Below are 115,343 nucleotides of genomic sequence, written 5' to 3' on the forward strand. Positions count from 1 at the left end.
TATCATTGTCGATATATTCCCCTAGATCTACCAGCATCTCATCTTGTGCGGCATTCCATAACCATCCTGGATAGGCTTGTGTTATGGTTGGCAAATCTTTAGGAGATGGTAAAGTTGAATTGATTTTGGCTTGCAGATCTGAATATTGCGATTGATTTTGCAGTTCAACTTTGATATTTGGATTGTCCGCCATGAATGCATCAGTCAACTTAGTTAATGATTCTTCTTGCGCACCATTCATCGCATGCCAAAAAGTGACGGTGGTTTCTTCTGTGATTTCCGTTGCGATTTCTTCATCGTTTCCAGCTGAAGAATCATTGTTGCCACACGCCCCTAATACCAATGTTGCGGCAGCAGCTGCTGCAAATACCCATTTCTTTGTTGTCATTTTCTTCTCTCCCCTATTCCTTCTTATAAAATGATTTTCTCACCGCGTTGCGGCAGTATTCTTTCACCAAACGGATTGACCAATTTTTCTGGTCGCAACGTATGGATAGGAACCAAACATTTAGGCTCGATCCATGCAATGATTTGATCCAAATCTGCTGGTGTTGCATGGCCCGAGTTAGGCAAACGAACAAATGCAATATCCAGTGCCGCCAATTGATCCAAAAATGTTTGATAAGCAGGATCAAAGTCGCCTAGAGGCTGGGCGTCACTATGGATATATAATCCACCCGTTTGTAGATCTTCAAAATGTGCCACCGCTTGCCACACATATTGTGTGGTATCCGCACATAATGCCTGATAAGAAACCGCGTGTTCCGGTGCCAAAAGGTCTGGCACCTGACCATCGATACTATAATACAGAACATCTTTGTCAAATATTTCTTTCAGCAGTGCCGCTTGCTGTGCTTCCAATACTACCTTCCGTGGTGACGCTTCTACCAATGCCAAAAACCGTTCGACATTGGCTGGATAACCATTGAAGGTGATCTGTCTATGGGGATTTTCCTGTACCAATTCCACAAAGGCTTGGACAAGTGCCGCTTCGCTTTCAACGGCGATCGTTGCTGGATCAGGTATCCGCTCAGGAAAACTGATACTGACGCCTTCCATCATCAACAAGTCCGTGCCTTTCGCCAATTGACAAAAATCCTGACTGCGTTCCGGATGATTCCCGTGCAAACGCAGATCTCCGGTATACGCAATAAAATGATCTGGTGTACGAATCAATAGCGCAGCGGCCCCAAAGGCATCATGATCGACAGGGACGATCTCCACTTCGATATCGCCTACCCGAATCACATCGTGAGGGGCTAAGCCAATCATCTCCCGAACAAAATGAGGGGCTTCATGAGGAACCGGCAACAAAAAGTCCCCTTTGCGGTTCAGTACTTCCAAAATCGCTTTGGTTTCCTTCAATGTATACAAAGGAATCGCCGGATCAAGATAATTGATCATTTTTGAATGATCGAGATGTGCATGAGATAAGAAGACAGCTGTTTCACGGTATGTCTTGCTTTCTTCTCCTTGGTACTGATAGGTCAATCGCGGATCGTAGACATTCTTCAGCTGTGGTACCCAACGATGATCGACCAGGGTCTTCAGTTCTTCATTGGGCAATGGCGTTTCAGGATGATATTCCGTCCCAAAATCGAAAAAGATATGGGCATCTTTATATGCCACTTCGATCACTGTACCGCCTATCGTCATGATGCCGCTGTGAAATGTAATACTGGTTTTATCCTTTGATACCATCTTTTGCCACTCCTTTGATAATTTCTTTTCTAAAGATCAAATAAATGATCAAAATCGGAATGACCGTCAGTGTGGCAGCAGCCATTTGTAAATGGACATCACTGCCGCTTTCTGTCGTGAATGCAGCCAATCCATTGTTCAATAATCGGTATTTTTTCTCGTTTGTCACAAGCAGCGGCCATAAAAATGAATTCCAACTGGAAATGAAGGTCAAGATCCCCACTGTGACCAATGCTGGTTTTGACATTGGGATCAAGATCCGGCGGATATATGCCAGATCACTGGCACCATCGATTTTGGCAGCTTTATAGAACGTATTGGAAATACTCTTAAGATAGCCGTTCAGATAATAGATATAGAATATACTGGTCAAAAATGGAATGATCAAGGCGCTATAAGTATTGAGCAAGCCCATTCTGGCAATCGTATTGTAATTGGTGAAAATAATCGATTCATAAGGGACCATCAGCAATGAGATCATCAAAGCGATGACTAGGCCTTTGCATTTGAATTCTAGACTCGTCAACGCAAAAGCGGCGAGGACCGCCGTGATCAGTGTTGCAATCGTTGTGACCGCAGAAACGAACACTGTGTTGATGAAGTAACGCAAAAATGGTGCTTTCGTAAAGACCTCAGCATAATTTCCCCATTGAAAGGATGCTGGAACAATCGTCGGCGGAATGCTTGTCGCTTCGCTGTATGTCATCAATCCTGCCAAAATCATATAAATAAATGGGAAGACAGTAATGATCGCCAACAGACCCAAAAATAACAGTGAGAGGCAGGTCACGATTTTTTTCATCTGTTACTCACCGACTTTCTTCAAGATTTTGTTTTGGACAAAAGTGACCAGCAAAATGATCACAAATAAGATGACCGTTGCCGCCATGGCTATTCCTGGCCGACCTGCGATATGAAACTTATCGTAGATGTAATAGACAGCTGTTGTCGCACTCTTCGCAATTCCTGGTTGTCCACCGAACAATGCATATACTTGGGTATACACTTTGAATGCAGCAATAATGTTGACTGTCAATAAGAAAGCAAAAGTTGGGATCAATTGCGGAAACGTGATCCTGCGAAAGATTTCCCAGTTATTGGCACCAAACATCTTTGCGATCTTGTAATGCTCTTGATCAATATTGCGCATCCCTGCCAATAAAATGATGATATTGAAGGCCAAACTCGTCCAAACCCCGAAAATGATCAGTGTCGTCATACTCATATTGACGTTATCCAGCCAATTGACTGGCGCGATGCCCACCAGGCTCAACAAGTAATTGATAATCCCGTAGGAACCATTGAAAAAATAGCGAAAGACGATCCCGATCGCGATCGTACTGGTGACATAAGGCATAAAGAAAATCGTCTCAAAGAAACTTTTATGTTTGACTTTTTCAAAGATGATCCAGGCAATCGCCAAAGACAAAATCAAGGCAATCGGTACCACCGTGAAAGCAAAAAGTGCAGTATTCCGCAATCCTTTAAAGAAAACTGGATCGGTCAAGACTTTTTGATAGTTTTCGATCCCAGCATAACGTTGGTTGATCAGCGTTCCTTTTTGAAAACTCATGATCAACGAACGAAACAACGGATAGACACTGAACAAAAAGATGATGACCAATGAAGGCAGCAAGAACAGCCAGGCTTTGGGTTGATTTTCGGGGTTATAATTTTTTTTAAACATTAGTAGACCCGCTCCCCCTTGTCATCAAAAATGAAGGCTTTCTTATACTGAAAATCAAACGCCACCTCTGCACCTTCTTCGATGATTTCTTCAATACTGACGATCGACTTCACATGTTTATCTGCTAGGTCAAAGTTCAAGATCCGTTCGCGGCCAATCAATTCTACACTCTTGATCTGCGTCGTAAACAAGGCATCTTGTGTCGTGGTCAATACATCTTCTGGTCGGATGCCCAACGTATATTGTCCGTCTGGCACAGGTTTCTTAAAACGAATATCTGTAAAGCGATCAAGAGGGATCGTAAATACTGGATGCGTCATTTGCCCCTCTTTGATTGTCACTGGCAGCATATTGATGATCGGATTACCGATAAATTTGGCCACAAATTGATTATTCGGCTCTAAGTATAAGTTTTGCGGATCATCATTTTGCTGGATCACGCCTTCATTCATCAAAATGATCTTGTCACTGATGGACAATGCCTCTTCTTGATCATGGGTCACAAAAATCGTTGTGATCCCAACTTCTTTGACCAACCGCCGAATCTCTTCTCTAATTTTCAACCGTAGTCGAGCATCCAAATTACTTAAAGGCTCATCCAATAAGAGAACCTCAGGATTTTGGACCAATGCCCGCGTGATCGCTACCCGTTGCTGTTGACCACCAGATAATGTTCCCGGCTTTTTCTGACTTAACTCTTCAATGTTGGTCAAACGCATGTATGTTTCAGCAATCTGCTTGGCTTCCGCCTTTTTGATTTTCTTTTCTCCCACGGTAAGAGGAAACATCACATTTTCTAAGACCGTCATATGCGGATATAGCGCATAGTTTTGAAATACAAACCCGATATTGCGGTCTTTGGGCTCTGTTTTGACTACAGAACTGCCATTAAAGCGGATGTCGCCTCCCGTTGGATGCAGCAAACCAGCAATCAAATTCAAGATGGTTGATTTACCGCAACCGCTAGGGCCCAACAAACAAACTAGATCTCCTTTTTCAATGGTAAAATCGACTGCTTTCAACGCTTCAAATTTATTATCAAAGACCTTCTTCAACCCCACTACTTCTATCAAAAACTGCCCCTCCGTTTTCTTTTTCTCATTCCCAATCCAGTCGGCTAACATATCAGGCCATAAAAAAAGCACGAACGCCTGATGTCTTGTCAAACATGCAAAGAAATTCGATTTTAATGATAACAAACGATTATTTTCATTCGATACTATTATTGTAAATGTTTTGTAAAAACCATAGGGAATTATGAAAGAATTTTTAATTTTAAATGAGTCTATCTTTTTCGGCACCCATAATATCGCTTCCTATCTTATCATTTCTTCATTTATTTTTGCATTCACATAAAAATAAAGCGAAAAATAGCCCTTTTTTTATCCATACAGATAAAACGCTCTCAACGTCACTTGCAGCTCTCATTATTCTTATTTGTTTATCACGCTCAATCAGGAGCGTAAAAATAACAAAAAAATAGAACGACGTCAAATAACGTTCGTTCTAAAAAACCACTCAGTCGTTTGCCTTGGGTTTTATCAGCTTGATTTGTTTTGTTGCAATTTGATCAAGAAAATAACGGTCGTGTTCAATGAGCAGCATCGTAGGTTGTGCCGTTGTGATCACTTCGATCAATTGCTGTTGGTTAAAGACATCTAAATAGTTCAGCGGTTCATCCCAAATAAAGAGATCGGCTGGCGTCGCCAACGACTTCGCTAACTCCACACGTTTGCGTTGTCCCATACTCATTTTTTCAATCGGGGTTTGAAATACCGTCCGTTCTAAGCCTAATTTTTTTAGATTACTCAGCAGATCTTGATAGGCAATGCCTTGCATTTCAGCAAATGCGGCCAATGTGCCTCGATTGTCTTCATAATTTTGCCTAACAGTACTGACTTTGATTTGATGTGCCAATTGGATATCACCAGACATTGCGCCTGTGAAGGTACTAAATAGCGCTTGGATCAAACTAGATTTGCCTGAGCCATTCGCCCCTTGGATCCCAAAAATGTCTTGCTGTTGTATCGAAAAAGTCAAGGGTTGAAACAACGGATGGTCATAGCTTAATACGAAGTTTTCTGCTTGCAGCAATACATCGTGATGGCTGTTCAAAGGATACATATTTAGCGGATCGATGTACTCAATATCTTTTAGCAAAGCCGACTTGTCTTGGATCTGCTCATCCATTCGTTTAGCAATAGCTTTTGATCGTTTCATGGTGCGCGCGGCCCGGGCGCCGATTGCCCCTGTATCAAAGATACCCCCACTGCCTTTTTTAGTAGGAGAACCCAATTTGTCACGTTCTCGTCCCCGTGACCATTCTGCTTTTTCTGCGGCAGTTTGCTGCAAGCGGGTGATTTCTTTTTTTAACTTTGCATTTTGTTCTTGCTCATAACTGTCTTTCTGCTGTTTTTGGGTATCATAGGTTGTGTAATTGCCTTTATACAGCACCAGCTGACTTTTTTCGATGGCTAGCACGTGATCAACGACATCATCAATGAATTGACGATCATGGCTCACTACGATAAAGCCGGTTTTTTGCTGCAAATAACTGGCTACATGACCACGACTAGTGATATCAAGATGATTCGTTGGTTCATCGATCAGCGGGAAGTTTTCCTCATCGACAAACAGCCGTGCTAAACGTACTTTCGTCTGCTCCCCTCCGGATAATGTATAGAAGGGGCGCCACAATACGTCGGGTGCTATCTGCAACAAGTTTAATTCTTTTTCTAAGCGCCACAACGCCACATCACCTAATTCTTGCAAAACATGGTACGTCAACTGTTGCGGATCATTGATCGCCATCGGAAAATAGACGAACGTTTGGCCATGCGTGATCGTCCCACTGTAAGGCAGCTGATTTTGCAGCAACCGCAACAAAGTAGTTTTCCCCCGACCATTTCGACCCAAAAGGCCTAGCTTCCAATGCGTATCGATTGTTAAATTGGTATGATCGAACAACAGCTGTTCTTGACTGTCAAAGCCAAAGGTTAATTGTTTGATACTGATTGTGCCCATTATTTATCACCTCGTGTCTATTCACTGAATAGACGGGAGCCTATAGGTATTTTCAGAAAATCAGCAAAAGAAAAGGACACAAAAAGACCTTCCAGAAAAAAGTTGCCAATTCTGAAAATCTGCAGACTGTCCCCTTGGTGGTTCCAGTCTTATGCAGCTTTCAACAAATTGGTTACTTTTTCAATGGAAGATCCCTCACTTCGTTTATAATTGCCAACAGTATAGCATGCCTGATTCAACAAAAGCAAACATTTTTCATTTCTTCCGCCGAAACGTCTGCCAATAGGACGTTGGGAAAAAAACGAAAGCACTTTTTTCACAAAGATTCGTTAAATACGCATTTAAAAGTATATAAAAAAACACTTAAGAATACAAAAAAACCATCAGGTTGGTTAGTCCCGGTGGCAAAAGGAGTAAAATGAAAAATAAAAAGGTTGTTGGTTGTGGCTTTATTATAGCGCCGATTTAACATTTAATCATGTGAATAACATAACAGTTAAATTAAATAACTCTTGTTTAAGCGTTTTTATTTATCATTTTTTTAACAATAGTGCTGTCATACGTTGAATCGCAAAGGAAATATCATCTGTCGCTTGGTCTTGCTTTTGTTCTGCAGCATCGAATGCTTCTTGGTCTACGCCATCAGCAATACTGAGAATCATTTCATCACAGCCTGCCACGTAACTCATGTAGGACCGTTCAAATTTTTTGTGGATGCCCATCACATTTGCTGGTGGTCGTAATTGACTGATTTTTTTCAGCATTACTCGGTACTTGTCTGTGCCTTCTTTGAATGTTTCAGCAATCTCTGCTAAACGTTCTTGAGAAAGGTCAGCTGTCTTTTTTTCGTCGATTGCTTGACGGATTTCTTCATAGTTGGGATGCATACTTTCCCCGATTGTTTCGGTTTCTTTCACTAAATCATTGATCGTTTGGACATAATAGCCTAAATTTGGTCGCACAATAGATTCCTACTTTCTTTTGTTGATACTATCTATTTTACCGTTTCTAGCGGGAAATAGAAAGGGTGAAGAAAAACCACCACTTCATAAACCGCGTTGCTTGGTTTATGAAGTGGTGGTTCAATGCTTTTACAGCACTTTATCGAATGATCGTTGGCGCTAAGGGACTGCTTATTTGCGCCCCATTGCGCGCTGCACTGCCTTCACGATCTCTACGATCGGAATGATCGCAAAAGATGCACCCAACACGATGCCCCATTGATACAGGTCTAAATGAGCGACACGGAAAATGTCATTCAATCCTGGTACCACAATGATGACCATCATCAAGGCAAAGGACAATACAATCGCCCAGTTAAAGGCTTTGTTCTTGAAAGGTCCCACCGTAAACAATGATTGATAGACGGATTTTACGTTAAATGCGTGGAACAATTGCATCAAACCTAATGTCGCAAAGGCCATCGTTAATGCATCTGCATGAATGTCAGTATAGTTTATGTGGACCGGCCATTGGATGGCAGACCAATAGACAAAGAGCACCGTTGCTGCTTCTAAGATCCCTTGATAGATAATACTACTCATGACACCACCGGAGAAGAAGTTTGAACTACGACCGCGGGGCGCATGTTTCATCAAGTCTTTTTCGGCAGGTTCCATCCCTAAAGCGATGGCTGGGAAGGTATCCGTCACTAAGTTGATCCAAAGCAAATGGATCGGCAGCAACGTATCCCATCCCCATAGCGTGGCAAGAAATAAAGTCAAGACTTCCCCTAAGTTAGCAGCCAATAAATATTGGATCGATTTTTGGATATTCGAGAAAACTTTGCGGCCTTCTTCAACAGCCACAACGATGGTGGCAAAGTTGTCATCTGCTAGGACCATATCAGAGGCGCCCTTAGATACTTCTGTCCCTGTGATCCCCATCCCAACACCGATATCGGCTTGTTTCAATGCTGGGGCATCATTGACACCATCCCCAGTCATGGCAACTACTTTGCCTTCTTGCTGCCATGCTTTAACGATTCGTACTTTATGTTCCGGAGATACCCGCGCGTAAACAGAATACTGCGTCACTTTTTGTGCGAATTCAGCTTCGCTCATTTTGTTCAGTTCAGCCCCAGTCAATACAGCATCGTCGTCACCTGGTGTAATGATCCCTAGACGACCGGCGATCGCTTCTGCAGTATCTCGGTGGTCCCCGGTGATCATGATTGGCCGGATACCGGCTTCTTTGGCGACTTTGACAGCGTCCGCCGCTTCTGCCCGTTCTGGATCGATCATGCCGACTAAACCGGCAAAGACCAAATCATTTTCAACGATTTCTGATTCGAGGTTTTCTGGTATGGCAGCAACATATTTATAGGCCATACCTAGCACCCGCAACGCTTGTTTAGCCATATCGGTATTATTGGTCAAAATGGCTTGTTTTTGCTGATCATCCATTGGTACTTCTTGTCCATCCAATAACACTTTTGCCGTGCGGCCTAGCAGCACATCTGGTGCACCTTTCACAGCTACAAGATAGCGGCCATCTTCTTGTTGATGGATCGTACTCATCAATTTTCGATCAGAATCAAAAGGCAGATCGGCCACACGTGGTTCTTGGTCAACCAAATCACGGACGTGGAACCCTTGATCCATCCCAAATTGCACAAGGGCAGTTTCAGTTGGGTCACCAATCAAATTGCCTTCTTCACCGAATTTGGTGTCATTGGCAAAGTTCATGACTTTCAACGCCATGTTGTCCAACGGAATGTCTTCGGTCGCAGCATGTTGATGATTGTTGACATACAATTTTTCAACGGTCATTTGATTCAATGTTAGCGTACCCGTTTTATCTGATGCAATAATATCTGTCGCGCCTAATGTTTCAACAGCTGGCAACTTGCGGATAACCGCATTGCGTTTGGCCATCACTTGCGTGCCTAATGCCAAAATGATCGTTACAATGGCAGGCAGTCCTTCTGGAATCGCCGCCACAGCTAATGAGATGGATGTCAGCAACATGTCAACCCATGAAGTGTTATTAAAGATCGTGCCGACAAAGAACATGATCACTGCAATCACGATGATCGCAATCGTTAAAAATTTGCCTAATTCATTCAAATTACGTTTGAGCGGTGTTTCCGTTTCTTGGGCGCTAGCCAGCATGCCGGCAATCTTACCTACTTCAGTGCCCATCCCTGTATTGACAACGACGCCTTTTCCTCGGCCATAGGTCACATTGCTGTTTGAATAAGCCATATTGACCCGATCACCGATCCCGATGTCGTTGCCCTCGATCACTGTCAGTTCTTTTTCAACAGGGACCGATTCACCTGTCAGTGCAGCTTCTTCGATCTTTAGGGAACTTGCTTCTAATAAACGTAAATCTGCGGGAACGACATCGCCAGCTTCTAATAAAACGATATCGCCGGGAACCAACTCATCACTTTTGACCGTCACAGTGTGGCCATTACGTAAAATATTGGCATTTGGTGTCGACATTTCCCGCAATGCTTCGATCGCTTGTTCAGCCTTGGCTTCTTGAACGACACCCATGATCGCATTGATAATGACAACAGCTAAAATAATGATCGAATCAACAAATTCATGCGAAACGGCAGCTGAGATGATCGCTGCGGCCAACAAGACAATGATCATCAAGTCTTTGAATTGTTCAAAGAATTTTTGGAGCATTGATTTTTTCTTGCCTTCTTCAAGTTCGTTGGGACCGTATTCAGCCAAGCGTTTCTTGGCCTCATCGTTTGTGAGTCCATTGGTATCTGATTGCAATTCTTGCAACACACTTGCGGTATCTTGCGCATAGAAAGCCTGCGCCAATTGTTCTTTTTTGTTTTCTTCCGACATCCTATTTCCTCCCTTGTATTACCTTCCTTTATTGTACATGAAATGAAAAAAAATAGACTTATGTATGCACTGGAACACATACATAAGTCTCACTATTTAAGGCAACACCAGAAATTGCTTTCAGGATGGTGATGTTGCCGCGGATTGAAAAACCGCCAGTTACTCCCTCATGATCATATCAATAACACTCATTATACAAAAAGTTTTCTTTCGTTGCAATCCAAAGCGCTAGGATAAGCCATCAAAAGTTTTAAGCGATGATGGCACCATTTGGCATGCCTTTAGGCGCATCCACGATTTCTAAGCGGCCTTCTGTATCTTCTGCTGACAAAATCATCCCTTGACTGACTTGTCCGCGCATTTTTCGCGGTTTCAGGTTCGCAACGATCACGACTTTCTTGCCAATCAAGACTTGCGGGTCTGGGTAAAACTCAGCCACGCCTGATAAAATTTGACGGTCTTGATCATCGCCAGCAGCGAGACGGAATTGCAATAATTTGTCTGCACCTTTGACTTTTTGACAATCAATGACTTCTGCTACCTTCAATTCGATTTTGTCAAAATCTTCATATTTGATTTCTTCTTTATCCGATTGCACATTGGTTTCTTCCGGATTCCATTTCACCGTTTCTTCTGGTCCTTGCGTACCTTCAGCCATCTTCTTTTGAATATAGGCGATCTCTGTTTCCAACTCCAAACGAGGGAAAATCGGTGTGCCTTTGGCAACGACTTTGGTGCCGCTTGGGAATTCACCAAAACGCAAATCTTTCAAGTCCATAGCTTCAACAGCTAATCCTAATTGACTGAAAATATTGCCCGGTGTTTCCGTCATCACTGGTTGCAGCAAAATGGCAACGATTCTCAAGCTTTCAGCTAAATGCACCATCACACTGTTCAATTCTGCTTTGCGTTCTTCTTCCTTGGCTAAGACCCAAGGCTGTGTTTCATCAATGTATTTATTGGCTCTTGAAATCAGTGTCCATACTTCAGACAATGCCGTACTGAATTCCATTTTTTCCATCGCTTCATGGTAACGCCCCACGACATTGGCAGCTGTTGTGGACAACTCACTGTCAAAAGGTGTTACTTTAGAGGCATAGTCTGGTACCAAACCGTCACAGTATTTATTGATCATCGCAACTGTTCGATTCAGCAAATTGCCTAGATCGTTGGCTAGGTCATAGTTCAAGCGAGAAACAAAGTCTTCTGGCGTGAAGACACCGTCGCTGCCGAACGGTACTGCCCGCAATAAATAATAGCGTAATGCATCCAAGCTGTAGCGCTCAACCAGCATTTCTGGATACACGACATTGCCTTTAGATTTCGACATTTTGCCATCTTTCATCATCAACCAGCCATGGCCAAAGATTTTCTTTGGTAATGGCAAATCCAATGCCATTAGCATGATTGGCCAATAAATCGTGTGGAAACGGACGATTTCTTTCCCAACCATGTGGACATCTGCAGGCCAAAATTTTTGGAACAACGAATCATCTTCTGTGCCATAGCCTAAAGCAGTGATGTAGTTGGACAACGCATCGATCCATACATAAACCACATGTTCCGGACTAGCAGTGACAGGAATGCCCCATTTGAACGTCGTCCGAGAAACGGCTAAATCTTCTAACCCTGGTTTGATAAAGTTATTCAACATTTCATTCTTGCGAGATTCAGGTTGAATAAACTCTGGGTGTTCATCATAGTATTGCACCAAACGATCAGCATACTTGCTCATGCGGAAGAAATAAGATGATTCTTTGACCAACTCGACTTCATGCCCGCTTGGTGCTTTCCCGCCGATGACATGACCTGCTTCATCACGGAAAACTTCAGCTAATTGGGTTTCAGTAAAATATTCTTCGTCTGATACAGAATACCAGCCCTCATACTCGCCTAAATAGATATCCCCTTGATCAAGGAGTTGTTGGAAAATCTTTTGCACGGATTTTTTATGATAATCATCCGTGGTACGGATAAACTTGTCATAACTGATATCCAGTGTTTTCCATAACTTTTTGACATCTGCTGCCATTTTATCTACGTATTCTTGAGGGTCTACGCCTAACTCTTCTGCTTTTTTCTCGATTTTTTGACCGTGTTCATCGACACCGGTCAAATAAAACACATCAAATCCCATCAAGCGTTTGTAACGCGCCACTGCATCACAGGCAATGGTTGTATATGAGTTTCCGATATGTAATTTACCGCTTGGATAATAGATTGGCGTCGTGATATAAAATGTTTCTTTTTCAGCCATGGACAGGTGTCCTCCTTCTGTCGAATAAAGTGTATACTAAGGTAGTATACCATAATTCTTCGCTAGTTTTTTCTTTTTTTGTTCGGAATGAAGCTGTCTAAGCAGCCGATTTCCTCACTTTGAAAAACAGGGTCGATATTTGTTATAATAGAGATAAATCACCTGTTGAAAGGAACGCTTATGTCAAAATCTAACAAACGATTTTTTTGGCTGTCTATCTTACTGACAGTCATTCATCTGATTGGTTCAAGTTATTATCTGTATGCTTATGCCTACTTCAATGGCCAAGGCCACGCATCGGCATTTGCTGCGATTGTGACTGTACTGCGCATCATGCTTCTGGCTTGGTTCGCTTATTGCGGCTACCGTGCATTGCATGATCAGCAAAAATTAACTTGGCTGTATATCGCCCTCTTTTTTGTCAATTTGGTCTGTCCGTATTTGTTTCAATAAAGACAGGTCATTAAAAAAACATGCCCACAAATGAATCTATGCAGGAGAAACCCATGGAAAAATTCATCTCTAAATCAGCAGAAAAACATTATTACGAACAAGAAGCTTCAGAAGCTGACTTTCTTGCTTGGTACCAAGAACAAGATCAACCAAAATATGAAAAACCTTCCGTAACCGTCGATATGGTCTTGATGTGCTACAACAAAGAAGAGGAACAATTGAAAATTGCCTTGATCCAACGAAAAGGTCATCCTTTTCGCAATTCTTGGGCACTGCCTGGCGGATTCGTCAATCCCCAAGAATCCACCGGTGATAGTGTCATTCGTGAAACCAATGAAGAAATTGGTGTGACGATCTCTAAGCAGAATATCGAACAATTGCATACCTTCAGTACCCCAAATCGCGATCCGCGAGGTTGGGTCATCACTGTCAGCTATCTAGCATTCATTGGGGAAGAACCTTTGAGTGCGGGGGATGATGCCAATCAAGTCCGCTGGTTTTCTTTAGAGCGCCAGGGTCATCGACTATTGTTGAGCAGTGGTGAGATCGAGATCATCCTAGACATGCAGTCAGGGGATTCTATCGGGAAAGACACCCTGGCTTTCGACCATAGTGCCATTATTTTGAAAGCTTTCCAACGCGTTGCCAACAAAATGGAACATGAGCCGCAAGTCCTTTTGGTCTTAGGTCCGGATTTTACGATCACAGAAGCCCGCAAAGTCTTTGCCAAGTTCTTAGGGATCGACTTTAAACTGATCGACCATTCCAACTTCAAAAAATCCATGCTGCAATACTTGATCGAAGTTGGCGAAAAGCCAGTTGGTATCGGCCGCCCATCAAAGATCTACCGCTTGAATGATGCTGTATTAGACAATAAAATGTAATGTGTAAAACCCTCCAAACGCGTGTTTGGAGGGTTTTACTGGCTAATCATAATTAGTGAACGTGGTTCCTAGAAACAAAAGCCGCTATTGGCTTTTTCTATACCCTAGGCGAACCCTGGCGTTCCTTCCAGTTTTGACCATCAAGAGCCCATCTGTGACAATAATTCTGTCATTTTTTGGTTTTCCGTTGCCGACAAAGGGACAAAATGCAGCTCTTTCCCATACCATTTGGCTTTATACTGCATTTTACGGATAAATTGGTGCCAATCGCTGACACTATAATTACCAGCGACATCCATATCTTCATTGATTTTTTCAATAAAAATCGTGTCGTACTGTTTAACTAAGTGGTAACTCATTTGATCAATATATTCCCGCTTTTGACAGCCATGAAGCCGATAAAGTTTGGCCACTTTGCCTTTTTGCTTTTGATAATTGCGGGCATTGTTCAAGAGGATCTTCTTGCGTTTGACCGCTTTGGCTTTGATCGTTAACTTATTTTCCGCCTTCACTAATTTTTGCAGCGTTGATAAGGCATGCGTACAGGCTACTGGCAAAGAATGGTTGGCCTGTACCAGGATTTGCGGATCAAAGATCAGTGCAATATTCTGTTGTTGTTTTGGCAGAGGTTCAACTTCTTCCAAACATAAAATCGATACATAAAATTCAGTCCCGTTTTTTGCTGAGATAGTCGCTGATTTGATCGTTCCTTTGATTTCCCGATGCAATTTCACCGGTACCAATGATTTCAATTTCGGCAGCTTGAGTTGATCGTCGACAAAATAGATCGTATGTTGCTGATTGTTTGTCGTGTATGATTGCCACACACTTTTTTTGGTTTTCATTTTTGGAAAGCCAGCCCGTTTTTGGAAATAATTCCGAAAAGCCCGTTCTAGATTCCGTTGTGCATTCGCTAATGCTAAACTATCCGTTTCTTTTAAAAACGGATAGTCTTTCTTCAATTTAGCTGGTGTTAACCCTAACTTTACTTCCTTGTTTGCCAATTCATCCATTTTTGCTTTCAATAATTGATTGTATGTAAATCTAACACAACCAAACGTTTCAATGAAGAATTGTTTTTGCTGTCCATTAGGATAGATCCGAAATTTGTATGCTTTTAAAACACTCAGTTTCATCTCCTCCTAACCCTATCCCCCTATACCTTTAAACCAATACTTGCCCCTTTTTTTGTGCCAATTTTTCTTGATACTGTGCGACTTCATTTTTTGCTGCATAAACGAAATGACCTGGTGCGATCTCTTCCATTTGTCTTGGTTGATCATCTGTAGGTTCGCTGACATATTTGATCCGTTTCCGCTGACGTTCATGGTCAGGATCTGGTAATGGAATTGCTGATAAAAGACTCTCTGTATATGGATGTACACCATAATGATAGATTTCATCACTCGTGCCGACTTCCAACAATTTCCCGTTGTGCATAACGCCGATACGGTCACTGATATGTTTGACCATTGACAAATCATGGGCAATGAACAGATACGTCAGTTTATGTTGTTCTTGCAAATCTTGCAGCAGGTTGACTACCTGTGCTTGGATCGACACATCCAACGCTGAGATGGGTTCATCACAAATGATAAATTTAGGGTCAACAGCCAATGCGCGGGCAATACCGATCCGTTGCCGTTGTCCACCTGAAAATTCATGAGGATAGCGCGTGCCATGACTTGGATTCAAGCCAACAGTTTTCAACAAGTCGTCTACACGCTGGTTCCGTTCTGTTTCGTTTTTGGCTAAACCATTGATATCGATACCTTCTGCAATGATGTCCCGCACTTTCATCCGCGGATTCAAGGAAGCATATGGATCTTGGAAAACCATTTGCACTTCACGACGAAAATCGGCCAAGTCTTTTTTGCCTTTGATCTTCATTACATCGTGTCCATCAAAGAGTACTTCCCCTCCGGTCGGGTTGTTCAACCGAATCACTGTCCGACCAGTAGTGGATTTTCCACTGCCTGACTCGCCAACTAGTCCAAAGGTTTCTCCTTCATAGATTTTAAAGGAGATGTCATCAACGGCTTTGACTTCGTCTTTGCGGCCAACATTAAAATATTGCTTTAAATTATTTACTTCAAGTAAAACTTTTTCCAACCGTTTCTCCTCCTTAGACTGTTGTTTGGCTATTCTTTTCTTGGAATTTTTTCCACCGAATCAAAATTTCGTCAGGCGGCGTTACTTTCGGTGCTTGGGGTGCCAATAACCAAGTAGCGGCCTTATGGGTCGGTGATACGTCAAAGAATGGCGGTTGTTCTTCTGCATCGATTTGCAATGCAAATTCGTTCCGCGGATAAAATGCATCACCGGTCGGCGGATCCAATAAATCTGGTGGTGATCCAGGAATCGCATAAAGGCGATCGCCGGTCCCTTCCAACGTTGGCATTGATCCTAACAAGCCCCATGTATAGGGATGCTGCGGATTGTAAAAGATTTCCTCTGCTGTACCTACTTCAACGATCTTCCCACCATACATCACGGCTACACGGTCTGCAACGTTGGCAACGACCCCTAGATCATGGGTGATAAAGACAATCGATGAATTGATTTTCTTTTGGATATCTTTGAGCAACTCTAAGATTTGTGCTTGGATCGTTACATCCAATGCAGTTGTAGGTTCATCGGCAATCAAGATTTGCGGATAGCAGATCAACGCGATCGCAATGACGATCCGTTGGCGTTGTCCACCTGAGAACTGATGGGGATAATTCTTTAAGCGTTTTTCGGCATTTGGGATGCCAACCAGATTTAATAAGTCTAAGGCTTGTTTCAGCCCTTCTTTTTTGCTGATTTTGTTGTGTTTCATCAATGACTCTGCCACCTGTTTGCCAATTGGCATTGTTGGGTCAAGAGAAGTCATTGGGTCTTGGAAAATCATCGCGATCTCTTTGCCGCGGATTTTTTGCAATTCTTTTTCAGTTTTGGTCAGAATATCGGTACCATTGAACAAGATTTGTCCATTGTCGACATTGGCATTGCTGGCTAATAGTCCCATAATGCTGCGTGTCGTCACAGATTTGCCACTCCCTGATTCTCCCACGATCGCTAATGTTTCGCCTTTATACAAATCGAAACTGACATCGCGGATTGCTTTGACTTTACCGGCAAAGGTATCAAAGGAGATCTCTAAATTTTTCACTTCTAAGACTTTTTTCATCGCAATCACTCTTTCATTTTCGGATCAAAGGCATCTCGTAAACCATCTGCGAGCAAGTTAAAACCAATCATGATCACAGATAAAGTCACAGCCGGTACCCACATTTGGTAAGGCAAGAACAAGAACGTTTTGTACCCATCACTCAACAACATCCCCAATGAAGCTGCAGGTGGTTTCAAGCCCAGTCCAATGAAGCTCAGGAAGGCCTCGAAGAAAATCGCAGAGGGGATACTAAACATCATTTGAACGATAATGACGCTTGAGATATTCGGCAAGATATGTTTCATGGCAATTTTGGAGCGACTCTCACCTAAAGTCGTTGCTGCTAAGACAAATTCTTGGTCTTTCAATTTCATCGTTTGTGCTCGGACGATCCGTGCCATTGGAATCCAGTTGGTGATGGCCATGGCAGCCACGATCGATGGAATCCCTGGTTCAAAGACGACTAGCATCAAAATCATGACCACTAGGTTGGGAATCCCTGAAAGGATTTCCAAGAAGCGTTGCATCACATTATCTGCACGTCCACCCAATAAGCCTGAAATCAAGCCATAGGTCACACCGAAAACGATATCCAACAGCGCAGCGATAAACGCAATCAATAAGGAGATACGCGTACCCACGAACAATCGGCTCAACAAGTCACGACCTAAGCCATCTGTTCCCAATAAGTAATAGGTGCCGTCAGGGACATTGGCAGCGGCATATTTATCAACTAGTTCTCCACCTACCGTTGCGTAACCATTCAACCCATTGATATTAATACCTGGGATTTTGGGCGGTAAATTGGTAAATTTTACATTTTGAGCTGTTGGATCATGAGGCGATACGAAAATCGTAATGATCGAGATCGCAATGATGATCAACAGTAAAACAATAGAAAAGACGGCTGCTTTATTTTTCTTCAAACGACGCCAAGAATCTTGGAAGAAGGTCAAAGATGGTGTGGCAATCGCTTCTCGTTCTTCTTTGGTATTTTTTTGTAATGGTTGAAATTTTGCTGCATCAATCGCAGCTACTTCATTTGCTGTATAAGGCTTCTCTGCCATTAGCCACGACTCCCTTCTGATACACGGATCCGCGGATCAACGATACCGTATAAAATATCTACGATCAAAATCACAAAGACCAACATAGCAGAATACAAAATCGTGACTGCCATGATCGTTGGATAGTCATTGGTCATGATTGATTTAACGAACTGCTCCCCGATTCCAGGAATGGCAAAAATGTTTTCAACAACCAATGACCCTGTCATTAAACCAACTGCTAATGGTCCTAATAAGGTCAATAAGGGAATCAAACTGTTCCGCAACCCATGTTTAAAGGCAATTTCCCAGCGGCTAAGCCCTTTGGCTCTGGCCAATTCTACATAGTCGCTGTGCAAGACTTCTACCATCTCAGTTCGAATGAACCTGGCCGAATCTGCCAATGGCGACATAGCCAGGGCGACAGTTGGTAAAATGGTACTTGCGAAAGTTTCCCACTTCGCAATTGGCAACACACCCAGTTTGATTGCAAAAATGTATTGCAGTAATACTGCGAACACAAAGTTCGGGATCGAACGACCCAAGATGGCTACCAACGTCGATGTTGTATCCACCCACGTATTTTGTTTCATTGCTGAGATCGTTCCTAGAATAATCCCAAAGAACGTACCGAAAATGATTGCTTGGACACCCAATTGCAAGGATGGGCCAATTCGGCCTGACAATAAATTCGCTACAGGTTGATTCTTAAATTGGAAGGAGATCCCGAAGTCACCCTTCACTAGATTCATCAGATAAAGTCCGTATTGGACAATGATTGGCTTGTCTAATCCAGCTTGCTTATTCAGCAAAGCAATTTGTTCTGGACTCAATTTTTCTGCATTGGTATATGGTGTTCCTGGCAAGAATTGCATCAAGAAAAATGTGATGGTGGCAATCAACCACAAGGTAAGTACCATATAGAATACTCGTTTTAATAAATATTTCAAAAAGCCGTTCACGCGTTTTCCCCCTTAAGTATTTTGACTTCTATTCAATAATTATGTAAATTAACATAGTACGAATCATTAAAAAGGAGCCAGATCATGAAAATAAAAATAAATAAAAGCAGCGGGTGGATCACCCTCTTGTGTTTTGCCGCTTCCCTTAGCTGGTTGGCGTTCAAAAACGAATTGACTTTCGCAACTCTTTCAGATGCCCTCTTTCTATGGGCAATGTTCTTCTTGATCATCGGCGGTTTTCTCTGGGTATTTGCTTCTGGTTTCTTTGACCACTTTCAATACTCTATGAAAAAAGCCTTTGCGAGAAACAAAACCGATTATCTGAAAATGTCGCAAGTTGGCAAGCAAAGCTACGCCTTTTGGGTATGGCCCGGATTTTTTCTATTCATCCTCTCCATGCTCTTTTTACTGATTGCTACTAGTTAATAGCTTATTTCTGCTCGCATACATCTACCAATAGAAGAAGGCTGAGACAAGAAATTGTCCCAGCCTTTTCTTCGGCCTTTCAAGTCAACTACTCGTGATTATTCGATTGATGTCCACTTGTAGTCATATTGTGCGCCAGCTGCATGGGCAACGACACCTTTGACGTTGGTCGCACGTAAATGTGCTTCAGCTTTTTGGTATACTGGAATGACACCTTGTTCGTTCATGATGATTTTCTCAGCATTGACCAAATCTTCCCAGCGTTGTTCTGGATCATTGGCATCAGTTGTGTTCGATGCTTCAACAGCTGCATCGTACTCTTCGTTGCTCCATTGACCACGGTTGTAAGAGTTGCCTGTTGTGAACAAGTCAGTAAAGCTGCTTGCATCCGCATAGTCAGCACCCCAACCGCCCATAACAGCATCAAAGTCACCCGCATTTGAGCGATCTAGACGAACAGAGAATGGCACTGGGCTTAAGGTAACTGTCACGCCGTCCAATGTGTTTTGGATCGTATCTTGCAAGTATTCAATGATTTTCTTCGTTGAATCTGTATCAGAAGCTAAGATATCAAATTCTAATGAATCAATCCCCAATTCTTCTTTGGCTTTTTCCCAATATTCTTTGGCCTTGTCTTCGTTGTACTCAAGTACACTGCCGGCAGCCTCAGTGAAGTCTGTATTGTCTGTTGGGCTGAATGTCATCCCTTCTGGAACCAATCCTGATGAAGCAATAGATCCGTCACCTAGAATCGATGTCACTAAGGCATCACGGTCGATTGCGTATGAGATAGCTTTACGCAAGTTTTCATTGCGGAAAGGAGAATCTTCATCACGTTGGTTCAATTCTAAATAAGAAGTTGTTGCTTCTGGTTGAGAAACAAACGCTTCATCATTGGCCATTTGTTGCGCCAATTCACCAGTCAAGATCACATCATCTGCTTGGCCATCTTGGAATAGATTCAAAGCAGTTGCTGATTCTTTCACGACACTAACGTTGATCGTTTGTAATTTAACTGTGTCTTTATCCCAATATTGGTCGTTCTTTTCGTACGCCCATTCTGTGTCAGTACCAGCACCATCAAAACCGCTTAAAACAAATGGTCCGTTGTAGACTGCATTATCACTTGTCGCTGCGTATTGATCGCCATTTTCTTCCACCACTTTTTGATTTTGCGGGAAGAATGATGGGAATGCTAATAAGTAGTCAAAATATGGTGTTGCTTTTTCTAATGTGATTTCTAATTCATAATCACTCACCGCTTTGATGCCTAATTCTGATGGATCAGTATCGCCAGCTGTAATGGCTTCAGCATTTTTAACTGGTGCATACAAATACGCATATTCAGACGCTGTTTCTGGTTTCACAGTCCGTTGCCAACCATAGACATAATCTGCAGCTGTTACAGGATCACCATTTGACCATTTCGCATCTTCACGCAATTTGATTGTGTAAGTCAAGCCATCCTCACTGACTTCAGCCGCTTCCGCAGCGCCAGCAGGTTGTGGTGTGCTGTCCGCATCTAAACGATACAAGCCTTCATATACATTGTTCAATGCACTGAAACTGATCGTATCTGTTGCCAAAGATAAATCTGCACTTGGCATTTCTTGAGAAACCACTACATTAAATACTTGTTCTGCATCACTTGTGCCGCTTGAAGCAGCGTTGTCGCCTGAACTATCGGTTCCGCCTGTCGTACAGCCTGCTAATACTAGGCCGCACACAGCAACCAAACCATATGCCCATTTATTTTTCATCCTGTTTACCCCTTAATTGAAATAATTTTCAGAATAATCCTTCGATTTCTGAAGTTAGATAAGATTTTAATTAATAATTATTAAAAAAGCAATCTTTTTTTTGATAAAAAACAATCATTAAAGATAGTATTCTTTTTATTTTCTTACGCTATTCTCATCGAACGCTTAGTGAAAGCTTTTTTTGCCTTTTTGCCTATAAGGGATTATTAAAAAAAAATAATTAAAAAACAGGCAGGAATGAAATTTTTCAATGAATTTTCGCTAGATTTCCTTTCTGTTTACAGATAATTATCGCCCCCGTTTTAGGTAAAACAAAAACACGCTATAAGTCTTCGCTTATACCGTGCCTTTGCAAAATCATCTTGCTTAATGGATCGCGCCGCCGATTGCTTTCAAGTCGTCTTTGTCTGAGAATTCTACGATAGCTGAGACAGCTGCTTCAAGCCCTGTAGCAATATCTGCCAAACTCATGGCTGGTTGTCCTGCTTTGTCTACCACTTGTTGTGGGATAAACGGCACATGGATAAATCCGCCTTTGATTGCTGGGTACTGTGTATCAATCATATATTGGACTTGGTACATAATATGATTGCAAACAAACGTGCCTGCCGTGTTGGAAACGGCCGCTGGGATTCCAGCTGCTTTCATGGCTTCTACCATTGCTTTGATTGGCAACTGGGTAAAATAAGCTGGCTGTCCTTGCCCTTGGATCACTTCATCCACTGGTTGATTGCCTTCGTTATCCGGGATACGGGCATCGTCTACATTGATTGCGACCCGTTCAGGCGAGATGGCAAATCGACCGCCGGCTTGCCCGATGTTCAGTATCACATCAGGCTGGTGCGCGTCGATTTTTTCCGCTACGATCGCAGCGGATTTGCCAAAGACTGTTGGAATTTCAGCTTTGATGATCTGTGCACCACCGATCGTATCTGGCAATAACTTGACTGCCTCTAATGCGGGATTGATGGCTTCGCCACCAAATGGATCAAATCCGGTAATCAAAATTTTCATTCATGTTCATCCTCTCTATTTCCGTTGTATCACTAAAACGCCCAAAAGTACATCAAAGCGATATGGATCACCAATAACAGCAAAGCAATCGGCGCTTGGGCTTTGATCACTCCATTGGCATCTTTCATTTCTAGCAACGCCACTGGCAATGCATTGAAATTGGCAGCCATAGGTGTCAGCAACGTGCCACAGAAGCCAGCGGTCATCGCTAACGCACCAGCAACAACAGGGTCACCCCCTTGCGCAATCACAAAAGGCACACCAATACCGGCAGTAATGACTGTGAACGCGGCAAAGCCATTGCCCATGATCATGGTGAAGATCATCATCCCCAAACAGTACGCGACAACGCCTGCCAAACGATTGCCTTCAGGTACAACACCTGAGATTCCTTGAGAAATGACATCCCCAACACCGGCAGCATTGAAAATCACCCCTAAAGCAGCCAATAACTGAGGCAAAATACCGGCCGTACCCACTTGACGCAACATCCGGTCTGAATCGTCCAACACCGTTTTAGGTTTGGCTCCAGTGATGGCAATAGCAATCAACAGTGCTAGTACAGAAGCGATCCCGATCCCTACTTGGCCACCTAAAGGCGTATAAGAGATCGCGACAGCAATCACAGCCAACGAAATACAAGGCACAAAAATCAGACTGCCGATTTTTCTTGCTGAAGTTTCAGCTTTCGCTTCGTCTACATCGACGATTTTACCAATTTGAACTTGTTTGAACATCGTCAAACAGCCCATCAAGACAATCAAGATCCCATCAATGATATAAGGGATAAAATTGCCGAAAGCAAAAACCACCCCTAGCAGCAGCCAAAATGCCGCCGTACCTAAACGTGTTGGATGGCTTGTTTCACGAAAGACACGAACTGCCGTCATCATCGCCAACAAGCCAATCAAAATATAGAAGAATTCTAAAATCGTATTGATAGAATCTGCCATCTATTCTTCCTCCTTCTTGCCATATTTTTTGGCTAAACTGCGATCGAACAAAAGGTTCGAAGCCGTTGCAATGACTAGGACAATCAATGCGATGGGTAATGAGGCTTGAGAAACGGCACTTGCAGCAACATCATAGCCAAGTGATTTCAAGGTACCTACGATCAACAAGACACCTGAAGCGGCCACAAAGGTATTTTGAGCAAAAAAGTTCCCAAAGTTTTCATTGGCAGCAGCGCGCGCTTTGATTTTCTCTTGGTCCTTTTCGTCGATCTCGCCAAATTTATTTTCTGCGGCAGCTTGTGCCATTGGATTAACGATCGGCCGAATAAATTGGGTATGCCCCTGGATTCTGATTGAGAAGAACCCTGCAACCTCACGAATAAATAAATACAAACTTAAAAACTTGCCTGGCGTCAATCCTTTGATCTTTTCAATCAAAATCACCGCCTGTTGTTTTAAACCGAAACGTTCAGACAAACCAACCATTGGCAATGTCAATAAGAACAGCGTTACCAAACGGTTGTTAACGAAGGCTTCTCCTAACATCGTCAAAAAATCTGTGACCGAGATCCCTGACACTAACGCTGTCACAAAACCAGCAATGATCACGACAGCGATCGTATCCAATTTCAGTAAAAAACCGATCAGGATAACCAAGATACCAATTAGTTTGATCCATTCCATAAAATCTTCCCCCTAAGTTAATTATAGTAAAAACCATTCTTAAGTATAATGTATTTTTCAAGTACAAAACATTGTTTTTAGGATATTCTCATATTGAATCGGTTTCTTTTTTCGTTATTAAATATGTTGTATGTAGACAAAAAAACATACACGCATCAGTTATGCATGTATGTTTCTTATCCGTCATGACGAAATGAAGCTATCGTGTAATCGTTTCTCAAGCGCATATGCGCCAATGGATATATTTAAGCTGTCGCTTTCTTCATTTGCTTACTCCGCAATTGTCCGCATGCGGCATCGATATCGGTACCATGCTCTTTACGGATCACGCAGTTGATGCCATTCTTTTTCAAAATGTCATAAAAAGCAGCCACATCTTCTTTTTTGCTGCGGGCGTATTGATCATGTTCGCTGACAGGATTGTAAGGGATCAAGTTGACATAGGTCAGCTTCTTCTTATCCTTCAGCAAGGCCACAAGCTCTCTGGCATGTTCTGGCCGGTCATTGACATGATCTAGCATAATGTATTCGAAAGTGATACGGCGATTGGTTTTTTCCAAATAATAATCGACTGCCGCCATCAATTTTTCGATAGGGAAGCTGCGGTTGATCCGCATCATTGACGTCCGGACTTCATTGTTCGGTGCATGCAATGAGATGGCTAAATTGACTTGCAAGCCATTTTCGGCAAATTCTCGGATTTTATGTGCCAGTCCACTGGTGGAGACTGTGATATGGCGGGCGCCGATCGCAAGTCCTTTGGGATCATTGATGATATGCAAGAAGCTCATCACATGATCATAGTTATCGAATGGTTCACCGATTCCCATGACGACCACATGCGACACCCGTTCATTTTCTTGACGTTCATCAAAATAATGTTGGACGAGCATGATCTGCGCCACGATTTCACCGGCAGTCAGATCCCGTTGTTTTTTCAACAAACCGCTGGCACAAAATGTGCAGCCAATATTGCAGCCGACTTGTGTCGTTACACAAACAGACATCCCATAGTCCTGACGCATCAAGACGGTCTCGATCATATGATTGTCTGGCAACTGAAACAGATATTTGACCGTGCCGTCACTGGCTTCTTGAACGACGATTTGTTTCAATGGATTGATCACGAAAGCGTTGGTCAGTTTTTCAATTAGGGTTTTGGGCAAATTCGTCATCTCAGAAAAATCTTGCACGCGTTTTTCATACAGCCATTCCCAAATTTGATTGGCGCGGAATTTCTTTTCGTTTTGTTCATTTAACCACAAAGACAATGATTCTTTGGTTGATCCGTAAATAGATGGTTTCACAATTTTTCCTCTTTTCAAACTAGTCGCTACATACTATAACTGAAAGATCTTACAAAATCAACCGATCCTGCAAGCATTTATCAAAGTCTTATCTCCTTTGACTCAATGATGAAAATATACACAAGCCCTGCATTTCAAGTGACCTATTTTCTCACAAAAAAAACTACTTGTACCGACCATGCACAAGTAGTTGATTCTCTTTAGCTATTTAACTGAATGTCTGAACTTTGCCATCTTGCGCAATCAGTTCTCCCCGCATTGGCGGATGTAATTGCAAAAACAGCGATAAGGATATTTCCAACGTATAGCTTTGATCGCCTTGTTGGAAAACACCATAGTAGTGACTTTGCTGATTTGTACTTTTTTCTTCATATGTATGACTGACTAAGTAATAGCCTTTTAGAACCTTTTCTTGCTGCTTTTTTGATTCACTCAAAAAACGACGCAAGTGTTGATAAGTAAATAAAAACAATAATAATATAACTAATCCTATAAAAATATATCCAATCATTGCTGCGTGCCTCACACCTGGATCGTTGATGGCGTATACGCCGTTTCAACCCCAATGCTGACCATTAATGCCGCATTGACTTCATCCATGATCTTTTCGTCTAAATGACAGACTTTTTCTTTTAACCGACATTTGTCGATGGTTCGGATCTGTTCCATTAAAATCACCGAATCTTTGCCAATTCCGGTACAATCGGAGGAAATGCCAATATGCGTTGGCAATTTCGGCTTGGCCATCTTGGCAGTGATCGCAGCGATGATCACGGTCGGGCTGAAATGATTGCCCAAATCGTTTTGAATGACCAACACTGGACGAATGCCACCTTGCTCTGAACCGACGACTGGTGATAGATCCGCAAAATAAATATCTCCTCTTTTTACCATAGGACCACCCTAACTTTTGTATTCTCGCGGCACCCGCGCTGACAATGTACATGCAACTTCGTAATGGATCGTCCCTAATTGATCCGCTACATCTTGCATCGTGATACGTTCCCCATTATTTTCACCAATCAAGGTAACTGTGGTACCAACTGGAAATGCTTGAGGCAATCGGATCATCAATTGATCCATACAGACCCGCCCAACGATTTCACAATATACCCCTTCAACCAGTACGGAAAATCCTTGCATTTTGCGCAACCAGCCATCTGCATAGCCGATTGGAACGGTACCGATCCATTCTTGTTGTGGCGTGATATATGTTTCACCATAGCCAATTCCAGCACCTTTTTCAAGCAATTTCACTTGAATCAAGGTAGAAACTAGCGACAACGCTGGTTTTAACGGGATCGGCGCTTCCAATGCATGTCCTGACGGATTCAACCCATACATTGCGATGCCATAGCGGATCATATTCCCCACAGCTTGCTCATGCCATAATGCAGTGGCACTGTTCCCTGTATGGATATATGTCGGCAAATGCGGCAGTGCTGTTAAGACTTCTTGAAAAAAAAGATGCTGCTGCTGCCAATAAACAGTGTCTGCTTGGTCGGCAGTTGAAAAATGGGTAAAAATGCCTTCCCATTCAAATGCAGGGTGCTGGTCTAACCAGCTAGCTGCTTGTGCAACAGCTTGGGCATCTAAAAAACCGATCCGCCCCATGCCTGTATCGACCTTGATATGGGCCCGCAAAGGCCGTGGCAAAGACATGTCTGATAGATAGTGTTCAGCATCTGACAGCCATTCTTGACTCGCAACTGGAAACGAAAAGTCATAGGTTGCGAGCAAGGCAATATCTGTGACCGCTACGACACCTAGCAGCAATATTGGGGCCGTAATGCCTGCTTCGCGCAATTCAATTCCCTCATCAATGGTTGCAACACAGAAGCCTGCTGCGCCGCCTGCTGCCGCTGCTTGTGCTGTTTCCACAGCACCGTGACCATAGCCATTGGCTTTGACCACAGCAAAAAGCGCCGTATCATTGGCCAACCGTTTCCGTTCATTTTGGATATTTTCTGTAATAGCAGCGATATCGATAATCGCTTTGGTGGGTCTATGACGTGCAACGACCATGTTTGATTCCTTCTTTCCTACAACGTGCATGAAGTTGAACAGCTGGTGCTTGTTCAGGCTGTTTCAACTGATTGCGGGCACTTCTAAAATAATTTGTGCAAAAGCTGTATCATTGGTATGGGTGATACTGACAAAAATCATACTTAGAGGATGTGGCGCTTTGGTGACTACCGGGGCACCGACCTCATTCGTTAGTATTTCGATATCATGAAAGGATAATTTACCTATTCCTGTGCCCCACGCCTTAGAGAATGCTTCTTTACAAGCGTATCTTCCTGCCAGAAATTCGACTTGCCGTTTCAACGGCAGCTTGTCGAACAATTCCACTTCAGCTTCTGTTAAAATTCGTGCAATAAAGCGGGGTTTTTCCTCAATCAGCGTCTTGATACGGGGCAGTTCCACTGCATCGATGCCTATTCCTTTGATCATCTTTATCTCTCTCCAACTATTCTCGACAGTTGCTGTCTATCCAACAACAACGCCTTCAACTAGTTACCATTCTACCAAAAATTCGGCGAAATACCATGCCTAACTATTTTCTTTACGATTTGATTATAAAAAAATCAAAAAAAAAAGCCCTAAGACGAACGGACATCGACAGATCTTAAAGAATATTTCTTAAGATCTGCCGAGGCGTTTACTTAGGGCACTGCTTTTTTAGCTTAGTCTTGGTTGTTGCGAATCACGAAACCGCGTTTTTTGTCATTGCTGCGGCGATTGTTGCGTTTGGCACCATCTTTTGCATAGTTGCCGCGGGCTTTGTTGCTGCCGCCGCCGTCTTTGCTATAGCTGCCATTGCCGCGACTACCACCTTCTTTACGGTTGCGGTTGCCGCCATTGTTATTGCTGCGACGACCATTCTTGTTGCCAAATGATTTTTTCCCTTGAGGAAGTGGACGTTCTGGCGTAATTTTAACTGGTACTTGATCAGTCGGATCTTTCGCCAATGTTTTTAACAACAAGGCTGCTAAATCTTGCGCTGAGTAGCGTTCAACCAAATCATCTGCCGCTGCCAAATAGTTGTCTAATCCATTTTCATCCATTTTGGTTTCTACCGCTTCTAATGCCGCACCTAATTGGCCTTTGAAGGCTTCTTTTTCGGTTGGCGGACGAAGAGGTGTCATCCGTTTTTTGGTTAAGTTTTCAATGACGTGCAAGTAGCTCATTTCGTTTGGTGTAACGAAAGTCACGGACATGCCGCCTTTACCAGCACGACCGGTACGACCGATCCGATGCACATAGCTTTCAGGGTCTTGTGGGATATCGTAGTTGTAGACATGGGTCACACCTGAGATATCCAAGCCGCGGGCAGCGACATCTGTTGCTACTAAAATGTCTAAGTTGCCGCTCTTGAATGAACGCAAGACGCTCATCCGTTTTTGTTGAGAAAGATCACCATGGATGCCTTCTGCTTTGTAACCACGGGCTTCTAACCCACGAGCCAACTCGTCAACACGACGTTTGGTACGGCCAAAGACGATGGTTAATTCAGGTGTTTGAACATCCAACAAGCGCGTCATCACATCAAATTTTTCAAAGTCTTTCGAGCGCACATAATATTGATCGATCAAATCAGCCGTCATTTCTTTGGCTTTTATTTGGACGTGCTCAGGATTTTTCATAAATTTGACACCAATATTTTTGATTGCTGGCGGCATCGTTGCAGAAAATAGTAATGTTTGACGAACGTCTGGCACTTGGCTGATGATTTTTTCAATATCTTCCAAAAAGCCCATGTTCAACATTTCGTCTGCTTCATCTAATACAAGGGTTTCAACCGTGCCTAATTTCAGGGTGTGGCGGTTGATGTGGTCCAACATGCGTCCTGGTGTACCAACAACGATATGTGGACGATCTTTTAATTGACGGATTTGGCGACCAATATCTGCCCCACCGTATACTGCTTGGACACGGATTTTTTTGTCTTTCCCTAAACGATACAATTCTTCTTGGGTTTGGATAGCCAATTCACGGGTTGGCGCAATCACTAAACCTTGTAATTGTTGGTTTGTCGGGTCAATTTTTTCTAGCATTGGCAAACCGAAAGCAGCGGTTTTACCGGTACCAGTTTGTGCTTGACCAATCACATCTCTGCCTGCTAAGGCTAACGGAATCGTTGCTTCTTGGATGGGTGTTGCTTCTTCAAAGCCGGCACGCTCAACAGAAGTCAATAATTCGCTGGATAATTCTAGATCTTTAAATTTCAAATGGATCCTCCTATTTGGTCATCATCTCGATGCCTGTTTTTATCATTGAAGCGTAGGTAGTTCTTCAGAAACACAAGAGCAGTCCAATTACTCTTATCTTTCTCTCGGTACCGAAAAACCGCTTCTCGAAGGCATTATAAAAGGCTAAAACAAAAAGATATGCTTCAGCCATCATTTATCTCAAAACGTCAATGTTTTTTTTACAGTAATCATTCTGTGCTTCATCTTTCGGCGTTAGATAAGTATAGCATAAATTGAAAGTTTCAGCAAGATTTCAATTCTGTTTTACATTCCGATCAAGGCATCGACTACTTCACTTAGACCCATTCCATTGCTGCCTTTGAGCACAACGCTATCTTCGGGACTTAAAGTTTTTATTAAGGCATTGATCAATCCCGTCTTTTCTTCTTTGTCAAAGTGATAGATTTGCCCCGCAAAGCCCTGATCAGTCAAACGGTTTTGTAATGCTTTCATCTCTGGACCGTACAAAAAGACCATTTGTACAGTATCATCGATATGTGCCGCCATTCCTGCATGCATCTCAGCGCTGTCTGGCCCTAATTCCAGCATATCTGCCAATACGGCGATCCGTCTGCCTTGAAGTGGGATTTTTTTGAAACTGTCTAATACCAAGCCCATCGCTGTAGGGTTTGCATTGTACACATCACTCAAAAGTGCAGCGCCATTTCCTGCTGTCAGCCATTGGGTGCGGTTCTTTGTTAACTGAAAGCCTGCCAGACCTGCTTGGATCGCTGCGTCAGGCACAGCAAAATACCGGCCCATGCCAATAGCGATCAAGGCATTTTTGACATTATAACCGCCAATGACGGGGATCGTATATTTGACGCCTTCAACAGAAAAGGTTGTTTCTTGCTGTGCTTCTGCTAAAATCGTTCCTTGCACATCACCTGCTGCTAGGCCAAAGGTTTTGATCGTTTGCGTTAGCTCAGGCAGATAAGGGGCTAATAATAGTTCGTCAGCTGGAACCATCATAAAGCCATCTTTTTTCAATCCGGCAGCAATTTCCATTTTTGCTTTGGCGATTCCTTCTCGTGAACCTAGATTTTCGATATGGGCCTCACCGATCAAGGTGATCGCGGCGGCATCTGGTTCTGCCAATAATGACAATACTTCGATTTCCCCTGCGTGGTCCATACCCATTTCTAAAATCAGGACTTCCGTATCTGCCGGCGCATGCAGGATCGTCAAAGGTACCCCTAGTTCATTGTTATGGTTGCCTTGGGTCTTATAAGTTTTATAGCTTTGTGCCATTACGGCATCTACCATGTCTTTTGTTGTAGTTTTGCCATTGCTGCCTGTGATACCAATGATTTTGGGATTGATTTTTTCTTTATAGCCTCGTGCCAATCGCTGAAAAGCAGCCACCGTATCCTCCACATGGATCACCTGGATATGTTCAGGGGGCTGGATCGTTGGATGGCTCCAAAGCGTGGCGATCGCGCCATTGTCCTTCGCTTGTTGCGCAAATTCATGGCCATCTCTGGTTCCTGCTAACGGAACAAACAAACTATTTTCTTTGATTAGCCGACTGTCAAATTCGACGGAAGAGATTGTTCTCTGGTCATTGCTTTCTTGGTCAAATAAAGCGGCTACTTCTTCTATTGTCAGATTCATGGATCTATCTCCTTTATTAAAAAAAGAAAGCCAAAGTTCGCTTCAAGTATTCCCTTGAGTTGAGCCTGGCTTTCTTCTTCATTATTCAGCTTCGACGTCAGTCAAAAATGTCCGGCGTTGATTGAAACGGTTCATGCCTAATTGGATCAATTCTTCAATCAAGTCGCCATACGGCAAGCCGGTTTTTTCCCATAATAGTGGATACATACTAAACGCTGTAAAACCTGGCATCGTGTTCAATTCGTTTAAGAACAGTTCGTTTTTGTTTGTTAAAAAGAAGTCACAACGACTTAGTCCGCTACCGCCTAGCATCGTGTACGCTTTTTTGGCAAATTCCTGCGCTTTTGCCTGCGTGTCTTCAGGGATGTGTGCTGGGATCTGCATATCGATTCGGTTATCGATGTATTTTGAATTGTAATCATAAAATGCAACATCTTTGACGATTTCACCAGGCATCGTGGTACGTACATCTTCGTTGCCTAAAACAGCCACTTCGATTTCTCTGGCTTCGATTCCTTGTTCAACGATGGCTCTTGTGTCATAGCGATAGGCTTCTTGCAACGCATTTTGCAATTCTTCGCGATTTTCTGCTTTGGAAATTCCTACACTTGAGCCCATATTGGCAGGCTTCACAAACATTGGGTACAGCAAACTGCCTTCACATTGATCGAAGATTTTTTTAGGGTTTTCTTTCCAGGCATTCTTAAGAACAGGCACATAGGGTACTTGGGGGATCCCTGCAGCTTGCAAGATATATTTGGTCATGATTTTATCCATGCCGCAAGCACTTGTCAGTACGCCTGCGCCAATGTAAGGCATGCCAATCGTTTCCAAGAAACCTTGGATCGTGCCGTCTTCTCCATTCGGCCCATGCAGCAATGGAAAGACGATCGCTTCTTCTTCATAAATGGCTCCTGGTTGAATGACTTCACCTTTATGGGCGTCATCTGTCAAGGCCAATACATCCTTAGAGGTTGGTGCTTCAGTCAATAATGGCCCCTTGAGCCATTGTCCCTCTTTCGTGATCATTACTAATTGCACTTGGTAGTAAGTATAATATACAGCATTGACTACTGAAAAAGCGGATAGCAGCGATACATCGTGTTCTGCACTGCGTCCCCCATATAATAAAATGATTTTCAAAAGAAATTCCTCCTGCATCCATGGTTTCTACCACACTAAGTCTTTCACATTTTAGCATAAATTCAGTCAATCGGCACTAAATCTTGGACAAAAAATCTTTTCTCTCAAAGGAATAGATAGGTCCAGAGTTGAATGTTTTTCAATTTGTCAGTACTATGACTATATCAAGATGTGAATGATGAGGTGTGAAAAATGGCAAAAGAAACGATTCCTTCCAGACGGATCAGATTAAAACAAATTGTTCAGGTCTTTATCAAATACAGAGTGCTGCAAAATATCAGCAAACAGCAACAACCAGAAATGGTCCGGCAAGCGTTTGAGGAATTAGGCCCAACCTTTATCAAAATTGGCCAAATGCTTTCGGTACGAACAGATTTGCTGGATCCTTCTTTTGCTGCAGCGTTCAAACAGCTGCAAGACAATGTCAAAAGTGATCCTTTCCAAGAGGTCAAAGCTTTAGTTGAAGCTGAGCTCCAACAATCTCTATCTGATGTTTTTACTTCCTTTGATCAGCTGCCCGTCGCCTCCGCATCGATTGGACAAGCCCATCACGCTGTTTTGCGTAACGGAAAAGAAGTGATCGTCAAGGTACAGCACCCAGGGATCATCGCCGACATCGAGGTGGACTTGAACCTTTTTGAAAAAGCGATCCCTCTGATCCGTTACGTGCCGGAAGCCAATGTAGTAGATCTGAAAAGTGTCTTGGCAGAAATCCGCCGCTCTTTGGCCAACGAAACCAATTTTCTGCAAGAGATGGCCAATGCGCAAGTATTCTATCGTGACAACCATCAAGATCCCCAACTGGCATTGCCAAAAGTTTACCCCGAATGGTGTACGCAAAAAGTCTTGGTCATGGATTTTATGGCAGGCGAGAGTTTGAATTGCTTGTTGAACCGCGCTGATCAGGAACTGCTTTATGGCAACCAAACTGTTAAAGAAGTCAAAAAAGCCATAGGAACATTGCTGGTGAAGAACTTTATGAAACAAGTTTTTGAAGATGGTTTTTTTCATGCAGATCCTCACCCTGGAAATCTATTCCTCCATGTTTTTGCTGATCAAGAACATCGTCCCCATCCTTTTCAATTAAAGCAACGCGTGGGCGTTTTAGGTGGCGTAGACTATACCTTAAAATGGCAAGATGAATCTATCTTGCCGCCCTATCAAGTGATTTTTTTGGATTTCGGGATGATGGGTCATTTGGACCAAGCATTGCGCAGCCGTCTGGCAGATGCCTTGATCGCGCTTTATACCCAAGATACACAAGAAGTCGGCAAGGCTGTGCTCAGATTGTGCGGCAGCCAAGGCACTGCCTTTGATGAAGTCTTGTTTTATCAAGATTTGCAGCGCTTTGTTGAAAACTACTATAATATGCCGCTAAAGGATATCGATCTCCAAAGAGTCATGGGCGAAGTGATCAAGATATGTTATGACAATCATTTACAAATGAATCGCGATATCACTTTGCTGATCAAGGCATTTGGGACATTAGAAGGTGTCATCAAAGCATTGGATCCAGATTTATCTATGATGGAAGTGACACAGCCTTTCGCACAAAAGTATTTTTTAGCTCAATTCGATGCCACTGAAGAATTAAAGAAAAGTACCCTTGCTGCTGCCAAAAGCTTGCGTGCGCTTGGCCGTATGCCTGACCGCGCATTGGCTGTACTTGATACCTTTGCTACTGGCAAACACCGTTTGAATTTAGAAATTCGTGAACAAAAACAATTACTCGATCGATTTGACAAAATGGTCAACCGCTTAGTGATCGGTATTATTTTGGCGGCAGTCATCTTAAGTTCCTCCTTATTGGTGGTCGCCAGTCCTGAAAAAGGGGATTTCGTCCATCGCATGGGCATATTCGGCTTTTGTTTGGCTTTTATCGCCTGTATCTTATTGGCTGGCAAATATTTTTATGATCATTTTCGAAAACAAGAATGAAGACCGGCAAACACTGCTTTTCGTGGGCAGTGTTCCGGTCTTTATTTGTTCTGCGTTTCTTTGATCGCTGTTTCAAATATTTCTTCGAAACGAAGCCGATCTTCTTTGGTAAAAGGCTTCGGCCCCTTGGTACGTTTGCCGGCTTTGCGCATCTGGGCACCTAGATAGCGCTGTCCCAGTAAAAAATCAATGGTTTCTTTTAAGTATTCGGTGCCGTTATGGTGAAACACACGTGCATGCTTGGGCAAAACCAACGATGCCAAGCCATAGTCCTGGGTCACCAGAAAATCTCCAGCTTTAATCTCTTTGACGATCTCATAATCTGCGCGATCAGAGCCTTTGTCTACATAGATGAATTGTACATGGGCTGGAAATTCTTTTTTGGTATAATGATCGACACTGGTCACGATCATTACAGGCAAGTGATATGTTGCACCAAGGGCGATCACTTCATTTTTGACAGGTGAACCATCTCCGTCGATCAACAATCGCATATTGCTCCCCCTCGCTTTTGCTTTTATTGTACGGGTCACAGCACCAATATGCAAGCAGAGGCATTGTTGGACAGGATGCCCAGAACAATACCTCTGCTTGATTGTTTCTTTATTTCACCGAATCATTTCACGGATTCGATGATCGAAAATTTGCGGTCTTTCAGTTCATAGACGACATCGCATGCTTTGGCGACATCTTGTTCATGGGTCACTAGAATAATACATTTATTTTGTTCGTGGGCGATTTCTTGAAATAATGACACGATGTCTTTTGATGTGGTTTCATCCAAATTCCCGGTTGGTTCATCCGCAACGATCAGTTCATGCTCGCAACAAAGGGCCCGTACGATCGCTACCCGCTGCTGCTGTCCACCAGAAAGTTGGGTTACTTTTTTCATCGCCAACTCTTCAGTGATGCCAACTTTGACCAAATTTGCTAAGGCATACGCTTTTTTGTCTGTTTGTTGTGACTGAGCGATCGCCATAGCCGTTGTGACATTATCTAAAGCAGACATATACGGCAATAAATTGTAGGCTTGAAAAACGATCGATACATCTTTGCGTCGATACTCCCGCAAACCGATTTTCGCCAAGGTTTCGTCATTATATAAGATTTTGCCTTCTTTAGGGGTATCTAGCCCCGTGATCAATGATAAAAAGGTGGTCTTGCCAGAACCGCTAGACCCAAGGATCGCATACATCTTTCCTGGTTCAAACGTCAAATCGACTGCACGAAATAACGCTTCTGCTTCTGTCTGGTACCAATAACCAAGTTGTTCTGTTCGTAGTGTCATTATACCCCTCCTAGGAAACCAAGATTTTTTTCGGATTCAGACGTAAAATGCCTGCCGATGATAAAATGATCGAGCCAAAGCTGATACCTAAGCCCATCAATGCCAATAGACCGATTTCTTCTGCAGAAACCGTGATTTCTAATGATTGGATTTCTTCAGATTGGGTGAATGATGGGAAAGAGCCACCGCCATTGCCGCCCATTTGTTGCATCCCGCCTCCGCCGCCAGGTCCGGCATTGGTCGTATCTTGATCAGTCGTCGTTTCTGTCTGTTGTGCCAGCAACTGCTCACCTACAACATTCCCTACAAGATTGCCGCTCGCCGCAGCAATGCCCAAAGCAAAGATCATGCAGATAAAGATTTCCGTAAAGAATTGGAAAATCACTTTTGCTCGTGATTCACCCAATGATAGCAAAACGCCAATTTCATAGCGGCGTTCACGAATCGACATCATCACGATCAAGGTCAAAATGATGACGCCTGCTGCAGCCACTAAAATAATGATATTTTTGGCAAAACTAGCCACATTATTCAGTGGAGTCAACATAGATTGATACTGTTGATCGTTCGATTGAATACTATACGTATCCGTATCGATCAACCCTTCTGCCTCTTCTACGAAAGCATCCATTTCAGAAGGATCACTTAGTGTGTAGGTCGCTGAATCAATCGTTCCATCATTGCCGCTTAATGTATTGGCGAAGGTATAAGACGCGAATATCGTATTGGCAGGATTCAGGAAACTAAACATTTGGCTCATGCTGTTGCCGACTTCTGACGTTTCATAAATGCCTTTGATCGTGACCTCGACTTCATTGTCGTCACTGTCTGTGATCGTGAAGGTATCGCCTACTGCCAAATCATTGGCCTCAGCCAATGCAGATTCGATCACTACATTGTTGGTGCCTTCATCCTCTGCTGTGATGCCTTCCCCATCTGTCAGCGATGCGGTACCTTCAGAAAAACTCGTATAAGCGGCACTTGTGGAAACGCCTGTGATTTGGAAATCACCAGAACTCATTTCGCCGCCAGGCATCCCACCCATTTGGTTGGCATCTGCGCTGGAATCATCCGTGGATGTGTCCGTATCTGAGCTTGAGATTGCTTCGATGCCACTGACAGCATCTGCCGATGTGCTGACTTCAAAACTGTATGACGCCACACCATCTAAGTCTGCGATGGCTTGTGCATCCTCGATCTCCACTGGTGTGGATTGAAAGCTGCCAGGATCTGGGCGTGACGCTTCGCTATCACTACCTGAACTTGTCGTTCCTTGTTGAAACGCTTGTTCACGGTTGGCTTGTAAAGTCACAGTAGCGCCAACACTCTTTTGAGCATTTTCGGTCGCAACCAACGCCGCACTTCTAATGGTCAAGCCTGCTAAAACAAAAATCAAAATAGCTGAAAAAACGGCGATCAGCAGAATCGTTCTGCCTTTTTTGGCCCATACACTTTGAAGCCCTCGCTTAAAAAAATTCATAGCATTTCCTCCTATATTTAACATAAGCTGACTATACTTGTTTTAACTTAATAGAAACTTAAACGACCAAATGAAGAAAAACGAAACAAAAGCAGCTATTTTGCCTGCTTTCGTTCCGTTTTCTCCTTTTTGATCGTCTGTTTTCACTTGGCTAAATGTCTAGCGGCCGAAACCGCCGCCACCCATTTGATTCGTGGAGGCTGTTTCTCCAGATTGTGTCAAATTGGCAATTGTATCTGACACTGGCAATGTACCTAATTCAGTACCATCGGACACCGTACCGCCGGCATAATAGCCAAAGGTAGGTTCGCCATCATTGCTGCCGCCGCTAACCAGTGTATATGAACTATCTGTTAAGTCTGGCGTAGAAATCACCACATGTTGATAGGATTTACTTGGCGCGTAAGAAACAATGGCATTGCCGTCACCATCTAGCAAGGTGACTAGCGTATCCGCCGATTGCGATTGATCAAACGTGACCGCCACAGATTGTTGCGTACCATCACTCACATTCATGGCCATGTCAGTGGTGCCAGCTGCCAATAAGACGCCGCCGGTCAAGGTGAATGTGCCATTATAATCTAGCGCACCGTTTCCGCCAGTTGTTGGTCCATTGACGATTGCTATTCCGCCGCTCATGGTCACATTTCCGTTGCTGTCGATCCCATCACCTTCTGCATCAACCACCAATGTGCCACCGGTAATGTTCACTAGTTTGCTATCGTCGGCTTCATCACCGCCGCCAGGTTGTCCACCACCAAAGCTGTCTTGCCCAAATTGGCCTGTGCCTTCATCGGTATCACTGCCGCCGCCTGCATTGACGCCGTCATCACTGGAGACGACTTGGGTCGTACCGCCGGCGATATTGATCACGCTGGCTTCTAATCCTTCATAGGATTGTTCGATTGAGATATCCCCATTATTGATCGTTAATTCATTGTCCGCATGAATGCCATCATCGCCACTATTGGCAGTGATCGTACCTCCGGAAATCGTGATCGTATCATTGGCGTGCAGACTATCATCGGCACTATCGACGGTGAAAGTCCCACTGCTGATGATCATAGCCCCGCCAGCTTTCAATCCTTTATAGCTTTCATCGGTGCTGATGGATTGACTTTGTGCGCCATCGGCCGTTTGGATCGAAATATCTGCGTTTTGGATGCTGAGGTTGGTTTCAGCTTGGATCCCATCCCGTCCGCTTTGAATCGTAAAGGTGCCACCGTCGATTGCTACATAACCTTTCGCAGTGTCTTCAGTGTTATTGGCTTGGATGCCATCCCCTTCTTCAGTATTCAGCGTATATTGACCTGCTAAAATCGATACAGAGTCTTTCCCTTTGATCGCATTGTTTTTGGCGGTGATCTCATATGTCCCGCCAGCTAAAACCAAATCATCTTTGCTGCGGATCCCATTGCTGTAATTGCCAGTGATCACCAGTTTGCCATCACCATTGATAGATAGATCTTCTTTACTGTAAAAAGCGGCATCTGGTTCTGTTTCTCCATCCGCCAGTGTATAGTCACTGCCATCTGTCAATGTGTTCGTTGTATCACTTGCCAATGTTGTGATGACTTTTTCGGCTTGCTCCACCACCACAGCCGCACCTGAATCATTGGTGATAGTAACACCATTGAAGATCAAATGTACCTTGGCTTCTTTGTCGACATTCACGATCAATTGCCCGTCACTCAAGGAACCATTGACTACATAGGTGCCTTCTTGGGTGATCGTTACTGTTTGGCCATCGACCGTCACGCCATCTGCGGCTTCTGTGGCATCATCATTCAGCGTGATCGTAGTGGCAGCTGATTCGTCATAACTCGCATCAACATCTTCGTCTTCATATGTGCCATAGTAATCCGTTGTATCATCCAATGTTGTCGACACATTGGTCACTGCTGCAGCTGAACCTGAAGTTGCTGCTGCAGCACTTGAGCTGCTGCTAGACGTTGTATCGGACTGGGCACAGGCACCCAAAAGCAGTGTCGATAACAATAGTGGATAAATGATTTTTTTCATAGAAAGTCCTCCTTCTATAACTCATCGCGATTCGCAGCGGCTTTGCCTAATACAACAGGCAGGTTGCCATTGCGCACGCGGACTTCATCAATAATTTGCTTCTCTTGTGCTTGATCTTTCAGCATCAAGCGGTATCTCAGTTCGTATAAGCTGCCCATAGTTGTTGTTCTAACAGATTCTAATTTGGCTGAATGGGTGTAGGTATCAAAAATATCATCAAACAGTTGCGGGTAATCCAAATCTTCGGGAATCGTGATTTTTAATTCTCGTTCGGCTGTCTTTTGGCGATCGCCAAAAGGGACGGTGTATAAGAGCGTTAAAAAGAGCGCCACAATGATCGAAAAGACAACCACATAGCCGACATACCCCATTCCGGTCGCCAAACCAATCCCCATTGACCAAAAGACACTGGTGATCTCTCTGGATCCGCCAGGTACTGAACGGAAGCGAATCAGACTAAAAGCGCCTAAGATCGCAACCCCTGTGCCCAAATTGCCATTGACCAGCATGATGACTGATTGCACCAAAATCGGCAAAACAGCCAGCGTGATCACAAAATTTTTGGTATAGACATTTTTGATCATATGAACAACTGCCACCAATAAACCTAAAATCAATGAAGCAGATATACAAATCAACAGGCTTCCCCACTCCAATGAGCTGGTATCGCCTGAAAATAAACTAGATAACATGTAAAACTTCCTCCTTTTTGAATAAATGCCGTTGGTAAGTCTGCGCATATTTTGAAAAACTGCCCTTGCGTACACCATAGGTATTCAGCAAGTCAACGAACCACAACGGATATGAACCAAGGGCCTTGACCTCCATCAAGACACCGATTTCTGGTGCCACCAATGCACCATCACTACCGGCAGCCAAATCTAAATTGCATGTACGGAAACGAATCGCTTGATCAAAGGTCACCCGAAAATCACTGTCATCATCCACAAACAACGACAAACGATCATAGGCGATCAATACCCGTGGTGTCAAATCTTGGTTTTGTTTGAACAACCATTTGATTTCAGCCGCAATCTGCGCTGGCTCAACTGTTTCTGGCAATTGTCCACTCCTGACCCAATGCTGATACTGCTGATAGGACATGGGTACGCGCCGTTTGTAGACAATCCCATTGACTTTCTTTTTGATTTCCAAAAAAATCAAACTATCTTGGCTTGGCACCCCATAACTGCGGATCCGAAATTTCTCTTTGTACTTCGGTTTATCCATTGAATGACGGATAAAACGGAAGTCATCCGTGTCGTAATACAGCGACATAATCGTATGTTTGCCATACACATCAATCTGCATTCGTTGCTGCAACGCTTCAAAGAAAGCGGGAAAGCGATCGTTTGGGATCAAATATTTGGTTTCTTTTCGTTGGAAAACTTTCTTAAGTTTCATTTGCTTGTCCTCCCTCGTTGTTCTTGTTTATAATTTAAAGGAAGTAACTTAAAACCAGCTTAAGTAATTCTCTGCTTTTTAAGTATTTTTTATGCTATTCATGCTATTCTTATCATTAAAGAGGTGGAAAAATGATTAAAATATTACTTGTCGAAGATGACAAAACGTTATCTGAAAATATCAAAGAAATCGTTAGTGAAATCGGCGAAGTCAGCCAATCATTCGATGGCAGTGAAGGGTTATACGAAGCTGAAACAGGCATCTACGACTTGATCATCTTAGATTTGATGATGCCTGAAATGGATGGGTATGAAGTGTTGGCGGCATTAAGAAGCAAGGGGATCCAGACCCCAGTGTTGATCCTAACCGCAAAAGATGGCTTAGAGGATAAAGTCACTGGGTTTCAAAAGGGTGCGGATGACTACTTGACAAAGCCCTTTTACCGAGAAGAATTATTGATGCGGGTCAAAGCCCTATTGAAACGATCACTAGGATTGTTCAATGAGAATCATTTAGAATACAATGGATTGGTGTGCAAATTGGCGGCGAACGAAGTGACGTACAAAGGGGAATTATTGCCGATTCAAGGCAAAGAATTTGAATTGCTGCTCTACTTTTTACAAAACCAAGGGATTATCTTGACGAAAGAACAAATTTTCGACCGTATTTGGGGCTTTGATTCAGAAACCACCTTGACCGTTGTTGAAGTCTATATGAGCAACTTACGCAAACATTTGCGAGATACCGGTATTGATAAAGAGATCCGCACATTGCGCAATGTTGGCTATATCATGCAAGGAGCGTAGCCGATGAACAATGAGCGTTCGAACAAACAACGATTGCAATCTTTCTTGATCAACGTCAGTGCATTTGCCTTGGTCTTTTTCTTATTAGGTGTGATCGTCTTGGAGCTGTTCAATCAATCCGCCTATCGTGAAACGGATCTATCTTTGGAACAAGCCATCGAAGATACACGCTTGATCCAAGCAGAGATCAATTCTTATCAATCTGACAGTCTGACGATGCCGCCGGGTTCCACCATGCCCAACATTCCCGGAACCAATCGCTTCAATACCCAATTGATTTTATGGTCAGAAGATGGTGAAATCTTGAATAAGCAAGCGCTAGGCGGGCGTTTTTCGCAATTGACGAATCTGACATTATCGACCGAAAATCTGGACAGTATTCAATCTTTTTCGATTGATGATCAATCGACCTCTACAACCGAAGACAAGCTGCTCTTTCGTTCGATCACTACAGCGGCACCGTCAAACAATTTAGGTGTCAGTTATATTCAGGTTTTAGCCAATACCAACCAAATCAAAAATGCCATGTCAAATTTTCAAACGATTTTGATTTTATCGATGGTCTTTTTCTGGATTTTGTCGATTGGTATCAGTTATTTCTTGACCACATTGAGTATGCGGCCAATCTTGGCATCGTGGAAAAAGCAGCAAGAGTTTGTTGAAAATGCCTCTCATGAACTGCGCACACCCTTGACGATCATCCAAAATAGTTTGGAACGGTTGTTTACCAAACCAAACCGTACCATTATCGATGAATCAGAAAGCATCGCCCAAGCATTGGCGGAAACCCGGCGCTTGACAGGCTTGACTGCCGATTTGCTGACGATTGCTCGCAGTGATGCCAATCAATTGACCTTAGTGAAAGAAAAAGTTGAACTGGCACCGTTTATCGCTGAGCTCGTCAAGCCATTCAAAGAAATTGCTGAATTAGATGAGAAGCGTTTTGTTATCGAGAATTTCGCTGATGCAACCGCGGTATTTGATCAAAAAAAGATCCATCAAGTCTTAGTGATCTTGTTAGACAATGCGTTGAAATATACCAGCTCTGGGGACAAAATCACGCTGCTTTCGGAAATCTCTAATAAACATTGGCTGATCGAGGTCAAAAACACAGGCCCTTCGATCACGGATGAAGAAAAGGCCCGCATTTTTGATCGCTTTTATCGAGAAGACCGTTCTCGCTCGAAAGAAACCGGCGGCTACGGTCTAGGGTTAGCCATCGCCAAACAAATTGTCGATGAGCACAAAGGGCAAATCAGTGTCAAAGATCTGTTGCCTAAGGGGGTTATTTTCCAAATTCGCTTGCCCAAGGAATGATGTACGCAAAAAAAAACAGCTATGAACGAAAACGTTCATAGCTGTTTTTTTACTCACAGTACTATTGCTAGTAGAAAAGCCCTATCTCCACAAAAGGACGATTCCGACACCCTGCAAATCCGGCAGGTTGCTTACGCGGTGTGCCTCTGCTATCAATCTGGTCAGCAAATGCTAGACCTTCTCGACTCGTCGCATGAGGATTACTTTAACACACAATCCTCATGAAAGCTACCTTTTTTTGACAGAATCGCCTGTAATGTATAAAAATGGCCGCCAAAACCTAGATAGACCATCCGGCTTTTGGCGACCACTGCACGCTAGGTTGCAGCTATATGATACATTTTGTTTTACGATAAGAAAGTCGCAACTTTCGTGGTGATCAAATCAATGGCCACATGATTTTCGCCGCCTTCTGGCACAATGACATCGGCGTAGCGTTTCGTTGGTTCGATGAATTGGTGATACATCGGCTTCACAACTGTTAGATACTGTTCGATAACTGAATCCAATGTTCTGCCCCGTTCTTCCATATCACGTTTGATACGACGAATGATCCGAATATCATCATCTGTATCAACATATAATTTGATGTCCATCAAATCACGCAAACGCTCATCTTCTAAAATCAAGATACCTTCTAGAATAATGACTTCTTTCGGTTCTTGAACGATCGTGGCTTCACTGCGGGTATGTGCTACATAATCATAGACCGGTTTTTCAATCGTTTGATACGCAAGCAGCTGTTTCAAGTGGTCGATCAATAAATCTGTATCAAATGCAAAAGGATGGTCGTAGTTGGTGTTCAATCGTTCTTCGAAACTCAATTCACTTTGATCCTTGTAATATGAGTCTTGCTCCAACATCATAATAGAATGATTCGGAAAGTGATTAAAAATCGCTCGGCTCACACTTGTTTTACCGCTTCCTGATCCACCTGTCACACCAATTATAATGGGCTTGCCATTCGTCATTCGATTTACCTCTTTCATTTCTAAAATTCGCACTGTTTCTATTATAGCGAAATTTCTGCAAATTACTACTATTTCTGAAAAATCAGCCCAGTAATAAATCAGGCAATTGTTCGATCGATTCGATCATATGGGTAGGCTTGATGCCGTCAGTGTTTTTTTTATGCGGATTCAGCCAAATCGTATCGATTCCTGCCAATTGTCCCCCTAATATATCCGAACTCAATGAGTCGCCGATGATCACTGTTTCATGTTTTTTTACATTCGGGATTCGGGCAAAAACGTAATCGAAAAATTCTTTCATCGGTTTTTGATAACCTGTATCCTCAGACACAAAAATATCCTTGAAAAAAGACATCAATTTGGCATCCTTTAAGCGCTGATATTGGGTTTTCGACACGCCATTCGTCACCACGTAGGCATCAAAATCAGGCACCAGCTGAGCCAGTACTTGATCGCTGTTGCCCAAAAGTTTATGTCCTTGATTCAAAAACCCTCGATATTGCTGCTCCAAAGCAGCGCTATCCACCGTTTTTCCGAGTGTGGCAAAAAATAAGCCAAAGCGCTCATTTGTCACTTGTTCACGGGTCAATTTTCCTTTTTCAAAATCTTGCCATAATCCATGATTCAACGTCTGATAGGTTTGCTTTAAGGTATCTGTCATCTGGATCCCTTGTGCGGCGAATAATTTTTGCAACGCTTGATTTTCTGTATCTTGGAAATCAAGCAGTGTATCATCAACGTCGAATAATAATGTTTTGTAAGTCATTGCTTCCTTCTTTCTTAGTGAAAATATTCCACTAAACTTTCTAGTTCTTTTTGGGTCAATTTGCGGTAATGCCCCGTTGCGAGATCCTTCGGCAAAGTCAGAGGTCCGATGGCCGTTCTTTTCAGGCCGATCACTTTGACACCACGGCTAAGAAACATTTTCTTTACTTGATGAAACTTGCCTTCCGTTATCTGCACGATCGCCTGTGATCGCTTTTCCTGGGCGGAAAGGATCGTAAGTTTAGCTGGCAGACAAGTTGTCCCATCATGAAAGACCACGCCAGCAGCAAAGGCTGCTTGGTCGGTTTTAGTCAAACACCCATTCACGATTACGTCATAGCACTTTGTGACGGCTTTTTCTGGATGCATCAGTGCATAGCCAAGTTGCCCATTCGATGTCAGCAATACCAATCCTTCCGTATCTCGGTCCAAACGTCCAACAGCATAAAGATCGGACCGCTGGTCAGCGGATGCCAAACAATCAATCACGGTTGGATGCTGCTGATCATGATTAGCCGTCACGACACCAGCTGGTTTATTCAATAGAAAATAGACGTCATCGGTTTGCAATTGTTTGCCTTGGACAACAATGCGATGCAGTGCGCCCTCGACATTTCGTTCAGGCCGACGCTCGATCTTACCATCCACATAGACCTGTCCAGTCTGAAACAGGCGCTTCATGGTTTTTCTTGGGGTATGGAATTGTTCTTCAATCAGTTTATCTAAACGCATATCATTCTCTCCATTGCGGCTATTATAGCGTAGATTGTCCAATCTGAAAACTAGTGAGATTTCATATCAGTTGACTTTCATTTGGATAGCGGGTAAGGTTAAAGAGTAAAGTAAATAAAGTTTCTCATACACAGCGTTACGACCTGGTGGAGAAAAGTTGAACCAAAACTTTCCGGGACAGTTGTGTACACAACTGTCCTTTTGCGTGTTTTCATTCACGTACCACTTAATGTGCAGAGTTAACAAAATTTGCTTAAAAAACGCTCGGTCAAACCGAGAAAATTTTAGGAGGAATTGAGTTATGTCAGTATCATTAGAAGTTACGAAAAGAGAAGTCCGCCCCCGTTCTTTAAGGAACAAATTACGTCACGAAGGCAAAGTGCCTGCAGTAGTCAATGGCTACAAAGTTGAAAGTACAGCAATTGCAGTCAATGCTGCCGAATTAGAAAGAATCTTGCGTGAAAACGGATTGAATACCGTTATCACGATCAACTTAGAAGGAAAGAAAGTCAATACGTTGATCAAAGAGTATCAAGCAGATACCTTCACACGTAATTTGACCCACGTTGAATTCCTTTCAGTCGATATGAATGAGGAAACCGAAGTTGAAGCCGAAGTCAGCTTGACTGGTGAAGCTGCTGGTGTCAAAGCCGGTGGTGTCTTGGCTCAAAACTTGTACGCAGTTGTCGTTTCCGCAACGCCTGACAAATTGCCTGAGCGTGTAGAAGTAGATGTGACTGCTTTAGAAATTGGCGACTCATTGACAGTTGCTGATCTACCTAAAAATGATGATTATACGATCGTCACTGATGGTGAAGAACAAATCGTTGCAATCACAGAACCACAAGAGATTACTGAAGATGAAGAAGCTGGTGAAGCTGCTGAACCTGCAGTGATCGGTGAAGAAGAAGAATAATCCGTGTTCGATTGTCATGGCTTGTCAAAACAGTACCGCTTCAACAGGGTACTGTTTTTTTCTATAAGAAAAATCAAAATCATTTGCTTTTTCTCAGCATCTTCCTTATGATAGATACACGAAATGTGTTGCCTGTATCAAGACCTTTGAAGGAGGGATTGCTATGTTTGAAACATTTGATCACGAACGCAGCCGCTACGCCTCGGGTGGCATCGTCCAAAGAATGCCTGGTGAGTTGATCGACAGTATTTGGATGATTATTGATCTGGATTTGAAAGGGGTTTTCCCGCTGACAAATTTATTGACCTTCGACGTTCAAAACAATCAAGGACGCGTCACACTACTCTTTTCACAACCACATTCTGAATTTGCCTTAGGGGTGGATCTCCCCTATTTTTATGATGAATCGCTGCCGAAAAGCGTCTATGCCTATGATGATGGCCAACGACAAACGATTCTGCTGCCAAGTGAGACCCGTTAAGCACCAAATCAGGCTTGGAACTCAAGGAATAACACCATCTATTTATTAAACTATCCTTTTCAAGAAGAGGATAGTTTTTTTTATTGGATTTATCATTCTTTTTTTATTGGAGAAACGGGCAAGAGCTTCTTTTTCGTTCCCCTGTATATTTATTTATTATATTTTACGAAGTATTCTATTTTAGATAGAAAAAACAGGCACATTTCTACTACAATAATGACAAAACGTTAACTGTTAAGAGGTGATTGCGCTTGGACAAACTGTTAGAGAAAGAGATTATTCTCATGTGTCAGCTAGCGGCTGCCTTGTTGGAAGAAAATCCGCTACCTGTCAAAAAAGCAGCCGCTAGACAGCGGATATCTGATAAAACCGTGCGGCGTTTGATCGCTAGCCGGCCAAATGAATCCGCTTTCTTCAATTTCCATATCACTACTGGAAAGATCAGGAGTGCCGATTTCAAAGCGTTGCTGAAAAAGCAGCCGGCATTCATCGCCGATTTATTGCATAAAAGCCAAAACTTAGCGCTTTTGATCCTATCTATGAAACAACCAGTGTTGACTTTCCCCATGCTTGGCAACGCTGCGTATATGAGTACAGCGACCCTTCATCGACGCTTTGTTTCCTTTGCCCAATTTCTCTCCCCTTATTTGATCGACATTGATCGTCGGACATATCCATTTGTTAAGGGCAATGAACGTCAGATTCGTTTCCTGCTGTTCAAACTGACAACTTTTTTGCTGCCTTCTCTGTACGATTCTCCATCCAGGCTATATCAACATTTTTTTGATATCCATATCTTGCGCCAACAGGCAATTTACCCTTCGGCATCTTGTATCACTGTGGAGGAAATTAGGCCTAGGTGCTTTGTGCCGGATTATTATTTGACCACTGACGCTGCCTATCTTTTTTTATGGAAACAACTTTTGGCCCAAGAACCCTTCTTTGTCCCGACCCCTGATGCAACATTGATCCGCCGAATCGTTGATTCCGTTCTTCAAGATCATGTTGATTCGCCTTTGGCAGACAGTTTATCCCAAATATACCAAATCCATTTAGTATGTGCTTTGCTTGAGGGCAATATTTTTGTCTTTCAACCAGCGCTTCTTTCACTTTCAGAAACAACGGTACAATTGATTCAAAGTTTCTTATTGCAACTGCCCCACTATGAAAAATTACTAAAAAAGCATCCCGAATTACCTTTGCTTTACGAATGTATCTGGCACAAACAATCCATCTTTCAGCCTATGCTGACGATAAAAAAACACACCACCTAGTAAAAGAAACTAGTGTGATGTGTTCAACGATCTATGCTGGATTATTGCGCATCCGCATCAACGATTTTGACAGAACCTTGCCATTCTTGATCAACAAAGTCTTTGATTTCGTCAGAGTGCAGTACTTCGACCAATTTTTTGATTTTATCGGTATTTTCATCGCCTTTGCGTACTGCGATCACGTTCACGTAAGGTGAATTGTCTGCTTCTAATAAGACAGAATCATCAACTGGATTCAAGTCGATACCAAAAGCAAAGTTTGCATTGATCGCCACTAAGTCTGCTTCATCATTTTGATAAGCAGTTGCCAATAATGAAGGGTCGATGTCATGTTTGAATTCTAAGTTCTTAGGGTTTTCCGCAATATCATCGAAAGTCGCTGTTTCCGTATCCACACCGTCTTTCAATGTGATCAAATCAGCATCTTGTAAGATCGTCAAGATCCGACCCCAGTCAGATTCAGAATTAGATGTAATAACGGTCGCACCGTCTGCCAAATCAGCAATATCATCGATACGTTGAGAATATAGACCCATTGGTTCGATGTGGATCGCGCCTGCATTGACAAAATCATACCCATTGTCTGCGATTTGCTTGTTCAAGTAAGGAATGTGTTGGAAATAGTTGGCATCAATGTCCCCATTTTCCAAAGCTTTGTTCGGTAAAATATAGTCATCAAACGTTTGGATCTCAAGATCAATTCCTTCTTCAGCCAATAATGGTTTGGCTTGTTCTAGAATTTCAGCATGCGGTGTTACAGAAGCACCTACAACTAATTTGGTATTTTCTCCGCTGCTGGCTGTCGTTGAATCAGAACTGCTTGAATTTGATCCTGTGCCGCACGCGGCCAATGCTGCTGTTAACAAAACTGTTGTTGCAAAACCTAAAATCTTTTTCATTTTTATTTCCTCCCATATTCTCCACTTTTAATCTTGGTCCATCTTCCTTATTTTACCGTTTGTCGGTGGCTTTGGCTAAGAAGTCGCCTAAGCCTTGTAAAATAAATACGATGAGTAAAATAATCACTGTTGCGACGAGCGTCACAGTGTAATTTCCACGTTGAAATCCTTCTTGCCAGGCCAGTGAACCTAGGCCACCGGCACCAATTGCCCCCGCCATTGCGGTATAGCCGATCATTGAGATCGTTGTTACGGTGATCCCTGAGATCAATGCCGGTACACTTTCAGGAATCACGATTTTGTAAATGATTTCCCAATAACTAGCGCCCATTGCTTCCGCAGCTTCGATCACGCCAGGACTAACTTCACGAAAGGCGATTTCAACCATCCGTGCGTAAAACGGCGCTGCAGATAATACCAACGCAGGAATCGCTGCTTTTGCCCCTAAGAAAGAACCGACTAATAATGTCGTAAAGGGAATGATCAAGACCATCAAAATCATAAATGGTGTTGAGCGGAACGCGTTACTGACGATCGATACGATGTTATAAGCAACACTTGCACCTGTGGTAGACTTGCGCCCTAAAGAGTATAACGCCAATCCCAATAGTAAACCGATAATAATCACTAAAACCATCGAAAAGAACGTCATAAACAAGGTGTCGATCGTTGCTTGCTGCATATTGCCCCAATCAATTTGCTCAAAGTTCAAATAGGTTTCTGAAAATGATTTATTTCCCATGTTCGATCACCTCCACAGCGACTTGTTGTGCGCCGAAGAATGCGACCGCTTGGTCGATCTCCTTCGTATCGCCTGTCAATAAAACAGTCAACGCCCCGAAAGAGCCTTCGTTGGTTTGCTGGATCTTGCCATAGACGACATTCACATCGATTTTAAATTGGCGAATCGCTTGTGAGATCACTGGTTCATTGGCGTTGTCCTGGGTAAAGGTCAATGTTACTAATCTACCGTGGGGATTTTCTCGCAAGAACGCTTGTCGCAGCTCTTCGGGATCTTCTTCTGGTTCAAGATCCTGCTGAACAAACCGTTTGGTCACTGCTTGTTGCGGATTGCTGAAAACCGCTTGAACCGATCCTTCTTCAACGATTTTCCCTAGCTCCATCACAGCAACTTTATTGCAAATCTTACGGATCACATTCATTTCGTGGGTAATCAAAACGATTGTCAAATGTAATTTCTTATTGATAGATAAGAGCAATTCCAAGACCTCTTCTGTGGTCTGAGGATCCAAAGCACTCGTTGCTTCGTCACACAACAAGATTTCAGGGTCATTGGCTAAAGCCCGGGCAATGCCGACCCGTTGTTTTTGTCCACCAGATAATTGGGCTGGATAGGCATCTTCCCGACCTTCTAAGCCCACCAACTGCACCAATTCTTTGGCCTTTTGGCGGCGTTGTGCTTTTTTGACACCCGCCAACTCTAACGGCAACTCAATGTTCTGGATCACTGTGCGAGACCATAGCAAGTTGAAATGCTGAAAGATCATCCCGATCTTTTTGCGAAAATTGCGTAATTCTTTGTTTTTTAATGCCAAGATATTTTGACCATTGATCACGACATCGCCATCGGTTGGCAATTCAAGTCCATTCAGCAATCGTACCAAGGTACTTTTTCCTGCGCCTGAGTAGCCGACGATCCCATAAATATCCCCTTTTTCGACTTGCAATGATACATCATTGACCGCGTGAACAGCTGTTTTCTTTTGGGCATATGATTTCTTCACATGTGTTAATTCGATTAGTGCCATTGTACTCCCATCTTTCTTTTGCTTTAGGCGGCTGCATACAAAAAAGCTTCCGTCCTTTGTACATTATACTGTTACAAAGGACGAAAGCACAACTTCCGCGTTACCACCTTGATTTGTTGTTGACTCGCATCAACAACCTCGTTCAGTACTTGAATTGCTTCGCATACTGCTGCACGATAACGGGTGCTTCCCGTGATAGGCTCATACAAACTCACCTATCCTGCTCAAAGACCATCTTCCACCGTTTCTTCATCGCCTATTTGCACCGAACAAGGCTCTCTGTATATGTCAAAAGGATGTACTCTTCTTTTCAAAGCATTCATTTATTGAGCAAATTATAGCAACGTCTCATGGTCCTGTCAATTCTTTTTGTAAAAAAACTAGTTATTTGTAAAGACCTGTTTAGAGGGCATCGAATTGACTCGGATCGACATCTTTGAAACTAACTAACCAAGCATTCATCTCGTCTTCATCGTTTAAGATATCGATAGATTGGTCGATTTTTTCGTTGATAGAAGAAATCACCCCTGTGATCGGACTTGTAAATTCACTGACTGCTTTTTCGGCTTCTAATTCAACCAATGTATCTCCTTGTTGCAACGCAGTACCAACTTTTTGGATTGAAGCAAAAGTGATTGCACCTAGTTCTTCTTGGGCTTCTTTGGTCAAACCAACGCAATATTCTTTGCCATTAAACAAAATCCACAAATTGTCTTTTTTTCTTAAACATCTTTTTTCCATGATTCTAGTAAAACTCCTTCATATTCGTTTTCTTTAAACCCGTTGATCAAAAATCGTTCACCTGCTACAATCAATGGTCGCTTGATCAGCATCCCATCAGTCGCTAAAATCGCTGCTGCTTCGGCGATTGTCATTTGAGGTACCTTATCTTTTAGCCCCAACTCGCGGTATTTCATGCCGCTTGTGTTAAAGAACCGGCGCAAAGGCAACCCGCTCGTTTCGATCCACGTTTTTATCTGTGTTTCAGTTGGTGTATCTTGAACGATATCAATATGTTCAAATGCGACATCATTTCCTTCTAACCACGCTTGTGCTTTTTTACAGGTCCCACATTTGGGATAGCAATATAATTCAACCATCACATACTCCTTATAACGTTTTAGGTGCGGTTTCTGCTTGATACCGCATGGATAAAATCAACCCAATCCCAATCATATTACTTAATAGTGCGGAACCACCTTGACTGATAAACGGCAAAGGAATCCCTGTTAACGGCAATAGACCGATATTGGCACCAATGTTTTCAAATACATGGAAAAGAATCATCATAATGATCCCCGTCGCCAAATAGGCATAAAATTCATTATTCGTATCAAAACAGATGCGAATCATGCGATAAATCAAAATAAAATAGAGCAAAATCACAAAGGCGCTCCCCACAAAGCCAAAGTTTTCTCCAATAACGGAGAAAATCATATCTGATTCTCGCACGGGCACATAGACATCACTGACATTGAACCCTTTACCAAACATGCCGCCAGAGCCGATAGCCATCAACGCATACGCCAACTGAAAGGATTGTCCTTGTGTATCATGGAAAGGATCCAGCCAAGAATCGATCCGGGCAAATTGGTATTCTTTGAAAATCCCAGTATTATACAACAACTCTCGCCCCGTATCTGTCGTCACAAGAAAAATCGTTCCTCCACCAATCAAGACAAAAGCTGCGATCACCGGGACCACGATCCGCCAGGAAATCCCTGACATCAAGAAGACCCCGCCAAAGATTGCTAGAAAGACCAGCATGGTACCAAAATCGTTTTGCAAAGTGATCAGTATAAGGACGGGAATCGTGACTGCCAACATTTTAGCAATCAGCAAGCCGTCGCTTTTCAGCGTACGTTCGCGATTTTGCACATTGTGCCTCGTCACAACCAGCGCCAACATCATAATAAAGGCGATCTTCATCAATTCCGACGGCTGCAAGGTAAAGGAGCCAAAGCGGAACCAGTTTTTCGATCCTGTGGAAGCTTCCATGGCTGGATCATAAAACTTGACCAGCGCCAACATAACTACAAGCCCTGCGCCATATATATATGGGGTCAATTTCCAAAGCCATTTTGATTTGATATGCATAATAATAATGATCGCTACGATCCCCAACACATACCACAAAGCCTGGAAGCCTAAGATCCGCCATACCGACGGATTGCTGGGGTCATGGGTCAACGCTACATAAAGCGAAGCCACCCCAATCAGACATAATAAAAATACGGGTAAAATCACACCGTAGTCAATTCGATTGTCACTCTTTTTTCGTGTATTTTCCATGCCCACACTCTCTTCTGTAGAATCTTTATCCATTATAGTGATGTTTGCCTAGAAAAGAAAGGATTCTCCGTCCGCATTCATAAAAAATTTAGAAACTTTAATGATTTTCATGAAAGGAAGGATTAATGATATTTTTCGGCTGCTGTATCCGTATACGCCCATCAAACAAAAAAAGACCATTACCCTCTGTTTAAAGAGAAGATAATCGTCTTTTCAATATGCCAGCTGCAGGATTCGAACCTGTGACCTACGCGTTACGAGTGCGTTGCTCTACCAACTGAGCTAAGCTGGCAACTAACACAAAGACGATTATAGGTAATAACACTCGTTTTGTAAAGAGGTTTGGGGAGAAAAATTCCAATTGCTGAAAATTTTCAAAAAATATGTTATAATGAAAGTATCAAGGAGGTTTTTACATGGCTACATTTGGTAAATTTGAAACAACGATTGTCCCGTCACAAGAAGGTTCAACATTTGAGGTCGCCACTCCTGTCACGTTCACGATCCATGGTATCCAGCAAACGGGTACGATCACGAAACAGTTAAAAAATTCCGCTGTCGTTGAACTAAACGAAACTGCGGACAACCAAAAATTAGTGACCCAAAGCAATGGTGTCCTGATCATCAACTACAAACAGTTAACCAAAATCTAACTTTACTGAGCCGTACTCAGCATCAAAAAAAGGGAAAATCTTGAAGATTTTCCCTTTTTTATTTATTTTGTGCCGAACAAGCGGTCACCAGCATCGCCCAATCCAGGGACGATATAGCCATTTTCATTCAAGCGTTCATCTAAGCTTGCTGTATAGATATCTACATCTGGATGTGCATCCTGTAAAGCTTTGACCCCTTCTGGTGCTGCAACTAGGCACACAAATTTCATATTTGACGCACCGCGTTTTTTCAGGGCATCGATTGCCATGATCGCTGAACCGCCAGTTGCTAACATTGGATCAACAATAAACAATTGGCGTTCATCGATATCCTCAGGCAATTTCACGAAGTATTCGTGAGGTTCCAATGTTTCTTCATCACGGTACATACCGATATGTCCCACTTTCGCTGCTGGGATCAATTCCAAAATACCATCTACCATGCCTAAGCCGGCACGCAAGATCGGTACGATCGCAACTTTTTTACCAGATAAGGTTTTTTGTGTTGATTCTTCGATCGGTGTTTCGATCACTAAATCCTCTAGCGGCATATCTCGTGACACTTCGTATGCCATCAACATCGCGATTTCATCGACTACTTCTCTAAAAACTTTGGTTCCACAGTTCTTGTCGCGGATCATCGTCAATTTGTGTTGGATCAGCGGGTGATCGATTACTTGAAATTTACCCATTTTAAAAAATCTCCTTTGGTTTTTCTTTTATTTTAAAGCATATTGTCCTTTGATACAACCTTGCACTTTTTTTGCAAGGTGATTCCCTCAAAAAAAAGGATTGTGCCAGATTTTTTGCAGACACCTCCTCATATATACGAGGGGTGTCTTGGCAATCATCTGTCACAGTCCTATTCTGTTAGTTTTGATAAAGCGGATATTTGTCGGTCAATTCTTTGACTTGGGCTTTGACTTCCGCCACTGTTGCTTCATCATTTGGTTTTTCCAATACTTTGACGATCAGCTTCGCCACTTCCACAGCATCCTCTTCTTTAAATCCGCGACTCGTGATTGCTGGCGTACCTACTCGAATACCGCTGGTTTTGAAAGGACTCAATGATTCGAAGGGAATCGAATTTTTGTTGACAGTGATATTGACTTGATCCAGCAATGCTTCTGCTTCTTTGCCGTTCAATTCAAAACCACGGACATCGATCAACAATAAATGATTGTCTGTCGCGCCTGAAACCAATCGGGCTTGCGGTGCTTGATTGAAGACTTTGGCCATTGCTTGGGCATTTTTGATCACTTGCTCAGAATACGCTTTGAAGTTATCTTCTTGCGCTTCTTTGAAAGCAACTGCTTTGCCGGCAATCACATGTTCCAATGGGCCGCCTTGAATCCCTGGGAAAACAGCACTATTGATTTTTTTGGCCAACGCTTCGTCATTGGTCAAAATCAAACCGCCGCGTGGTCCCCGTAAGGTCTTGTGGGTGGTTGAAGTGGTGATGTCTGCATATGGCACTGGATTTGGATGAAGACCTGCTGCTACCAGACCCGCGATATGCGCCATGTCCACCATCAATTTGGCACCAACTTCATCAGCGATCTCGCGGAATTTTGCAAAATCGATCGTTCGGGAATATGCACTAGCACCAGCAACGATCAACTTAGGTTGATGCTTGCGGGCTAAAATTCGAACGACATTGTAGTCGATGACTTCAGTGGCAGGATCAACGCCATAACTGACGAAATGATAGGTCTTACCGCTGAAATTCACTGGTGAACCGTGGGTCAAATGACCACCAGCGGATAGATCCATTCCTAAAACCGTATCACCGGCTTCGATCAACGCTAGATAAGCAGCCGTATTGGCTTGTGATCCTGAATGTGGCTGCACATTGGCATATGCTGCACCAAAAATTGCTTTCGCACGTTCAATCGCTAAATTTTCTACAACATCAACAAATTCGCAACCACCATAGTAGCGACGCCCAGGATACCCTTCAGCATATTTGTTGGTCAAAATACTGCCTTGAGCAGCCATTACGCCTTCAGAAACGATATTTTCTGACGCAATCAACTCCAAATTGTTTTGCTGACGATTTGCTTCTTGGTCGACCGCTTGCCACAACTCGGGATCAAACGTTTGATAGTCCATGCTTACAACACCCCTTAACCTTAATGGTTGCATTGTATCATATTTCCTAAAAGCCACCTATAACGAATGATCGATTTCCTTTATTTTTCTTGGAAATATTCGTGGTTTGCGGCTTTTTTCAATCGATTCATATAAGCAGCGCCTATTCCTTCTTCCGGAAATGCGGCTGCCAACAAGAGATTAAGCCCCGCAGTCGATTCATCCAAAGCCCGTAAGCCGGCAAATAAACCTCTCGCTGCGGCTTCAGCGCTGTCGTTGAAGTATTGATACACAGCCGCTGTTTCCGTGCGGACCCTTTCAGCGATCTCAGGACCTGCTAGTACCCCAACTTTGAAGTGATTGGCTTGCGCCCAAGCGGTCGCTGCCGCCCAGTCTGCATCCTTCACCATCATCACTCTGGTATTTGGTGCATAATGTTTGTACTTCATCCCAGGCGCTTTCGGTGTTTCTCCAGCAGAAACCAAGTGTTTATCTAACAAAACGTCTCTTTCTAAAACTGCTTCAAGCTGCTCTTTGGTTATCGCGCCTGGTCGTAAAATGATGGGTGTCCCTGACGGATCACTCAAATCAAGCACTGTTGATTCCACACCGATGCGCGTTGCGCCCCCCTCCAAGATTCCGGCGATCTTCCCATGAAGGTCATGCCATACATGGTCCACTGATGTAGGACTTGGTTTCCCAGAAGTGTTGGCACTTGGCCCAACGAGGGGTTGCTGCGCTTGCTGGATCAATGCCACCGTCTGAGGATGGTCCGGCATCCGAAAGGCCGCAGTAGGCAGTCCTCCTGTGACGATACTGGGTAAACTATTGGGCTTGATGTTAAAAATCAATGTCAGTGGACCCGGCCAAAAAGTTTGCATCAACTGTTTAGCCATCGGGGATAAGTTATCCACATATGTTTCAACTTGTGTCGGTGCAGCAACGTGGACAATCAAAGGGTTGTCACTTGGTCGTCCTTTGACTTGATAAACTTGCGCCACTGCATCTGGCAACAGCGCGCTGGCCCCTAACCCATAGACAGTTTCAGTCGGAAAAGCAACCAACCCTCCGTTGGCTATAACGGCGGCAGCTTCGGCAATATGTTGTTGATCAAATATTTTGGTTTCCACAGTTTATCCACATCCTTATTTTGTACATTTCCATAGTTATCAACATTATTTACTTTTTTATCCACATTTTGTGGATAAATCGTTTGTCAAGTGTGGACAAGTCTGTTCATAACTTGATTTCACCTGAATTTGTTTATATCATAGCTTTTTCATTTGAATTATCCCCGTAAAAAAAATTATTTATCCACAAACTGTGGATGAGTGACGAGAACCATTCGATCTTGACCAGCTAAATCTTTTTTGATCGTGACCTGTTTGTGGGGAAAAGCACTGGCAAAGATTTCTTGGACAGCCTGGCCTTGTTGAAAACCGATCTCCACTGCAATCTGCCCATTCAATGCTAAACATTGTTGTGCTTGGGTGGCCATTTTTTTATACATCGCCAACCCGTTGTCCTCTGCAAAAAGTGCCATCTTAGGCTCATTTTCCCTGACACTTACATCCATCAAATGCCATTCATCTTGACTGATATAAGGCGGATTAGACACAATCAAATCCCATTGCTGTTCGATGACTGGCGCCAATGTATCCCCTTGATAAACATCAATCTCTGCGCCAAGGGCATCCGCATTCTCTTTGGCTACGGACAATGCGGCAGGGGACAAATCCACTGCTGCCACTTGCCAATCAGGCCGAGCCATTTTCAAGGAAATTGCAATCGCACCTGTGCCTGTACCAATATCCACCACCCGCAATGGGCCTTGTGCTGACGTCATGTGTAAACAGGCCTCAACCAATTCTTCCGTTTCTGGTCGGGGAATCAGCGTATCTTTGGTCACTTTGAACGTGTGCCCATAAAATTCTTCGCATCCTAGCAGATATTGCGGTGGCTGATGGGCCAATAATTGTGTCAAATCGGCAGCTATTTGCTGTTCATCCGTTGGCGGAATCTCTTTATCCATATGCAGCAGCCAATCCAACTGTTGCCAATGTTTGCGCCGCAAAAAAAGATAGTGGATCGCATATCCTTCCAATCCGGCAGATTCTAAAAAAGAAGAAGCCCGTGAAAGGACTTCTCGATAGGTTTTAGCCATTTTGCATCTCATCTAACTTCGATGTTTGATCATACACGATCAATGCATCGACAATCTCATCCAACTTACCAGCCAAAATTTGATCCAATTTTTGGATAGTCAACCCGATTCGATGGTCGGTTACCCGGTTTTGCGGGAAATTATAAGTACGGATCCGTTCAGAACGATCCCCTGTACCGACAGCTGATTTACGATTGGCATCGTATTCGCTTTGCGCTTCTTGCGAAATTTGATCATAGACCCGCGCCCGTAACACTTTCATCGCTTTTTCACGGTTTTTCAACTGAGAACGTTCATCTTGCATGGCAACAGCGATCCCTGTTGGCAAGTGGGTCAAGCGAACCGCAGAAGCCGTTTTGTTGACGTGCTGTCCACCTGCACCTGAAGCATGGTAAATATCGACACGAATGTCTTTGTCAGCAATATCGATTTCTACTTCTTCGGCTTCTGGCATGACAACGACCGTTGCCGTTGACGTGTGGATCCGTCCTTGAGATTCCGTTGACGGTACCCGTTGCACACGATGGGCACCACTTTCATACTTCAACTTTGAAAAGACACTATCACCAGTAATCATCATGATGACTTCTTTGTAGCCGCCAATACCAGTAACATTGGCGTCCATCACATCGACTTTCCATCCTTGATTTTCCGCGTATTTTTGGTACATATTGAATAGATCACCAGCAAATAAAGCCGCTTCATCTCCGCCAGCAGCACCACGAATTTCCATGATGATATTTTTGTCATCATTCGGGTCTTTTGGCAACAATAGGATTTTGATACGGTCTTCTAAAACATCTTTTTCTTTCTTTAGATTGGAAAGTTCTTCTTTCGCCATTTCTGCCATATCGGCATCCAAACTTTCGCCAAGCAGCTCTTCTGTATCTTTGATTCCTTCCACTACTTCTTTGTAGCGGCGGTATACTTCAACCGTATCACGGGTATTGGCTTCTTCTTTGGACAGCTGCATGAACCGCTTGGTATCTGATATAACAGCTGGATCACTCAGTAATTCGCCTAACTCTTCATAACGGTCTTCGATTGATTGTAACTGATCGTACATGATTTATTCTCCTTCTTTTTTCATGACAGGGTGAAAGTAGTGTTTCCGACAAACCGGATAATAGGCTTCATTGCCGCCAATTTGGACTTGATCCCCTTCATAGACTGGCTTGCCATCGATGTAATGCAGATTCATTGTCGCTTTTTTGTGACAGAACCAGCAGATCGTTTTCATTTCTTCTATTTTATCTGCGTACAAGAGCAAATATTTCGAGCCTTCAAACAGCTCATTGCGAAAATCATTTTTCAAACCAAAAGCCATCACAGGGATACCTAAGTCGTCGACGATTTTGGTAAAAGCCAATACATGATGCTTTTTCAAGAATTGTGCTTCATCGATCAAAATACAGTAAGGTGTATAGCCTAAATCTTTGATTAGATTGTAAAGGTCCGTTTCATCAAAGATCGGGATCGCATCGCGTTCTAAGCCAATTCGACTGGATACATTGCCGATACCGCTTCTAGTATCTAAACTGCTCGTCATGATCACGACTGGCTTGTCTTGTTCTTCATAATTGTGTGCCACTTTTAAAATCTCAATGGTCTTCCCACTATTCATCGCGCCATATTTAAAAAAAAGCTGTGCCATTTCGCCCATCCTTCCTCATACTCCTTTGGTATTATACTTGAAAAAGCGAAATTTTTACAGACTTAAATTCATGCAGCTGTGTTTGCCATCCATGAAGTCAAGTTGGGGGAAATGTATGGACAGTTTCATAACGATACAAAGCAATGGCGTGATGACTCCAAGTTTGTGTAGGTAAATAAATCGTTGGCGCATCTGATTGTTGACAGACTTCCAGAACATGATACAACAGTTGTCGAGGGATTCCTTGCCGCTGGGCACGGGGTGGACCGCAACCCAAATGATCCCTCCTATTTCCTTTACCTCAAGCATATCATTTGTTTTTCGCCATGAGAAGCTTACCATAGTAGAAAAAGGAGGCATTTAATATGAAAGATACAGCAATATTTGCAGGTGGTTGTTTTTGGTGCATGGTCAAGCCCTTCGATTCATTGCCTGGCATTGAAAAAATCGTTTCCGGTTTTACAGGTGGGCATGTCCCCAATCCGTCTTATCAAGAAGTGACCACTGGTACAACAGGACATACGGAGGCAGTCGAGATCACCTTTGACCCTGCGCTGATTTCTTATGATGAATTGGTGTCGATTTACTGGCAACAAACCGATCCGACCGATGCCTTCGGTCAATTCGCGGACCGCGGTGATTCTTATCGACCGGTGATTTTCTACAATAGTGAAGAACAAAAAGATATTGCTGAACGATCAAAAGCCAACCTGCAAGCCAGCGGCCGTTTTGAAGGACCAATCGTGACCAGCATTGAGCCAGCTGAACCATTCTATCCCGCTGAAGAATACCACCAAGATTTTTACAAGAAAAATGCCGCCCACTACAATGCCTACAGCGAAGGTTCTGGTCGTGCCGGATTTATTCGTAAGACTTGGCGTTGACGCGCAACACGATCATTGTCGCAAATAGCAGCTATCAGCCGATCCATTCATCTCAGATGAATAGACCGGCTTTTTCTTCTATCAAAAAAAATTGACAATAGGCTTGATTACGCGTTAATATGGTTGAAAATTCTGACGATTATTGAGGAGTGTTGTGTATGTTAGCCAATGAAGTTCGCCCTGGCCCTAACCGGTATGTGACCGGTGAACACGTATTAAAGGATCTGCCTGACTATTTAAAAGCGTTCAAACAAGTTGCAGTGATTACTGGCAACCAATCCTTTGCTGCATTTGAAGCCTATTATCCCCATGATTTTGATTACCCAGTTTATCGTTATGATGGTTCTTCCAGCTATGAGAATGGCCAATTTCTTGCGGATCAGATTGGCAGTGCAGATGCTGTCGTAGCGATCGGTGGTGGTCGTGTCGCAGATACAGCTAAGATTGCTTCAGAAAGGCTAGGGGCTGAACTGATCGTCATTCCTACACTTGTGTCTAACTGCGCGCCGTTCACGCCAGTGATCGTTGTCTACCATCCAGACCATACCATCAACAAAATCGATTATGCAAAAAAAGGCGCTTATCTGACCCTCGTTGATACGGCCTTCTTATTGGCGACACCAGTCGATTATTTTATCGCCGGTATCGCTGACACTTTGTCAAAATACTATGAAATGGAAGCCATTTATCGTCATCTGACCGAGGATCAAAAAACAGCGTTGGTTCGCTTAGGTTTTCAAAGTGCTTGTTTGATCAAAGAACTGCTGATCCAAGATGCCGACCAAGCAGTCGCTGATTTGCAAGCCCAACATTTGACCCCCGCATTTGCCCGTATTACAGATGCGATCATCGCGTTGGCTGGCGAAGTTGGCGGTTTTGCAGTTGATTTCGGTCGTACATCTGGCGCACATGCGCTCCATGACGGCTTGTCTTACTTGGCAGAAACACATGCTGTTTTGCATGGCAATAAAGTCGCTTATTGCATCTGGGTCCAACTCGCTTATACCAATGACTTTGCGGTGATCGAAGAATTGCGCCCATTTTATGAAGCGTTGCATTTACCGATGAAGTTAAAAGATATCCATGTCACACGCACCGATCAAGCATATTTTGAAGATGTTTTACAATATGCGATCAAGCCGGAAGAAACCTTCGTGTTGATTGATCCAGCAATCACGACCGAAAAAGTCTACCAAGCGATCCTTGCTGTTGAAGCTCTCTAACGATAAAGATAAACAGCAACCCTGTCCGGCCTCATCACTTCCATTCAAAAACCCCCTATTCTTTGGTATACTATTCTTAGTTTACCAAGTAAGGGGTTAATCAAGATGAACATCAGCCGCTTTGCCCGCCTGACTCAACGTCGCGGCAAAACATTTTTATCTAAAAATGTTTCTTCGATCCAAGTGATCGTTTTTTATTATATTGTGATGACCGTTCTCTCATTGGCTTTGTTTTATCTGCCTTTTTTTCGTGAACCGGGTTCTCATGCCTCTTTCATCGACCTTTTTTTTATGGCTGTCAGTACGGTCAGCGTGACCGGGCTCACCACATTTCCGATCAATGATATTTTCAATGACCGCGGCGTGGTGCTGCTTGAAGTCCTTTTTCAAGTAGGTGGATTGGGTATTATGATGATCTCTACTTTTTTTGCGATCGTTTCTCGACGAAAAATCAGCTTGAAACAACGACAGCTGATCATGACGGATATGAACCAGCCTAAACTAAGCGGGATCGTGCGCATGATTCGTACGACATTCACCATCATTCTGTTGTGCCAAGTCATAGCTGGCACCGTCTTTGCCATCTATTTTCACTTGTATGGCTATTACGATCATTGGCGAGATGCAATTTTTTATGGTTTTTATCAAGCCATATCAGCAGTCACCAACTCTGGCTTTGATGTCACAGGCAACTCCATTTTACCTTTTGCCCATGATTACTTCTTTCTGATCTCCATCATGCTGTTGATTTTTATTGGCGGGATTGGGTTTCCAGTCATTATGGATTTTCGTGAGTGGGTCCAATTTAAACTAAAAAAACGGCGTCGCCAATTGCCGTTTCGTTTTTCCTTATTTACCAAAATCGCTGTCTTGGCTTTTGTGATCCTCTTTGTTGGCGGTACCCTGGCCATCTTCTTTCTTGAAAAAGATCATTTGTTCAAAGATTACAGCTTTAGCGGAATGTGGGTAAACAGCATGTTCTATTCAATGACCACCCGGAATGCTGGTTTGCAGATCCATGATTTAGGAAATTTTCAAACGACGACATTGATCGTTTTCTCTTTGTTGATGTTTATCGGCTGCAGTCCAAGTTCTGTTGGCGGCGGCATTCGGACAACGACGATCGCTATCATAGGTCTTTATCTATATGCTTTCTTGAAAAGTGAAGACAACATCAGTATTTTTGGTCGACGCATTGACGATGATGATGTGCGAAAATCAGTGGTCGTCTTTATGCTATCTACGGGGATGTGTTTCTTTTGCGTGTTGTTCTTGACCGCAACCGAAGATATTCCTTTGATTGCGATCATTGTCGAAGTTTCTTCTGCTTTTGGAACAACCGGTTTATCGCTGGGGATTACAGGGGATTTATCTACGATTGGCAAATTGGTGATTGCCTTGCTGATGTTCATCGGACGGATTGGCATGCTCTATACCTTGATGCTGTTCGTACCGAAAGAAACCCGCGACATCGGCTATGAATATCCAACTGAGAAAATCATTATTGGTTAACAGATGTCTTGCTCTTGTTCATTAGATTGCTTGTACCATACAGGTCAGCTTTGTTGCTGGCCTCTTTTTATTCTCCTTAGCAGAAACTTAAAGAATAGCAAAAGCAATTTAACCTTTTGGGTTGGATATGGTATGATAAATTGAATTTGCGTGATCTTTTCAGTGCGCTAAATGGAGGGTAAATTATGGGTATACGAAGTCAACTGGCGGTCACAGTCGGTAAGACCTCTCAGTGGGTATTAAAAAACTTTTTCAAAGGCGGATCTAGTCTGCCAGGCAAATTGGCATTAAAAGTCGATCCGCATATCTTGGATCATTTGGCCAAAGATTATCAAGTGGTCGTTATCACAGGAACGAATGGCAAAACCTTAACGACCGCATTAACAGTCAACATTCTGCGTCAGGAATTTGATGAAGTGCTCACCAATCCAACTGGCGCAAACATGGTGCAAGGGATCGTTTCGACGTTCTTGTCTGCAAAACCAAAAAAAGGCAAAAAATTTGCTGTTTTAGAAATTGATGAAGCCAGCCTAAGCAAAGTCACACGCTATATCAAGCCAGAACTATTTGTCTTTACCAATATTTTTCGCGATCAGATGGATCGTTATGGAGAAATCTATACAACATATAAGATGATCGTTGAAGGAGCTGCAAATGCACCTGAAGCGACGATATTATGCAATGGTGATTCTCCGCTATTCAATTCTGTCAAAACGGTCAATCCTCGGAAATATTATGGATTCGATCATTTGCCTGATCAAGAGCAGATGGCTCATTACAATACGGATGGTGTTTTATGTCCAGAATGTCATCACTTGCTGCATTACCAAATGATCACCTATGCCAACTTGGGCAAGTATTACTGTCCAAATTGCGGCTTCCATCGGCCAAACTTAGACTACCGATTGACTGCGATCTCAGCGATGGACAATACTTCAGCTGATTTTGTGATCGATAACAATCCCTATCGGATCGAAGTTGGCGGTATGTACAATGTTTACAACGCCTTGGCGGCAACCGCTGTTGCGGAATACTATCAAGTGGCACCTGAGAAAATCAAGTCTGGTTTAGCCTATGATGAGAAAGTCTTCGGACGTCAAGAAGTGATCCGGATCGGTGACAAAGAATGCACCCTTGTTTTGGTCAAAAACCCTGTTGGTCTTAATCAAGTTATTGATATGATTGGTCTTTCCCCATACCCATTCTCTCTGGTCTGTCTATTGAATGCCAATTATGCAGATGGCATCGACGTCAGCTGGATTTGGGATGGTGACCATGAAGCTTTTGCACAAATGGGTATCCCCAAAGTGATTGCAGGCGGTGATCGCCATAAAGACATGGCCTTGCGTCTGAAAGTTGCTGGCATTCCGGAAGAATCGATCACTGAAACCAAAGACTTAGATGAAGTCATCAATGATATAGCTGATCTTCCGACAGAAAAAGTCTATATTTTAGCCACGTATACTGCGGTCTTGCAATTGCGCAAAAAATTAGCAGAAAAAGGCTATATCAAAGGAGGAATGGGACGTGACTAAGTACAGTCTATCTGTTGCCCATTTATACGGCAACTTGCTGAATACCTATGGCGACAACGGCAATCTCCTGATGCTGCGCTATGTGGCTGAGAAAATGGGCGTTGCCTTCAATGTGGAAGTTGTCAGTATCCATGAACCTTTCGATGCCGAAAAATATGATTTGGTCTTCTTTGGCGGTGGGCAGGATTTTGAACAATTGATTGTCTCCAAAGATATCCAAAGTAAAAAAGACGACTTGACCCGCTATATCGAAAATGATGGTGTCATGTTAGCTATTTGCGGCGGCTATCAATTATTAGGGCATTATTATATGGGGGCCAACGGGGAGAAAATCGAAGGCATCGGCGCGCTCGATCACTATACACTTAGCCAAGACAACAATCGTTTCATCGGTGACATCGTGATCCACAATGAACGATTCGACGAAACGTACTATGGTTTTGAAAATCATAATGGGCGGACTTTTTTAGGTAAAGGCGAAAAGCCTCTTGGCAAAGTCATCGAAGGCCATGGCAACAATGGAGAAGATCAAACAGAAGGTGTCGTTTACCGGAATGTGTTTGGTTCTTATTTCCACGGTCCATTACTCGCCCGCAACGAACATTTGGCGGAACGCTTGATCCGTACTGCGTTGACCAATCGTTATGGGGAGCTTGATGTGTAAAGCATGCGTTTCATCATCAAGCTAAACTTATTTTTATAGTGTATAGAACAGCACAATTTAGTGCTGTTCTTTTTTTGTGGGAAAATTCCCTGACTTTGCTACCTTTTCTCATTGCTTGAATCTAAGTGCCTACTCATTAAAGAACCATTGTAACCGCTATCACATTTTTTTATACTAAGTATGTAGTAAAAATTGAAAGGGGATGTTTAAAAAAATGATGGAAAAGATTCAGCGCTTCGGAGGCGCCATGTTTACACCCGTTCTTCTATTTTCATTTTCAGGTATTATGGTAGCACTTTGTATTATTTTCAAAAACCCAATGTTGGTTGGCAGTATCGCTACAGAAGGTACTACCTGGTATGCCATCTGGACGATCATTGAGAATGGCGCTTGGACTGTATTCAATCAAATGGAATTGCTTTTCGTTATAGGTTTACCGATTGGCTTAGCAAAAAAAGCAAACGCACGCGCAGCCATGGAGGCTTTTGTCGTGTATATTACATGTAATTATTTTATATCTGGCATGATTGAATACTTTGGAGATTTTTTTGGTGTGAACTTCGCTGCGGATGCTGGTGGGGAGAGTGGTTTGAAGCTAATAGCTGGAATCAAAACATTAGATACAGGAATCATCGGTGCAATTTTTATATCTGCAATCGTCGTTTATTTGCATAATCGATTCTTTGATACAAAATTACCAGATTTTCTTGGTATTTTTCAAGGTTCTTCATTCATTGTTATTTTAGGTTTTTTCATTATGTTGCCAGTTGCTTTTCTGATTGCTTTGATTTGGCCAAAAGTTCAAGCAGGTATTGGTTCAATGCAAGGATTTTTAGCAAGTGCCGGTGTCTTTGGGGTGTGGCTATATACATTTTTAGAGCGAATATTGATTCCCACAGGCCTCCATCACTTCGTTTATACACCTTTTGTTTTTGGTCCTGCTGTTGTTGAAGAAGGCATTTCAAAATACTGGATGGCACATTTACAAGAATTTGCACAATCAAGCACACCATTAAAACAGCTATTTCCTGAAGGTGGTTTCGCGCTTCATGGAAATTCCAAAATTTTTGCTGCCCCAGGTATTGCAGCTGCCTTTTATTTTACAGCTAAACCTGAGAATAAAAAGAAAGTATTAGCGATTTTGATTCCTGCAACATTAACAGCTGTTTTAGCTGGTATTACGGAACCACTAGAATTCACATTCTTGTTTATCTCTCCGCCACTGTTTGCCGTACATGCTGTTCTCGCAGCTACAATGGCTGCAACGATGTTTGCCTTTGGTGTTGTTGGTGATATGGGTGGTGGGTTCATTGATCTATTAGCCAAAGTTTGGATTCCATTGTTCCAAAATCATAAATCAATGATTTTCACACAATTATTGATAGGTCTAGCCTTCACTGCAATTTACTTTATCGTTTTCCGTTTCTTGATTTTGAAATTCAACTTGGCTACACCAGGCAGAGAAGACAGCAACGCAGAGGTAAAACTATATTCGAAAAAAGAGTATAAAGAGAAAAAAGCAGCCAACGGAACCCCCTTAGTTGCCGGGGCAAATCGATATACAGAACAAGCCGCTGTTTATCTAGAGGGTTTTGGCGGGCGCGATAACATCGATAAAGTGACGAATTGCGCCACACGCCTCCGCATCACAGTCAGAGATCAAAATCAGGTATTACCAGACAATGTCTTTAAAGAAGTCGGTGCCCACGGTGTTGTTAGAAATGGGAATGCTTTTCAAGTCATAGTTGGTTTAGATGTGCCACAAGTAAGGGAACAATTCGAAAAATTATTAATGATCAATGAATAGAAAGGAAGAATTATAAATGAAAAAATTTTCAATCGTTATTGCAGGAGGCGGTAGTACATTTACGCCAGGAATCGTTTTGATGTTACTTGAACATTTAGACCGTTTTCCAATTCGTCAAATCAAATTTTATGACAACTTAGAGGAGCGACAAGATAAAGTCGCACAAGCGTGTGAAATTTTATTGAAGGAACGTGCCCCTGAGATTGATTTTTTAGCGACTACTGATCCTGAAACGGCATTTACTGATGTTGATTTCGTGATGGCGCATATTCGTGTCGGGTTGTATGCCATGCGTGAGAAAGATGAAAAAATTCCTTTGAAGTACGGTGTTGTTGGTCAAGAAACTTGTGGTCCTGGCGGGATAGCCTATGGTATGCGGTCTATTGGCGGTGTATTGGAATTGGTTGATTACATGGAACAATATTCACCAGAAGCATGGATGTTAAACTACTCCAACCCAGCAGCAATCGTTGCAGAAGCAACCCGTAAATTAAGACCACATGCGAAAATCATCAATATCTGCGATATGCCTGTGGGCATTGAAGAACGGATGGCGCAAGCAATTGGATTGACATCCCGCAAAGACCTGATCGTCCGCTATTATGGCTTAAACCATTTTGGCTGGTGGACAGATATTCGTGATAAGTCAGGAAAGGATCTGATGCCAGCTATTAAAGCGCACGTAGCTAAGTATGGATACTCTTTAGCAGAAGAAATTGAAGCATCACAACATACCGATGCGAGTTGGTCACATACTTTTGCTAAAGCAAAAGAAGTTTACGAAATTGATCCCTCTACCTTGCCAAATACGTATTTGAAGTACTACTTTTTCCCACAAGATGAAGTTGCTCATGCCAATCCAAATTTCACGCGAGCGAATGAGGTTATGGCTGGTCGTGAAAAACATGTATTTGGTGAATGTCAAAGAATCATTGAAAACCAAACAGCCAAAGATACTTCCTTAGAAGTGGATGAGCATGCCAGTTATATTGTTGATTTAGCCCGTGCTATTGCCTACAACACACAAGAAAGGATGTTGTTGATCGTACCCAATGAAGGAGCGATCGTCAATTTTGATCAAACTGCTATGGTTGAAGTCCCTTGTATCGTAGGAAGCAATGGACCTGAGCCCATCACACAAGGCAGTATTCCCCGCTTTCAAAAGGGGATGATGGAACAGCAAGTCGCCGTAGAGAAATTAGTGGTTGAAGCATGGGAAGAACATTCTTATCATAAATTATGGCAAGCGTTGATTTTATCTAAAGTAGTTCCGAATGCAAGAGTAGCAAAAGAATTGTTAGATGATTTGATTGAAGCGAATCAATCATTCTGGCCTACACTCCATTGATTAGTACGTCCACCGAATTCCCTCTTTTTCAGTTATACTTAAATAAAAGGAGGGAATTTTTTTGAAATTACAGATTTTGATCCACCAACATCATTCAGATTTAAGCACTCTTGACCGTGAAATTCTATCTTACATCCTGAAAAATGAAGACACGATCTCAAAACTGAATATTATTGATTTGGCTGAACGTGTACATGTGTCTAAATCATCTATTTTGCGCCTAACAAAGAAACTTGGATTCTCTGGTTATTCCGAATTCAAGTATTTCATGCGAAATCAGCAAAAAGAAGAACAAGTGAAACGCCACGATAAATCTATATTCGATAAACAAATGGATGATATTCTCGCTACCCTGAACTATATGAATAAAGTAGATCTGCGTGTGATCAACAAGTTGTTTGATGATAGCAAAACAATTTATTGTTACGCGACAGGGTTTTCTCAAAAAAAAGCTATCGAAGAGTTTTCAAAAATGATGTTGTCAATGGAAAAAAGAGTCATCGTACTACCAAATAAAACTGAGTTTGATATGGTGATGCCAATGATCACAAAAGAAGATTGTGTAATTATTGCATCATTGAGTGGCGAAACAGAAAATATCAAAGAAAATATCAGTACCTTTTCTATTCGCAAGATTCCCGTACTTTCATTAACTGCGCCAGGTGATAATTATTTCGCCCGCCATACGACCTATCACCTAACCTATTTCTGTGATTTCTTTCAAATAGGACGAAAAAAAATCCCTAGCCAGTCATTGATTGGCTTAAACTGCTTGATTGATTATTTGATTCGCTCTTATGGACAATTTACGCTAAAGGAGAGTGACTATGACTAAACGAAAGTTTCCATTCCATCCCATTTTGTTGGGTTACTGGATGATTGTTTCTTGTTTGTATTATTTATATGTATCTATTACGATCACAACCCAAAACATTTCACTACATTCACTATTATTAGCCAATCCTTTATTTACATTAGGTATATTATTGACAAGCATCATGATGCTTCAAACGGGGTCTCTACACTACATCGCCCGCTTCTCGCAAAGTAAAAATGGTTTATTAGGTAGGTATCTCTTTGTTTTACTATTCCAACAAATAATGACAGGAAATTTGATTGGTGCCGGATTGGTTTTCTTTTATCGAAATCAGTTAGAAAATCACTCAGAAAATCCAACCTCTTTAGAAAAAGGGCTTGTGTATGTTTCATGTACAATCTGTATCAGCTTAACTTTACTCATTTTACTGATTCTAAATAGAATTTGACTATTTGAATGATTTTTTAGGGCATGTGCATCCTGTTTACTGCATCACGATCTGCCTGCATAAACAAAAAAAGGAATCTCTGTGGGAGATTCCTTTTTTGCTACTCTTCTTTCCACGCCAAAACGACTTTCACACCAAAGTGATCACTGACGACCGGTACACGGTTGCCATCAAAAACGACCTCATATTCTCGGACGATTGCGTGTCCTGTAACAAAGACATAATCGATCCGCAACTGTCCTTCGTTTTCATGCCACCCATCGATTTTCTTATTCACCGTCGCTGCGCCAGTTGTTTGCTGTGCTGCGGCAAACGCATCTTGCCATTGCCATGGACTATCCAACACAAGCTGATACCCTGGACTGGCCGCATCATTGTTAAAATCGCCAAGAAGCAAGATTGGTTCCGTTGTTCCTTTTAAGAATGCTTCCGTTTGCTGCCACTCATGTGCAAATTTGCCTTGTTCCCACCACGAGAAATGACAGCTTAGGACACGGATCATCTTGCCAGCGACTTCTGTCAATCCGCTCAAATTTTTCCTAGTGGTATGGTCTAATACGTCATTGGTTTTTGACGCCAGATAGTCCGTTGCTACGATCGGCTGCTTTGATAACAGCGCATTGCCTTCGTGATACCGATCATAACCGATATGGCTATAACTCCAGGACCAATAATACTCAATATCCCTAATCTCTAATGCTTCAACCAAACGCAACGCAAAATTATCTTCCTTGATCTCAACAAAGGTTTGCGTTGGACAGTAGGAACCGTCAGGGAATATCGTTAGCGCCGTCATACTTTGATTGACTTCTTGCAGCGCAATGAGATCATAGTCCCCCGCTGCGATTTCGTCGGCGAGGATCTGCAGCTTTTCTTCTGCCTGTTCTTCTAACCAGCTATGGGTATTTAACGTTAAAACTTTCATGATAGCTCCTATCTTTCAATAACGAATCATTGCGAAAAAATCCATCGGATCAATCAACATGACCCGATGGTTTATTGTATTATAATTTGATCGTTCCAACAACCTTCTTCCCTGATTGCTGGCCAGTTTGTTCCAATGTGAATGCATCAATCTGATCTGTATTTGTGATGACAACCACGATGCTTGTTTCTTTTCCTGCAGCGGCCACAGCAGCAATATCCATTTCGGCTATTGCCTCGCCTAGCGCGACTTGCTGTCCCTCTGACACATGGACGTTGAATGGTTTGCCATCTAAATCAACTGTATCTAATCCCATATGCACGAGGACTTCGACGCCTTCATCCGTCAACAGACCGATGGCATGCTGGGTGGGGAAAACACTAGTGACTTTCCCAGATACCGGTGCATACACTGTTTCATGGTCAGGAATGACTGCAAATCCCTCGCCCATCATTTTACCTGCAAAAACCGGATCCTTCACTTGCTCGATTGGAACCACTTCTCCATCTGCAACCGACACCATGTCAATCGTCAATCCTTGGCTTTGATGCGCGTTCGGTGTATCTGCTGGCTCGGAAATGACTGCTGCTGGAATCGTAACACCGGAATCTAACAGATCTTGGATATCTGATTTTAAGACATCTGCTTTCGGTCCATAGACGGCTTGAACGCCATTGTCTTTGACGATCAAACCTAATGCACCAGCAGCTTTCCAAGATCGCTCATCACCGACAGCTGTCCGATCGTTCACGGTCACCCGTAACCGTGTCATGCAAGCATCAACATCCCGAATATTCTCGCGCCCACCCAACAAGTTTATAATTTTTACAACTTGTGCATTTGGATCAAGCGTGCCGTCTGCTGTTGCTGCTGCCGGCGCATCTGCAGCTCCTTCGACTTCATAATTGCCATTTCGGCCAGGTGTAGCAAAGTTGAACTTCTTGATCAAGAAATTCGCCAGGAAGTACATACCGACACCAAAAACAATGGTCACGAGAACAAAATTGATCAAGTCTTGCCCTAAGCCTGCATTGATTGCCATTGGCGTTCGTGTCAACAGCTCAATATTGCCAAAGGAATGCACACGCAGATGAACGATATCCGCCATCGCAAAAGCGGCACCTTGTACAACCGCGTAGACAATGTATAGCGGTACAGCCGCGAACATAAACATGAATTCTAATGGTTCTGTTACCCCTGTCAAGAAGACAGCAATGGCTGCCGACAAATACATCGACGTATACTTGTGGCGTTTGTCCGCATCTACGTTGTGATACATCGCATAAGACAAGCCCATCAAAATACCCGAAGAACCAATCATTTGCCCCACTTTAAAGCGGGCCGGCACAAAGTTTTCCAACAAAAATTGATACTGCGATGTGTCTCCGGCATTGCGCATATTAACCAGATCAGTCGCCCACGCCAACCATAATGGATCTTGACCAAACACTTGCGTTCCTGCTTGTGCGCCAGAAAGAATCGTGTAAGTCCCACCCAATTCTGTATAGTTGATTGGAATCGTCAACATATGATGTAAGCCAAATGGCAGCAGCAAACGTTCTAAAGTACCAAATAAAAACGGCGCCAAAACTGGTGCACTTTCTTGCGATTGGGCGATCCACAGCCCAAAATTATTGATGCCAGCTTGGATGTATGGCCATACCACAGAAAGGACCAATGCGACAGCAACTGACCGTGCAATCACCACAAAGGGAACAAATCGTTTGCCATTAAAGAAGGATAGCGCATCCGGTAATTTGCGGAAATTATAATATTTGTTATACGCAGTTGCCCCAACAAATCCAGCAATGATCCCCACAAAAACCCCCATATTCAAAGCGGGTGCTTCCAATACGCTAGTAAAAAAGCCATCGATCATGATTTTTGTGCCGAATAAGGTATGGGTGAACGCCCCTTCTTCTGCTAACATGGCACTCGTCACGCCAAAAATCGATCCAGTGATTCGATTGATCAATACAAAAGCGATACCAGCTGCAAATGCACCCCCAGCTCGTTCTTTTGCCCAACTGCCACCAATCGCTAACGCAAATAATAAATGCAAATTGCCAATAATTGCCCAACCAATACTTTCGATCACACCGCCTGTGGTAACAAGGACGCCCCAGTCAGCATTGATCATCGGGATCGTTTTCCCGATACTGATCATCAACCCAGCCGCTGGCATGACTGCAACGACCACCATCAGTGCTTTTCCGAATTTCTGCCAAAATTCGAAACTCAATAATTTTTTCATCTTCTTTCCTTCCTTTCTGAAACGATTGACGCAATCGGTTTCTCTACTTTTTCATTCTAACGAAGAAAAAACATTTTGTAAACCATCAATTTCTGAACGAACGATAGAAAAAAAGCCTTTTTTATTGAAGATTATTAACAAAAACAAGAAAACTCGCAGAATGCAACAACAAAGACTTGACCACGCAATCGTTTGCGCTTATGATAAATATATCATAAAAATTATGGAGGGCTCATTCATGAAGAAAATCCAACGATTGTTCGAAATCGATCCGTGGAAAATCGCCACATCAACATTAGATAAAGAAAACCGCCGACTGCAAGAGTCGTTAACAAGTATTGGAAATGGCTACATGGGCATGCGGGGCAATTTTGAAGAACAGTATAGTGGCGACCACCATTTAGGTACCTATATTGCTGGTGTTTGGTACCCTGACAAAACCCGCGTTGGCTGGTGGAAAAATGGTTATCCCGATTATTTCGGTAAAGTGATCAACGCTGTTAATTTTATCGCAATGGACTTATATATCAACGACCAGCAGGTAGACTTAGCCAAAGTCAGTCCGAAAGATTTCCGGATGGAACTAGATATGCAAACAGGTATTTTAAGCCGGACATTTACCGTGTCTTTAGCAGGCGCCACTGTGAAATTCTCTTTCGAACGTTTTTTAAGTATCGTTAAACGAGAACTTGCTTTGATCAAGATGGAAGCAGAAATCTTAGACGGCCACGCTGAAGTCAAAATCGTTTCTAAATTGGACAATAATGTCCACAACGAAGACAGCAATTATGATGAACGTTTTTGGGAAGAATTGGCTGATGGAAAAGCAGCTGATTTCAGCTATTTGACGACCCGTACAGTAGAGAATCATTTTGATATCGAACAATTTACTGTCACTTCTGCAATGCACCACGATCAAGTCCCTGACGCTTCCATAAAAAGTGAACTTTCTGTAGCCGACATCTTTGCTTTTAGTGGTGATGCTGGGACAGCATTCTCACTGATCAAAGAAGTGTTGATTATTACAAGCCGTGATGTGCCAGAAGCTGACCATCCAGCAAAAATTACTGAATTGGCTGCTTTATATGGAGCTTCATACGCAGAATTACGGCAAGAACAAGTCGATGCATGGCAAGCACGCTGGGCCTTAGCGGATGTCATCATAGAAGGTGATGACGCCGCCCAGCAAGGGATTCGCTTTAACCTGTTCCAATTGTTCTCTACTTATTACGGTGAAGATGAGCGGTTGAATATCGGACCGAAAGGGTTCACTGGTGAAAAATATGGCGGTGCCACTTATTGGGATACGGAAGCCTATGCTGTACCACTATATTTGGCTTTAGCAAAACCAGAAGTGACGCGCAACTTGTTGAAATATCGCCACAATCAGTTGCCGCAAGCCCACATCAATGCCCAAAAACAGGGATTGGCTGGTGCCTTATATCCTATGGTGACCTTCACTGGGATCGAATGTCATAACGAATGGGAAATCACCTTTGAAGAAATCCACCGCAATGGGGCAATTGCCTATGCGATCTATAATTATACAAATTATACTGGTGATACGACTTATATGAAACATGAGGGATTGGACGTATTGACGGCTATCGCACGTTTTTGGGCGGACCGTGTCCATTATTCGAAACGAAAGCAAGCATATATGATCCACGGCGTGACTGGACCAAATGAGTACGAAAATAATATCAACAACAACTGGTATACCAACAAAATGGCTGCCTGGGTCTTACGCTATACTTTAGAAAATTATCGCACTTTCGAAGATGAAACCAATGTCGAGATTTCTGCAGATGAGCAAGCCAAATGGCAGGATATCATTGACAACATGTATTTCCCAGAAGACCAAGAATTAGGAGTCTTCGTTCAACACGATACGTTCTTAGACAAAGACTTGATGACGGTATCTGACTTAGATCCTGCGCATTTGCCATTGAACCAGAACTGGTCTTGGGACCATATTTTACGTTCTTGCTTTATCAAACAGGCCGATGTGCTGCAAGGAATTTATTTCTTCGGTGATCAATTTACCAAAGAAGAAAAACAACGGAATTTCGATTTTTACGAACCAATGACTGTGCATGAATCTTCTTTATCCCCTAGTGTGCATGCTATTTTAGCCGCAGAACTGGGCATGGAAGAAAAAGCCTTAGAAATGTATGAACGAACTGCACGACTTGACTTGGATAATTATAACAACGATACCAATGACGGCTTGCATATCACATCAATGACCGGCAGCTGGTTGGCCATCGTACAAGGATTCGCCCAAATGAAAACCGACCATGGTCATTTAGGCTTTGCACCATTCTTGCCAAGCACCTGGCGCAGTTATGCATTCCACATCAACTACCGGGATCGTTTGATCTTTGTGTCTGTCGATGATACGACCGTTACGTTGAAGAAAATCTCAGGTGAATCATTGCCAATCAAACTTTACGGCAAAGACTGCATTTTAGAAACAGAAGTAACAGCTGACATCGTATAAGATTTGATTGAAAGAAGAAATGGCTGCATTTCTTCTTTCTTTTGATTGGTCCTACCATAACAGTGATACTTTGTGATACTATAAGCTAAAAAAGGAGGAGTAACAGTGAGTATAACGGTCAAAGATGTGGCCAAAAAAGCTGGGGTTGCCACTTCTACGGTTTCACGCGTCGTCAACAATCATCCAAGTATTTCTGAAGATACCAAAAAGAAAGTCCGTAAAGTGATGGCCGACATGGGGTATGTGCCCAATTTAGCGGCTCGAAATCTTGGCAAACAAATTTCCAGTGCGATTGGCGTCGTTTTGCCCCCCTTAGATTCCAAAGAACGGCTAGGAAACCCCTTTTACTTAGAAACAATAGAAGCCATCAACGAAGAGGCCCGTCATCACCAAATGACAGTTGCTGTCGCCTCTGCCCGAGATTTTGATACACTATTGAAAAATGTGGAACGTATGCATCTGCAAAAACAAGTGGATGGTTTTATTCTCGTCTACTCTGATGAGAAAGACCCAATCATCAACTACTTAGTTGAAAAAGAAGTCCCTTTTACTTTGATTGGTCATCCTTACAGCAATGAGGATAAAATCGTGTTTGTCGATAATGACAACCAACTTTTAGGAAAACAGGCGACCGAACATCTGATTGCTCAAGGCCATACCCGTATCTTGTTTGCCACTAACACCACCCATGAAAACCTCTATTTCGAGCGTTTTTTTGGCTACCAGAAAGCCATGATGCTAGCCAGTTTACCCTTCTATCCGGCGTTGACTTTTGAAAAAGCCGAGGATTATGTCACTTTCGAAGAAGTCATCAAGCAGGCACAAGCAACGGCTATCGTGGTCATCGATGATCTTTTTGCGGTAAGGATCATTCAATTGGCTGAAATGTACGGCATCAAGGTTCCTGATGATCTTTCAGTGATCAGTTTCAACAATTCGATTTTCGCGACCTTGACCCACCCCTATTTGACAAGTATCGATATCAATGTTTTGTCTCTAGGCAAAATCGCCACCGAGCGTCTGATGGCGCAATTGAATCACGAAGACTCCAATGGCGTGCAATTGGTCGTGCCGCATAAATTGATCAAACGAGAAACGGTCTTGAACTTGCATCATGTGGATCAAGTGTGACCATTCACGTCTCTACAAAAAAACAGCCACCAAATCAGCATTTGGTGGCTGTTTTTCTATGCTCTCTTATTGATAGTCTTTGCTTTCTAAACGGAATAACGGGCTCATCGGCGTGTTTTCATGGATGCGTTTGACCGCCTCACCCATGAGTTCAGCGCATGAGATATACTGTAATTTTTCTGGATGCCGTGCATCTTCTGTCCAACAAGAATCCGTCACACAAATACTTTCGATCAGTGAGTCATCAAGGATTTGCTTGGCCGGCGGTGAAAGCAATGCGTGAGAGGCACAGGCATAGATTTCAGTCGCTCCAGCTTCTTTCAATAGTTGGGCAGCTTTGGCCAACGTTGCACCGGTATTCAGAATATCATCGACCAAAATACATTTTTTCCCTACAACATCACCAATCACGTAGCCTTCTTGTGCTTCATCTTGATCAACGATCGCAATGGCTGTATCCAGATATTCTGCCAAACTGCGGGTTCTTTGAACACCGCTGTTTTTAGGCGAAACTACGACATAATCGTCTCCTGTCATCCCTTTTTGACGGTAATAATGGGCAAATAAAGGAATCGTGAACAAATTATCCACTGGAATATCAAAAAATCCTTGTACTTGAACAGCATGGAGGTCTAACGTCAGCACCCGAGAAGCACCTGCTTCAACGAGCATGTTCGCAATCAATTTTGCTGTGATCGGTTCATGCGGGTTTGCTGTACGATCTTGCCGTGCATAAGCATAATAAGGCAAGACCACGTTGATGGTTTTGGCACTAGCACGTTTCATCGCATCGATCATGATCAATAGCTCCAAATAATGGTCATTGACTGGTTCGTTGGTCGACTGGATGATATAAATGTGATCTCCGCGAACACTTTCTTCAATGTTGATCGCAATCTCGCCATCACTAAATTGTTTCACTTTCGATTTTCCTAGTTCTGTTCCGAACAATTTTGCGATTTTTTCTGCCAATGGCAGATTGCCATTCAAACTAAAAATCTTCAACGAACTATCTTTATAACTCTCGCCCATGATTGCCTCCAATGAATATGGTTATTTTTATCTATTCTAGCACAAATTTGCTGTTTTTTTAAGTCGCGGGATCAAGGTAATGTCACAGTGCCGTTCACCCAACTAGCTGGAATCACTTTCCTATAGTTCCCCCAATTGTCATGGACTTTAAAGAATCGTTCTCCTTTATCATTTTCTAAATAGGCGTAGGCAACCACCCAATGATTCCCATACGTGCTGCCCAATGGCTTCAAGATACCGATAATCACAGGTTTTCCTTGATCGATTCGCTTACAAGCACGTTGCCAGCCGCCAACCATCGTTGCGCGCCCACGATAAGGCAATTGAAAATGGGCAAAGTAACGACTCAATCCATGGGCAACTTGCCAAGAGATTGTCGGCAACCCATGTGGTTGGATCACCAATCGCAAAAACGCGGTCACAGCCGTGAGATCACGTTGATTTTTCTTGCGAAATGCTTGAGGAACGATGGACGCATCGATGTGATCCTGATAATAAGCCAAAAAAACAGCCGCTGCATATGTCCCGCACAAATACCCCGAGGGCGTGATCCATTGCCGATACAAACGAAATCGTTCTTCAGGGATGCCCTGCCATGTGGATTCTTCCATCTGCTTCACCTTCTTTGTTTCTATCTTTGTTTCTATTATACCTCAAAGGATCGAACAATCTCCTATCGAATCCTTATCTAAAGAAAAACTTTTCTTTGCGTCCTTTCGATTTTTGATTCATAATAGTAGAAAGCGAGAGGAGCGAAAGACATGACAACCCTGTTAAAAGATGATTTTTATGATTATGTAAACGGCGAGTGGATGGACACTGCAGTGATTCCTGCGGATAAACCTGCAACTGGCGGGTTTCAAGATTTGGTAGATGGCATCGACACATTGATGATCGCAGAATTCGAGAACATGGCCAAAGATCCCCATGCAACACCCAAAGGCCGGATGAAAGACGCGGTCGCTTTCTACCGGTTGGCAAGGGATTTTGCAACACGCGATGCTGCTGGCGGTACAGAAGTCTTACCTATCCTAGCAAAAATTGAAGCCTTAGCTTCTTATGATGATTTAAATCAGCAATTGGATCAATTTATCTTGGATGGTATCACATTGCCTTTCCAATTCGATGTCGATTCTGACATGAAGAACGCCAAAATGAATACATTACTCGTCTATCCACCAGCAACGATTTTACCGGATAAGACGTATTACACGGACAACCCGCAAGCAGAAGAAATGCTGCAAGTCTACTTTGATATGGCAGTAAAATTACTGGTGGCTTACGGCAAAGACCAAGCAGCTGCTGAATCCCTGGTGGAACAAGCGATTACTTTTGATAAATTGATTGCTCCCCATGTACGCAGTGCGGAAGAGAGTGCAGATTACAGCAAAAATTACAACCCACAAACATTGGATGCTTTTGCTGCACAATCTTCCCATATCGATTTCAAAACAACCTTGACTGCTTTACTTTCAGCCACCCCAGAATCCCTGATCGTCACAGAACCAGCATATTTCGAAGCATTCGATCATTTGCTCTCTTTGAGCCATTTCGATTTACTGAAAGGCTGGATGATCGTCAACCAAAGTTTGAAATATACGGCTTACCTGAGCGAAGAGATCCGACAATTAGGAGGCACTTACGGCCGCTATTTGTCTGGGATCGACGAAGCGATGCCCCAACAAAAAGCCGCCTACTATTTAACGATTGGTCAGTTCAGCCAAGTGGTGGGTGACTATTATGGTCGCAAATATTTTGGTGAAACAGCCAAAAATGATGTCAAACATATGGTAGAGACCATGATTGGTGTCTACCAAGACCGATTGACCAGCAATCAATGGCTTAGTCAGGATACCCGTGAAAAAGCCATCGTCAAATTAAACAATTTAGGCATTCATGTCGGCTATCCTGATCAAATCCCAGCGATCTACGATCAGCTGCATACGGATGAGACTTCTTCACTCTTACAAAATGCATTGCGCTTTGGCCGCTTATTCCGAGAAGACGGATTTAAAAAGTGGCAGCAGCCAGTTGATCGAAACGAGTGGGAAATGTCTGCCGCGACGGTCAATGCTTATTATCATCCGTTCAAAAACGTCATTGTCTTTCCGGCAGCCATTTTACAAGCACCATTTTATAGTTTGAAACAATCATCTAGTGCCAATTATGGCGGGATCGGGGCAGTCATCGCCCATGAGATTTCTCATGCCTTTGACAACAACGGTGCCAAATTTGATGAGTTTGGGAATTTGAATAATTGGTGGACTGAAGAAGATTTGGCCCATTTTAACACGTTGGCACAAGATATGATCAAAGCCTTTGACGGTGTACCATTTGCGGGCGGTACCGTGAACGGGACGTTAACCGTTTCTGAAAATATCGCCGATGCCGGCGGATTGAGTTGTGCCTTAGAGGCAGCTGAAAAAGAAGCGGACGTATCATTGGAAGACTTCTTTATCAACTGGGCAAAAATTTGGCGTACCAAAGCCAAAGAGCAGTATCAACAGTTATTGCTGTCGATCGATGTCCACGGCCCAGCAAAATTGAGAGCCAATCTTCAAGTTCAAAACATTGACGCATTCTACACGACCTTCGACATCAAACCAGGAGATCCTATGTATCTTGCTCCAGAAAAACGGGTCCATATCTGGTAAAAAAAAATCCATCACAGAAAACGGCATCAACCGTTTTCGTGATGGATTTTTTGGTTTATCAAACAATTATTGATTCAACGCTTTCTTTAACATAGCGATCACTGAATCAAATTGCGTATGGGCATTGACCACTTGATCGGCTTTTTGTCGGTTGCCACGGTCTTTCAAGAAGTCCATGATTTGATTCTCATCTTTGATACCAAGTTTTGCCATGAAAGCATCCAAGTCAGCAAAATCCGTATATTTTTTTAAAAAATCATTGTTCAGCAATCCTTTGATATCTAAATTGCCTTTTTGATATGCTTGATATAATCCAGTCAATTCACTAAAACTAAAATTTTCTTTCAGTTGATCCATCCATCCCATGACTATTCCTCCTTCGCTATGATTTTGGCGCCGAGTGTTTGTTCAAAATGGCGCAACGCCCATTCATGACCAACCGCATCGAAACTCGCGACTGCATCTGCATCAATCACCAATCGATAGCCTAAATTATATGCATCTACAGCTGTATGGAGAATACAAATATCTGTACAAACACCCGTTAAATATATCTCCGTGATGCCGCGTTCTCGCAACCGAATATCTAAATCTGTTCCACTAAATGCCGAGTAATGGCGCTTGTCGATCCAATACACATTTTCACGATCTTTTTGCGCTTCATACAATGGTGCCAACGATCCATACAATGCTCTGCCAGAACTGCCTGCAATATTATGTGGTGGAAACAACTGACTTTCCGGATGATAGTGATCCTCAGGGTCATGGCGGTCTATCGCAAAAACAACAAAATCCCCAGCGTCAATAAACGCTTGTGTCTGATCTACCAGCCGTTGTTCAATCGCTTGACCTGCTTGACCTGTAGTCAAACGGCCGTCATCAGCTACAAAATCAACTGTATAATCAATGGACAACAATGCTCTCATAAGAAAATCCTCCTTTTAGTCTAGTGCTGCTAGCCTCACTTTAATTGCTTAACAAAAGCCAGCACCATTTCAGCCGAACGTTTGCCCGCATCTAAAATAAAGTCATCAAACGATTGGGTGGCTCCATGATCTGCCGTGTCACTGATCGCCCGAACGATCAAGAAAGGGACATTGAATTGTTGCGCAGTTTGGGCGATCGCTGCCCCTTCCATTTCACAAGCCAACGCCTCAGGGAAGTGATCTAAAATAGCCGTAACTTTTTGCGGATCATTGATAAAGCTATCCCCTGTAACGATCAGCCCATTCTTCACAATATGATCAGTGGCTTCAGCTGCTTTCGTCATTTCACTGATCAAATAGCGGCTTGCTTCATAATACAAAGGCATTCCGCCAGGCAATTGGCCAAACGCATAACCAAAACCAGTGACATCAACATCAAAGTAAGCGACTTTATCTGAGATCACCAAGTCACCGACTTGCAAGCCTGACCCTATGCCGCCAGCAGACCCCGTATTGATCACCATATTGACACCATATTGCTGAATCAGCAAGCTCGTCGTGATCGAGGCCAACACCTTGCCGATACCAGAGCGTACCACGATCACTTCATGATTGCCGATACTTCCAGAAATAAATAGCGCACCGCCTCTTTCCCATGACAATGGTGTGGCTAATTGCTCTCTAAGTGCTTTGATTTCTTCATCCATTGCACCGATAATACCGATTTTCATACATATATCCCCCTTCAAAAATCCATACATTATACAAAGCAGCTATCATTAGGCCATATCAAACCAAATAACCCCCATATGAATCTCTGCATGCTTCTCTTTTATAATAAACGCAGCGAATTACAACAGAAAAATAGCCAAGCCAACAACGATCAACAACAAACCAACGATCACGATTGCTTTCATCAAAAAGCGATTCAAATCACGGGACTTTTGATTTTCTCCTGCCCGCGTTTTGGTGATATCCTTTGTTTGCTTACGTACTTTTCGATAATGGTTATCGATTTGCTTTTCTTTTTTCTGTAATTCTTTGTTGCTTTGTTTGGCGATCAGTTTTTGATTGCGTTCATTCGCCGCCTCTTCCTCTTCTTTGCGTCGCCGCAATTCCGAACGAGTGATCAATGGTTCTTTAGGCAAGGCCCTTCCTCCGTTTCAGTTCCAGCAATTCCCAATATTGCAACGCAAATAAAGTTTTGGCATCGCAAATCCTTCCATCTGCCACAGCAGCTTGCGCCTCTTCAAAAGTCAGTTCATAGATTTCTAACACTTCATCGTCATCTTGCGGCAACGGATTTTCCACTTTCGTGATCGCCGTGGCACAATATATGTGCAGGATCTCGTTGGCAAAACCTGGCGATAAATACATAGAATAAAGATGTTCAAGGGCATCTGGACGATAACCCGTTTCTTCTTCCAGCTCGCGGGCACCTGTCAATTCAGGTGTCGACCCTTCACCAGGATCGATTTTCCCAGCAGGTATTTCTAAGATGACCCGTTCCAATGGTTTTCTGAATTGGCGCACAAACACCATTTTATTTTCTGCTGTTAAAGCGATCACCGCAACACCGCCAGGATGAAAGACCAGTTCTCGTTTACTGGTGCCGCCATTTGGCAAAGCCACATCATCAATCACAACATCGATGATTTTTCCATGGAAGATCTCCTTGCGCTGGATCGTTTTTTCTTCAAAATCTGTATATTCAAGCATTTTTCTCCACCTAACCTTTACTCGTCTTATCTAACAAACACTTTAGCATAATTTGCCAAAAATATCTTCTTAAGAAAAGACAAGAAAGCTTATGAATTTACTAAATATCAGAATATCCACCCCAAGTCTGATATTTTTATCCGCTGGAACATGCTAAAATAAAGATGTCGAACAACCAAATCAACTTGTCCAACGATTTTTTTAGGAGGAGGAAAAATGAAAAAAAACATCCGGTTGATCGCTGGTGCGATCATACTCATTATGTTGCTGCTATTTGTTAGCGCAACTGGTACTGATACATTTACAACCTTGTTGTTGTTAGCAGGTATCGTTTTAATCGTGGTCGGCCTTAGAGGCCGCAAAGTCGAAGCCAATCCCCATGTGTTGCCTTCTTTGACCAAAGAAAGAGAAGCGCACTATTTGAAAAGCGGGATGTCGACACGTGAAATCGAACTATTTCGCGACACGATGAACCAAAGCAAACAGCAAATCGACCAACTGCAAAAAAACATTGCCCGCAACAATAAACTAAAAGCGATTGACTTGCGGCATGACGCTTTACGGGCATCGAAGGCGCTCTTTAAAGAATTGGTCAAGGAACCAACTAAGCTGCCATTGGCCAATCACTTTCTTTATACCCATTTGCCAAATATGGTCGATCTAACCGACAAATTCATCGAGATCAACGAACATGAGATCAAAAGTCGTGAAACCTATGAAAAAATCGAAGAAAGCACCCAGATCATCGAACAAATGGCCTCTTTGATCGCCAAAGATTACTCGCAATTTGTTGCAGATGACCTTGATGATATGGATATTGAGTTATCCATTGCCAAACAAAGCATAAAACGAGATAATGAATAGGGATAGATCTCACGCTTACATAAGCGAATCAGATCTAAAAAAAAAATCTAGCCCAGGCTAGATTTTTTTCGAAATGAACACATTTTTAGGAGGAGTTTCTATGAGTGATACACCTGATCAAATAAAACCAGTCAACGATACCCTTGATGATCTATTGAACAACCCATTTGCAACCCCTGTCGACACGTTGACAACGACACAACAAGCAGAGATCACTGCGCTGCAAGAACAACAACAAGCCCCTCGGCTAATCGACAAATTGCCGCCAGAAAGACAGGCACAAGCCCAAGAACTTGCCAACAAGATCGATGCCACTGACCAGCAAGCAGTCATCACTTATGGGGCAGCCGCACAGACGAAGCTCGGGGAGTTTTCGCAATCGATGTTAAATCATGTACAAGCAGCCGATATTGGCCCGGTTGGCGATTCATTGACAGAATTGATGTATCGCTTGCAAGAAGCCAATCCCGATGAATTGCGTGCGGGTGAAGGCAATCTATTCAAGCGGATGTTTGGCAAAGTCAAACAATCAATTTTTGAGATCACAGCGAAATATCAAAAAATCGGCGCCCAAATCGATAAAATCGCCGTCAAACTAGACAAAGAAAAAGATGGTCTGCTGAAAGACAACTTAATGCTGGAGCAGCTTTATCATAAAAATAAAGACTACTTTGACGCATTAAATATCTATATCGCAGCTGGGGAATTGAAAATGCAAGAATTACAAACCACCATCATTCCTGAAGCTATGAAGAAAGCTGAACAAACCAATGATCAAATGGATGTACAGATTGCCAATGACTATACTCAGTTTTTGGACCGTTTAGACAAACGGACCCATGATTTGCGCTTAGCACGTCAAATCACGATCCAACAAGCACCACAAATTCGTTTGATCCAAAACACCAATCAGGCTTTAGCAGAGAAAATCCAAGCCTCTGTCAACACAGCCATTCCATTATGGAAAAACCAAGTCGTCATTGCATTGACCTTGTTGCGACAAAAAGATGCTGTTACAGCACAACGACAAGTATCTGAAACAACCAACGAGCTGCTGAAGAAAAATTCTGAAATGCTTAAAGTCTCTGCAATCGAAACAGCCAAAGAAAACGAGCGGGGCATCGTCGATATAGAAACCTTGCAAAAAACGCAGAACGATTTGGTAGAAACCATCCAAGAAACATTACGCATCCAACGTGAAGGAAAAGAAAAACGTAGGGCTGCCGAAGTGGAATTGGGTCATTTAGAAGAAGATTTGAAAGACCGTCTGTTGGATTTGACGGGGAATAAATAAAGAATAAGCCAAAAGCAATATCAGACGTGCCCTGCACGTTATCTGATATGCGCTTTTGGCTTTTTTACTTAATTCAATAACCTATCCAGATAAGGCATCCAGATAAGGCATCCCTGTCTGTGCCCCTAGCTTTTGAACGGATAATCCTGCAGCTTGATTGGCAAATTGGATAGCTTCTGCCAAAGAAAGATTGCGACAGATTGCAGCAGCAAAAGCGCCATTGAAGGTATCCCCAGCACCTGTTGTGTCCACGACTTGCTCTTTTGTCAATGACATAGCAGGGACCTTGCACACCGCTTGGCCATCATGATAGATGGCCCCTTGCGCACCCAAAGTCACAATGAGCTGATTCGGATACTTTTGTACCGCTTCTTCAATCGACAGCTCTGAAAATAAGGCCTTACATTCTTCCTCGTTTGGTGTAAGATAAGTGATTTGACCTATGATTTCTGAGTCAAGTTGTGTTGCTGGTGCTGGATTATATAAAACGGGGATCCCTCTCTCACAGCACCTGTCAATCAGTGCGCGATTGACCGTTTGAGGAATTTCATTTTGCAGAATAACCATTGACAAATTTTCCCAGTCAATCAAGCACTGTTGAATAAAAGATGCAGTTAGCTGCTGATTGGCAGCCGGCACAACAATGATCCGATTATCTCCTTCAAATAATGTAATGTGCGCTGTTCCTGAAGCTGACGCTGGGATTTTGGTGACATGATCCGTTTCGATCTGATTGTCTGTTAAGTTGTTGATCAACTGTTGACCCAATGGATCATCACCCACTGCGCCGCAAAAGGCAACTTCCACCCCTGCGCGTCTCGCAGCGACAGCTTGATTGGCCCCTTTGCCACCAAAAAATTGTTTGAACTGCGTACCAAATACCGTCTCGCCTTGTTGCGGTATTTGTTGTGTTTCAACTACATAGTCCATAGATAGACTACCTACGACCAAAATTTTTGGCATTTTTTCTCCTCCCCAAAATCATATATATAGTTAGTTTATCATATTCCCTTAGGCTATGATAAACAGCAAAAAAAGAGTCAGCCTAAAGCTAACTCTTCTCCTCATCTTGCAACGCACTATGCCGGTATCCATACACAAAATAAATCACCACACCAATCACCAAAGTAATCGCAAAAACGATCCAAGTGGTCATTTGCAGACGGGTCATCAAAAATAGACAGCTAGCCACGGAAAGCAATGGCAGAACTGGAACAAAGGGGACTTTGAATTCCCCTTTCTTTGGTTCTCCCAACATGTTGCGCAGTTTGATAATACCTAGCGACATTAAAATCAAATACGACAATGCGGCAATATTGGTCAACTCAGCCAAAATATTCAATGGAAATGCGGCAGCAAAGAACAAGGCAAAGGCCCCAGCAACATAGGTCGCTTTTTTGGGCGTTTGCTGCTTTGGATCTACCTCTTGCATAAAACGCGGCAGCAATCCATCTTTGCTGATTGCATACAACAAGCGTGCCAATGAATACATCATAGCAATCGTGACTGTTAAGAGTGTCAAGATCGCACCGACGGAGATAATCGAACCGACCAATCCGTGGTTGATATAACGCATCGCAAATGCTACCGGATCACTAACACCTAATTCAGTATACGGAACGATACCTGTCAAAATCAGTGTCACCACGATATATAAAACAGTGGCGATCGCAATCGAGCCAATAATCCCTCTGGGAACATTTTTCTTGGCATCCTCGACTTCTTCCGCCGCCATTGCGACCGCGTCAAACCCTAAGAAAGCAAAGAACACCAAAGCAGCACCATTAAAGACACCTGAGAAGCCAAACGGCATAAAGGGCTGCCAGTTGCCCGGCTCGACGAAAAATACACCAAAGATGATAAATAAGGCAATGATCGCAAATTTGACCCAAACCATCGCATTATTCAATCGCAAGGCTTTCTTCGCCTCTTGGCTCACCCATAAAGTGACAAAGACGATCACCAAACCAGCAATCAAGTCAATATACGTCCCTTTACTTGGGTCATACCCCGCAGTCAGCGCCGTAGGCAAATAAATCCCGGCACTGGCTAAGAATCCTTGGACATATCCGGACCACCCTGAGGCCACCGAAGAAACAGCCAATAAAAATTCACAAATCAGGAACCAACCAGCCAACCAGGCAATGAATTCCCCAAAAACGACATACAAGTAAGAATAAGCGCCTCCCAAAACCGGAATACGAGAAGCAAATTCTGCAAAAGACAGACCTGACAACACCACCACGATCCCGGCAATCACAAAGGACAAAATCAGTGCCGGTCCTGCATACTCAGCAGATGCCGCCCCGGTCACAACAAAAATCCCCGTACCAATAATGGCGCCAATCCCCAGCATGATCAAATCTTTTAATTTCAATTCTTTCTTTAGGTTTGTCAAACGTTCTGGTTGTATGACCTTTTTACGAAATAAATCCATGGTTCCTCCTGAAATTTACGTTACGCCGCTTTCATATATCCCAGCAAGACGCCGCCAATGATCACCAGCAAACAGCCAATGACAACATAACGCAATTCTTTTTTGGTTTTCTTTTCTCCTAGAATGAAAATACCGCCCAGCGTTGAAATAATGATGCCCATTTGCGACAATGAAAACCCAACTGCCAAACCGACTTGTTGTACAGTGATCAACATACACACATTCCCGACGCCCCACAGCAAACCAGACAATGTATTCTTCCAAACATAGCGATCCACCGTCGTTTTGCGTAATGCGAACAAACTGGCACCAATCAGCATCCCGATACTTTGAGGCAAAATAATCGCCAACGGATCGATCCCTGCCCAAGTGATAATGATCGTATAGGCACCATAACCAATCGTAGAAGAGATCAAAGCTCTGAATCCTTTAGGAAAATCGAGCATTTTGTTTTCTGTTTCTGGCGCTTTTTCTCCATCTTGTCGTGCCGTCAAATACGCACCTAGCACCAACAAGATCAAGGCACAGATGCCTAACAAGTAATCGCGGGTTTGTGTCCATTCAGCAAAAAAGACCGCCCCTGCCACAGTATTCAAAATCAACTGCATCCCTGTTGACAACGGCAAACCTACAGAAACACCTAAATGTTTCATGCCATGGAATTGGCCATTTTGACCGACAGACCAGCATAAACCTGAGAGTAAACCAATGATGATCACTTTTCCGTCAATCGTAGGCATCGTGACAAAAAACACAATCAGCGAAAAGACAAATGCACCAATCGTCATCCCTAGTGTTTGTTGATTGGCATCGCCTCCAAGTTTTCCACTGACTAAACCGATGCTGCCCCACGCGAACATAGGGATTAAAGCTACAAGTATTTCCATTTTATTCATCCTTACTATTCAGTTTTTAGTACACAAGGGTAAGTGTATCAGTGAAAACGTTTAAAGGACAAGTTATAATTTGCTGAAAACAATGTGAAAATCAGGCGTGATACTGTACCTAGCCAATCCTCATTTTTCTAGCGAATTTCTTCATAATAGCTTAATAAAGGGAAAAATAAGGTCATGGTTGTGCCTTTTCCAACAGTAGACGCGGCAGTCAGTTCAATCCCTAACTCCTTGGCCAGATTTTTGGCTAAATATAAACCTAATCCTGTAGAGTGGGTGTCGGTTTTACGCCCATTTTCACCTGTGAACCCTTTATCAAAAATACGGCGCAGGTCTTCTGGGGGAATACCAATACCAGTATCGATCAATCGCAAATACGTACCTTGTGGATCTTTATCGATTTGAATCGTCAGCTGGCCATTATCAGGCGTATATTTGACCGCGTTGCTCACCAACTGGCTAAAAATAAAGGACAGCCATTTTTCATCTGTCAAGATTGACTGATCATCTCCCACGACTTTATAATGCAAATTCTTTTGGATAAAATAGTTGGCCTGATTGCGCAATACAGGTTGAATCACTGATTTTATCGACACTTCTTGAACCAGATAGTCCTTCGAAAAACTATCTAATCGGGAAACATATAAAACTTGTTCGACGTAAGCATCGATGCGGTTGAGTTCATTCTCTAATAAGATAAATTTATCGTCAGGAATATCAAACTCCACTGCATGGAGCAATAAACGAGAAGCGGCTAGTGGCACTTTGATCTCATGGACCCATGAATCAATATACTCCTTTTGCTCTTCTTGATTGCCCACGACTTGCTGCATCAACTCTTGATGCTCGCTAATCAATTGATTGATATAGCGTTCGATCCGCTCTTCTTCGACAGAGCGCGCCCCTTGCAGATAATTTTGCAATAAATTTTCGCCAGATCGCGGCGTGAGTTTTTGCCAAAAACGACGCTTTGCCAAAAAACTGACCGCCAAAAAAAAGACCAGCAAGACACATTGCATCAAAAATAGGTAGCCAACAGTTCCCCAGTCTAATGGTGAGTGGGGGATCAACCAAAAGACCAACACAGTCAAAACAAAGAGAATCAACCAAGCGGCCAGCAGCAGCCAACGATCTTTGAGAAAGCCAATCAGCGTTTTTAGATGGCTCATGGCACAATATACCCTTGACCCACTTTGGTTTCAATATAACCTGCAGTCCCTGTTTGTTCGATCTTCCGACGCAATCGGTTGATATTGACGGTCAAGGTATTGTCATCCACAAACCGCTCATCATCCCACAATGCCCGCAGGAGTTTTTCACGACTTAAAATCTTGCCATGATTCTTCATTAAAATATAGAGCAAGCGATACTCGTTTTTGCTCAAATCGATCGTTTCATCATTGATCGACATACTGCTATTGTCAATATTCAACGTCAATCCGTTATGGACCAATGTTTCATTGCTGCTCTCAACATAATTATACGACCGACGCAGCAACGCATTGATTTTTGCGATCAAAACATCGATCTCAAAGGGCTTAGTCACAAAATCATCGGCGCCCATATTCATCGCCATGATCATATCCATATTGGTATTGCGGCTAGAAATAAAAATGATGGGTACTTTCGATGTTTCTCGAATTTTTTGGCACCAATAATACCCATCAAACACCGGTAAATTGATATCCAAAAGAATCAATTGGGGATTTTCTGCTTCAAAATCGGCGCCTACTTGATGAAAATCTGTCGTGCCAATCGTATCAAATTGCCATTTTTCCAATTCCTCCATGATCAACTGACGAATGACAACTTCATCTTCTACTACCATGATTTTAGCCATAAATATGCATGCCTCACTTTTTTCGAAAATACTTTCCTTAACTGTATCAAAAAATATACCTGAAAGCGAACAATAATCGCTCATTTAACCAATAATAAAAGACCCGCCATCCATATGGCGGATCTTTTCGGTTCTCTCTTCCCTGTTGTGTAAGTTACTCAATGATTTCTACGGTATCGATCAGCAATTTTCCAACGAATAATAAAATACCGTCTAAAAACAGCACACTCATATTGATCCCTAGCAACATTGAGAGTTTTTCTATGACATCGATATGGGGCCGCTGCTTCAAATAGCGTATCAAAAAGAAATTTGTTCCGTAAGTCACCAACATGATCAAACCCATTACCATCACCATTTTTTTCCCTGCATTTCTATGACGTATTTTATTCTGACAAAAACGACCGTAATTGACTTTGATCAATCGCTGGATACTGATTGAAGAAGTCGCCGACTTTCTGGGCAATGGCCGGCAAATACCCTGCAACATCATTTTCGATCTGCAACACGAGTAACGGCTCGTGTAAACTCATCCGTAACAAAAACCAGCCTTTGCCATATGGTTCTGCTACTTTAACACGTATGCCTTCTTCGTTTTCAGGATCAATGACCCAACCTTCTTGATTGAATGCGCCAAAATCAGCGATCACTTGACGACCATACCGCTGATATTCTGGCGTATTGATCTTAAAGCGCAACTCCTGGGTCTCCAACGGCTGTTTCAGTGTCGCGATCAAATCCTCCAGCGAGGTGTCTTGTGCTTGGAGTTCCGGCAAAATCATAAGGATCTTCGCGATCACATATGCACCGTCATCTAGAAAATAATTTTCTTTAAAGGCCGCATGACCGCTAGTTTCAATCGCTAACTGGGCATCTTCTCCTGCATTGTTCAAGGCAATGGCTTTGTTGATCACATTGCGGTAACCGGAAATATAGCGTACTTGTTGTCCGCCTAACGATTCAATGAATCGTTTCAAATGATCTGAGGTAGGGGAGTTGGTCACGATCTTTGTACTAGGATGCTCGGCCAACACGATTTTACTTAACACCGCAATCATATTGTTGCGATTCAAAGGGGCACCGCTTTTAGTGACTACTGCTGAGCGATCAACATCGGTATCAAAAATGATTCCAAGATCCGCTTGCTCTCTCAATACAGCATCAGTGATGCTTTTCATCGCTTCTTGATTGTCCGGATTCGGGATATGGTTTGGAAAATGCCCATCCGGTTCTAAAAATTGTGAGCCATTGGTATCTGCGCCTAATGGAAGCAACACTTTTTCGGCAAAAAAGCCGCCTGCCCCATTTCCTGCGTCAACGATGATTTTCAAACCTGATAACGGATGCGCCTCAGTTGTCCCCATCCCCTGACGGATCTTAGCCACTAGATCCTCTGCGTAAGGTGTGATCAAATCTTTTTGCTGATAGGTGCCTAGCTCATCCTTAGGTTGTGGTTGGCTATGGCTTAAGATGTACTGGATATCGGCTTTTTCTGCACCGCCTTCACGACTGAATACTTTAATGCCATTAAAATAATAGGGTAAATGACTAGCCGTCAGCATCACCCCGGCATCACAAGCAAAATCTGGAAATTGGGTACTCATAAACATCGCAGGCGTCGTTGCCAGTCCGCAATCGATCACATCAATGCCTTCAGCTTGCAGCTGGGTCATCAATGCCTGTTGCAGGGCCTCTCCGCTTAAGCGGCTATCTCTGCCCACTGCCACCCGAAACGGACCTGTGCCCTTACTGGCTAACCAGTGATGCAATCCTGATGCCACTGCTGCCACTGCTTCTTCTGTCAATGTCACTTCTTCATCAGCAGTTGCTATTGCAATCCCCCGAATATCAGAACCATTTTGTAAATCCATAAACGTCATCTTCGCCACCCCTTCTTGTAACCGGAATCATCTTCATTATACCAGACAGTTGCTGAAATGGGTGGGCTTTTTAGTATTTTTTACCTTAAATCAGTTTATGTTACATCTTATAAGCGATTCCTTCTAGTGCCAATAAGCGTTGTTTGGTCGGTAAGCCGCCGCGATAGCCTGTCAACCGCCCATTTTTTCCTAATACACGATGACAAGGGACCAGAATCATTAATGGGTTTCTGCCAACAGCATTGGCTACTGCCCGCGTTGCTTCTGGTCGCCCGATTTTTTGCGCCAACCCACTGTAACTGATCGTTTGCCCATAAGGAATCTCAGTCAATGCTTGCCAGACTGCTTGTTGAAATGGTGTACCAACAAAGTCGAAGGGAAGGTCAAAGGCGATTGCCTCTCCAGCAAAGTATCGTTGGAGCTGCAGCTCGATTTTGCTATTGATTTCATTGCCCTCGTGGAGCACTGCCTGTGGAAAAAACTTGATCCATTCATCATGGGCTGCTTCTTTTCCAAAATAGACATAGCCTTTTTCTGTTCGAACAGCTTCATACGTTTCTTCATTCATGTGGATTATTTGTCGTGTGAAAGTCATACAGCACCTCTTCTTGTTTGCTTGAGCGCTCAGTTGATCTATAGTGCCCACAACCAAACGCTTTTTCTCTAGTATACACAAACCGACGATACGGCACAAAAAAACAGCGGCTTTTCTGATACGCCGCTGTTTTTGCTTAATCTAATTCGATTTTACCGGTATACAATTGGTAGTAGGTACCTTTTTCGGCTAGTAGTGTATCATGGGTCCCGCGTTCAATGATGCGTCCATGATCCATCACCATGATGACATCAGAATTCTGGATCGTTGATAAGCGATGCGCGATGACAAAGACAGTGCGTCCAGTCATTAAGCGATCCATCCCTGTTTGCACGATGCGCTCTGTTCGCGTATCGATGCTTGAAGTTGCTTCATCTAAGATCATCACCGGCGGATCGGCAATCGCTGCTCTGGCAATCGCCAGTAACTGGCGTTGCCCTTGGGACAAGCCATCTCCATCCCCTGTGATCACCGTATCATATTTTTGCGGCAAATGGTTGATAAACATATCAGCGTTCGCCAACTGGGCCGCTGCTAATACTTCGTCATCTGTTGCATCTAGTTTACCAAAGCGGATATTTTCTCTGATCGTCCCGGTAAACAAGTGGGTATCTTGCAAAACGATCCCTAATGAACGGCGCAATGATTCAAGCTGGATTTTTTCGATATTGATTCCGTCATAGCGGATTTTTCCTTCTTGGATCGTGTAAAACCGATTGATCAAATTTGTGATCGTGGTCTTGCCAGCGCCGGTCGCACCAACAAAGGCCACTTTTTGACCAGGTTCTGCAAACAAATTGATATCTTGTAAGACCATTTTGTTATCGACATAACCAAAGTCAACTTCTTCAAAGCGCACATCACCAGTGACTTCTGTATAAGTGATCGTGCCATCTTCATGGGGATGTTTCCACGCCCATGTCCCAGTGCGTTCTTGGGTTTCTACCAGTTGCCCTTGTGACCACTTGGCATTGACCAATGTCACATAGCCTGTATCCACTTCAGGCGTTTCATCTAAGAGATTAAAGATCCGCTCGGCACCTGCCAATGCCATGATCACAAAATTGATTTGTTGTGACACTTGACTGATTGGGCCATTCAATGAGCGGCTTAATTGCAGAAAAGAAGCAATCATCCCTACTGTCAATCCAGACACGCCATTGATTGCAAACAGCCCGCCGATAATGGCGATCAGCACATATTGAATGTTCAAAAGATTCATCATGATTGGCATCAACGTATTGGCATTGACATTGGCTTTGGTCGCACTTTCTTGCAGTTGATCATTGAGAGCATCAAATTCAGCCATCACAACTTTTTCATGGTTAAAGATTTTCACGACTTTTTGACCATGCATCATTTCTTCAATGTAGCCATTGACTGCACCTAAATCTCGTTGTTGGGCACCAAAGAAACGCCCGCTTTTTCGTGAAACCAGGCGGATCACATTCAACATCAAGACAATAGAAAGCAAGACGAAGAGTGTCAACGGCAAACTAATTGAGAACATCGCAATAAACACGGAACAAAATGTTACTGCTGCCATCATCAAATTAGGAATACTTTGCGAGATCATCTGACGGAGTGTGTCTGTATCATTGGTGAAGTGACTCATGATATCGCCATCCGAACGTGCGTCAAAGTAACCGACTGGCAATGATTGCATATGGGTGAACATTTGATCACGAATCTTTTTTTGCGTCCCTTCACTGATTTTGACCATCATAAAGTTATAGACCAATCCAGCCAAGATCCCAATCAAATAGATGATCCCCATCTGAATGATTGCTTGCAGCAAACTGCTGAAATTAGGATTACTTTGCCCCAACAATGGCGCGATATGATCATCGATCACCACTTGTAAGAAGAGCGAGCCGCGCACGTTGGCAAACGCGCTTAATAAAATCATACACATCACGATCAGCAATTGGCCTTTGTAATCCCCAAACATGGTTTTTAACAACCGTTTCATCGTTCCTACTGGATTTGCTGCTTGTCTATTCTTCACCTTCACCAAATCCTTTCTGTTGGGAATGATACACTTCTTGATAAATCGTATTGTTGGCTAGTAATTCATCATGCGTGCCAATTCCATTGATTTTACCATCATCCATGACGATGATCCGATCGGCATCCTCAATCGAATTGATTCGCTGCGAGATGATGATCGTTGTCGTCCCTGGAATCTCCCGTTTCAATCCTTCGCGAATACTGCGGTCTGTCTTTGTATCGACAGCACTCGTAGAATCGTCTAAGATCAGGATCTTGGGCTTTTTCAACAGGGCACGGGCAATCGTCAGCCGTTGTTTTTGACCACCAGAAACATTGTTTCCGCCTTGAGAGATCATGGTCTCATATTTATCCGGAAATTCTTGGATAAATGGGTCCGCTTGAGCTATCGTTGCTACGCGACGAATTTCTTCATCAGAGGCATTTTCGTTGCCCCAACGCAAATTGTCATTGATCGTTCCGCTGAAAAGCACATTATTTTGCAGCACCATGCTGACTTGATCTCTTAAAACGGCCAAATCATAGTCACGGACATCATGACCGCCGACTTTGACATGACCTTCGATCACATCATAGAGCCGGGGAATCAACTGAACAAGGGACGATTTCCCACTCCCTGTTCCACCAATGATCCCAATGACTTCTCCTGAAGCAATCTCAAGATTGGCTTGCTCCAAGGCCAATTTGTCTTTGTCATTCGCATAACTGAAACAAACATTTTCAAACACGATAGAACCATCACTGATCGTTGTTAGCGGCTCAGCGTTATTTTTTAAATCACTTTCTTCATCCAGTACTTCTACCACGCGCTCCGCAGAGGTTCTAGCAATCAAGATTTGAACAAATGCCATCGACATCATCATCAAACTCATCAAAATTTGCATCGTATAGTTGAACATACTGACCAATTCACCAGTTGTCAGACTACTTTGCTCTACGATCAGCTGAGCACCAAACCAAGACAGCAGCAGCATGCATGTATAGACTGAAAATTGCATCAATGGCATGTTGAAGGAAACGATTCGTTGCGCCAGTGTGAAGTTGCGATAAACATCCTCTGAGACTTTGTCAAAAATCTCTTCCTGCTGTTCTTCTCGGACATAAGATTTAACGACCCGCACACCTTGCAGATTTTCCTGCACCACATTATTCAACTTGTCATAAATCCGAAAGACTTTCAAAAACAACGGGTGTGCAAATTTGATCACCAACGCTAAACCAATCGTCAAAATCGGCAGTACGACCAGATAGATCGTCATCAGTTCTGGACTAATCGTACTAACCATTACCAAAGAAAATATCAACACTAACGGACTGCGTACAAGAATGCGGATAATCATTTGATAAGCATTTTGAACGTTGGTGACATCTGTTGTCATCCGCGTGATCAAACTAGCCGAAGAAAAGCGATCAATATTTGAAAAAGAAAAATCTTGGATCCGTGTAAATAAGTTATGTCTTAAATTACGAGCGAACCCAGCGGAAGCGATCGCCGCTGTTCGTCCACCCAAAGTGCCTAGCAGCAACGCCAATAAAGACAATAAAAAAAGCAAGCCACCATCTCGCAGAATTACGCTGGCGTCTCCTTTTTCGATCCCTTGGTCAATCATCATCGCCATGATCAAGGGCATGATCACATCCAATGCCACTTCTCCCGCTACATATACGGGGGTCATCAGACTGTCTTTTTTGTAGCTGCCCACATTTGCGAGCAATTTTTTTATCATTATTTTCTTCCCTTTCTGTAAATGGCATCAAACACCGATTTTATTGTTACATCAAGTTTACTGTATCACTTCTCCGAATACAAGCTTCTGGTTTGCTCTTTTTTTGAGAATATTTTCTCAAAAATCTGCCAACCTTTGTAAGAAGAGACAACGGTCTTTAAAAGCGACTGCCTGAGCCGTTTTTAAAGACCGTTGCTTCATTTATTTGCTTATAGCTTTCGTTTACGCCCCAGAATCGACAGTGTCTGTTTCTTCAACAGGTGCCTCCGCTGGCGTTTCTTCCGGCACAGTAGTAGCTGCTCCTTGCAGATTGCCACGACTGATCCCAATCGTGATCCATGTTTCTAAAGGAATGAATTCGCCATAGCGGCTCATTTCCACGACCGTTCCTTTCGGTTCTGCAGAATCAACATAGTAAATATCATAGTAAATATACGCGCCTTTAGACTTGTATTCATCAAAGAACAACTTCGGCAGATCGCCTTCTGTTGCTTGCAAACGTATATCTTTCAGATAAGGTTGTCCTAGTGAATAAACGACCTGCACTGTCGGCAGATTATCGCCTTCGCCATATTCTTTGCCTGCTTCGACCGATTGACTGATGAAACTGCCATACGAAACGTTGGTGGCATAGATCGTTGACACTTGAACGGGGATCTTAGATTCTAATCCTTGGGCTTCTTCGATCGTATATTGAGAGAAGTCTGGCACTGTCATGGCTTCCCCTTTGGATACTTTCACAAGGAAGGTGTCTCTTTTCGCTAGCTTACTGCCTTTGACCGGTTCCTGTGACACCACTAGATCCACCGCGACATTATCAGAAAATACCGCTTCTTCTTTGTAGGTCAACTCGTTCTTTTTGGCCCATTCTGCCGCTTCGGCTTTCGTTTTGCCCGTAAAATCGGTGACTTCGATATTTTTCTCGAAGACTTCTTTGCCTTTAGAATAATAGACGCTTAAGCGATCTTTCCGGCGATAGGCTGTCAAATCCAATTCTTTATTGTTGGCTTCCTGCTTGATAAAAGCATTGGCTTTAACGGTATCATCAAATTGTTCGATCAAGGAAATATTCTCCGCTTTGTTGTCCTCGATCCATTGTTTGGCTGCCGCCGTTTCCATCTCAGCAAAATCAGGCAACGTCAACTGTTCTTCTGGATCTGGACCAAGACTAGCTGTTACTGTCAAAGTCGCCCCTTTTTTGATTTTTTTGTCTGCAGCTACATCTTGATCAATGATTTGATTGGTATCCAGCTCAAAATCATAGACTTGCTCGACCTTAAGGGTCACCCCTTCCTCATTGCCCCAGGTGCGTGCATCCGAAAGATTGCTTGCTTTAAAGTCAGGGACTGTGACATGGGTCATTTGATAATACACGATACCAATCACCACCGCTAGAAGGAGGGAAAGTGCCGCTATGATAAAGATCTTTTTCCGTTTTCGCTTTTTGTACGTTGGGTCAAACTCTGTTTCTTCCTGACCAAAACGGCTCACAGATTGCTTGTTGCTGTTTGCTTGTTCCTCGTCCTTGGCCTCACGACGACCAGTAGGCTTGCTTCCTCGCCGACTTCCCGTGGTCTCTGGATCGTTTGCGGGCACAGGCGTTTCTTCCTGCGCAGGTGCTTGCGTGTGTGTTTCTGGTTTGTCTTGAGGTGTCGGTTCTTGCTTTTTGCCATCATACTTATCTGGACTGAAATTGGATAAAAAATCACTCATGACTGCTTAACACACCTTTACGAAGATACAAGACTTCATCGGCTTGCTGGGCAATCTCATTGGCATGGGTCACGACGATCACACACTTGTTATGAACATGGGCCAAATCCTTGAAGATATCAATGATTTCCTGTTCCATGGCTTCATCTAAGTTTCCTGTTGGCTCATCTGCCAAAATAATGTCCACATTGGTGGCTAACGCGCGGGCGATGGCGACACGCTGCTGTTCTCCACCAGAGAGTTGATTGACTAGCCGATTGGCTTTTTCTTTCGTGATGCCAATATAATCCAATAAATTATAGGCAACTTCTTGTTGATTGTCTGGCAACTTGTTTTTGGTGATCGACATCGGTACCAGTACATTTTCGACAGCACTTAAATAAGGAATCAAATTGTAACTTTGGAAGATGATACTGATATCGTCCCGACGGTAATTTTCATGACCGATTTTTTCGATGTCGGTGCCTTCAAACAAGATTTCACCCGTTTTCGGGCTGTCTAAGGCACTGATCAGAGAAAGAAAGGTGGTTTTCCCAGAACCAGATTGACCTAAAATTGCGTAAAATCTGCCTTTTTCAAAGGCAACTGAGGTTTCTTTCAGGATGTAGCGGCGTTGATCCCCGTCTTGGTAATAATAATCGACTGCTTTGGTTTCTAGTAATGTCATGGTGTTTTTCCTCCTACATCATGATTTTCTTCGGATTTAAGCGCAAGATATAAAGCAATGGCAAGACTGCTGATAACAAGACTGTCCCTAGCCCCAGCAATAAGTAGGTGATGATATACCCAACAGAGAAATTGACCTGATAGGCATCCTTCACATCATTCAAATTGAGATCGACAGACATCAAACTACCGTAATAAACCATCCCATTGTCCACTTGCGGCGACATAAAGTCACTTTGCATCAAGGTATTAGATACTGCGCCGCCTAAAAGATTCCCGGTCACTAACGATACCAATAGCGCCGTCGCACTAACCAGCAATACTTCGATCACGATTTGACCGATCACCTTTCCTCGGCTCTCCCCTAGAGAAAGATAGATGCCCAACTCTTGCTTGCGATCCCGCAAGAACAGCAACACAACCAACGAGATGATGAACATGGCCGCAATCGATGCGATGATGACGATGTAGTTGGCGATCACACCCAAACGATTAAAGCCGCCGGCAATCTCGTCATATTGATCCGTATTGGTAACGACCTTATAATAATCAGGCAGCAAGGCATCTGCTTCTTGCCTAAAGGCATCCACATCATCAATAGAATTTAAGACAAACATTGGGGTATAGTATTGCTGATCATCCCCATCTTCACTTGATTCTCCCCATAGTTTTTCCATTTGGACCTTGTTAAATTCTTTCACAAAATTATTACTTGCGTAAAAGGTATTGATCTGATCCATCAGCATCCACGCTTGGTTGCTTTGTTGTGCACTATCTGATTGATCTGATTGGCTACTGTCATCTTTTTTAACGACAGAGAATATACCCGCGATCGTCACCGGATAGTCGAAAGTCACGACGGTACTGCCATTATCCTCTGTTTCCTCATCAGATTCGGCTTCTGAACTATCCATATACACTTCGCTGCGAATATCCCAGACGAGTTGATCTCCAACGGACAAATTATTGGCTTCTGCTACTTCTTTACTGACTAAAACAGCATTGGTTGACTCATTGATGTCTTTATCAGTAAAGCCTTCTCCTTCAACCAGCTTGATCAAACCTTCACGCATATCCAATGGTTCGGTCAGGTTGCCACCTTTTAGTGAGAAATAGTTGCCGCCCATGCCCATTGAACCGTCTTCTGGCGTATATACTTTTAATTTATTCGTTTCAAAACCACTCGTATTGGAATAGTCATAATACTTGATATAACTCAATTCTCCTATCTGTTCATAGACATCTACACTAGGAGTCTTTGGATAAAAATCTTCACTATATCTTTCTTCGTCTGGCATATCCGCCGTTTCTTTTTCAAAACGTTCATATTCCATTTCGACCGTCGCCACATTGCCCATTTTCTTTTTTGTTTCTCTTTCAACATTGGCTGTTGATTGCTGGATTGCTACTGCGCCTGCAATGACATTTCCCAATACAAACACAACCAAAAATAAAATAAATGATTTCCCTTTCCTGCGAGTGATGCTTTTTAATGCGCGCTGCCAAAAATTCATTGTCATTTCCTCCAGTGACATTATTTTTTAACAATTATTCCATACTTCGCCAGTAAGAACAATCTGAATAAATGGAGGTTATTTGTACTATTTTTTTAAGATAACAGAACAAACATTGTAATCACCATCTAAAAAGCGACTTAATCTGCGTTATATAACATTAGAGGATGAATGGATTTTTCTAACAGTTTTGTAAGATAGCGTTTCAATCGTTGGTATCCTGGTTTTTCACCAAAAAAAGTACCTACTCGTTTTGAACGAATAGGTACTTTGTCGTATTATTTTTCTTTGGTATCGATGATGATCGTTACAGGTCCGTCATTGATCAGGGAAACTTGCATGTCGGCGCCAAATCGACCCGTTGCTACAGTTACACCTGACTCTCTCAGACCTTGATTGAAGGCCTCGTACAAAGGAATTGCAAGCGCAGGAGGGGCAGCTTTGATAAAACTGGGGCGATTGCCTTTTTTCGTATCACCATACAATGTAAATTGGGAAACACTCAAAATTGCACCGTTGATTGCAGCCAGGGAACGATTCATCTTGCCTGCCTCATCTTCAAAAACGCGCAACTGCGTGATTTTGCGAATCAGATAATCCACATCCTCCTGTTGATCGTCATGGGTAATGCCCAATAATACCATCAATCCTTGCTCGATCTCACCAACAACGATTCCTTCGATGGCCACACTGGCTTGACGAACCCGCTGAATGACTGCTTTCATCTTGCCATCATCCTTTCGTTCGTCTCACACTGTAGACATCGGGAATTTGTTTGATTTTATCCACGATCGATCGCAGATGGGTCAAGTTTTGGATCGAGACAGTGATGCGGATCGTAGCCATTTTGTCTTTGTTGGTCTTCGCTTCTACGCTGACCAAACGCTTACTAACGGTATTGACCGTTTGCAAGACATCATTGAGCAGACCGGATCGGTCATAGCCATAGATCTCAAGATCGGCATTGTATTCCTTGTTGTTATCTGAAGCATCTTCCCATTCGACGTCGATCAATCGATTGGCTGCCTCTTTGTTTTGGACATTCGGACAATCGCTGCGGTGAATGGAGATCCCCCGGCCTTTCGTGATATAGCCGACAATCTCATCTCCCGGAACTGGATTACAACAACGAGAAATCCGGATCAACAAATTGTCGACACCTTCGATAACGATCCCGCCTTCATGACGAACCTTCATTTTCTCCGGTTCTTTTTTGGCTGGCTGATTGATCATATCTTGCACTTGTTGTTTTTGTTTTTCGATTTGTCTTTCTCGTCGTTCTTCTTCCGTCAGCCGGTTGGCTAATGTTGTCGGACTGACTTCACCAAAGCCAACCGAGGCAAACAAGTCGTCTTCAGTATGGTAATTGAATCGCTCGCAGGCTTCCGCCATCTTGGCTTTTGATAAAAATTCTTTTGGCACAAAGCCCATATCTTGCAAGGTACGAACGACTGCTTCATGGCCTTTGATGATGTTTTCTTCACGATCTTGGTCTTTGAAGAAACGCTTGATTTTATTTTTGGCTTTACTTGTTGCCACCAATTTGATCCAATCTTTACTTGGACCAAAAGAGTTCGGCGAGGTCAAAATTTCGATGATGTCGCCATTTTTCAGTTTGTAGTCAAGTTGAACCATTTTGCCATTGATTTTGGCACCGGTGGTTTTGTTGCCGATATCGGTATGGATACTATAGGCAAAGTCTAACGGACTTGAGCCTTGCGGCAGTTCTGTGACATCGCCTTTTGGTGTAAAAACGTAGACTTTGTCACTGAAAATATCTCCTTTGACCCCTTCCATGAATTCAGATGCATCATACGATTCGTCCTGCAAATCCAAAATTTCTTGGAACCAGCCGACTTGCTGGGTCATTTTATCCGGTTTGACTTTCTCAGTCTTGCCTTCTTTATAGGCCCAATGGGCAGCTACCCCAAATTCAGCAATTTCATGCATTTCATGGGTCCGGATTTGGATCTCTACTGGATTGCCTTTAGGGCCAATCACCGTTGTATGCAAAGATTGATACATATTGGCTTTAGGCATCGCGATGTAGTCTTTGAAGCGTCCCGGCATCGGTTTCCACTTGGTATGGATCGTCCCTAAGACGGCATAACAATCTTTGATTGAATCCACCACGACCCGGATCGCCAGCAAATCATAGATCTCATTGAATTGTTTCTTTTGGTCTTTCATTTTGCGGTAAATCGAATAAATATGTTTTGGGCGGCCATAGATTTCTGCAAATATATCAAGTTCTTCTGTTGCCACCCGGATCTCTTCTACGGTTTCTGACACATATGCTTCTCGTTCTTCCCGCTTGGTTTGCATCAAATGAACGATTCGGTAGTACTGTTGCGGATTGAGGTAGCGCAATGAAATATCTTCCAGTTCCCATTTGATACGGCTGATCCCTAAGCGGTGTGCCAGCGGCGCATATATTTCCATGGTTTCTTGGGCGATTCGACGCTGCTTGTCTTCTCGCAAATGTTTCAACGTACGCATATTATGTAAACGGTCTGCTAATTTGACCATAATGACCCGTAGATCTTGCGCCATAGCAATCAACATTTTTCGGTGATTTTCTGCCAGTTGTTCTTCATGAGATTTATATTTGATTTTGCCTAATTTCGTGACGCCGTCTACCAGCATGGCCACATCGGCACCAAAATTTTCTTTTAAATCAGCTAATGTGATGTCAGTGTCTTCAACGACATCGTGCAAAAAACCCGTCGCGATCGTATGGGGATCCATTTGCAATTCAGCAAGAATACCCGCAACTTGGATTGGATGGATGATATATGGTTCGCCAGATTTGCGAAATTGTTCTTTATGGGCCTCTGTCGCATAATCTAACGCTTTTTGGACAAATGCCACATGCTCATCACTCATATAGTACGATACTAACTTAATCACGTTTGGGCCGGTCAAAATGACTTCTTTCGCCATGATTGTCGCCTCCTTCTTCTTGTCTTCAAAAATTAGACAGCAGTCCCGCATAAGAGGTTGCCGAAGCAAACTCTTTCAAGCATGGACTCCTGTCTAAACCACTCTTACTCATAATCACTGACATTATACAAATTTTTTCATTATTTTTCAATCACTGGTGCTCGCTAGTCAACGTCACACTTATGCGAAGAACGCATCATAGGCAGTGAATGGAATGCTGACTTTTGATGCCCCTGCTGCGGCCAACTGATCATACGCTGCCCCATCAATAGCTTCTGGATTACTTTGGATCATCAGTTGATCACCGCCGTCTAAAGCAAAAAGTGTCACATCATGGATCGCATCCGCTAGCGGGGTTTCTTGCCCTAACACAACACTAGGCCAGTTTTGGGCTTTCAGCTGTTGGGCTACTTGGATTTTGGTCAATTCATTCATGCTTTCCGTTTGTAAAGCCAAACGGATCTCGCCGCCGGTCAACGTCAATGAGCGGATCGTTTCGATCAGTTCTTCAAAGCCGCGGCTATTATGCAGCAACAAAGATGCCGAGAGCCATACTTCAAGAAAGTCTGCGCCATCCATAAATGCACGGCCAATCTCAAACGCCACTTTTGCCGTCGTTCCTTGTGCCAACGGATAGTCGATGACTCCGCCAATCTGTATATCAGAGGTTTGGGCCAACTGTTTGGCACGACGGATCGTTGCTGGAAGAACGACGATTTCTTTGACCGTCGTCTGTTGGCAATCCATCAATACATCTTTTAAATACCAATCTGTCAAATCAGCGGCTAATAAACGAACACTGACATTTCTTTGCTGTGCTTGCATTCTCTCACTTCCTTGTCAATTCCAATTGTACACTGACAGCACTTAAAAAATATAAAGGCGCTGTTTCTGTGCGCAAGATCCTGGGACCCAGCCCGCATACTACGCCGTGATGACTTTCAGCCATTTGGATTTCCTCAGGGGTCAAACCACCTTCTGGACCAAAAATCGCCAATAGTTTACTACCGGGTTTCACATCCGCCAATAGTTGTAACAGCATAGCTGTTTCGCCTTGCTTGGCTGACTCTTCGTACGCCACCACGATGTAATCATATGCTGAAAGTTGCGCCCAGAACAGCGTTTCGCTGCTAAGCAGCGTTACAGAAGGTGCTACTTGCCGTTGCGATTGCTCTGCGGCCTCTTGGGCGATTTTGTACAGCCGTTGTTGTTTTTTTTGCAGTTTCTTATCATCCCACTTGACGACAGATGTTTGGGCTGGGAAACCAATAAAAGCAGCGGCGCCAAGTTCAGTGCCTTTTTGAACGATCAACTCTAGTTTGTCACCCTTGGGATATCCGCTGGCGATGGTCACGTGGATGGGCAATTCCTTGTTTTGCTGTTCTTTTTCGATTTCTGTCAGATAGACAGCTGTTTCATCGATACGACTGATAGCGGCAATGATGGCCAATTGGTCACTAAATACCAACCCTACTTGACTGCCGCTCGTCATGCGCATGACGCGGATCATATGATGAAATGGTTCACCGCTTAGCACATACTCTGCCTGTGTTTGATACGGCTGATCTATAAAATATCGTTGCATATCATTCTTCCTCAGCTTTTTTGAATGCGATCGCTACCCAGTCTTTTTGGGTAAATACTTGATCGATCTCAAATCCTTGGGCTTGCATCGCCTCGACAACAAGTTGCTTTTTGGCTTCAATGATCCCCGAAACGATCAACGTGCCTTCTGGTTTCAATAAACGCCACGCATCTGGAATCATCAACAAAATAATATCGGCTAAGATATTGGCGACAATAATATCCGCTGCTTCTTCTACACCCGTTAATAAATTATTGGCTTGCACATGTACATCATGGGCAATCGGATTCAACTGCATGTTTTCTACTGCCGAACGGACAGCCACTTCATCTAAATCATAGGCATACACAGTTTGTGCCCCTAAATGTTTACTGGCAATACTTAAAACACCTGAGCCAGTTCCAACATCTAATACCGTTTCTCCGCCGCGCACATAGACTTCCAATGCTTGCAATGTCAAGCGGGTCGTTGGGTGTGTACCTGTCCCAAAGGCCATGCCGGGATCTAACGTAATGATTTTTTCATCTGCTTGCTTGGCTTGGTATTTTTCCCAACTTGGGACGATCGTCAAATAGCGGGAGATCCGCACAGGGTGATAATATTTTTTCCAAGCGGTCGCCCAAGCCTCTTCAACCACTTCATTGGTAGAGATCTCGTTTTTACCTACCGCTAAGCCATACTCAGGCAAACGATCAATGGCGCCTTTAATGATCGGCAGTACTTCCGGTAAAAAAATCGTTTCTGGAAAATAGGCTGTGACTTGGGCACCTTCAGCCAAAGTCGTATAGGTTTCTTTGTCTAATATTTCCCCGTAGGCATCACTTTTGAAGTTTTCAACATCTAACACATCTTCGATCGCTACACCGCTGGCTCCTTGTTCCATCAAAATATTGGCTACAGCTTCAACTGATTCACTCGCGGTGGCAACAGTTACTTCATTCCATTTCATGATTCCGCTCCTTAATAACTTGGATAAGGGATCATTGTATCCCCATCTTTTGTTTGGTATTTTGCGACTTTTTTAAGCCATGCTTGTTCGTCAAATCTCAACTCGAATACAGCATCTTCCGCATCGTCATTTAGGAAATCCAACAAGTCGCTTTCTCCTTCACTCAATATCTCTTTCATATAATCGACCAAACCATCCAATACCGCTTTTCGCGATCCTTTTTTCCCTTCGTAAGGAATCACTGCCAAAAAGTCCGCTTCATTGAAACTAGATTTCTGCGGATCATATAATAAGATGCCATCTTCAAATTCAATGATGTCTTCTTCAGAGGCCACACCATCAGCATCATCGATTTTTTGGTGGGCTGGATTTTCTGCAAATAAACGCAGTACAAGTTCAATCGTATGATTCTTGGCATCCCAGTCGATAGCCACATCATATTCCGTGATCTGTTTGGTCAAACGTTGGTCTAAATACGTCAAAATCGTTTCTTTCGCCATGTTTTTTTCCTTCTTTCTTATAACCAGCCATGATCCGGTTGGATCGCTGATTTTCTGATATTTGTCACATAAGGATTGCCCGCTGCGATAAAACGCAAGGGCTTGTCCGTCCATTCTCCTTTGTTGGGAATGCCAATTCGCGGTAAGGCCATGATCGTTCTTGGCAGCCTTTTCTTTTGCGGCTCTAAATGGAGTGGACTGGTGATGATCGATGCACCATATAGTTCTGGCCCAATGTTCATCGCCTGGACTAGTTTTCCTGGTCCATTGGTCAATGCGGGTCCTTTTGTCTGACGATTGTTGTGCATCTCTTCAATACCTTCCACTGGTTCTAACCCGCGAATCATGATGCCGTGAGGTGTGCCTTCAGGCTGGGTAATGATGTTGACGATCCTTTGGGTATGCATCGTATATAAGTAGATGGTCCCTGCTTGTTGATACATCGCACGCACCCTTGGGGTTTGCCGCATACCGACACTGTGGGCTGCTAAATCTTCTGGCCCCAGATAAGCCTCACAATCGACGATGTACCCGCCCAAACGGCCAGCTGTCGTTTCATGGACCAGATACATACCAATCAACGCACGGGCAATCTTTGTTGTGTCTTCTTGATTCAATAAAGCCATCAAGTCATCCATGGTCATCACTCCGTTACCCTATTTTACACAATTACAAGACAAGTTACTATCATTGGAACCAAATCCGCTGAAATGCGCGTAAAAACCGTTTTGCAGCAGGTATTCGATCAAAAAACGACAGCACGCTGCGCACCGGCGGTTTTTGATTCTATGCTATACTAATAAGAAAGGAGAGGATCGTTTTTATGCAACAACCATTAGCCTACCGCATGCGTCCCAGAAATCTAGATGAAGTCGTTGGCCAGCAGCATTTGGTTGGTCCCGGAAAAATCATTCGTCGAATGGTTGAAGCCAAAATGCTGTCTTCGATGATTCTCTACGGACCTCCTGGAACCGGAAAAACGAGTATCGCCAGCGCAATCGCTGGATCGACCCGTTACGCGTTCCGCATGTTGAATGCCGCAACAGACACGAAAAAGGATCTACAGATTGTCGCTGAAGAAGCCCGCATGAGCGGGACAGTGATTTTGTTACTAGATGAAGTCCACCGTTTGGATAAGACCAAGCAAGACTTTTTGCTGCCTCATTTGGAAAGCGGCAAAATCATTTTGATTGGCGCAACAACCGAGAACCCTTATATCACCATCAACCCAGCCATTCGGAGCCGAACCCAAATCTTCGAAGTCAAGCCATTGCAAGAAGAGGATATCTTGCTGGCGATCGATCAAGCATTGGCTGATAGCGAACGGGGGTTAGGTGATGAAGCCATTACGCTAAGCGAAGAAGCCAGACTGCATCTTTCTCGAGCCACAAATGGTGATCTGCGCAGTGCCTTGAATGGATTAGAACTCGCTGCCCGCTCCACACCCAAATCTGAAGATGGTGTGATCCACCTTTCTCTTTCCGTGATCGAAGAATGTGTCCAACGCAAAGCACTGACCCATGATAAAGATGGCGATGCCCATTATGATGTCATCTCTGCTTTTCAAAAATCGATACGCGGCAGTGATGTCGATGGTGCGCTGCATTACTTGGGGCGTTTAGTTGAAGCGGGTGATTTGGCTATAATTTGCCGCCGACTGATGGTGATTGGCTATGAAGATATTGGCCTGGCCAATCCAGCAGCCGCCGCACGCACTGTGAATGCTGTTTTGGCAGCAGAGCGCCTAGGCTTACCTGAAGCACGGATTCCATTAGCAAATACCGTCGTCGATCTTTGTTTATCCCCCAAATCCAATAGTGCTTATATGGCATTGGATGCCGCCATCGCGGATATTCGTAATGGCAAGGCTGGCGATGTCCCTGATCATTTACGTGATAGTCATTATAAAGGCGCAGAAAAACTAAACCGTGGTGTCGGTTATCAATATCCGCATAATTTTGATGATGCCTGGGTCAACCAGCAGTATTTACCAGATAAATTAAAAGGCACCCATTATTACGAGCCGAAAGCCACAGGCAAGTATGAACAAGCCCTTGGACAACGCTATCAACAGTTGAATAACCGAAAAAAACATTGATATCACAGCATCTCCCACTATTCACACCAATCATTTTTATTTTTTGGTATCGTTTTCAGTCAACTTTATTGCACCTTTTATATTCCTGTGCTACTATAAGGGTGGGAATTCTGTGATGTACGAGTTATCCCTTTTGTGTGTTGACCGAACATTTTTATTGATATCTTGGGATCTGTCTTGTGTCAATGCTGGTAACATGCCTTTTCTTTTGGTAGTTCGAAGCTTAGACCGTGGAACCCACCTGCTAGAATTTGCGGGATCAATACTACGGGAAAAAGAACGGCATCTACGGATATTACCCATTCTTTTATAGAATGTGCCACCTGTTATTTGACAGGTGGCTTTTTTGTCTGTTGACTGCTGTTTCTTTCTTCGGCAGATTAGCGGTTCTTTGCTATTCCGCCGGGACTTCGTTATACTAATTATATCTTTGATTACAGGAGAGAATTGTATATGATGATCATCTTTTTATTCACACTCGTGGCACTTGTCTTATTTGCTACTAGTTACTTGCTTTATGCGAAACAAGCCATTTTTTTCACGATGATTCCTAAAACGGCGAACAACCAAGCATTTCTTAAACTCTATAGCGTCGTCCATCTGATACTAGGACTGTTGGCGATCCTCGTAGCGGTGATCGATCTGAAACTAATTGCTTTATTTTACTTGGCACTATTGCTGATTTCATCTGCAGCTTTTAGTATCATGCTTGCCCATAAAATGAAAAAAAGCGGGGATTAGGTTTTCTTTTTCGGTCAAAAAGGACTACAATAAAAGAAAAGATCAGATGGGAGTGTTTCATATGTTACAACAATATCAACGAATCATGGTCGCTGTCGACGGATCGAGTGAATCGGAGCTTGCTTTTAAGAAAGCGGTCAATGTAGCGCAACGAAACGAGTCTGAATTGATTTTGGCACATGTGATCGATACCCGTGCCTTTCAAACGGTTTCTTCTTTTGACGGCATGCTGGCTGAACAAGCAACTGAAATGGCAAAACAAACTTTGGCAGACTATGAAGCGTATGCCCACAAACACGATGTTGCTTCAGTTAAGACCGTCATCGAATATGGTTCACCAAAACCAATCATCGCCAAACAACTGCCTGAAGACCATCATATCGACTTGATCATGATCGGTGCTACCGGATTGAATGCTGTAGAGCGTATTTTTATTGGCTCCGTGTCTGAATACGTGATCCGTCATGCAGGATGCGACGTGTTGGTGGTCCGTACAGATTTGCACAATCAATTGCCAACAGAAGATACCAAAAAATAAGCTTACATGCGCCTGTCTGATTTCAGATAGGCTTTTTTTGTGCAAAAAAAAGCCTGAATGGTAAAAACCATTCAGGATGACAAGTCGGTTATCCTAACTTGTACAGCAAAAAATGAAAGCAAAGTAATAGGTATCTCTATCTAAACATGTTTTGGCGTTAATGTAAATAGTTTATTCTGAATTTTCTGAATAGATATTCATTTCTCATTCGTTGACATGCCATTGTAATGAAAAGAAACGCCGATTTTAAGAAAATCGACGCCAAAATTTAAGGTGGATCTGCAAGTATACAATCAAAGTGATTACGAGCAACGCGATACATACAGGCAAATTCAAGAGCCAAAAATCAACTATCGTAGCTGCAAAAGCATAAGCGCCTATCACGATAGCTGCTAAGAAGATTGTCCCCATCGTCACTAAAGCCAATCCGACACTGCCAGCCCCTCGCGCAAACAATTGACTAATATTGGTCCACTGCAGTAAGAGCAACCGATAATCGCGGGCAAAGTAGTGGCTGCTGATCAGGATCGTACTCCATATTGCACCTAATACAAAGGCACAGCCCAAGACAAATGGCGCCTGTAATAGGAACATGGCCACGACTGCGACCACGACAGCTAACATAATTTGTATCAACAGACCAAAATGAAATTTTGCTTTGAGGTATGTTTTCATCGATAAAGGCAAAGAACGGACAAACAAAAAGTTCTCCTGATCTAAAGAAATCAGATTGCTGACAAAAGACGTTGGATTGACCATTAAAGCTGCCAAGGCTCCCCCTGCCACGAACATTACCCCCAAAAAACGTTCATCCAATTGATCTAAGCGAAAGACACCTGTGAAGACAAAAGACAATAGAAAAACAATAGGCATCAATAAAGAAGACGAAAACACCTGCATAATCAGATTCGGATCTCGAATCAGTTGCGAATTGTAATTGAAGAGCAATTGGCTCAAACTCCGTCCTTTTTTATGCTTCCGTGTTAGATTGCCTTGATTCGGCGCTGCAGCTGCTACTTGTTCAAAAAATTTAGGTAAGATCAGCCAGTAAAGTGCCCCAACCAACAAAACTGCTAGCCCAATGATTCCGACAAAGCTCAATACACCTGATAGGTGAAAAGGCGCAGTCATGGCATAGTAAAAAGGCAGCAAGAATACGATCGCCCCTCGATCTAAGATCTCTGTGTCGTAGGAAGTGACTTGATTCATCATCAAAACCCCAGCCATGACCACGATCATCGTCACAACTAAAAGCAATGTCGTCACCAGTTTTTTATGTTTGAGAAAGAACTTGGTTCGTGTTAATCCGAATACGATCAAACTGCAGATACTAAATAAAATCACCAACACGAAAAGAAACAACAATATCGATACACCGATCGTCACCACAAAAAATAAAGACGCACGCACACCAGTCAATAGGAATAGCACCATCATTGGAAAGACGAAAGGTGCTACCGTCAAAAATACCACTGAAATCTTAGCAGCGAAAATCTCAGTTTGCCTGAAGGGTAAAGGCAAATAAGCCATGAGATCTTGACTTTCAAAAAAAACATTGTAAATAGCGGAGATCCCTTGCGAGAATCCTAAAATACCGAAGAGGGCCACATAATAAGTAAAGAAACCAGGCATTTGGCTGAAATCCATCGTAAACATGGCCACCCCATAGATAAGGATAAAGGTTAATCCCGATAAGCCATATTGCCAAAGGAGATAGCGGGTCAGTTTTCCACCAGTCTTCCCTTTTTTACGGGCTTTATCTGTCATTTGCGGATTCGCATACAGTAAATTGATTCTCGTCAACATCAAGAGCTGCTGTTTTCTCATAGGACCGCATCTCCACTATCCACTGTTTGGCTCTCCGGACTACGACCCGTCATTTGCAGATAAATGGTTTCTAGAGAAGTGTCTGGATTGTCAGCCAGCAATGTTGAAACCGATCCGTTATAGAGCAATTCACCTTTTTTTAGGATGGCCAATTGGTCGCACAACTGCTGTGCAGTATCCAAGACATGGGTAGAAAAAATAACGGTTTTTCCCTTTTCAGCATGCTGTTTCATCATCTGCTTCAAATCGTATGCGGCTTGGGGATCCAGGCCTTGCAACGGCTCATCCAAGATCCAAATATCCGGGTCTGGAATCAGTGCACCAATCAGTAAGGTTTTTTGCCGCATACCATGAGAAAAACTAGCAATCGTTTCCTCTGCGTGGGTCAACATATCAAACAATTGCCCCAACTCCTGCAATCGTTGTTCTTTCTTTTCTTGCGGCACTTCATATGCTGCGGCAATCAAGTCCCAGTATTCCGCTGCGGTCAATTGCAAAAATAGATCCGGCGAGTCAGGGACGTAGGCAATTTGTTGTTTGATGGCTTCTCGATGACTAGATAAGGCTTGACCATCGACAAAAATTTCACCGCTAGTCGGCTGTAAAATACTAACCATACTTTTGATCGTCGTTGACTTCCCCGCCCCATTGTGACCCAAAAAGCCGAAAATCTCTCCTTGACGGATCGTTAAAGACAGATCCTTCAACGCCAATGTGGTCCCATACTTTTTAACAAGATGTTTGATTTCAATCATCGCTTACCCTCCTTTTACTCTTTGAATGTTATTTTACGTTATCGAAAAAGGAAAGAAAAATGTTTATTGCGATTTTTTATTCTTTTGGTTGACAAGAAATCAAAAAACAATGATAATAAGGGAACTTTAGGGGAGTAGCACATGGACATTTCCATGATCTTAGATCAACAGCAAGCGGGAATCCGCTGGTTTAAGATGTTTCTTGCAAGACCTAAGTGGCAAAGGGCCGCTTAGGTCTTTTTGCATGAAAAAATTGGAGGGAATAAACACATGCGCGCAACAAATCAAATGAAAAAAATAACTGCCGGGGGATTGCTGGTAGCCATGGGGGTCGTTTATGGAGATATTGGAACCAGTCCGCTTTATGTGATGAAAGCCTTAGTGGAAGATAATGGAGGATTGTCTTCACTGACGCCTGACTTCATCTTAGGCAGTGTGTCTTTGGTCTTTTGGACATTGAATTTATTGACTACAGTCAAATACGTCCTCATTGCGTTGAATGCAGACAACCATGGTGAAGGTGGTATTTTTTCACTTTTTACTTTGGTCCGCAAGCATAGCCGTTACTTGATCATTCCAGCAATCATTGGTGGTGCGGCATTATTGGCAGACGGTGTACTGACACCTGCTGTGACTGTGACGACAGCGATCGAAGGGTTACGAGGAATCCCTCTATTCTACGACCGTTTTGGCAATGATCAATCCATTATTGTCGGGATCACATTAGCGATTTTACTGGTCTTGTTCGCTTTGCAACGTTTTGGTACCGAATTTGTCGGGAAGGCTTTTGGCCCAATCATGTTTGGCTGGTTCACCTTCTTAGGTGTGGTGGGTGTCTTCAACTTTGCCGGAGACCTTTCAGTGATCAGAGCCCTTGACCCTAGATATGCCCTGAACTTGCTATTTAGCCCAGACAATGCTTCAGGATTATTCATCTTAGGCAATATCTTTTTGGCAACAACAGGTGCCGAAGCGTTGTATTCTGACCTAGGGCATGTCGGCAAAAAAAACATTTATGCCAGTTGGCCTTATATCAAAATCTGCTTGATGCTGAATTATTTTGGTCAAGCAGCATGGCTTTTGCAAGTGTATCAAGAGCCAAACTATCAATCGATTGACCATATAAATCCATTTTTTGAAGCACTGCCGGCAGGCTGGACCGTTTTTGGTGTAGGATTTGCAACGATTGCCGCAGTCATCGCTTCTCAAGCGTTGTTGTCAGGTTCATTCACGTTAGTTTCTGAAGCAATCAAATTAAAACTTTTGCCGCGGATGCAGATTATTTACCCTGGCGCTTCAATTGGGCAAATGTATATCCCAGCCCTCAATACCTTATTGTGGATTGCTTGTTCTGGCGTGGTTCTGCTTTTTCAAACCTCAACGAAAATGGAAGCTGCCTATGGATTGTCCATTACGGTCACGATGCTGATGACCACGATCTTACTCTATTTTTATTTGCACCAAAACAAAAAAACACGCCTATTGGCTCCTTTCATCACCCTCTTTTTTGCGGCGATCGAAAGTGTATTCTTTATTTCAAGTGCCACGAAGTTTTTACATGGCGGCTATGTCGCAGTCATTATGGCCAGTGTGATCATCATGATTATGCTGATTTGGGAATGGGGCAATCAAATTCAAGAACATGTTGCTGAAGAAGTCTCTTTATCTGCCTATATTCCTCAATTGGAACAATTAAAAAATGATGATTCCTTGCCGTTGTCACAAACCAATGTGGTCTTCATGGTCCCTAATTTGACGGATGATCACATCGGTCAACAGTTTATCTATTCAATTTTAGACAAACGGCCAAAGCGGGCGAAAGTCTATTGGTTTGTCAATGTCGAAGTCACAGATGAGCCTTATACGAAATCATATGAAGTCTCTATGGCCGAGACCGACTTTATCGTCAAATTAAAACTGTACCTAGGTTTTCGGGTACCGCAGGAAGTCAATGTGTACATTCGCCAAATCATTCAAGAACTGATGAAAGATGGTCGCTTGCCCGAGCAGCCGCAGCGTTACTCTTTGACCCCTGGACGCAATGTGGGGGATTTCCAATTCGTCTTGATTGAAGAAGAATTATCTAATGCCACTGCTTTGTCAAAATGGAAAAAACAAATTATGCAAATGAAACTCTTTATCAAACGCCATACGATCTCACCAGAACGTTGGTTTGGCCTAGAGTATAGTGATGTGGTCCACGAAACGGTCCCATTGGTGATTGGTCAGCCAAAAGAAAGTCATTTATCAGAAATGAACGATCATTTCTAGACACGATTTGTCAGTATACCTTGTAAAAATGACCGAAGTCAGATACACTTAAAGAATCAATCAAAGGAGGAAAACACCAAGATGTGCATGCCTAAAATAACGATCACTGCAAACTATCAACGCCATCATATCGCTTTTAGCCATGCAATTGGTTTTACATTTGTGTATTAAGGGTGGAGTCTACCCAAAATATGTACATTTTGTCAAAATCAATGACCATCTCAAGGTGTTTTTCTGACGGACAGTCACGAATAGATAACGCATGACTGCGATAGAAGGCATTGAGTAGGACATATCTAAGAATAGTTGCTTTTAACGTTTGATCCTTATATGAGTAGATCAGCGTACATTCTTAGTCACTTGTCCACTATTTCCTGCTATCGCAGTCTTTTTTGAATGGTCTTAAGGAGAGAAACAATGATTATTCAAGCACATGAAGTATATAAAAAAATCGCTACACATCCCCTTTTTGAAGGCGTTTCCTGTCAAGTGAATCCTTCAGAAAGAATTGGATTGGTTGGAATCAACGGATCTGGGAAATCTACACTCCTCCATCTTTTGGCTGGACAAGAATCTTTAGATGGCGGAACAATCAGTTGTAAAAAAGGATTGAAGGTGGGGCTGGTTGAACAAGATCTCGTTCAAACTAAGACCACTGTAGAAAATTATTTATTGGCTTCAGCCCTCACGTTACAGGAACTGAAGCAACAACTACATTTTTACGAAGCACAAATGACAGATCCATCAGTAAACCTAGATAAATGCTTAGCTCAATATGGCATCATTCAGCAAACTTTTGAAGAACAAGGCGGCTATATTTTAGAAGATCGCCTTGCTATAATTCTGAAAGGGTTGGGCTTATATGACAAACAGCACACACCGCTTGAGAAGCTTAGTGGTGGCGAACAGATGAAAGTTGCATTAGCTAAAACACTGTTGACCGAGAATGACTTGCTGCTATTAGACGAACCTACCAATCACTTAGATATCACGAGTATTCGCTGGCTAGAACAATTCATCCTTTCAGGAAATCAATCCGTGATTGTAGTATCCCATGATCGTGCATTCCTTGATCGAGTCACATCGATTACTTGGGAACTAGAAGACGGTTCATTACAAACCTTTACAGGGAATTATAGTCGTTACCGCACATTGAAGATTGCTCAAGAACAAGCACTACAAAAAGATTATGCGATTCAACAAAAAGAAATCAAACGTCTGAAAGCCATCATCAAACGCTATCGTCAATGGGGTACTGAAGGAGACAACGA

108 protein-coding genes, 1 tRNA gene, 1 other RNA gene and 1 other annotated feature (2 of these 111 cut by a window edge) are annotated in these 115,343 nt (G+C 43.1%); of the genes, 30 read left to right on the plus strand and 80 right to left on the minus strand.

Translation table 11 applies throughout. The features are described from left to right. The 9 genes from AEQ18_RS04265 to metG all read right to left on the minus strand — a co-directional run. Positions 1-388, minus strand: partial view of an ABC transporter substrate-binding protein gene (locus AEQ18_RS04265; protein WP_054115127.1) — the 5' portion only. The gene continues 890 nt to the left of window position 1, outside the view; the window shows 388 of its 1,278 coding nt (coding positions 1-388); it begins with the start codon at positions 386-388; the stop codon falls past the left edge of the window. A gap of 23 nt (positions 389-411) precedes the next feature. Further along, a complete protein-coding gene (locus tag AEQ18_RS04270) occupies positions 412-1,701 on the minus strand; it encodes an MBL fold metallo-hydrolase (protein WP_054115128.1) in 1,290 nt (429 codons plus the stop codon). Then, the gene (locus AEQ18_RS04275; protein ID WP_054115129.1) at positions 1,685-2,503 is read right to left on the minus strand and encodes a carbohydrate ABC transporter permease; all 819 of its coding nucleotides are present in this window, start codon (positions 2,501-2,503) and stop codon (positions 1,685-1,687) included. Before AEQ18_RS04275 ends, AEQ18_RS04270 begins: the two co-directional genes overlap by 17 nt. Positions 2,504-2,506: 3 nt before the next feature. After that, positions 2,507-3,388, minus strand: coding sequence for a carbohydrate ABC transporter permease (locus AEQ18_RS04280; protein WP_054115130.1), 882 nt, complete (start codon positions 3,386-3,388; stop codon positions 2,507-2,509). Further along, positions 3,388-4,461, minus strand: coding sequence for an ABC transporter ATP-binding protein (locus AEQ18_RS04285; protein WP_054115312.1), 1,074 nt, complete (start codon positions 4,459-4,461; stop codon positions 3,388-3,390). Before AEQ18_RS04285 ends, AEQ18_RS04280 begins: the two co-directional genes overlap by 1 nt. Positions 4,462-4,906: 445 nt before the next feature. Then, entirely contained in the window at positions 4,907-6,412 is a 1,506-nt protein-coding gene (gene abc-f, locus AEQ18_RS04290) for a ribosomal protection-like ABC-F family protein (protein ID WP_054115131.1), read from the minus strand. A gap of 533 nt (positions 6,413-6,945) precedes the next feature. Then, complete coding sequence (locus tag AEQ18_RS04295; protein WP_054115132.1) at positions 6,946-7,374, minus strand: hypothetical protein; 429 nt, start codon at positions 7,372-7,374, stop codon at positions 6,946-6,948. Positions 7,375-7,545: 171 nt separating this feature from the next. Beyond that, positions 7,546-10,224 carry a cation-translocating P-type ATPase gene (locus AEQ18_RS04300; protein ID WP_054115133.1) on the minus strand — a complete coding sequence of 893 codons (2,679 nt, stop codon included), beginning with the start codon at positions 10,222-10,224 and terminating at the stop codon, positions 7,546-7,548. A 250-nt stretch (positions 10,225-10,474) separates the two neighbouring features. After that, positions 10,475-12,481, minus strand: coding sequence for a methionine--tRNA ligase (metG, locus tag AEQ18_RS04305; protein WP_054115134.1), 2,007 nt, complete (start codon positions 12,479-12,481; stop codon positions 10,475-10,477). Between the two features lie 180 nt (positions 12,482-12,661). On the opposite strand from metG, the gene AEQ18_RS04310 reads away from it, so the two are divergent. Then, positions 12,662-12,934 (plus strand): hypothetical protein, encoded by a 273-nt coding sequence (locus AEQ18_RS04310; RefSeq protein WP_054115135.1) that lies wholly within the window; start codon positions 12,662-12,664, stop codon positions 12,932-12,934. Between the two features lie 53 nt (positions 12,935-12,987). Beyond that, a complete protein-coding gene (locus AEQ18_RS04315; RefSeq protein WP_054115136.1) occupies positions 12,988-13,818 on the plus strand; it encodes an NUDIX domain-containing protein in 831 nt (276 codons plus the stop codon). A 140-nt stretch (positions 13,819-13,958) separates the two neighbouring features. Here AEQ18_RS04315 and AEQ18_RS04320 read toward each other — a convergent pair whose 3' ends face one another. The 5 genes from AEQ18_RS04320 to opp3b are packed head-to-tail and all read right to left on the minus strand — an operon-like array spanning position 13,959 to position 18,980. Next, entirely contained in the window at positions 13,959-14,954 is a 996-nt protein-coding gene (locus tag AEQ18_RS04320) for an RNA-guided endonuclease TnpB family protein (protein WP_082348598.1), read from the minus strand. Between the two features lie 28 nt (positions 14,955-14,982). Next, positions 14,983-15,930, minus strand: coding sequence for an ABC transporter ATP-binding protein (locus tag AEQ18_RS04325; RefSeq protein WP_054115137.1), 948 nt, complete (start codon positions 15,928-15,930; stop codon positions 14,983-14,985). A gap of 13 nt (positions 15,931-15,943) precedes the next feature. After that, positions 15,944-16,996 (minus strand): ABC transporter ATP-binding protein, encoded by a 1,053-nt coding sequence (locus tag AEQ18_RS04330; RefSeq protein ID WP_312541942.1) that lies wholly within the window; start codon positions 16,994-16,996, stop codon positions 15,944-15,946. After that, a complete protein-coding gene (gene opp3C / locus AEQ18_RS04335) occupies positions 16,996-18,039 on the minus strand; it encodes an oligopeptide ABC transporter permease (protein WP_054115139.1) in 1,044 nt (347 codons plus the stop codon). Before opp3C ends, AEQ18_RS04330 begins: the two co-directional genes overlap by 1 nt. Further along, complete coding sequence (gene opp3b, locus AEQ18_RS04340) at positions 18,039-18,980, minus strand: oligopeptide ABC transporter permease (protein WP_054115140.1); 942 nt, start codon at positions 18,978-18,980, stop codon at positions 18,039-18,041. Before opp3b ends, opp3C begins: the two co-directional genes overlap by 1 nt. A 90-nt stretch (positions 18,981-19,070) precedes the next feature. Between opp3b and AEQ18_RS04345 the strand changes: the two genes are divergently transcribed. Beyond that, positions 19,071-19,406 carry a DUF3899 domain-containing protein gene (locus AEQ18_RS04345; protein ID WP_054115314.1) on the plus strand — a complete coding sequence of 112 codons (336 nt, stop codon included), beginning with the start codon at positions 19,071-19,073 and terminating at the stop codon, positions 19,404-19,406. Between the two features lie 98 nt (positions 19,407-19,504). Here AEQ18_RS04345 and AEQ18_RS04350 read toward each other — a convergent pair whose 3' ends face one another. The 12 genes from AEQ18_RS04350 to AEQ18_RS04405 form a co-directional block, all read right to left on the minus strand. Continuing rightward, positions 19,505-21,166, minus strand: a complete 1,662-nt coding sequence (locus AEQ18_RS04350; RefSeq protein ID WP_054115141.1) for a peptide ABC transporter substrate-binding protein — start codon at positions 21,164-21,166, stop codon at positions 19,505-19,507. 366 nt (positions 21,167-21,532) lie between these two features. After that, complete coding sequence (pcp, locus tag AEQ18_RS04355; protein ID WP_054115142.1) at positions 21,533-22,180, minus strand: pyroglutamyl-peptidase I; 648 nt, start codon at positions 22,178-22,180, stop codon at positions 21,533-21,535. A gap of 32 nt (positions 22,181-22,212) precedes the next feature. After that, positions 22,213-23,133, minus strand: coding sequence for a DUF979 domain-containing protein (locus AEQ18_RS04360; protein WP_054115143.1), 921 nt, complete (start codon positions 23,131-23,133; stop codon positions 22,213-22,215). Beyond that, complete coding sequence (locus tag AEQ18_RS04365; protein WP_054115144.1) at positions 23,134-23,817, minus strand: DUF969 domain-containing protein; 684 nt, start codon at positions 23,815-23,817, stop codon at positions 23,134-23,136. A 245-nt stretch (positions 23,818-24,062) separates the two neighbouring features. Next, positions 24,063-25,127 carry a 23S rRNA (adenine(2503)-C(2))-methyltransferase RlmN gene (rlmN, locus tag AEQ18_RS04370; protein ID WP_054115315.1) on the minus strand — a complete coding sequence of 355 codons (1,065 nt, stop codon included), beginning with the start codon at positions 25,125-25,127 and terminating at the stop codon, positions 24,063-24,065. 205 nt (positions 25,128-25,332) lie between these two features. Next, positions 25,333-25,635 carry a hypothetical protein gene (locus AEQ18_RS04375; RefSeq protein WP_235505484.1) on the minus strand — a complete coding sequence of 101 codons (303 nt, stop codon included), beginning with the start codon at positions 25,633-25,635 and terminating at the stop codon, positions 25,333-25,335. A gap of 11 nt (positions 25,636-25,646) precedes the next feature. Beyond that, on the minus strand, positions 25,647-26,018 hold the full coding sequence (locus AEQ18_RS04380) for a type II toxin-antitoxin system PemK/MazF family toxin (protein ID WP_054115145.1): 372 nt from the start codon (positions 26,016-26,018) through the stop codon (positions 25,647-25,649). Between the two features lie 9 nt (positions 26,019-26,027). Continuing rightward, the gene (alr, locus tag AEQ18_RS04385) at positions 26,028-27,149 is read right to left on the minus strand and encodes an alanine racemase (protein ID WP_054115146.1); all 1,122 of its coding nucleotides are present in this window, start codon (positions 27,147-27,149) and stop codon (positions 26,028-26,030) included. A 63-nt stretch (positions 27,150-27,212) separates the two neighbouring features. Further along, positions 27,213-27,578 carry a holo-ACP synthase gene (gene acpS / locus AEQ18_RS04390; RefSeq protein ID WP_054115147.1) on the minus strand — a complete coding sequence of 122 codons (366 nt, stop codon included), beginning with the start codon at positions 27,576-27,578 and terminating at the stop codon, positions 27,213-27,215. A 233-nt stretch (positions 27,579-27,811) separates the two neighbouring features. Beyond that, complete coding sequence (gene cshA / locus AEQ18_RS04395; RefSeq protein WP_054115148.1) at positions 27,812-29,356, minus strand: degradosome RNA helicase CshA; 1,545 nt, start codon at positions 29,354-29,356, stop codon at positions 27,812-27,814. Positions 29,357-29,641: 285 nt separating this feature from the next. After that, positions 29,642-30,991: a UDP-N-acetylmuramoyl-tripeptide--D-alanyl-D-alanine ligase gene (locus AEQ18_RS04400; protein ID WP_054115149.1), complete on the minus strand. Its 1,350-nt coding sequence runs from the start codon at positions 30,989-30,991 to the stop codon at positions 29,642-29,644. Positions 30,992-31,072: 81 nt separating this feature from the next. Further along, a complete protein-coding gene (locus AEQ18_RS04405) occupies positions 31,073-32,134 on the minus strand; it encodes a D-alanine--D-alanine ligase (protein WP_054115150.1) in 1,062 nt (353 codons plus the stop codon). Between the two features lie 192 nt (positions 32,135-32,326). Here AEQ18_RS04405 and AEQ18_RS04410 point away from each other — a divergent pair, with 192 nt between their 5' ends. Continuing rightward, positions 32,327-34,072 carry an ABC1 kinase family protein gene (locus AEQ18_RS04410; RefSeq protein WP_054115151.1) on the plus strand — a complete coding sequence of 582 codons (1,746 nt, stop codon included), beginning with the start codon at positions 32,327-32,329 and terminating at the stop codon, positions 34,070-34,072. Between the two features lie 41 nt (positions 34,073-34,113). Here AEQ18_RS04410 and AEQ18_RS04415 read toward each other — a convergent pair whose 3' ends face one another. The 6 genes from AEQ18_RS04415 to AEQ18_RS04440 form a co-directional block, all read right to left on the minus strand. Beyond that, positions 34,114-34,566 (minus strand): YaiI/YqxD family protein, encoded by a 453-nt coding sequence (locus AEQ18_RS04415; protein ID WP_054115152.1) that lies wholly within the window; start codon positions 34,564-34,566, stop codon positions 34,114-34,116. Positions 34,567-34,688: 122 nt separating this feature from the next. Further along, entirely contained in the window at positions 34,689-35,360 is a 672-nt protein-coding gene (locus tag AEQ18_RS04420) for an ABC transporter ATP-binding protein (protein WP_054115153.1), read from the minus strand. A 10-nt stretch (positions 35,361-35,370) separates the two neighbouring features. Continuing rightward, positions 35,371-36,840: an ABC transporter permease gene (locus AEQ18_RS04425; protein WP_054115154.1), complete on the minus strand. Its 1,470-nt coding sequence runs from the start codon at positions 36,838-36,840 to the stop codon at positions 35,371-35,373. Between the two features lie 159 nt (positions 36,841-36,999). Further along, on the minus strand, positions 37,000-38,862 hold the full coding sequence (locus AEQ18_RS04430) for a carbohydrate-binding domain-containing protein (protein ID WP_054115155.1): 1,863 nt from the start codon (positions 38,860-38,862) through the stop codon (positions 37,000-37,002). Positions 38,863-38,876: 14 nt separating this feature from the next. Continuing rightward, positions 38,877-39,554: a DUF4956 domain-containing protein gene (locus tag AEQ18_RS04435; protein ID WP_054115156.1), complete on the minus strand. Its 678-nt coding sequence runs from the start codon at positions 39,552-39,554 to the stop codon at positions 38,877-38,879. Beyond that, positions 39,544-40,266, minus strand: a complete 723-nt coding sequence (locus AEQ18_RS04440; protein ID WP_054115157.1) for a polyphosphate polymerase domain-containing protein — start codon at positions 40,264-40,266, stop codon at positions 39,544-39,546. Before AEQ18_RS04440 ends, AEQ18_RS04435 begins: the two co-directional genes overlap by 11 nt. Before the next feature lie 131 nt (positions 40,267-40,397). On the opposite strand from AEQ18_RS04440, the gene AEQ18_RS04445 reads away from it, so the two are divergent. Both AEQ18_RS04445 and AEQ18_RS04450 read left to right on the plus strand, forming a co-directional pair. Beyond that, on the plus strand, positions 40,398-41,072 hold the full coding sequence (locus AEQ18_RS04445) for a response regulator transcription factor (RefSeq protein WP_054115158.1): 675 nt from the start codon (positions 40,398-40,400) through the stop codon (positions 41,070-41,072). Positions 41,073-41,075: 3 nt separating this feature from the next. Next, positions 41,076-42,389, plus strand: a complete 1,314-nt coding sequence (locus AEQ18_RS04450; RefSeq protein WP_054115159.1) for a sensor histidine kinase — start codon at positions 41,076-41,078, stop codon at positions 42,387-42,389. 347 nt (positions 42,390-42,736) lie between these two features. Here the strand turns inward: AEQ18_RS04450 and udk are convergent, their stop codons facing one another. The 3 genes from udk to AEQ18_RS04465 form a co-directional block, all read right to left on the minus strand. Next, positions 42,737-43,360, minus strand: coding sequence for a uridine kinase (gene udk, locus AEQ18_RS04455; protein WP_054115160.1), 624 nt, complete (start codon positions 43,358-43,360; stop codon positions 42,737-42,739). A gap of 82 nt (positions 43,361-43,442) precedes the next feature. Then, entirely contained in the window at positions 43,443-44,126 is a 684-nt protein-coding gene (locus AEQ18_RS04460; RefSeq protein ID WP_054115161.1) for a YjjG family noncanonical pyrimidine nucleotidase, read from the minus strand. 14 nt (positions 44,127-44,140) lie between these two features. Then, positions 44,141-44,857: a 16S rRNA pseudouridine(516) synthase gene (locus AEQ18_RS04465; RefSeq protein WP_054115162.1), complete on the minus strand. Its 717-nt coding sequence runs from the start codon at positions 44,855-44,857 to the stop codon at positions 44,141-44,143. Positions 44,858-45,158: 301 nt separating this feature from the next. Here AEQ18_RS04465 and AEQ18_RS04470 point away from each other — a divergent pair, with 301 nt between their 5' ends. The 3 genes from AEQ18_RS04470 to AEQ18_RS04480 all read left to right on the plus strand — a co-directional run bounded on the left by AEQ18_RS04470 (position 45,159) and on the right by AEQ18_RS04480 (position 47,528). Then, entirely contained in the window at positions 45,159-45,773 is a 615-nt protein-coding gene (locus AEQ18_RS04470; RefSeq protein WP_054115163.1) for a 50S ribosomal protein L25/general stress protein Ctc, read from the plus strand. Between the two features lie 163 nt (positions 45,774-45,936). Continuing rightward, positions 45,937-46,254, plus strand: coding sequence for a DUF960 domain-containing protein (locus tag AEQ18_RS04475; protein WP_054115164.1), 318 nt, complete (start codon positions 45,937-45,939; stop codon positions 46,252-46,254). Between the two features lie 251 nt (positions 46,255-46,505). Further along, complete coding sequence (locus AEQ18_RS04480; protein WP_152911881.1) at positions 46,506-47,528, plus strand: helix-turn-helix domain-containing protein; 1,023 nt, start codon at positions 46,506-46,508, stop codon at positions 47,526-47,528. 41 nt (positions 47,529-47,569) lie between these two features. Here AEQ18_RS04480 and AEQ18_RS04485 read toward each other — a convergent pair whose 3' ends face one another. From AEQ18_RS04485 to AEQ18_RS04515, 7 genes are all read right to left on the minus strand, one after another. Continuing rightward, a complete protein-coding gene (locus tag AEQ18_RS04485; protein ID WP_054115166.1) occupies positions 47,570-48,427 on the minus strand; it encodes a MetQ/NlpA family ABC transporter substrate-binding protein in 858 nt (285 codons plus the stop codon). A 52-nt stretch (positions 48,428-48,479) separates the two neighbouring features. After that, entirely contained in the window at positions 48,480-49,169 is a 690-nt protein-coding gene (locus tag AEQ18_RS04490) for a methionine ABC transporter permease (RefSeq protein WP_054115167.1), read from the minus strand. Then, positions 49,159-50,196, minus strand: a complete 1,038-nt coding sequence (locus AEQ18_RS04495; RefSeq protein ID WP_054115168.1) for a methionine ABC transporter ATP-binding protein — start codon at positions 50,194-50,196, stop codon at positions 49,159-49,161. The genes AEQ18_RS04490 and AEQ18_RS04495 overlap by 11 nt, the downstream gene beginning before the upstream one ends. Positions 50,197-50,269: 73 nt before the next feature. Continuing rightward, positions 50,270-50,519, minus strand: a binding site (T-box leader). A gap of 79 nt (positions 50,520-50,598) precedes the next feature. Further along, the gene (locus tag AEQ18_RS04500) at positions 50,599-50,937 is read right to left on the minus strand and encodes a glycine cleavage system protein H (RefSeq protein WP_054115169.1); all 339 of its coding nucleotides are present in this window, start codon (positions 50,935-50,937) and stop codon (positions 50,599-50,601) included. After that, positions 50,919-51,296 (minus strand): arsenate reductase family protein, encoded by a 378-nt coding sequence (locus AEQ18_RS04505; RefSeq protein WP_054115170.1) that lies wholly within the window; start codon positions 51,294-51,296, stop codon positions 50,919-50,921. Before AEQ18_RS04505 ends, AEQ18_RS04500 begins: the two co-directional genes overlap by 19 nt. Positions 51,297-51,306: 10 nt before the next feature. Continuing rightward, the gene (locus AEQ18_RS04510; RefSeq protein WP_054115171.1) at positions 51,307-52,488 is read right to left on the minus strand and encodes an FtsW/RodA/SpoVE family cell cycle protein; all 1,182 of its coding nucleotides are present in this window, start codon (positions 52,486-52,488) and stop codon (positions 51,307-51,309) included. A 219-nt stretch (positions 52,489-52,707) separates the two neighbouring features. After that, positions 52,708-52,780 (minus strand) — tRNA-Thr (locus AEQ18_RS04515). Positions 52,781-52,904: 124 nt separating this feature from the next. Here AEQ18_RS04515 and AEQ18_RS04520 point away from each other — a divergent pair. Then, complete coding sequence (locus AEQ18_RS04520) at positions 52,905-53,141, plus strand: hypothetical protein (RefSeq protein WP_054115172.1); 237 nt, start codon at positions 52,905-52,907, stop codon at positions 53,139-53,141. Positions 53,142-53,203: 62 nt separating this feature from the next. Here AEQ18_RS04520 and upp read toward each other — a convergent pair whose 3' ends face one another. The 7 genes from upp to AEQ18_RS04555 form a co-directional block, all read right to left on the minus strand. Beyond that, complete coding sequence (gene upp / locus AEQ18_RS04525) at positions 53,204-53,833, minus strand: uracil phosphoribosyltransferase (protein WP_054115173.1); 630 nt, start codon at positions 53,831-53,833, stop codon at positions 53,204-53,206. A 178-nt stretch (positions 53,834-54,011) separates the two neighbouring features. Beyond that, a complete protein-coding gene (gene glyA, locus AEQ18_RS04530) occupies positions 54,012-55,253 on the minus strand; it encodes a serine hydroxymethyltransferase (RefSeq protein WP_054115174.1) in 1,242 nt (413 codons plus the stop codon). A gap of 80 nt (positions 55,254-55,333) precedes the next feature. Continuing rightward, positions 55,334-56,362: an L-threonylcarbamoyladenylate synthase gene (locus AEQ18_RS04535; RefSeq protein ID WP_054115175.1), complete on the minus strand. Its 1,029-nt coding sequence runs from the start codon at positions 56,360-56,362 to the stop codon at positions 55,334-55,336. Between the two features lie 176 nt (positions 56,363-56,538). Next, the gene (gene prmC, locus AEQ18_RS04540) at positions 56,539-57,396 is read right to left on the minus strand and encodes a peptide chain release factor N(5)-glutamine methyltransferase (RefSeq protein ID WP_054115176.1); all 858 of its coding nucleotides are present in this window, start codon (positions 57,394-57,396) and stop codon (positions 56,539-56,541) included. Beyond that, positions 57,389-58,462: a peptide chain release factor 1 gene (gene prfA, locus AEQ18_RS04545; RefSeq protein ID WP_054115177.1), complete on the minus strand. Its 1,074-nt coding sequence runs from the start codon at positions 58,460-58,462 to the stop codon at positions 57,389-57,391. Before prfA ends, prmC begins: the two co-directional genes overlap by 8 nt. A gap of 3 nt (positions 58,463-58,465) precedes the next feature. Further along, positions 58,466-59,050, minus strand: a complete 585-nt coding sequence (locus AEQ18_RS04550) for a thymidine kinase (protein WP_054115317.1) — start codon at positions 59,048-59,050, stop codon at positions 58,466-58,468. 97 nt (positions 59,051-59,147) lie between these two features. Then, on the minus strand, positions 59,148-59,327 hold the full coding sequence (locus tag AEQ18_RS04555; RefSeq protein ID WP_054115178.1) for a GNAT family N-acetyltransferase: 180 nt from the start codon (positions 59,325-59,327) through the stop codon (positions 59,148-59,150). Between the two features lie 88 nt (positions 59,328-59,415). On the opposite strand from AEQ18_RS04555, the gene msrA reads away from it, so the two are divergent. The 9 genes from msrA to AEQ18_RS04600 all read left to right on the plus strand — a co-directional run bounded on the left by msrA (position 59,416) and on the right by AEQ18_RS04600 (position 69,288). Continuing rightward, positions 59,416-59,934 carry a peptide-methionine (S)-S-oxide reductase MsrA gene (gene msrA / locus AEQ18_RS04560; protein WP_054115179.1) on the plus strand — a complete coding sequence of 173 codons (519 nt, stop codon included), beginning with the start codon at positions 59,416-59,418 and terminating at the stop codon, positions 59,932-59,934. A gap of 158 nt (positions 59,935-60,092) precedes the next feature. After that, positions 60,093-61,157 carry an iron-containing alcohol dehydrogenase family protein gene (locus tag AEQ18_RS04565; protein ID WP_054115180.1) on the plus strand — a complete coding sequence of 355 codons (1,065 nt, stop codon included), beginning with the start codon at positions 60,093-60,095 and terminating at the stop codon, positions 61,155-61,157. Positions 61,158-61,262: 105 nt separating this feature from the next. Beyond that, positions 61,263-62,669, plus strand: coding sequence for a TrkH family potassium uptake protein (locus tag AEQ18_RS04570; protein ID WP_054115181.1), 1,407 nt, complete (start codon positions 61,263-61,265; stop codon positions 62,667-62,669). Positions 62,670-62,854: 185 nt separating this feature from the next. Continuing rightward, entirely contained in the window at positions 62,855-64,204 is a 1,350-nt protein-coding gene (locus AEQ18_RS04575; protein ID WP_054115182.1) for a Mur ligase family protein, read from the plus strand. Further along, the gene (locus tag AEQ18_RS04580) at positions 64,197-64,868 is read left to right on the plus strand and encodes a type 1 glutamine amidotransferase (protein WP_054115183.1); all 672 of its coding nucleotides are present in this window, start codon (positions 64,197-64,199) and stop codon (positions 64,866-64,868) included. The genes AEQ18_RS04575 and AEQ18_RS04580 overlap by 8 nt, the downstream gene beginning before the upstream one ends. 214 nt (positions 64,869-65,082) lie before the next feature. Continuing rightward, the gene (locus AEQ18_RS04585; RefSeq protein WP_054115184.1) at positions 65,083-66,675 is read left to right on the plus strand and encodes an alpha-glucoside-specific PTS transporter subunit IIBC; all 1,593 of its coding nucleotides are present in this window, start codon (positions 65,083-65,085) and stop codon (positions 66,673-66,675) included. 16 nt (positions 66,676-66,691) lie between these two features. Then, entirely contained in the window at positions 66,692-68,023 is a 1,332-nt protein-coding gene (locus AEQ18_RS04590; RefSeq protein ID WP_054115185.1) for a 6-phospho-alpha-glucosidase, read from the plus strand. 61 nt (positions 68,024-68,084) lie between these two features. Then, the gene (locus AEQ18_RS04595; RefSeq protein WP_054115186.1) at positions 68,085-68,858 is read left to right on the plus strand and encodes a MurR/RpiR family transcriptional regulator; all 774 of its coding nucleotides are present in this window, start codon (positions 68,085-68,087) and stop codon (positions 68,856-68,858) included. Beyond that, entirely contained in the window at positions 68,851-69,288 is a 438-nt protein-coding gene (locus AEQ18_RS04600) for a hypothetical protein (protein ID WP_054115187.1), read from the plus strand. The genes AEQ18_RS04595 and AEQ18_RS04600 overlap by 8 nt, the downstream gene beginning before the upstream one ends. Positions 69,289-69,388: 100 nt before the next feature. On the opposite strand, the gene AEQ18_RS04605 is transcribed toward AEQ18_RS04600, so the two are convergent. Next, entirely contained in the window at positions 69,389-70,213 is an 825-nt protein-coding gene (locus tag AEQ18_RS04605) for an endonuclease/exonuclease/phosphatase family protein (RefSeq protein ID WP_054115188.1), read from the minus strand. 79 nt (positions 70,214-70,292) lie between these two features. Beyond that, a complete protein-coding gene (locus AEQ18_RS04610) occupies positions 70,293-72,467 on the minus strand; it encodes a PTS transporter subunit IIBC (RefSeq protein WP_054115189.1) in 2,175 nt (724 codons plus the stop codon). A gap of 238 nt (positions 72,468-72,705) precedes the next feature. Here AEQ18_RS04610 and AEQ18_RS04615 point away from each other — a divergent pair, with 238 nt between their 5' ends. Both AEQ18_RS04615 and AEQ18_RS04620 read left to right on the plus strand, forming a co-directional pair. Beyond that, on the plus strand, positions 72,706-74,970 hold the full coding sequence (locus AEQ18_RS04615) for a glycoside hydrolase family 65 protein (protein ID WP_054115190.1): 2,265 nt from the start codon (positions 72,706-72,708) through the stop codon (positions 74,968-74,970). A gap of 105 nt (positions 74,971-75,075) precedes the next feature. Then, positions 75,076-76,101 carry a LacI family DNA-binding transcriptional regulator gene (locus AEQ18_RS04620; protein WP_054115191.1) on the plus strand — a complete coding sequence of 342 codons (1,026 nt, stop codon included), beginning with the start codon at positions 75,076-75,078 and terminating at the stop codon, positions 76,099-76,101. Between the two features lie 66 nt (positions 76,102-76,167). On the opposite strand, the gene AEQ18_RS04625 is transcribed toward AEQ18_RS04620, so the two are convergent. Together AEQ18_RS04625 and AEQ18_RS04630 are read right to left on the minus strand one after the other, a co-directional pair. Beyond that, positions 76,168-77,133 carry a ribose-phosphate diphosphokinase gene (locus AEQ18_RS04625; protein WP_054115192.1) on the minus strand — a complete coding sequence of 322 codons (966 nt, stop codon included), beginning with the start codon at positions 77,131-77,133 and terminating at the stop codon, positions 76,168-76,170. Positions 77,134-77,204: 71 nt separating this feature from the next. Then, entirely contained in the window at positions 77,205-77,744 is a 540-nt protein-coding gene (locus AEQ18_RS04630) for a C39 family peptidase (protein WP_054115193.1), read from the minus strand. 150 nt (positions 77,745-77,894) lie between these two features. On the opposite strand from AEQ18_RS04630, the gene AEQ18_RS04635 reads away from it, so the two are divergent. Further along, the gene (locus AEQ18_RS04635; protein ID WP_054115194.1) at positions 77,895-79,787 is read left to right on the plus strand and encodes a M13 family metallopeptidase; all 1,893 of its coding nucleotides are present in this window, start codon (positions 77,895-77,897) and stop codon (positions 79,785-79,787) included. A 66-nt stretch (positions 79,788-79,853) separates the two neighbouring features. Here the strand turns inward: AEQ18_RS04635 and AEQ18_RS04640 are convergent, their stop codons facing one another. The 5 genes from AEQ18_RS04640 to AEQ18_RS04660 form a co-directional block, all read right to left on the minus strand. Then, positions 79,854-80,153, minus strand: a complete 300-nt coding sequence (locus tag AEQ18_RS04640; protein WP_054115195.1) for a hypothetical protein — start codon at positions 80,151-80,153, stop codon at positions 79,854-79,856. Between the two features lie 2 nt (positions 80,154-80,155). Continuing rightward, positions 80,156-80,713, minus strand: coding sequence for a cysteine hydrolase family protein (locus AEQ18_RS04645; RefSeq protein WP_054115196.1), 558 nt, complete (start codon positions 80,711-80,713; stop codon positions 80,156-80,158). Positions 80,714-80,748: 35 nt separating this feature from the next. After that, entirely contained in the window at positions 80,749-81,444 is a 696-nt protein-coding gene (locus tag AEQ18_RS04650) for a 5'-methylthioadenosine/adenosylhomocysteine nucleosidase (RefSeq protein ID WP_054115197.1), read from the minus strand. 120 nt (positions 81,445-81,564) lie between these two features. Continuing rightward, complete coding sequence (macP, locus tag AEQ18_RS04655) at positions 81,565-81,861, minus strand: cell wall synthase accessory phosphoprotein MacP (RefSeq protein ID WP_054115198.1); 297 nt, start codon at positions 81,859-81,861, stop codon at positions 81,565-81,567. Continuing rightward, positions 81,854-82,432, minus strand: a complete 579-nt coding sequence (locus AEQ18_RS04660) for an NUDIX hydrolase (protein ID WP_054115199.1) — start codon at positions 82,430-82,432, stop codon at positions 81,854-81,856. Before AEQ18_RS04660 ends, macP begins: the two co-directional genes overlap by 8 nt. Positions 82,433-82,648: 216 nt before the next feature. Between AEQ18_RS04660 and AEQ18_RS04665 the strand changes: the two genes are divergently transcribed. Beyond that, positions 82,649-83,296, plus strand: a complete 648-nt coding sequence (locus tag AEQ18_RS04665; RefSeq protein ID WP_054115200.1) for a 5-bromo-4-chloroindolyl phosphate hydrolysis family protein — start codon at positions 82,649-82,651, stop codon at positions 83,294-83,296. 100 nt (positions 83,297-83,396) lie between these two features. Next, the gene (locus AEQ18_RS04670) at positions 83,397-84,590 is read left to right on the plus strand and encodes a toxic anion resistance protein (protein ID WP_054115201.1); all 1,194 of its coding nucleotides are present in this window, start codon (positions 83,397-83,399) and stop codon (positions 84,588-84,590) included. A gap of 81 nt (positions 84,591-84,671) precedes the next feature. Here the strand turns inward: AEQ18_RS04670 and rbsK are convergent, their stop codons facing one another. The 20 genes from rbsK to AEQ18_RS04770 all read right to left on the minus strand — a co-directional run bounded on the left by rbsK (position 84,672) and on the right by AEQ18_RS04770 (position 106,480). Then, positions 84,672-85,553: a ribokinase gene (gene rbsK / locus AEQ18_RS04675; RefSeq protein ID WP_054115202.1), complete on the minus strand. Its 882-nt coding sequence runs from the start codon at positions 85,551-85,553 to the stop codon at positions 84,672-84,674. Between the two features lie 88 nt (positions 85,554-85,641). Beyond that, entirely contained in the window at positions 85,642-87,027 is a 1,386-nt protein-coding gene (locus tag AEQ18_RS04680) for an APC family permease (protein ID WP_054115203.1), read from the minus strand. Positions 87,028-87,047: 20 nt separating this feature from the next. Beyond that, positions 87,048-87,914, minus strand: a complete 867-nt coding sequence (locus AEQ18_RS04685; protein WP_054115204.1) for a GRP family sugar transporter — start codon at positions 87,912-87,914, stop codon at positions 87,048-87,050. Between the two features lie 137 nt (positions 87,915-88,051). Further along, on the minus strand, positions 88,052-89,089 hold the full coding sequence (gene sapS / locus AEQ18_RS04690) for a two-component system sensor histidine kinase SapS (protein ID WP_054115205.1): 1,038 nt from the start codon (positions 89,087-89,089) through the stop codon (positions 88,052-88,054). Then, positions 89,086-89,760 (minus strand): two-component system response regulator SapR, encoded by a 675-nt coding sequence (gene sapR / locus AEQ18_RS04695; RefSeq protein WP_054115206.1) that lies wholly within the window; start codon positions 89,758-89,760, stop codon positions 89,086-89,088. The genes sapS and sapR overlap by 4 nt, the downstream gene beginning before the upstream one ends. A gap of 154 nt (positions 89,761-89,914) precedes the next feature. Next, positions 89,915-90,118 carry a hypothetical protein gene (locus AEQ18_RS04700; RefSeq protein WP_054115207.1) on the minus strand — a complete coding sequence of 68 codons (204 nt, stop codon included), beginning with the start codon at positions 90,116-90,118 and terminating at the stop codon, positions 89,915-89,917. A gap of 28 nt (positions 90,119-90,146) precedes the next feature. Then, on the minus strand, positions 90,147-91,640 hold the full coding sequence (locus tag AEQ18_RS04705; protein ID WP_054115208.1) for a phosphoglucomutase: 1,494 nt from the start codon (positions 91,638-91,640) through the stop codon (positions 90,147-90,149). Positions 91,641-91,740: 100 nt separating this feature from the next. Then, positions 91,741-92,235, minus strand: coding sequence for a methylated-DNA--[protein]-cysteine S-methyltransferase (locus AEQ18_RS04710; RefSeq protein WP_054115209.1), 495 nt, complete (start codon positions 92,233-92,235; stop codon positions 91,741-91,743). A 136-nt stretch (positions 92,236-92,371) separates the two neighbouring features. Continuing rightward, a complete protein-coding gene (locus AEQ18_RS04715; protein ID WP_054115318.1) occupies positions 92,372-94,207 on the minus strand; it encodes an ABC transporter ATP-binding protein in 1,836 nt (611 codons plus the stop codon). A gap of 25 nt (positions 94,208-94,232) precedes the next feature. Then, positions 94,233-95,972 carry an ABC transporter ATP-binding protein gene (locus tag AEQ18_RS04720; protein WP_054115210.1) on the minus strand — a complete coding sequence of 580 codons (1,740 nt, stop codon included), beginning with the start codon at positions 95,970-95,972 and terminating at the stop codon, positions 94,233-94,235. Between the two features lie 222 nt (positions 95,973-96,194). Next, entirely contained in the window at positions 96,195-97,685 is a 1,491-nt protein-coding gene (locus tag AEQ18_RS04725; protein WP_054115211.1) for a PASTA domain-containing protein, read from the minus strand. Then, positions 97,678-98,352 (minus strand): ABC transporter ATP-binding protein, encoded by a 675-nt coding sequence (locus AEQ18_RS04730; RefSeq protein WP_054115212.1) that lies wholly within the window; start codon positions 98,350-98,352, stop codon positions 97,678-97,680. Before AEQ18_RS04730 ends, AEQ18_RS04725 begins: the two co-directional genes overlap by 8 nt. 13 nt (positions 98,353-98,365) lie before the next feature. Further along, a complete protein-coding gene (locus AEQ18_RS04735) occupies positions 98,366-99,886 on the minus strand; it encodes an ABC transporter permease (protein ID WP_082348599.1) in 1,521 nt (506 codons plus the stop codon). 257 nt (positions 99,887-100,143) lie between these two features. After that, positions 100,144-100,590 carry a D-aminoacyl-tRNA deacylase gene (gene dtd / locus AEQ18_RS04740; RefSeq protein ID WP_054115214.1) on the minus strand — a complete coding sequence of 149 codons (447 nt, stop codon included), beginning with the start codon at positions 100,588-100,590 and terminating at the stop codon, positions 100,144-100,146. A gap of 7 nt (positions 100,591-100,597) precedes the next feature. Then, positions 100,598-102,808, minus strand: a complete 2,211-nt coding sequence (locus AEQ18_RS04745; protein ID WP_054115215.1) for a RelA/SpoT family protein — start codon at positions 102,806-102,808, stop codon at positions 100,598-100,600. A 180-nt stretch (positions 102,809-102,988) separates the two neighbouring features. Continuing rightward, entirely contained in the window at positions 102,989-103,633 is a 645-nt protein-coding gene (locus tag AEQ18_RS04750; RefSeq protein WP_054115216.1) for a hypothetical protein, read from the minus strand. Between the two features lie 4 nt (positions 103,634-103,637). Continuing rightward, a complete protein-coding gene (locus AEQ18_RS04755; protein WP_054115217.1) occupies positions 103,638-104,393 on the minus strand; it encodes a 16S rRNA (uracil(1498)-N(3))-methyltransferase in 756 nt (251 codons plus the stop codon). A 1-nt stretch (position 104,394) separates the two neighbouring features. Then, positions 104,395-105,342, minus strand: a complete 948-nt coding sequence (gene prmA, locus AEQ18_RS04760) for a 50S ribosomal protein L11 methyltransferase (RefSeq protein WP_054115218.1) — start codon at positions 105,340-105,342, stop codon at positions 104,395-104,397. 11 nt (positions 105,343-105,353) lie between these two features. Then, positions 105,354-105,842, minus strand: coding sequence for a DUF3013 family protein (locus AEQ18_RS04765; RefSeq protein ID WP_054115219.1), 489 nt, complete (start codon positions 105,840-105,842; stop codon positions 105,354-105,356). A gap of 17 nt (positions 105,843-105,859) precedes the next feature. Then, positions 105,860-106,480 (minus strand): DNA-3-methyladenine glycosylase, encoded by a 621-nt coding sequence (locus AEQ18_RS04770; protein ID WP_054115220.1) that lies wholly within the window; start codon positions 106,478-106,480, stop codon positions 105,860-105,862. A gap of 185 nt (positions 106,481-106,665) precedes the next feature. Here AEQ18_RS04770 and AEQ18_RS04775 point away from each other — a divergent pair, with 185 nt between their 5' ends. From AEQ18_RS04775 to AEQ18_RS04785, 4 genes are all read left to right on the plus strand, one after another. Next, entirely contained in the window at positions 106,666-107,940 is a 1,275-nt protein-coding gene (locus AEQ18_RS04775) for a replication-associated recombination protein A (RefSeq protein WP_054115221.1), read from the plus strand. A 104-nt stretch (positions 107,941-108,044) separates the two neighbouring features. Beyond that, positions 108,045-108,239: non-coding RNA, 6S RNA (gene ssrS / locus AEQ18_RS15355), on the plus strand. A gap of 154 nt (positions 108,240-108,393) precedes the next feature. After that, a complete protein-coding gene (locus AEQ18_RS04780; protein ID WP_235505485.1) occupies positions 108,394-108,681 on the plus strand; it encodes a hypothetical protein in 288 nt (95 codons plus the stop codon). Positions 108,682-108,742: 61 nt separating this feature from the next. After that, complete coding sequence (locus AEQ18_RS04785; RefSeq protein ID WP_054115222.1) at positions 108,743-109,219, plus strand: universal stress protein; 477 nt, start codon at positions 108,743-108,745, stop codon at positions 109,217-109,219. A 246-nt stretch (positions 109,220-109,465) separates the two neighbouring features. Here the strand turns inward: AEQ18_RS04785 and AEQ18_RS04790 are convergent, their stop codons facing one another. Both AEQ18_RS04790 and AEQ18_RS04795 read right to left on the minus strand, forming a co-directional pair. Continuing rightward, the gene (locus AEQ18_RS04790) at positions 109,466-111,046 is read right to left on the minus strand and encodes a hypothetical protein (RefSeq protein ID WP_054115223.1); all 1,581 of its coding nucleotides are present in this window, start codon (positions 111,044-111,046) and stop codon (positions 109,466-109,468) included. After that, complete coding sequence (locus AEQ18_RS04795; protein ID WP_054115224.1) at positions 111,043-111,801, minus strand: ABC transporter ATP-binding protein; 759 nt, start codon at positions 111,799-111,801, stop codon at positions 111,043-111,045. Before AEQ18_RS04795 ends, AEQ18_RS04790 begins: the two co-directional genes overlap by 4 nt. 270 nt (positions 111,802-112,071) lie before the next feature. Between AEQ18_RS04795 and AEQ18_RS04800 the strand changes: the two genes are divergently transcribed. Further along, the gene (locus AEQ18_RS04800) at positions 112,072-114,072 is read left to right on the plus strand and encodes a KUP/HAK/KT family potassium transporter (protein ID WP_054115225.1); all 2,001 of its coding nucleotides are present in this window, start codon (positions 112,072-112,074) and stop codon (positions 114,070-114,072) included. 417 nt (positions 114,073-114,489) lie between these two features. Continuing rightward, positions 114,490-115,343: the 5' portion of a ribosomal protection-like ABC-F family protein gene (gene abc-f, locus AEQ18_RS04805; RefSeq protein WP_054115226.1), read on the plus strand. It continues 727 nt past the right edge of the window; 854 of the gene's 1,581 nt are visible here — the first part of the coding sequence; its start codon is at positions 114,490-114,492; its stop codon lies off the right edge, out of view.

This window comes from Enterococcus sp. RIT-PI-f, from assembly GCF_001297065.1.
GTDB lineage: Bacteria > Bacillota > Bacilli > Lactobacillales > Enterococcaceae > Enterococcus_D.

Excerpts from the sequence above, each read along its gene's own strand:
- AEQ18_RS04590 (WP_054115185.1), top strand. The coding sequence starts at position 66,692 with ATGAAAAAATTTTCAATCGTTATTGCAGGAGGCGGTAGTACATTTACG.
- sapS (WP_054115205.1), bottom strand. The coding sequence starts at position 89,089 with ATGAGCCATCTAAAAACGCTGATTGGCTTTCTCAAAGATCGTTGGCTG.
- AEQ18_RS04550 (WP_054115317.1), bottom strand. The coding sequence starts at position 59,050 with ATGGCACAGCTTTTTTTTAAATATGGCGCGATGAATAGTGGGAAGACC.
- AEQ18_RS04475 (WP_054115164.1), top strand. The coding sequence starts at position 45,937 with ATGTTTGAAACATTTGATCACGAACGCAGCCGCTACGCCTCGGGTGGC.
- AEQ18_RS04440 (WP_054115157.1), bottom strand. The coding sequence starts at position 40,266 with ATGAAACTTAAGAAAGTTTTCCAACGAAAAGAAACCAAATATTTGATC.
- AEQ18_RS04710 (WP_054115209.1), bottom strand. The coding sequence starts at position 92,235 with ATGACTTTCACACGACAAATAATCCACATGAATGAAGAAACGTATGAA.
- AEQ18_RS04705 (WP_054115208.1), bottom strand. The coding sequence starts at position 91,640 with ATGACGTTTATGGATTTACAAAATGGTTCTGATATTCGGGGGATTGCA.
- rbsK (WP_054115202.1), bottom strand. The coding sequence starts at position 85,553 with ATGCCAAAAATTTTGGTCGTAGGTAGTCTATCTATGGACTATGTAGTT.
- AEQ18_RS04315 (WP_054115136.1), top strand. The coding sequence starts at position 12,988 with ATGGAAAAATTCATCTCTAAATCAGCAGAAAAACATTATTACGAACAA.
- acpS (WP_054115147.1), bottom strand. The coding sequence starts at position 27,578 with ATGATCAAAGGAATAGGCATCGATGCAGTGGAACTGCCCCGTATCAAG.
- AEQ18_RS04745 (WP_054115215.1), bottom strand. The coding sequence starts at position 102,808 with ATGGCGAAAGAAGTCATTTTGACCGGCCCAAACGTGATTAAGTTAGTA.
- AEQ18_RS04360 (WP_054115143.1), bottom strand. The coding sequence starts at position 23,133 with ATGGCAGATTCTATCAATACGATTTTAGAATTCTTCTATATTTTGATT.
- AEQ18_RS04375 (WP_235505484.1), bottom strand. The coding sequence starts at position 25,635 with ATGATTGGATATATTTTTATAGGATTAGTTATATTATTATTGTTTTTA.
- sapR (WP_054115206.1), bottom strand. The coding sequence starts at position 89,760 with ATGGCTAAAATCATGGTAGTAGAAGATGAAGTTGTCATTCGTCAGTTG.
- AEQ18_RS04660 (WP_054115199.1), bottom strand. The coding sequence starts at position 82,432 with ATGCTTGAATATACAGATTTTGAAGAAAAAACGATCCAGCGCAAGGAG.
- AEQ18_RS04790 (WP_054115223.1), bottom strand. The coding sequence starts at position 111,046 with ATGAGAAAACAGCAGCTCTTGATGTTGACGAGAATCAATTTACTGTAT.
- AEQ18_RS04505 (WP_054115170.1), bottom strand. The coding sequence starts at position 51,296 with ATGGTTGAATTATATTGCTATCCCAAATGTGGGACCTGTAAAAAAGCA.
- AEQ18_RS04685 (WP_054115204.1), bottom strand. The coding sequence starts at position 87,914 with ATGGAAATACTTGTAGCTTTAATCCCTATGTTCGCGTGGGGCAGCATC.
- AEQ18_RS04445 (WP_054115158.1), top strand. The coding sequence starts at position 40,398 with ATGATTAAAATATTACTTGTCGAAGATGACAAAACGTTATCTGAAAAT.
- AEQ18_RS04380 (WP_054115145.1), bottom strand. The coding sequence starts at position 26,018 with ATGGTAAAAAGAGGAGATATTTATTTTGCGGATCTATCACCAGTCGTC.
- AEQ18_RS04410 (WP_054115151.1), top strand. The coding sequence starts at position 32,327 with ATGGCAAAAGAAACGATTCCTTCCAGACGGATCAGATTAAAACAAATT.
- AEQ18_RS04670 (WP_054115201.1), top strand. The coding sequence starts at position 83,397 with ATGAGTGATACACCTGATCAAATAAAACCAGTCAACGATACCCTTGAT.
- AEQ18_RS04365 (WP_054115144.1), bottom strand. The coding sequence starts at position 23,817 with ATGGAATGGATCAAACTAATTGGTATCTTGGTTATCCTGATCGGTTTT.
- AEQ18_RS04415 (WP_054115152.1), bottom strand. The coding sequence starts at position 34,566 with ATGCGATTGTTGATCGACGGAGATGGTTCACCTGTCAAAAATGAAGTG.
- AEQ18_RS04795 (WP_054115224.1), bottom strand. The coding sequence starts at position 111,801 with ATGATTGAAATCAAACATCTTGTTAAAAAGTATGGGACCACATTGGCG.
- alr (WP_054115146.1), bottom strand. The coding sequence starts at position 27,149 with ATGGTCGTTGCACGTCATAGACCCACCAAAGCGATTATCGATATCGCT.
- AEQ18_RS04635 (WP_054115194.1), top strand. The coding sequence starts at position 77,895 with ATGACAACCCTGTTAAAAGATGATTTTTATGATTATGTAAACGGCGAG.
- AEQ18_RS04565 (WP_054115180.1), top strand. The coding sequence starts at position 60,093 with ATGTTAGCCAATGAAGTTCGCCCTGGCCCTAACCGGTATGTGACCGGT.
- upp (WP_054115173.1), bottom strand. The coding sequence starts at position 53,833 with ATGGGTAAATTTCAAGTAATCGATCACCCGCTGATCCAACACAAATTG.
- AEQ18_RS04785 (WP_054115222.1), top strand. The coding sequence starts at position 108,743 with ATGTTACAACAATATCAACGAATCATGGTCGCTGTCGACGGATCGAGT.
- prmC (WP_054115176.1), bottom strand. The coding sequence starts at position 57,396 with ATGGCTAAAACCTATCGAGAAGTCCTTTCACGGGCTTCTTCTTTTTTA.
- AEQ18_RS04320 (WP_082348598.1), bottom strand. The coding sequence starts at position 14,954 with ATGAAACTGAGTGTTTTAAAAGCATACAAATTTCGGATCTATCCTAAT.
- AEQ18_RS04735 (WP_082348599.1), bottom strand. The coding sequence starts at position 99,886 with ATGTCACTGGAGGAAATGACAATGAATTTTTGGCAGCGCGCATTAAAA.
- AEQ18_RS04755 (WP_054115217.1), bottom strand. The coding sequence starts at position 104,393 with ATGCAACGATATTTTATAGATCAGCCGTATCAAACACAGGCAGAGTAT.
- AEQ18_RS04625 (WP_054115192.1), bottom strand. The coding sequence starts at position 77,133 with ATGGGCGAGAGTTATAAAGATAGTTCGTTGAAGATTTTTAGTTTGAAT.
- AEQ18_RS04800 (WP_054115225.1), top strand. The coding sequence starts at position 112,072 with ATGCGCGCAACAAATCAAATGAAAAAAATAACTGCCGGGGGATTGCTG.
- AEQ18_RS04615 (WP_054115190.1), top strand. The coding sequence starts at position 72,706 with ATGAAGAAAATCCAACGATTGTTCGAAATCGATCCGTGGAAAATCGCC.
- AEQ18_RS04725 (WP_054115211.1), bottom strand. The coding sequence starts at position 97,685 with ATGAGTGATTTTTTATCCAATTTCAGTCCAGATAAGTATGATGGCAAA.
- AEQ18_RS04600 (WP_054115187.1), top strand. The coding sequence starts at position 68,851 with ATGACTAAACGAAAGTTTCCATTCCATCCCATTTTGTTGGGTTACTGG.
- AEQ18_RS04485 (WP_054115166.1), bottom strand. The coding sequence starts at position 48,427 with ATGAAAAAGATTTTAGGTTTTGCAACAACAGTTTTGTTAACAGCAGCA.
- metG (WP_054115134.1), bottom strand. The coding sequence starts at position 12,481 with ATGGCTGAAAAAGAAACATTTTATATCACGACGCCAATCTATTATCCA.
- udk (WP_054115160.1), bottom strand. The coding sequence starts at position 43,360 with ATGACGAATGGCAAGCCCATTATAATTGGTGTGACAGGTGGATCAGGA.
- AEQ18_RS04720 (WP_054115210.1), bottom strand. The coding sequence starts at position 95,972 with ATGATAAAAAAATTGCTCGCAAATGTGGGCAGCTACAAAAAAGACAGT.
- AEQ18_RS04730 (WP_054115212.1), bottom strand. The coding sequence starts at position 98,352 with ATGACATTACTAGAAACCAAAGCAGTCGATTATTATTACCAAGACGGG.
- AEQ18_RS04570 (WP_054115181.1), top strand. The coding sequence starts at position 61,263 with ATGAACATCAGCCGCTTTGCCCGCCTGACTCAACGTCGCGGCAAAACA.
- AEQ18_RS04460 (WP_054115161.1), bottom strand. The coding sequence starts at position 44,126 with ATGACTTACAAAACATTATTATTCGACGTTGATGATACACTGCTTGAT.
- AEQ18_RS04645 (WP_054115196.1), bottom strand. The coding sequence starts at position 80,713 with ATGAGAGCATTGTTGTCCATTGATTATACAGTTGATTTTGTAGCTGAT.
- AEQ18_RS04770 (WP_054115220.1), bottom strand. The coding sequence starts at position 106,480 with ATGGATGACTTGATGGCTTTATTGAATCAAGAAGACACAACAAAGATT.
- AEQ18_RS04310 (WP_054115135.1), top strand. The coding sequence starts at position 12,662 with ATGTCAAAATCTAACAAACGATTTTTTTGGCTGTCTATCTTACTGACA.
- dtd (WP_054115214.1), bottom strand. The coding sequence starts at position 100,590 with ATGAAAGCAGTCATTCAGCGGGTTCGTCAAGCCAGTGTGGCCATCGAA.
- AEQ18_RS04650 (WP_054115197.1), bottom strand. The coding sequence starts at position 81,444 with ATGAAAATCGGTATTATCGGTGCAATGGATGAAGAAATCAAAGCACTT.
- AEQ18_RS04470 (WP_054115163.1), top strand. The coding sequence starts at position 45,159 with ATGTCAGTATCATTAGAAGTTACGAAAAGAGAAGTCCGCCCCCGTTCT.
- pcp (WP_054115142.1), bottom strand. The coding sequence starts at position 22,180 with ATGAAAATTTTGATTACCGGATTTGATCCATTTGGTGGCGAAGCCATC.
- AEQ18_RS04775 (WP_054115221.1), top strand. The coding sequence starts at position 106,666 with ATGCAACAACCATTAGCCTACCGCATGCGTCCCAGAAATCTAGATGAA.
- AEQ18_RS04630 (WP_054115193.1), bottom strand. The coding sequence starts at position 77,744 with ATGGAAGAATCCACATGGCAGGGCATCCCTGAAGAACGATTTCGTTTG.
- AEQ18_RS04665 (WP_054115200.1), top strand. The coding sequence starts at position 82,649 with ATGAAAAAAAACATCCGGTTGATCGCTGGTGCGATCATACTCATTATG.
- AEQ18_RS04300 (WP_054115133.1), bottom strand. The coding sequence starts at position 10,224 with ATGTCGGAAGAAAACAAAAAAGAACAATTGGCGCAGGCTTTCTATGCG.
- AEQ18_RS04510 (WP_054115171.1), bottom strand. The coding sequence starts at position 52,488 with ATGGAAAATACACGAAAAAAGAGTGACAATCGAATTGACTACGGTGTG.
- AEQ18_RS04585 (WP_054115184.1), top strand. The coding sequence starts at position 65,083 with ATGATGGAAAAGATTCAGCGCTTCGGAGGCGCCATGTTTACACCCGTT.
- AEQ18_RS04280 (WP_054115130.1), bottom strand. The coding sequence starts at position 3,388 with ATGTTTAAAAAAAATTATAACCCCGAAAATCAACCCAAAGCCTGGCTG.
- abc-f (WP_054115131.1), bottom strand. The coding sequence starts at position 6,412 with ATGGGCACAATCAGTATCAAACAATTAACCTTTGGCTTTGACAGTCAA.
- AEQ18_RS04400 (WP_054115149.1), bottom strand. The coding sequence starts at position 30,991 with ATGAATCTGACAATAGAAGAAGTAGCCGCTTTATTTGACCAAGAAAGC.
- AEQ18_RS04520 (WP_054115172.1), top strand. The coding sequence starts at position 52,905 with ATGGCTACATTTGGTAAATTTGAAACAACGATTGTCCCGTCACAAGAA.
- AEQ18_RS04640 (WP_054115195.1), bottom strand. The coding sequence starts at position 80,153 with ATGGGATGGATGGATCAACTGAAAGAAAATTTTAGTTTTAGTGAATTG.
- AEQ18_RS04765 (WP_054115219.1), bottom strand. The coding sequence starts at position 105,842 with ATGGCGAAAGAAACGATTTTGACGTATTTAGACCAACGTTTGACCAAA.
- AEQ18_RS04605 (WP_054115188.1), bottom strand. The coding sequence starts at position 70,213 with ATGAAAGTTTTAACGTTAAATACCCATAGCTGGTTAGAAGAACAGGCA.
- AEQ18_RS04715 (WP_054115318.1), bottom strand. The coding sequence starts at position 94,207 with ATGAAACGGTTGTTAAAAACCATGTTTGGGGATTACAAAGGCCAATTG.
- AEQ18_RS04490 (WP_054115167.1), bottom strand. The coding sequence starts at position 49,169 with ATGGGAAATAAATCATTTTCAGAAACCTATTTGAACTTTGAGCAAATT.
- AEQ18_RS04425 (WP_054115154.1), bottom strand. The coding sequence starts at position 36,840 with ATGAATTTTTTTAAGCGAGGGCTTCAAAGTGTATGGGCCAAAAAAGGC.
- AEQ18_RS04500 (WP_054115169.1), bottom strand. The coding sequence starts at position 50,937 with ATGGAAAAAAGATGTTTAAGAAAAAAAGACAATTTGTGGATTTTGTTT.
- AEQ18_RS04420 (WP_054115153.1), bottom strand. The coding sequence starts at position 35,360 with ATGACACTACGAACAGAACAACTTGGTTATTGGTACCAGACAGAAGCA.
- AEQ18_RS04270 (WP_054115128.1), bottom strand. The coding sequence starts at position 1,701 with ATGGTATCAAAGGATAAAACCAGTATTACATTTCACAGCGGCATCATG.
- AEQ18_RS04700 (WP_054115207.1), bottom strand. The coding sequence starts at position 90,118 with ATGGTGATGGTAATGGGTTTGATCATGTTGGTGACTTACGGAACAAAT.
- prmA (WP_054115218.1), bottom strand. The coding sequence starts at position 105,342 with ATGAAATGGAATGAAGTAACTGTTGCCACCGCGAGTGAATCAGTTGAA.
- AEQ18_RS04350 (WP_054115141.1), bottom strand. The coding sequence starts at position 21,166 with ATGAAAAATAAATGGGCATATGGTTTGGTTGCTGTGTGCGGCCTAGTA.
- AEQ18_RS04450 (WP_054115159.1), top strand. The coding sequence starts at position 41,076 with ATGAACAATGAGCGTTCGAACAAACAACGATTGCAATCTTTCTTGATC.
- opp3C (WP_054115139.1), bottom strand. The coding sequence starts at position 18,039 with ATGGCAGAGAAGCCTTATACAGCAAATGAAGTAGCTGCGATTGATGCA.
- AEQ18_RS04465 (WP_054115162.1), bottom strand. The coding sequence starts at position 44,857 with ATGCGTTTAGATAAACTGATTGAAGAACAATTCCATACCCCAAGAAAA.
- prfA (WP_054115177.1), bottom strand. The coding sequence starts at position 58,462 with ATGTACGATCAGTTACAATCAATCGAAGACCGTTATGAAGAGTTAGGC.
- glyA (WP_054115174.1), bottom strand. The coding sequence starts at position 55,253 with ATGGACTATCAAACGTTTGATCCCGAGTTGTGGCAAGCGGTCGACCAA.
- AEQ18_RS04275 (WP_054115129.1), bottom strand. The coding sequence starts at position 2,503 with ATGAAAAAAATCGTGACCTGCCTCTCACTGTTATTTTTGGGTCTGTTG.
- AEQ18_RS04780 (WP_235505485.1), top strand. The coding sequence starts at position 108,394 with ATGATGATCATCTTTTTATTCACACTCGTGGCACTTGTCTTATTTGCT.
- msrA (WP_054115179.1), top strand. The coding sequence starts at position 59,416 with ATGAAAGATACAGCAATATTTGCAGGTGGTTGTTTTTGGTGCATGGTC.
- AEQ18_RS04610 (WP_054115189.1), bottom strand. The coding sequence starts at position 72,467 with ATGAAAAAATTATTGAGTTTCGAATTTTGGCAGAAATTCGGAAAAGCA.
- AEQ18_RS04495 (WP_054115168.1), bottom strand. The coding sequence starts at position 50,196 with ATGGCACTAATCGAATTAACACATGTGAAGAAATCATATGCCCAAAAG.
- AEQ18_RS04435 (WP_054115156.1), bottom strand. The coding sequence starts at position 39,554 with ATGTTATCTAGTTTATTTTCAGGCGATACCAGCTCATTGGAGTGGGGA.
- AEQ18_RS04750 (WP_054115216.1), bottom strand. The coding sequence starts at position 103,633 with ATGCAAGCACAGCAAAGAAATGTCAGTGTTCGTTTATTAGCCGCTGAT.
- AEQ18_RS04680 (WP_054115203.1), bottom strand. The coding sequence starts at position 87,027 with ATGGATTTATTTCGTAAAAAGGTCATACAACCAGAACGTTTGACAAAC.
- AEQ18_RS04430 (WP_054115155.1), bottom strand. The coding sequence starts at position 38,862 with ATGAAAAAAATCATTTATCCACTATTGTTATCGACACTGCTTTTGGGT.
- AEQ18_RS04575 (WP_054115182.1), top strand. The coding sequence starts at position 62,855 with ATGGGTATACGAAGTCAACTGGCGGTCACAGTCGGTAAGACCTCTCAG.